The sequence below is a fragment of the Bradyrhizobium sp. USDA 4510 genome, from assembly GCF_054059095.1.
On sequence record NZ_JBSSBT010000001.1, the window covers coordinates 4,098,409 to 4,208,861 of the forward strand.

Annotated in this window: 114 protein-coding genes, 2 tRNA genes and 4 pseudogenes (1 of these 120 running past the window's edge); 43 read left to right on the forward strand and 77 right to left on the reverse strand. The window is 64.5% G+C overall.

Translation table 11 applies throughout. The annotated features are described in order from the left end of the window. The 4 genes and pseudogenes from ACVMDN_RS18755 to ACVMDN_RS18770 all read right to left on the reverse strand — a co-directional run. Positions 1-415 carry the 5' portion of an IS91 family transposase gene (locus ACVMDN_RS18755; protein ID WP_456835868.1) on the reverse strand. It extends 755 nt beyond the left edge of the window, so only the first 415 of its 1,170 coding nucleotides appear in the window; the start codon lies at positions 413-415; its stop codon lies off the left edge, out of view. A 28-nt stretch (positions 416-443) separates the two neighbouring features. Continuing rightward, positions 444-1,319 (reverse strand): tyrosine-type recombinase/integrase, encoded by an 876-nt coding sequence (locus ACVMDN_RS18760; RefSeq protein WP_310885890.1) that lies wholly within the window; start codon positions 1,317-1,319, stop codon positions 444-446. Between the two features lie 1,389 nt (positions 1,320-2,708). Beyond that, positions 2,709-3,240: pseudogene (locus tag ACVMDN_RS18765) on the reverse strand (tyrosine-type recombinase/integrase). A 105-nt stretch (positions 3,241-3,345) separates the two neighbouring features. Next, a pseudogene (locus tag ACVMDN_RS18770) lies at positions 3,346-3,792 on the reverse strand (IS66 family transposase); the annotation flags it as partial. Positions 3,793-3,794: 2 nt separating this feature from the next. Between ACVMDN_RS18770 and ACVMDN_RS18775 the strand changes: the two are divergent. Next, positions 3,795-3,950, forward strand: a pseudogene (locus ACVMDN_RS18775) (SOS response-associated peptidase); the annotation flags it as partial. A 110-nt stretch (positions 3,951-4,060) separates the two neighbouring features. Here ACVMDN_RS18775 and istB read toward each other — a convergent pair. The 9 genes and pseudogenes from istB to ACVMDN_RS18820 all read right to left on the reverse strand — a co-directional run bounded on the left by istB (position 4,061) and on the right by ACVMDN_RS18820 (position 11,052). Next, positions 4,061-4,807, reverse strand: coding sequence for an IS21-like element helper ATPase IstB (gene istB, locus ACVMDN_RS18780; RefSeq protein ID WP_310885944.1), 747 nt, complete (start codon positions 4,805-4,807; stop codon positions 4,061-4,063). A 43-nt stretch (positions 4,808-4,850) separates the two neighbouring features. Continuing rightward, positions 4,851-5,741: pseudogene (locus ACVMDN_RS18785) on the reverse strand (Mu transposase domain-containing protein); the annotation flags it as partial. Between the two features lie 448 nt (positions 5,742-6,189). Then, positions 6,190-6,267: transfer RNA gene (locus ACVMDN_RS18790), tRNA-Pro, on the reverse strand. 111 nt (positions 6,268-6,378) lie between these two features. Further along, positions 6,379-6,972, reverse strand: coding sequence for a MerR family transcriptional regulator (locus ACVMDN_RS18795; protein WP_076834351.1), 594 nt, complete (start codon positions 6,970-6,972; stop codon positions 6,379-6,381). Positions 6,973-7,099: 127 nt separating this feature from the next. After that, the gene (locus tag ACVMDN_RS18800; protein ID WP_035631661.1) at positions 7,100-7,435 is read right to left on the reverse strand and encodes an integration host factor subunit alpha; all 336 of its coding nucleotides are present in this window, start codon (positions 7,433-7,435) and stop codon (positions 7,100-7,102) included. Positions 7,436-7,565: 130 nt separating this feature from the next. Further along, a complete protein-coding gene (locus tag ACVMDN_RS18805) occupies positions 7,566-8,543 on the reverse strand; it encodes a beta-ketoacyl-ACP synthase III (RefSeq protein WP_057020717.1) in 978 nt (325 codons plus the stop codon). Further along, entirely contained in the window at positions 8,540-9,601 is a 1,062-nt protein-coding gene (gene plsX, locus ACVMDN_RS18810) for a phosphate acyltransferase PlsX (RefSeq protein ID WP_076834353.1), read from the reverse strand. The genes ACVMDN_RS18805 and plsX overlap by 4 nt, the downstream gene beginning before the upstream one ends. A 309-nt stretch (positions 9,602-9,910) precedes the next feature. Continuing rightward, complete coding sequence (locus ACVMDN_RS18815; RefSeq protein ID WP_076834355.1) at positions 9,911-10,504, reverse strand: YceD family protein; 594 nt, start codon at positions 10,502-10,504, stop codon at positions 9,911-9,913. Next, positions 10,501-11,052 (reverse strand): ubiquinol-cytochrome C chaperone family protein, encoded by a 552-nt coding sequence (locus ACVMDN_RS18820; protein WP_076834357.1) that lies wholly within the window; start codon positions 11,050-11,052, stop codon positions 10,501-10,503. Before ACVMDN_RS18820 ends, ACVMDN_RS18815 begins: the two co-directional genes overlap by 4 nt. Positions 11,053-11,189: 137 nt before the next feature. On the opposite strand from ACVMDN_RS18820, the gene ACVMDN_RS18825 reads away from it, so the two are divergent. Both ACVMDN_RS18825 and ACVMDN_RS18830 read left to right on the forward strand, forming a co-directional pair. Continuing rightward, complete coding sequence (locus ACVMDN_RS18825; RefSeq protein WP_310885889.1) at positions 11,190-11,669, forward strand: outer membrane protein assembly factor BamE; 480 nt, start codon at positions 11,190-11,192, stop codon at positions 11,667-11,669. 154 nt (positions 11,670-11,823) lie between these two features. After that, a complete protein-coding gene (locus ACVMDN_RS18830) occupies positions 11,824-12,831 on the forward strand; it encodes a Bug family tripartite tricarboxylate transporter substrate binding protein (RefSeq protein WP_057020720.1) in 1,008 nt (335 codons plus the stop codon). A gap of 42 nt (positions 12,832-12,873) precedes the next feature. Here the strand turns inward: ACVMDN_RS18830 and ACVMDN_RS18835 are convergent, their stop codons facing one another. The 9 genes from ACVMDN_RS18835 to glyA all read right to left on the reverse strand — a co-directional run bounded on the left by ACVMDN_RS18835 (position 12,874) and on the right by glyA (position 21,574). Continuing rightward, a complete protein-coding gene (locus ACVMDN_RS18835) occupies positions 12,874-13,029 on the reverse strand; it encodes a hypothetical protein (protein ID WP_167350400.1) in 156 nt (51 codons plus the stop codon). A gap of 88 nt (positions 13,030-13,117) precedes the next feature. After that, on the reverse strand, positions 13,118-15,238 hold the full coding sequence (locus tag ACVMDN_RS18840; RefSeq protein WP_076834360.1) for a sodium-translocating pyrophosphatase: 2,121 nt from the start codon (positions 15,236-15,238) through the stop codon (positions 13,118-13,120). A gap of 285 nt (positions 15,239-15,523) precedes the next feature. Next, positions 15,524-16,525 carry a thiamine-phosphate kinase gene (thiL, locus tag ACVMDN_RS18845; protein WP_310885888.1) on the reverse strand — a complete coding sequence of 334 codons (1,002 nt, stop codon included), beginning with the start codon at positions 16,523-16,525 and terminating at the stop codon, positions 15,524-15,526. A 138-nt stretch (positions 16,526-16,663) separates the two neighbouring features. Then, the gene (nusB, locus tag ACVMDN_RS18850) at positions 16,664-17,158 is read right to left on the reverse strand and encodes a transcription antitermination factor NusB (RefSeq protein ID WP_016844994.1); all 495 of its coding nucleotides are present in this window, start codon (positions 17,156-17,158) and stop codon (positions 16,664-16,666) included. Between the two features lie 2 nt (positions 17,159-17,160). Next, positions 17,161-17,652 (reverse strand): 6,7-dimethyl-8-ribityllumazine synthase, encoded by a 492-nt coding sequence (gene ribH, locus ACVMDN_RS18855; protein WP_076834363.1) that lies wholly within the window; start codon positions 17,650-17,652, stop codon positions 17,161-17,163. Positions 17,653-17,886: 234 nt separating this feature from the next. Next, positions 17,887-18,495, reverse strand: coding sequence for a riboflavin synthase (locus ACVMDN_RS18860; RefSeq protein WP_310885887.1), 609 nt, complete (start codon positions 18,493-18,495; stop codon positions 17,887-17,889). Between the two features lie 111 nt (positions 18,496-18,606). Next, complete coding sequence (gene ribD / locus ACVMDN_RS18865) at positions 18,607-19,767, reverse strand: bifunctional diaminohydroxyphosphoribosylaminopyrimidine deaminase/5-amino-6-(5-phosphoribosylamino)uracil reductase RibD (RefSeq protein WP_310885886.1); 1,161 nt, start codon at positions 19,765-19,767, stop codon at positions 18,607-18,609. Beyond that, positions 19,764-20,246 (reverse strand): transcriptional regulator NrdR, encoded by a 483-nt coding sequence (gene nrdR / locus ACVMDN_RS18870; RefSeq protein ID WP_016844999.1) that lies wholly within the window; start codon positions 20,244-20,246, stop codon positions 19,764-19,766. The genes ribD and nrdR overlap by 4 nt, the downstream gene beginning before the upstream one ends. A 26-nt stretch (positions 20,247-20,272) precedes the next feature. Next, positions 20,273-21,574 (reverse strand): serine hydroxymethyltransferase, encoded by a 1,302-nt coding sequence (glyA, locus tag ACVMDN_RS18875; RefSeq protein ID WP_028333867.1) that lies wholly within the window; start codon positions 21,572-21,574, stop codon positions 20,273-20,275. Between the two features lie 607 nt (positions 21,575-22,181). On the opposite strand from glyA, the gene ACVMDN_RS18880 reads away from it, so the two are divergent. Continuing rightward, entirely contained in the window at positions 22,182-24,458 is a 2,277-nt protein-coding gene (locus tag ACVMDN_RS18880) for a TonB-dependent siderophore receptor (RefSeq protein WP_310885885.1), read from the forward strand. 191 nt (positions 24,459-24,649) lie between these two features. Here ACVMDN_RS18880 and ACVMDN_RS18885 read toward each other — a convergent pair whose 3' ends face one another. Genes ACVMDN_RS18885 through ACVMDN_RS18895 form a run of 3 tightly spaced genes read right to left on the reverse strand, consistent with a single transcriptional unit; the run spans position 24,650 to position 27,614 of the window. Next, entirely contained in the window at positions 24,650-26,149 is a 1,500-nt protein-coding gene (locus tag ACVMDN_RS18885) for a tripartite tricarboxylate transporter permease (protein ID WP_456835068.1), read from the reverse strand. Next, positions 26,149-26,649 (reverse strand): tripartite tricarboxylate transporter TctB family protein, encoded by a 501-nt coding sequence (locus tag ACVMDN_RS18890; protein ID WP_141341078.1) that lies wholly within the window; start codon positions 26,647-26,649, stop codon positions 26,149-26,151. The genes ACVMDN_RS18885 and ACVMDN_RS18890 overlap by 1 nt, the downstream gene beginning before the upstream one ends. Next, entirely contained in the window at positions 26,646-27,614 is a 969-nt protein-coding gene (locus tag ACVMDN_RS18895) for a Bug family tripartite tricarboxylate transporter substrate binding protein (protein WP_253590078.1), read from the reverse strand. The genes ACVMDN_RS18890 and ACVMDN_RS18895 overlap by 4 nt, the downstream gene beginning before the upstream one ends. A gap of 331 nt (positions 27,615-27,945) precedes the next feature. On the opposite strand from ACVMDN_RS18895, the gene ACVMDN_RS18900 reads away from it, so the two are divergent. From ACVMDN_RS18900 to ACVMDN_RS18930, 7 genes are all read left to right on the forward strand, one after another. Then, positions 27,946-28,179: a hypothetical protein gene (locus tag ACVMDN_RS18900; RefSeq protein ID WP_057020731.1), complete on the forward strand. Its 234-nt coding sequence runs from the start codon at positions 27,946-27,948 to the stop codon at positions 28,177-28,179. Between the two features lie 108 nt (positions 28,180-28,287). Next, positions 28,288-28,677, forward strand: coding sequence for a PRC-barrel domain-containing protein (locus tag ACVMDN_RS18905; RefSeq protein ID WP_028340955.1), 390 nt, complete (start codon positions 28,288-28,290; stop codon positions 28,675-28,677). A gap of 402 nt (positions 28,678-29,079) precedes the next feature. Further along, complete coding sequence (locus ACVMDN_RS18910; RefSeq protein ID WP_310885884.1) at positions 29,080-29,535, forward strand: Hsp20 family protein; 456 nt, start codon at positions 29,080-29,082, stop codon at positions 29,533-29,535. 88 nt (positions 29,536-29,623) lie between these two features. Further along, entirely contained in the window at positions 29,624-29,947 is a 324-nt protein-coding gene (locus ACVMDN_RS18915) for a hypothetical protein (RefSeq protein WP_092078022.1), read from the forward strand. A 9-nt stretch (positions 29,948-29,956) separates the two neighbouring features. After that, complete coding sequence (locus ACVMDN_RS18920) at positions 29,957-30,262, forward strand: hypothetical protein (protein ID WP_310885883.1); 306 nt, start codon at positions 29,957-29,959, stop codon at positions 30,260-30,262. Beyond that, on the forward strand, positions 30,259-30,441 hold the full coding sequence (locus ACVMDN_RS18925; RefSeq protein WP_057020734.1) for a hypothetical protein: 183 nt from the start codon (positions 30,259-30,261) through the stop codon (positions 30,439-30,441). Before ACVMDN_RS18920 ends, ACVMDN_RS18925 begins: the two co-directional genes overlap by 4 nt. Positions 30,442-31,208: 767 nt before the next feature. Then, a complete protein-coding gene (locus ACVMDN_RS18930; RefSeq protein ID WP_225158918.1) occupies positions 31,209-31,382 on the forward strand; it encodes a hypothetical protein in 174 nt (57 codons plus the stop codon). 311 nt (positions 31,383-31,693) lie between these two features. On the opposite strand, the gene ACVMDN_RS18935 is transcribed toward ACVMDN_RS18930, so the two are convergent. Next, a complete protein-coding gene (locus tag ACVMDN_RS18935; protein ID WP_410469696.1) occupies positions 31,694-32,134 on the reverse strand; it encodes a DUF3551 domain-containing protein in 441 nt (146 codons plus the stop codon). On the opposite strand from ACVMDN_RS18935, the gene ACVMDN_RS18940 reads away from it, so the two are divergent. Continuing rightward, entirely contained in the window at positions 32,133-32,513 is a 381-nt protein-coding gene (locus ACVMDN_RS18940) for a hypothetical protein (RefSeq protein ID WP_141341081.1), read from the forward strand. The two genes, ACVMDN_RS18935 and ACVMDN_RS18940, sit on opposite strands and share 2 nt — an antisense overlap. A 245-nt stretch (positions 32,514-32,758) precedes the next feature. Here ACVMDN_RS18940 and ACVMDN_RS18945 read toward each other — a convergent pair whose 3' ends face one another. From ACVMDN_RS18945 to ACVMDN_RS18960, 4 genes are all read right to left on the reverse strand, one after another. Further along, the gene (locus tag ACVMDN_RS18945) at positions 32,759-32,980 is read right to left on the reverse strand and encodes a hypothetical protein (RefSeq protein WP_016845010.1); all 222 of its coding nucleotides are present in this window, start codon (positions 32,978-32,980) and stop codon (positions 32,759-32,761) included. Between the two features lie 20 nt (positions 32,981-33,000). Then, positions 33,001-33,231 carry a hypothetical protein gene (locus ACVMDN_RS18950; protein WP_141342653.1) on the reverse strand — a complete coding sequence of 77 codons (231 nt, stop codon included), beginning with the start codon at positions 33,229-33,231 and terminating at the stop codon, positions 33,001-33,003. Between the two features lie 218 nt (positions 33,232-33,449). After that, entirely contained in the window at positions 33,450-33,968 is a 519-nt protein-coding gene (ldtR, locus tag ACVMDN_RS18955) for a transcriptional regulator LdtR (RefSeq protein WP_018271925.1), read from the reverse strand. A 662-nt stretch (positions 33,969-34,630) separates the two neighbouring features. Then, positions 34,631-35,092 (reverse strand): DUF6163 family protein, encoded by a 462-nt coding sequence (locus tag ACVMDN_RS18960; protein WP_016845013.1) that lies wholly within the window; start codon positions 35,090-35,092, stop codon positions 34,631-34,633. A gap of 212 nt (positions 35,093-35,304) precedes the next feature. On the opposite strand from ACVMDN_RS18960, the gene hemB reads away from it, so the two are divergent. The 3 genes from hemB to ACVMDN_RS18975 all read left to right on the forward strand — a co-directional run bounded on the left by hemB (position 35,305) and on the right by ACVMDN_RS18975 (position 37,976). Next, positions 35,305-36,369: a porphobilinogen synthase gene (gene hemB, locus ACVMDN_RS18965; RefSeq protein WP_076834380.1), complete on the forward strand. Its 1,065-nt coding sequence runs from the start codon at positions 35,305-35,307 to the stop codon at positions 36,367-36,369. A 186-nt stretch (positions 36,370-36,555) separates the two neighbouring features. Continuing rightward, a complete protein-coding gene (locus ACVMDN_RS18970) occupies positions 36,556-37,113 on the forward strand; it encodes an RDD family protein (RefSeq protein WP_057020739.1) in 558 nt (185 codons plus the stop codon). Positions 37,114-37,199: 86 nt separating this feature from the next. Further along, entirely contained in the window at positions 37,200-37,976 is a 777-nt protein-coding gene (locus ACVMDN_RS18975) for an arginyltransferase (protein ID WP_076834382.1), read from the forward strand. Here ACVMDN_RS18975 and ACVMDN_RS18980 read toward each other — a convergent pair. Continuing rightward, the gene (locus ACVMDN_RS18980; RefSeq protein ID WP_076834384.1) at positions 37,973-39,346 is read right to left on the reverse strand and encodes an Nramp family divalent metal transporter; all 1,374 of its coding nucleotides are present in this window, start codon (positions 39,344-39,346) and stop codon (positions 37,973-37,975) included. The genes ACVMDN_RS18975 and ACVMDN_RS18980 overlap by 4 nt on opposite strands. A gap of 121 nt (positions 39,347-39,467) precedes the next feature. Between ACVMDN_RS18980 and ACVMDN_RS18985 the strand changes: the two genes are divergently transcribed. The 4 genes from ACVMDN_RS18985 (at position 39,468) to ACVMDN_RS19000 (ending at position 44,400) form a co-directional block, all read left to right on the forward strand. Then, positions 39,468-40,598 carry a PspA/IM30 family protein gene (locus ACVMDN_RS18985; RefSeq protein WP_253623801.1) on the forward strand — a complete coding sequence of 377 codons (1,131 nt, stop codon included), beginning with the start codon at positions 39,468-39,470 and terminating at the stop codon, positions 40,596-40,598. Continuing rightward, the gene (locus ACVMDN_RS18990) at positions 40,595-41,257 is read left to right on the forward strand and encodes an OB-fold-containig protein (RefSeq protein WP_076834388.1); all 663 of its coding nucleotides are present in this window, start codon (positions 40,595-40,597) and stop codon (positions 41,255-41,257) included. Before ACVMDN_RS18985 ends, ACVMDN_RS18990 begins: the two co-directional genes overlap by 4 nt. A 3-nt stretch (positions 41,258-41,260) precedes the next feature. Beyond that, positions 41,261-43,015, forward strand: coding sequence for a flotillin family protein (locus tag ACVMDN_RS18995; RefSeq protein ID WP_141342651.1), 1,755 nt, complete (start codon positions 41,261-41,263; stop codon positions 43,013-43,015). Positions 43,016-43,158: 143 nt separating this feature from the next. After that, positions 43,159-44,400, forward strand: a complete 1,242-nt coding sequence (locus tag ACVMDN_RS19000; protein ID WP_076834409.1) for an MFS transporter — start codon at positions 43,159-43,161, stop codon at positions 44,398-44,400. A 106-nt stretch (positions 44,401-44,506) separates the two neighbouring features. Here the strand turns inward: ACVMDN_RS19000 and ACVMDN_RS19005 are convergent, their stop codons facing one another. Beyond that, positions 44,507-45,763: an adenylate/guanylate cyclase domain-containing protein gene (locus tag ACVMDN_RS19005; RefSeq protein WP_076834391.1), complete on the reverse strand. Its 1,257-nt coding sequence runs from the start codon at positions 45,761-45,763 to the stop codon at positions 44,507-44,509. A gap of 174 nt (positions 45,764-45,937) precedes the next feature. On the opposite strand from ACVMDN_RS19005, the gene ACVMDN_RS19010 reads away from it, so the two are divergent. Further along, positions 45,938-46,129 (forward strand): hypothetical protein, encoded by a 192-nt coding sequence (locus ACVMDN_RS19010; protein WP_057020744.1) that lies wholly within the window; start codon positions 45,938-45,940, stop codon positions 46,127-46,129. Here the strand turns inward: ACVMDN_RS19010 and ACVMDN_RS19015 are convergent, their stop codons facing one another. Continuing rightward, on the reverse strand, positions 46,130-47,008 hold the full coding sequence (locus tag ACVMDN_RS19015) for a DMT family transporter (protein WP_141342650.1): 879 nt from the start codon (positions 47,006-47,008) through the stop codon (positions 46,130-46,132). It lies immediately after the preceding gene. Positions 47,009-47,087: 79 nt separating this feature from the next. Here ACVMDN_RS19015 and ACVMDN_RS19020 point away from each other — a divergent pair, with 79 nt between their 5' ends. Further along, positions 47,088-47,906, forward strand: coding sequence for a helix-turn-helix domain-containing protein (locus ACVMDN_RS19020; protein WP_076834395.1), 819 nt, complete (start codon positions 47,088-47,090; stop codon positions 47,904-47,906). Here the strand turns inward: ACVMDN_RS19020 and ACVMDN_RS19025 are convergent. From ACVMDN_RS19025 to rpoZ, 12 genes are all read right to left on the reverse strand, one after another. After that, positions 47,897-48,700, reverse strand: a complete 804-nt coding sequence (locus ACVMDN_RS19025; protein ID WP_076834411.1) for an N-acyl homoserine lactonase family protein — start codon at positions 48,698-48,700, stop codon at positions 47,897-47,899. The two genes, ACVMDN_RS19020 and ACVMDN_RS19025, sit on opposite strands and share 10 nt — an antisense overlap. 149 nt (positions 48,701-48,849) lie before the next feature. Then, on the reverse strand, positions 48,850-49,800 hold the full coding sequence (locus ACVMDN_RS19030) for a cation diffusion facilitator family transporter (RefSeq protein ID WP_076834397.1): 951 nt from the start codon (positions 49,798-49,800) through the stop codon (positions 48,850-48,852). Between the two features lie 173 nt (positions 49,801-49,973). Continuing rightward, on the reverse strand, positions 49,974-52,229 hold the full coding sequence (gene parC / locus ACVMDN_RS19035; protein WP_076834399.1) for a DNA topoisomerase IV subunit A: 2,256 nt from the start codon (positions 52,227-52,229) through the stop codon (positions 49,974-49,976). A 72-nt stretch (positions 52,230-52,301) separates the two neighbouring features. Continuing rightward, entirely contained in the window at positions 52,302-53,051 is a 750-nt protein-coding gene (recO, locus tag ACVMDN_RS19040) for a DNA repair protein RecO (protein ID WP_057020749.1), read from the reverse strand. Between the two features lie 56 nt (positions 53,052-53,107). Next, positions 53,108-53,488 (reverse strand): hypothetical protein, encoded by a 381-nt coding sequence (locus ACVMDN_RS19045; protein WP_057020750.1) that lies wholly within the window; start codon positions 53,486-53,488, stop codon positions 53,108-53,110. A 14-nt stretch (positions 53,489-53,502) separates the two neighbouring features. After that, a complete protein-coding gene (era, locus tag ACVMDN_RS19050) occupies positions 53,503-54,426 on the reverse strand; it encodes a GTPase Era (RefSeq protein WP_016844010.1) in 924 nt (307 codons plus the stop codon). Beyond that, complete coding sequence (rnc, locus tag ACVMDN_RS19055) at positions 54,419-55,240, reverse strand: ribonuclease III (RefSeq protein ID WP_057020752.1); 822 nt, start codon at positions 55,238-55,240, stop codon at positions 54,419-54,421. Before rnc ends, era begins: the two co-directional genes overlap by 8 nt. Then, complete coding sequence (lepB, locus tag ACVMDN_RS19060; protein ID WP_028333840.1) at positions 55,237-55,998, reverse strand: signal peptidase I; 762 nt, start codon at positions 55,996-55,998, stop codon at positions 55,237-55,239. Before lepB ends, rnc begins: the two co-directional genes overlap by 4 nt. Before the next feature lie 283 nt (positions 55,999-56,281). Continuing rightward, positions 56,282-56,698: a holo-ACP synthase gene (gene acpS, locus ACVMDN_RS19065; protein WP_021078359.1), complete on the reverse strand. Its 417-nt coding sequence runs from the start codon at positions 56,696-56,698 to the stop codon at positions 56,282-56,284. After that, entirely contained in the window at positions 56,695-57,468 is a 774-nt protein-coding gene (locus tag ACVMDN_RS19070; RefSeq protein ID WP_057020753.1) for a pyridoxine 5'-phosphate synthase, read from the reverse strand. Before ACVMDN_RS19070 ends, acpS begins: the two co-directional genes overlap by 4 nt. A gap of 101 nt (positions 57,469-57,569) precedes the next feature. Continuing rightward, positions 57,570-59,861: a RelA/SpoT family protein gene (locus ACVMDN_RS19075; RefSeq protein WP_057020754.1), complete on the reverse strand. Its 2,292-nt coding sequence runs from the start codon at positions 59,859-59,861 to the stop codon at positions 57,570-57,572. Between the two features lie 210 nt (positions 59,862-60,071). Beyond that, positions 60,072-60,464 (reverse strand): DNA-directed RNA polymerase subunit omega, encoded by a 393-nt coding sequence (gene rpoZ, locus ACVMDN_RS19080; protein ID WP_016844003.1) that lies wholly within the window; start codon positions 60,462-60,464, stop codon positions 60,072-60,074. Positions 60,465-60,825: 361 nt separating this feature from the next. On the opposite strand from rpoZ, the gene ACVMDN_RS19085 reads away from it, so the two are divergent. Together ACVMDN_RS19085 and ACVMDN_RS19090 are read left to right on the forward strand one after the other, a co-directional pair. Continuing rightward, entirely contained in the window at positions 60,826-61,458 is a 633-nt protein-coding gene (locus tag ACVMDN_RS19085) for a LabA-like NYN domain-containing protein (protein WP_016844002.1), read from the forward strand. Beyond that, on the forward strand, positions 61,439-62,098 hold the full coding sequence (locus ACVMDN_RS19090) for a uracil-DNA glycosylase (protein WP_076834401.1): 660 nt from the start codon (positions 61,439-61,441) through the stop codon (positions 62,096-62,098). The genes ACVMDN_RS19085 and ACVMDN_RS19090 overlap by 20 nt, the downstream gene beginning before the upstream one ends. Before the next feature lie 220 nt (positions 62,099-62,318). On the opposite strand, the gene ACVMDN_RS19095 is transcribed toward ACVMDN_RS19090, so the two are convergent. From ACVMDN_RS19095 to dapA, 4 genes are all read right to left on the reverse strand, one after another. Beyond that, positions 62,319-62,900 carry a peroxiredoxin gene (locus tag ACVMDN_RS19095; RefSeq protein ID WP_076834413.1) on the reverse strand — a complete coding sequence of 194 codons (582 nt, stop codon included), beginning with the start codon at positions 62,898-62,900 and terminating at the stop codon, positions 62,319-62,321. A gap of 113 nt (positions 62,901-63,013) precedes the next feature. Then, positions 63,014-63,487, reverse strand: a complete 474-nt coding sequence (gene smpB / locus ACVMDN_RS19100) for an SsrA-binding protein SmpB (RefSeq protein WP_076834415.1) — start codon at positions 63,485-63,487, stop codon at positions 63,014-63,016. A 1-nt stretch (position 63,488) separates the two neighbouring features. Beyond that, the gene (gene mscL / locus ACVMDN_RS19105) at positions 63,489-63,905 is read right to left on the reverse strand and encodes a large conductance mechanosensitive channel protein MscL (RefSeq protein ID WP_057020874.1); all 417 of its coding nucleotides are present in this window, start codon (positions 63,903-63,905) and stop codon (positions 63,489-63,491) included. A 59-nt stretch (positions 63,906-63,964) separates the two neighbouring features. Continuing rightward, a complete protein-coding gene (gene dapA, locus ACVMDN_RS19110; protein WP_076834417.1) occupies positions 63,965-64,855 on the reverse strand; it encodes a 4-hydroxy-tetrahydrodipicolinate synthase in 891 nt (296 codons plus the stop codon). A gap of 331 nt (positions 64,856-65,186) precedes the next feature. Here dapA and ACVMDN_RS19115 point away from each other — a divergent pair, with 331 nt between their 5' ends. Both ACVMDN_RS19115 and ACVMDN_RS19120 read left to right on the forward strand, forming a co-directional pair. Further along, on the forward strand, positions 65,187-67,673 hold the full coding sequence (locus ACVMDN_RS19115; RefSeq protein ID WP_375166565.1) for a transglycosylase SLT domain-containing protein: 2,487 nt from the start codon (positions 65,187-65,189) through the stop codon (positions 67,671-67,673). 239 nt (positions 67,674-67,912) lie between these two features. Then, positions 67,913-68,006: transfer RNA gene (locus ACVMDN_RS19120), tRNA-Ser, on the forward strand. Positions 68,007-68,246: 240 nt separating this feature from the next. On the opposite strand, the gene ACVMDN_RS19125 is transcribed toward ACVMDN_RS19120, so the two are convergent. Continuing rightward, positions 68,247-68,555 (reverse strand): hypothetical protein, encoded by a 309-nt coding sequence (locus tag ACVMDN_RS19125; RefSeq protein ID WP_210262909.1) that lies wholly within the window; start codon positions 68,553-68,555, stop codon positions 68,247-68,249. Positions 68,556-68,794: 239 nt separating this feature from the next. Next, a complete protein-coding gene (locus tag ACVMDN_RS19130; protein WP_141341846.1) occupies positions 68,795-69,055 on the reverse strand; it encodes a hypothetical protein in 261 nt (86 codons plus the stop codon). 857 nt (positions 69,056-69,912) lie between these two features. Between ACVMDN_RS19130 and ACVMDN_RS19135 the strand changes: the two genes are divergently transcribed. Beyond that, positions 69,913-70,479, forward strand: a complete 567-nt coding sequence (locus tag ACVMDN_RS19135) for a hypothetical protein (protein ID WP_456835067.1) — start codon at positions 69,913-69,915, stop codon at positions 70,477-70,479. 13 nt (positions 70,480-70,492) lie between these two features. On the opposite strand, the gene ACVMDN_RS19140 is transcribed toward ACVMDN_RS19135, so the two are convergent. Beyond that, positions 70,493-71,256 (reverse strand): IS5 family transposase gene (locus ACVMDN_RS19140; RefSeq protein WP_139481326.1). Its coding sequence is split into 2 segments (ribosomal slippage): positions 70,493-70,918 and positions 70,921-71,256, totalling 762 coding nucleotides; the frame shifts between segments, so codons are not numbered across the junction. 236 nt (positions 71,257-71,492) lie between these two features. On the opposite strand from ACVMDN_RS19140, the gene ACVMDN_RS19145 reads away from it, so the two are divergent. After that, positions 71,493-71,774: a hypothetical protein gene (locus ACVMDN_RS19145; protein ID WP_057020761.1), complete on the forward strand. Its 282-nt coding sequence runs from the start codon at positions 71,493-71,495 to the stop codon at positions 71,772-71,774. 423 nt (positions 71,775-72,197) lie between these two features. Here ACVMDN_RS19145 and ACVMDN_RS19150 read toward each other — a convergent pair whose 3' ends face one another. Further along, positions 72,198-73,106: a DMT family transporter gene (locus ACVMDN_RS19150; protein ID WP_057020762.1), complete on the reverse strand. Its 909-nt coding sequence runs from the start codon at positions 73,104-73,106 to the stop codon at positions 72,198-72,200. Positions 73,107-73,202: 96 nt separating this feature from the next. On the opposite strand from ACVMDN_RS19150, the gene ACVMDN_RS19155 reads away from it, so the two are divergent. Next, on the forward strand, positions 73,203-73,991 hold the full coding sequence (locus ACVMDN_RS19155; protein ID WP_456814449.1) for an AraC family transcriptional regulator: 789 nt from the start codon (positions 73,203-73,205) through the stop codon (positions 73,989-73,991). A gap of 215 nt (positions 73,992-74,206) precedes the next feature. On the opposite strand, the gene gcvA is transcribed toward ACVMDN_RS19155, so the two are convergent. Further along, positions 74,207-75,106: a transcriptional regulator GcvA gene (gcvA, locus tag ACVMDN_RS19160; protein WP_057020764.1), complete on the reverse strand. Its 900-nt coding sequence runs from the start codon at positions 75,104-75,106 to the stop codon at positions 74,207-74,209. 187 nt (positions 75,107-75,293) lie between these two features. Between gcvA and ACVMDN_RS19165 the strand changes: the two genes are divergently transcribed. The 4 genes from ACVMDN_RS19165 to ACVMDN_RS19180 all read left to right on the forward strand — a co-directional run bounded on the left by ACVMDN_RS19165 (position 75,294) and on the right by ACVMDN_RS19180 (position 78,688). Further along, positions 75,294-75,800, forward strand: coding sequence for a PaaI family thioesterase (locus ACVMDN_RS19165; RefSeq protein ID WP_456835066.1), 507 nt, complete (start codon positions 75,294-75,296; stop codon positions 75,798-75,800). Further along, a complete protein-coding gene (locus tag ACVMDN_RS19170; RefSeq protein ID WP_310885881.1) occupies positions 75,797-77,059 on the forward strand; it encodes an MFS transporter in 1,263 nt (420 codons plus the stop codon). Before ACVMDN_RS19165 ends, ACVMDN_RS19170 begins: the two co-directional genes overlap by 4 nt. Positions 77,060-77,128: 69 nt before the next feature. Then, positions 77,129-77,851 (forward strand): AraC family transcriptional regulator, encoded by a 723-nt coding sequence (locus ACVMDN_RS19175; protein WP_141341865.1) that lies wholly within the window; start codon positions 77,129-77,131, stop codon positions 77,849-77,851. 72 nt (positions 77,852-77,923) lie between these two features. Continuing rightward, positions 77,924-78,688: a sulfite exporter TauE/SafE family protein gene (locus ACVMDN_RS19180; protein ID WP_076834430.1), complete on the forward strand. Its 765-nt coding sequence runs from the start codon at positions 77,924-77,926 to the stop codon at positions 78,686-78,688. Between the two features lie 41 nt (positions 78,689-78,729). Here ACVMDN_RS19180 and ACVMDN_RS19185 read toward each other — a convergent pair whose 3' ends face one another. The 10 genes from ACVMDN_RS19185 to ACVMDN_RS19230 all read right to left on the reverse strand — a co-directional run bounded on the left by ACVMDN_RS19185 (position 78,730) and on the right by ACVMDN_RS19230 (position 88,759). Next, complete coding sequence (locus tag ACVMDN_RS19185) at positions 78,730-78,996, reverse strand: hypothetical protein (RefSeq protein WP_021078341.1); 267 nt, start codon at positions 78,994-78,996, stop codon at positions 78,730-78,732. Positions 78,997-80,091: 1,095 nt separating this feature from the next. Then, positions 80,092-80,514 carry a hypothetical protein gene (locus ACVMDN_RS19190; protein ID WP_141341872.1) on the reverse strand — a complete coding sequence of 141 codons (423 nt, stop codon included), beginning with the start codon at positions 80,512-80,514 and terminating at the stop codon, positions 80,092-80,094. A gap of 30 nt (positions 80,515-80,544) precedes the next feature. Then, positions 80,545-82,032, reverse strand: coding sequence for an Asp-tRNA(Asn)/Glu-tRNA(Gln) amidotransferase subunit GatB (gatB, locus tag ACVMDN_RS19195; RefSeq protein WP_456835065.1), 1,488 nt, complete (start codon positions 82,030-82,032; stop codon positions 80,545-80,547). A gap of 117 nt (positions 82,033-82,149) precedes the next feature. Next, complete coding sequence (locus ACVMDN_RS19200; protein ID WP_310885880.1) at positions 82,150-83,511, reverse strand: patatin-like phospholipase family protein; 1,362 nt, start codon at positions 83,509-83,511, stop codon at positions 82,150-82,152. A gap of 156 nt (positions 83,512-83,667) precedes the next feature. Next, entirely contained in the window at positions 83,668-83,958 is a 291-nt protein-coding gene (locus ACVMDN_RS19205) for a hypothetical protein (protein WP_456835064.1), read from the reverse strand. Positions 83,959-83,961: 3 nt separating this feature from the next. Further along, positions 83,962-85,437, reverse strand: coding sequence for an Asp-tRNA(Asn)/Glu-tRNA(Gln) amidotransferase subunit GatA (gene gatA, locus ACVMDN_RS19210; RefSeq protein WP_253623789.1), 1,476 nt, complete (start codon positions 85,435-85,437; stop codon positions 83,962-83,964). Beyond that, a complete protein-coding gene (locus tag ACVMDN_RS19215; RefSeq protein WP_057020772.1) occupies positions 85,434-85,664 on the reverse strand; it encodes a hypothetical protein in 231 nt (76 codons plus the stop codon). Before ACVMDN_RS19215 ends, gatA begins: the two co-directional genes overlap by 4 nt. Positions 85,665-85,742: 78 nt before the next feature. Further along, a complete protein-coding gene (gene gatC, locus ACVMDN_RS19220; RefSeq protein WP_057020773.1) occupies positions 85,743-86,030 on the reverse strand; it encodes an Asp-tRNA(Asn)/Glu-tRNA(Gln) amidotransferase subunit GatC in 288 nt (95 codons plus the stop codon). Positions 86,031-86,390: 360 nt separating this feature from the next. After that, positions 86,391-87,470: an NAD(P)H-dependent flavin oxidoreductase gene (locus ACVMDN_RS19225; protein ID WP_076834440.1), complete on the reverse strand. Its 1,080-nt coding sequence runs from the start codon at positions 87,468-87,470 to the stop codon at positions 86,391-86,393. Positions 87,471-87,622: 152 nt separating this feature from the next. Then, complete coding sequence (locus ACVMDN_RS19230) at positions 87,623-88,759, reverse strand: NAD(P)H-dependent flavin oxidoreductase (RefSeq protein ID WP_309144632.1); 1,137 nt, start codon at positions 88,757-88,759, stop codon at positions 87,623-87,625. Between ACVMDN_RS19230 and ACVMDN_RS19235 the strand changes: the two genes are divergently transcribed. The 3 genes from ACVMDN_RS19235 to ACVMDN_RS19245 all read left to right on the forward strand — a co-directional run bounded on the left by ACVMDN_RS19235 (position 88,728) and on the right by ACVMDN_RS19245 (position 91,105). Further along, the gene (locus tag ACVMDN_RS19235; RefSeq protein ID WP_253623788.1) at positions 88,728-89,618 is read left to right on the forward strand and encodes a LysR family transcriptional regulator; all 891 of its coding nucleotides are present in this window, start codon (positions 88,728-88,730) and stop codon (positions 89,616-89,618) included. The genes ACVMDN_RS19230 and ACVMDN_RS19235 overlap by 32 nt on opposite strands. A 75-nt stretch (positions 89,619-89,693) precedes the next feature. After that, entirely contained in the window at positions 89,694-90,176 is a 483-nt protein-coding gene (gene ruvX, locus ACVMDN_RS19240; RefSeq protein WP_253623787.1) for a Holliday junction resolvase RuvX, read from the forward strand. 2 nt (positions 90,177-90,178) lie between these two features. Further along, on the forward strand, positions 90,179-91,105 hold the full coding sequence (locus ACVMDN_RS19245) for an AEC family transporter (RefSeq protein ID WP_253623786.1): 927 nt from the start codon (positions 90,179-90,181) through the stop codon (positions 91,103-91,105). Positions 91,106-91,149: 44 nt separating this feature from the next. On the opposite strand, the gene ACVMDN_RS19250 is transcribed toward ACVMDN_RS19245, so the two are convergent. After that, the gene (locus ACVMDN_RS19250) at positions 91,150-91,944 is read right to left on the reverse strand and encodes a GNAT family N-acetyltransferase (RefSeq protein ID WP_310885877.1); all 795 of its coding nucleotides are present in this window, start codon (positions 91,942-91,944) and stop codon (positions 91,150-91,152) included. A gap of 18 nt (positions 91,945-91,962) precedes the next feature. On the opposite strand from ACVMDN_RS19250, the gene ACVMDN_RS19255 reads away from it, so the two are divergent. Then, positions 91,963-92,346 carry a hypothetical protein gene (locus ACVMDN_RS19255; protein WP_310885876.1) on the forward strand — a complete coding sequence of 128 codons (384 nt, stop codon included), beginning with the start codon at positions 91,963-91,965 and terminating at the stop codon, positions 92,344-92,346. Between the two features lie 274 nt (positions 92,347-92,620). Here the strand turns inward: ACVMDN_RS19255 and ACVMDN_RS19260 are convergent, their stop codons facing one another. The 8 genes from ACVMDN_RS19260 to ACVMDN_RS19295 all read right to left on the reverse strand — a co-directional run bounded on the left by ACVMDN_RS19260 (position 92,621) and on the right by ACVMDN_RS19295 (position 99,420). Then, a complete protein-coding gene (locus ACVMDN_RS19260; RefSeq protein ID WP_076834447.1) occupies positions 92,621-93,832 on the reverse strand; it encodes an ABC transporter substrate-binding protein in 1,212 nt (403 codons plus the stop codon). Positions 93,833-93,899: 67 nt separating this feature from the next. Further along, positions 93,900-94,298 carry a CPBP family intramembrane glutamic endopeptidase gene (locus tag ACVMDN_RS19265; RefSeq protein ID WP_076834449.1) on the reverse strand — a complete coding sequence of 133 codons (399 nt, stop codon included), beginning with the start codon at positions 94,296-94,298 and terminating at the stop codon, positions 93,900-93,902. Positions 94,299-94,336: 38 nt separating this feature from the next. Then, entirely contained in the window at positions 94,337-94,552 is a 216-nt protein-coding gene (locus tag ACVMDN_RS19270; protein ID WP_076834450.1) for a hypothetical protein, read from the reverse strand. Positions 94,553-94,856: 304 nt separating this feature from the next. Next, positions 94,857-95,627, reverse strand: coding sequence for a CPBP family intramembrane glutamic endopeptidase (locus ACVMDN_RS19275; RefSeq protein WP_076834453.1), 771 nt, complete (start codon positions 95,625-95,627; stop codon positions 94,857-94,859). A gap of 128 nt (positions 95,628-95,755) precedes the next feature. After that, a complete protein-coding gene (locus ACVMDN_RS19280) occupies positions 95,756-97,399 on the reverse strand; it encodes an acyl-CoA dehydrogenase family protein (protein WP_456835063.1) in 1,644 nt (547 codons plus the stop codon). Positions 97,400-97,559: 160 nt separating this feature from the next. After that, a complete protein-coding gene (locus ACVMDN_RS19285; RefSeq protein WP_076834457.1) occupies positions 97,560-98,012 on the reverse strand; it encodes a hypothetical protein in 453 nt (150 codons plus the stop codon). Between the two features lie 32 nt (positions 98,013-98,044). Further along, a complete protein-coding gene (locus ACVMDN_RS19290; protein ID WP_456785113.1) occupies positions 98,045-98,458 on the reverse strand; it encodes a hypothetical protein in 414 nt (137 codons plus the stop codon). Between the two features lie 227 nt (positions 98,459-98,685). Further along, on the reverse strand, positions 98,686-99,420 hold the full coding sequence (locus ACVMDN_RS19295; RefSeq protein WP_076834461.1) for a M15 family metallopeptidase: 735 nt from the start codon (positions 99,418-99,420) through the stop codon (positions 98,686-98,688). A gap of 266 nt (positions 99,421-99,686) precedes the next feature. Between ACVMDN_RS19295 and ACVMDN_RS19300 the strand changes: the two genes are divergently transcribed. From ACVMDN_RS19300 to plsY, 3 genes are all read left to right on the forward strand, one after another. Then, on the forward strand, positions 99,687-100,640 hold the full coding sequence (locus tag ACVMDN_RS19300; protein ID WP_026192854.1) for an aspartate carbamoyltransferase catalytic subunit: 954 nt from the start codon (positions 99,687-99,689) through the stop codon (positions 100,638-100,640). A 5-nt stretch (positions 100,641-100,645) separates the two neighbouring features. Continuing rightward, the gene (locus ACVMDN_RS19305; protein WP_316395008.1) at positions 100,646-101,947 is read left to right on the forward strand and encodes a dihydroorotase; all 1,302 of its coding nucleotides are present in this window, start codon (positions 100,646-100,648) and stop codon (positions 101,945-101,947) included. Positions 101,948-102,171: 224 nt separating this feature from the next. Beyond that, the gene (gene plsY / locus ACVMDN_RS19310) at positions 102,172-102,768 is read left to right on the forward strand and encodes a glycerol-3-phosphate 1-O-acyltransferase PlsY (protein ID WP_076834465.1); all 597 of its coding nucleotides are present in this window, start codon (positions 102,172-102,174) and stop codon (positions 102,766-102,768) included. Positions 102,769-102,893: 125 nt separating this feature from the next. On the opposite strand, the gene ACVMDN_RS19315 is transcribed toward plsY, so the two are convergent. Beyond that, positions 102,894-104,132, reverse strand: a complete 1,239-nt coding sequence (locus ACVMDN_RS19315) for an amidase (RefSeq protein ID WP_456835062.1) — start codon at positions 104,130-104,132, stop codon at positions 102,894-102,896. A 125-nt stretch (positions 104,133-104,257) separates the two neighbouring features. Here ACVMDN_RS19315 and dprA point away from each other — a divergent pair, with 125 nt between their 5' ends. Further along, positions 104,258-105,373 (forward strand): DNA-processing protein DprA, encoded by a 1,116-nt coding sequence (gene dprA, locus ACVMDN_RS19320; protein ID WP_456835061.1) that lies wholly within the window; start codon positions 104,258-104,260, stop codon positions 105,371-105,373. Positions 105,374-105,540: 167 nt separating this feature from the next. Here dprA and ACVMDN_RS19325 read toward each other — a convergent pair whose 3' ends face one another. Continuing rightward, positions 105,541-105,951: a winged helix-turn-helix transcriptional regulator gene (locus ACVMDN_RS19325; protein ID WP_038380388.1), complete on the reverse strand. Its 411-nt coding sequence runs from the start codon at positions 105,949-105,951 to the stop codon at positions 105,541-105,543. A 99-nt stretch (positions 105,952-106,050) separates the two neighbouring features. On the opposite strand from ACVMDN_RS19325, the gene ACVMDN_RS19330 reads away from it, so the two are divergent. After that, the gene (locus ACVMDN_RS19330; RefSeq protein WP_076834471.1) at positions 106,051-106,659 is read left to right on the forward strand and encodes an FMN-dependent NADH-azoreductase; all 609 of its coding nucleotides are present in this window, start codon (positions 106,051-106,053) and stop codon (positions 106,657-106,659) included. 57 nt (positions 106,660-106,716) lie between these two features. Here the strand turns inward: ACVMDN_RS19330 and ACVMDN_RS19335 are convergent, their stop codons facing one another. Both ACVMDN_RS19335 and ACVMDN_RS19340 read right to left on the reverse strand, forming a co-directional pair. After that, positions 106,717-106,875 (reverse strand): hypothetical protein, encoded by a 159-nt coding sequence (locus ACVMDN_RS19335; RefSeq protein ID WP_092078167.1) that lies wholly within the window; start codon positions 106,873-106,875, stop codon positions 106,717-106,719. Between the two features lie 254 nt (positions 106,876-107,129). Further along, the gene (locus tag ACVMDN_RS19340; protein ID WP_057020793.1) at positions 107,130-107,903 is read right to left on the reverse strand and encodes an SDR family NAD(P)-dependent oxidoreductase; all 774 of its coding nucleotides are present in this window, start codon (positions 107,901-107,903) and stop codon (positions 107,130-107,132) included. A gap of 109 nt (positions 107,904-108,012) precedes the next feature. Here ACVMDN_RS19340 and ACVMDN_RS19345 point away from each other — a divergent pair, with 109 nt between their 5' ends. Together ACVMDN_RS19345 and ACVMDN_RS19350 are read left to right on the forward strand one after the other, a co-directional pair. After that, a complete protein-coding gene (locus ACVMDN_RS19345; protein WP_076834473.1) occupies positions 108,013-108,489 on the forward strand; it encodes a winged helix-turn-helix transcriptional regulator in 477 nt (158 codons plus the stop codon). A gap of 330 nt (positions 108,490-108,819) precedes the next feature. Continuing rightward, positions 108,820-109,905, forward strand: coding sequence for an IS4 family transposase (locus ACVMDN_RS19350; protein WP_253587271.1), 1,086 nt, complete (start codon positions 108,820-108,822; stop codon positions 109,903-109,905). Positions 109,906-110,453 lie beyond the last annotated feature (548 nt).

Genomic DNA, 110,453 nt, shown 5'->3' on the forward strand with positions numbered 1-110,453 from the left:
GCACGGAGGTGATGCCGATCCTGGCCCCCAGATGCTTCGGATCGGCGGCGATCGTCAGCATGGTCTCGGCCGAGACCTTGAACAGCAGGTCGTAGAGGACGGCCTTGTTCTGGCAGGCGATGTCGGCGATCGCTCCTGGGAGTGTGAACACCAGGTGGTAGTACGGCACGGGCAACAGCTCGGCCTCGCGATCGGCGAGCCACTCCTTTGCGGCGGCGCCTTGGCACTTCGGGCAATGCCGGTTGCGGCAGGAGTTGTAGGCGATCGTCGTGTAGGCGCAGTCCGCGCAGCGCGCGACATGGCCGCCGAGCGCCACCGTGCGGCAGCGCTCGATCGCCGACATCACCTTCAACTGGTCGAGGCTGACATGGCCGGCATGAGCTTTGCGCCATGCTACGCCATGGCTGCGGAAAATATCCGCAACGGGCGCGACACAAGCGCCGTCAGCCGGGCGGTCGGACCTCCTTGAGCTTCAGCGTGATATGCTCCAGCGGGCTCATGACCTCGCTGATCGTCTTGGTGGCGACGCGGGTATAGAGCGCGGTGGTGTCGAGCTTGGCGTGGCCGAGCAGCACCTGGATGACGCGGACGTCGATGTTCTGCTCAAGCAGGTGGGTGGCGAAGCTGTGCCGCAAGGTGTGCAGCGAGACGCGCTTGTTGATCTCCGCCATCTGGGCGGCGGCGTGGCAGGCACGGTTGAGCTGGCGTGTGGTCATTGGCTGGGCCGGGTCACGGCCAGGGAACAACCAGCCTTGCGGCCGAGCCATCTTCCACCAGGCCCGTAGCAGCGCGAGCAGGCTGGGCGACAGCATGACATTGCGGTCCTTGCCGCCCTTGCCCTGCTCGACGCGGATGATCATCCGCTTGCTGTCGATATCGGAGACCTTGAGCGAGACGACCTCGTTGGCACGCAGCCCGGCACCGTAGGCCGCGCTCAGCGCCGCCTTGTATTTGAGCCCCGGTGCGGCATCGAGCAGCCGTGCCACTTCCTCCACGCTCAGTACCACCGGCAGCTTGCGCGGCTCGTGAATGACATGGGTATGCTCGACGATCTCGTGGCGCTTGAGTGTGACCCGAAAGAAGAACCGCAGCGTCGAGAGGGTCTGGTTGATGGTCGGCGCGCCAACGCCGCTTGCCGTCAGATGTAGCTGATAGCGGCGCACGTCCTCGAAGGTCGCCGTATCCGGTGATCGCCCGAGAAATGCGGCGAAGTTCTTGACCCTTTGCACGTAGTCATGTTGGGTCTTCGGGGCCAACTTGCGGATCGTCATGTCTTCGATCATGCGCCGGCGCAACGGGCTCATTGCCTCGTCGGTCATGGCGATGCTCCTGTCTTGAGTGAGGTTGTCGAACCCCTCGATCTCAAGACAGGACGCCCCGTTGCGCTATCGTCTTGGCCGTGCCGCCAGCCGCGGCGTCCTACCGCGCGAGCGGTTTAGTCCACTGACCCTACCCGGACATCGCCGGGTGTTCGGCGACGAGTATCGGACACGCTCGAAATCACGACTCGCGACGGGGCGGCAGCCCTGATTGTTCGGCATCCGCAGCAGATCCTTCAAGCCCTGCGCATCAATCAACGATGAAATTTGGCGCTGGCGTTTGGCCAGTGGAGCGTGGTGCGTCTGGGGTCCATCACGTACGGTGCTGCCGCGCGCGGAGATACCAACCGAGGGGCACCGACGATGACGGGCGGGCGCAGTGGCGTTTCGAAACTCGCTGCCATGGCCAGTGCCATCGATGGCGCCGCGATCAGGCTCGCGAGAATGAGAGCAATAAGTAACTTATGAGTTCGCATGAAGCTTCCGACAAAGGAGTTACTATGCACACGCTAACGTGGGAAGCGCGGACGAAAGTTACTACGTTAACGCTTGCATGACTGATGCGACGTCCGACCACCGGCCTGAGACTAAACGTAGTCTCTGCGCAGCCCCTCTCGCCGTGTGCTGGTTTGCCATCTGCCTGCGTGCGGGTGCGGGTCACGCAACGGTGAGCATACCGATTTGCCGTTCGCGCAGCCGTGATTTTTCACTGAGTGTCTTTTCTCAAGCGCATACCTACGTAATTCTTGTCCAAAAAAGAATTCGAAGGAAACGCTTTCAACAGAGCAGCCGATTCTAGCCAGCGCGAATGCTCCGCACGAAAACAACACCCGTTCCGGAGTACGACTGTGAGTGGATTCAGGACTTCTATTATTGCAGCGATTATGTCGATTGGCGTGATAAGCTCTGCAAGTGCCCAGTGCCCGACGTGGGCGAATTCAAATCCGGCTTCGTTTCAGGCGCAATACCCAGATAGGGATGTGCTAAACGATTGCGAGTTAACGCCAGCAGGCAGAATGGGCCTGGAACTGCCTGGCGGCGCGGCTCCGTTGTTTGGGCCCAACAGGGCTTATGGGGCAATGCTTGGCGTTGCTCAACACCACAGCTTTCGGCACGGATCGCGGTGAGATCTGAAGATAAACCCGAATGGTCGGATTCCGGCTCGTCTCTCGTGATCTTCGACCGCCGCTTGAGCCCATCGGCGCCCATTGCGTCCAACCACTCACTCGTCGGCTGTGAGGTGTAGACCGGGCCTTACTGATACCCGTAGAAATCGGACGTGTTTCGCGGCTGGCCCGCGCTGGGCAAATGCCCCGAAATGCGGTCCCTGCCATAAGAACCTGCGTCGAACGTGGCCGCCGCCACGCCGCCGATCTACGCAAGGTCGATTCAGACGTTCACCTGTTCTGCTATTGCAAGTGCGTCGTCGACCTCTATTCCGAGGTAGCGGACGTGCTCTCGATTTTTGTATGCCCCAGCAGAAGCTGTACGGCTCGCAAATTCCCGGTACGGCGATAGATCAGCGCCGCCTTGGTGCGACGAAGGGAATGCGTTCCGAACAGGTGAGGATCCAATCCAATACCGGTCAGCCATTCCGATAGCAGGCGTGCATATTGCCGTGTCGTCAGGCTAGAGTCCGGCCCTCTGCGGCCAGTAGATAGGACGATCTCCTGGTTTCTTGGACACTCGCTCTATCGGCGGTATACCCGCTTGGTGCAACGTCGTCGACCTTTAGGGCGACTACGTCGCATCCATGAAGTTTGCTGTCGATGGCGATGTTGAACAACGCTAGATCGCGGGTGCGGCCCTCGACCTGAAGCTTCGTCCGAATTGACCAGACGTGCTTAGGACGGAGCGGCGGCTTCGCTCCAACGATCTTGCCCTTATTCCAAGAGACGCGCTGGGATACCACTTCAGCAATGGTTGAGATCTAGCCATGATGGCCTCCTGTACGCATACGACGAAGACCGCCTGAGTGACGCATGCGCGCGGGCGCGGCGGGCTCTATGATGGCGTTGCGTGAAGGTCAGGCGGCCTGCTGACCGGCGGCTTGGCGCAGGAGTTTCCATTCCCAGGGCAGCAGTTCGTGCAGACGCGAAGCGGGAAGATCGGCGATACGGGCGAGGACGTCGGCAAGCCAGGCCTTGGGATCGACGTCGTTGAGGCGACAGGTCGTGATCATCGTCAGAATGATGGCGGCGCGGTCGGCGCCACGCTGGCTGCCGGCGAAGGTCCAATTGCGCCTTCCCAATGCGATGCCTCTCAATGCGCGCTCGGCACAATTGTTGGTCAAGCAGATCCTGCCATCGTCGAGGAAGCGGGCGAAGTCGTCCCAGCGCCTGAGCATGTAGTTGATCGGCTTCAGGACCTCGGAGGAGCGCGAGAGGGTTTTGCGCTCACGCAGCAGCCAAGCGTGCATGTCCTCGAGAAGCGGCTTGCTGTTTTCCTGGCGCACGGCGCGCCGCTCGTCGGCGCCAGGGAACGAAGTCCAAGCCGATCCCGGGGCCACACCTTGTCTACGGCTTCCTGACGACCGAGCCGAATGAGGTGGTTGCGCCGATCCATCCAAAAGCGATGCCGGTGATCCTGACCACCGACGAGGAGCGCGACATCTGGATGCGCGCGCCGTGGGTGCGTATTTCGCAAAAACGGGACAGCGGTTTCGCTAACTGACGGACAGCAGTTTCGCTAAATCGCGGACAGCGTGGCGGCGCTGGCTTTTGGTTGCCTGGTTGTTGAAGTCAGTTGGTATTCGTTTCGCTGTTTTCGACGTCGGTCAAGGGGCGCGCGGCTTTTTTCCTTCGCATGCTGTCGCCTTCGAGGGCGATGCGGTGGGAGTTGTGGATAATCCGGTCGAGGATAGCGTCTGCGATGGTTGGCTCGCCGATCATGTCGTGCCATTGGGCAACGGGCAGCTGGGCGGTAATCAAGGTCGATTTGCGCCTATAGCGCTCTTCGAAGATTTCGAGGAGATCAAGGCGCTGCTGATCATTGAGGGTGTGGGTGCCCCAGTCGTCGAGGATGAGCAACTGGACCCGTGCGAGCTTGTCGATGAGGCGCGGGAAGCGACCATCGAGACGGGCCATGGCGAGGTCTTCGAACAAGCGCGGCATACGCAAATAAAGGACGGAATGATCGAGCCTGGCCGCCTGGCGTCCGAAGGCACATGCCAACATGATGAAGTTCTCATGGGCTTTCAGCCAGGCGCCTTGCGCCAGCTGCAGGGTGTTGCGCCGGTCAAGGCCGCGGCGGGACGCGAAGTCGACGTCTTCGATACAGGCGTCGACGAAGCGCAGCTTGGCTGCGGCCAGCCGATTGGTCAGGCGCCGGTCGGCGCGCATGGCGGCTTCGCGATCGAGCATCAGGCCGAGCCACTCGTCGCGGCTGAGATCGGCGGCATTGTCCTGTTCGGCCAATTGCCGGTAGGCGGCCGCCATTCCGGCAAGGCCGAGCGCCTGCATCTGCTCGAGGGTCGGGTGGGTCAGCATCGCGATGTTCCTTTCCTTCATTGATAATAGCCCCCCACCACGGATTGGCGTGCGAGGGGGTGGCTTTGACGGGTGCGGCAGCAGGGCTCGCGCGGTCGAGCCCGGATTTGAGGATCGCGCTCACCGAGGAGTAGCTGATCGCGTTGATGACGAGTGCCCGCTCGCAGGCCGCTTCGAGCCGATCGCGCTCGTAGCGCCGTGCCAGGGCGATGATCCCCATGGCGGAGCGATAACCCTGCTCGGGATGCGGGCGCTCACGCATCATCCGCTCGACCAGAGTGGCGATGTTGACGCCGATCCGCGCTGCCATCTTGATCAAGCTCGTCGGCGTCATATTGGCATAACGCTGATGGGCCTTGGGCATGTGCTCGTTCACGGTGACATGGCCGCCGCGCTGAGAGCGGCGCACATGGCTGGCGACACGCGTGTGATCCTGGAAGATCTCGACGGCTCGATAGGTGAGCCGGACGTCCACCCGACGGCTGATCAGCCGGTGCGGCACCGAGTAAAAGGTCTTGTCGACTTCGACGTGATAATCGGGGTGGACCTTCGCCGTTTTCCACTCGGCGTATTCGAACGGCTCGCCCGGCAGCGGCGTCAACGCAGCGCGCTCGATCTCCTCGAACAGCTGCCGGCGGGATTTGCCGATATGGCGCATCGGCCGATGGTTCAGCTCCTCCAGCAGACCGCCGATCGTAGTATTGAGATCGGTCAGGTTGAAGAACCGCCGATGGCGCAGCCGTGCCAGAATCCAGCGCTCAACAATCAGCACCGCGCCTTCAACCTTGCCCTTGTCGCGCGGCTTGCGGCTGCGGGTCGGCAAAATCGTCGTGTCGTAGTGCTCGGCCATGGCGGCAAAGGTTTGGTTGAGCGTCGGCTCGAACCACAACGCCTTGACGACCCCGGCCTTCAGATTGTCGCAGACGATCGCCTTCCTTCATGCCCGGAGGGTTGAGCCGGGCCAGGTGCGGCCGATTGAGTTAGATCAAGGGCACCTCTAATCCCGCCATTTGACCCTCTTTTTCTGCCTCCGTGCGGAACTTCGTTCCCCCACGGAGAACACCCGGTAACACTCCTCCGCTGGGGATAGCGAACACTTGGCGGACCATAACCATTGCTATGGTGAGAACATCCACCGCGCGGTTCAGTAGTCCTACCGAGAACATCGACTAACCCTTGGTTGCGTCGGGGTTAATGGCAAACTAGGCCACTCCAAAAATCAAAGCAGGCCACTAGGGATGGAAACAGGCCAGCACCCCGGAAGCCATGAGAACATATTGCGGAGTTAGAACGTCGCACGAACGAAATTGACAACTGAATGGAAACGGGCGGCCGGTTGGCAACCGCCCGCTTGAAATCGCCATTGATCGTATTGAGAAAAATGGTCGGAGCGAGAGGATTTGAACCTCCGACCCCTAGTCTCCCAGACTAGTGCGCTAACCGGGCTGCGCCACGCTCCGATGCCGTTCCATTAGCTGCGATCCTGCGTTCGCGCAAGGCGGGGCAGGCTCTCAAAGACTGTATTCCGAGGCCGGTTCCCTTGGCAGGTTTCCTCGGCAGGCTTCCTTGCCTCAGCCGTCCTTCATCGCCGCGTCGATCATCTGTCGGCAGGCGACCAGCTCCTGCAGCACGCGTTCGAGCCGCTCCCGATCGACTGACGGAACGGAGGGACGAACCGGCGGCGCGGCGGGCGCCTTGCCCGGCTGGGCGTGCGCCTTGTAGGTCGACAGGATCGGATCCTCGTCGGGATCGACGAATCGGTAGTCGATCCCCTTCTCGTCGCCATCACTCTCCTCGCCGTCGAAATCGAGGCCGTCGCCGCTCTCGAGATCGTCGGGCTCGGCCATGCTGTTGCCGACGGCTTCCTCGACCGCGCCGAACGAGACCGCCGCGGTCTGGTCGGCGATGCCCTGCACCGATTTGATGCCGTGCTCCTTCAGGATCCGCTGCACACCGCGGATGGTGTAGCCCTCGCCGTACAGCAGCCGGCGGATGCCCTTGAGCAGGTCGACGTCGTCGGGGCGATAATAGCGGCGTCCGCCGCTGCGCTTCATCGGCTTGATCTGCGCGAAGCGCGTTTCCCAGAATCTCAGCACATGCTGGGGAATATCGAGTTCATCAGCGACCTCGCTGATGGTACGGAACGCATCCGGCGCCTTGTCCAAATGCCCGCTCCTTTGAGCTCAATGCCTGGAGCCTTTCCGTTCCGATTGAATCGGAACGGGGCTCCGGATTCTAGGTTTGCCGCGCTTTCTTCACGCGAACCGGGTATCCACTTCGCTTGAAAACGCTCTAGTCGGCCTTGCTGCCGTCGCCATTGGTGACGACATGGCCATTGATCCGCTGCTTCAGGATCGCCGACGGCTTGAACACCATCACCCGCCGCGGCGAAATCGGCACCTCGGTGCCGGTCTTCGGATTACGGCCGATACGCTGGCCCTTCTTGCGCACCATGAAGGAGCCGAATGAGGACAGCTTCACTGTCTCGCCCTTTTCCAGGCAATCGGTGATCTCCTTCAGCACCAACTCGACAAATGCCGACGATTCCGTGCGCGACAGACCCACCTTTTGGTAGACCGCCTCACACAAATCGACGCGCGTAACTGTTTTTCCGGTTCCCGTGGTCATCGCCTGCCCCGCACTCTCGGCGAACAATTTCTTGACTGAAATTAAAAGCTTAGCGCGCAATGGTCAACAGTGACCAGCGCCCAGGCGCAGGAAAGATACCGGCAACCTGTCGATACTGTTTGGCGATACGCTACCAGCGCACGAGCGCCGAGCCCCAGGTGAAGCCGCCGCCCATCGCCTCGAACAGCACCAGATCGCCCTTCTTGACGCGCCCGTCCTTCACGGCGACCGACAGCGCGAGCGGGATCGAGGCCGCCGACGTGTTGCCGTGCTTGTCGACCGTCAGGACCACCTTCTGCGGCGCAATATGGAGCTTGTGCGCCGACGCATCGATGATTCGCTTGTTGGCCTGGTGCGGGATGAACCAGGTGATGTCCTCGGCGGTAAAGCCGGTGGCGTTGAAGGCGTCGACGATCACGTCGGTGATCATGCCGACGGCGTGCTTGAACACCTCGCGGCCCTCCATCCGGAGATACCCGACCGTCCTGGTCGAGCCGGGCCCGCCATCGACGAACAGCTTCGCCTTGTGGCGGCCGTCGGAGCGCAGATGCGTCGTCAACACGCCGGGGTCGCTGGTGGTGCCGGAATGCTGCTGCGCCTCCAGCACGACCGCGCCGGCGCCGTCGCCGAACAGCACGCAGGTGCCGCGGTCGTTCCAGTCGAGGATGCGTGAGAAGGTCTCGGCACCGATCACCAGCGCCCGCTTGTGGGTGCCGGCGCGCAGGAAATTATCGGCGGTGGCCAGCGCGAAGACGAAGCCGGAGCAGACCGCCTGCAGGTCGAAGGCGACGCCATGGTTGATGCCGAGCCCGTGCTGGACGGCGACCGCGGTGGCGGGAAAGGTGTTGTCGGGCGTCGAGGTCGCGAGCACGATCAGGTCGATCGACTGCGCATCGACTTGCGCGTGGGCGAGCGCGGCCTGCGCCGCCTTGATCGCCAGATGCGAGGTGAATTCGTCGTCGGCCGCGATGTGGCGCTCGCTGATGCCGGTGCGCTGCACGATCCAGTCATCCGACGTGTCGATCCGGGTGGCCAGTTCGGCATTGGTCAAAACCCGCTCCGGCAAATATGAGCCGCAGCCGAGCACTACCGAACGTATAGCAGTCACGAGACAGCCTCCTGCGCGGTCTGCGCCTGCACCAGCGCACTGCCGTCGCGATTAAGCATCTGATTGATCTTGGTGAGGAGATCGAAGTGGGCCATCTCATAGCCAACATCCACCGCATAGGCAAAGCCTTCCGCGTTGGTGCCGCCATGGCTCTTGACCACGACGCCCTTCAGGCCGAGCAGCAGGCCGCCATTCGACTTGTTGGGATCGAGCTTGTCGCGCAGCTTCTGGAACGCGCCGCGGGCCAGCAAATAGCCGATCCGCGCTAGCCAGCTAGATGACATGGCCTCGCGCAGCAGCGTGAACATCTGGCGCGCGGTTCCTTCGGCGGCCTTGAGCGCAATGTTGCCGCTGAAACCTTCCGACACGATGACGTCGGCGAGGCCCTTGCCGATCGCGTCGCCCTCGACGAAGCCGATATAGTTGAACTGCGTCGAGTTCATCGCACGCAGCATCTCCGCCGCCTCGCGGATTTCCCCGTGCCCCTTCATCTCCTCGGACCCGATATTGAGCAGGCCGACGGTCGGCCGTTCGAGGTTGAACAGCACGCTCGCCATGGCGCTGCCCATCACCGCCAGCGTCGCCAGATGGCGGGCGTCGCCGCCGATCGTGGCGCCGAGGTCGAGCACGACAGAATCGCCGCGCAGCGTCGGCCACACCGCCGCAAGCGCCGGGCGGTCGACACCGGGGAGCGTCCGCAGATTGAGGCTGCCCATCGCCATCAGCGCGCCGCTGTTGCCGGCGGAGACCGCAACGTCGGCCTCGCCATGCTTCACGGCGTCGATCGCGAGCCACATCGAGGACGCCCTTCGGGTCCGCCGCAGCGCCTGGCTCGGCTTCTCATCGTTCTTCACGGCGACGTCGGTATGGATCACTTTCGATACCGCCTTCAGTGCCGGATGCTTGGCGAGCTCCGGCTCGATCTGGGCCCGGTCCCCGACCAGCAGGAATTCGCTGTCGGGATGACGGCTTAACGAGATCGCGGCGCCGGGAATGACGACGGAAGCGCCGACATCGCCCCCCATGGCGTCAAGCGCTATTCGAACCTTTTGAGGCATGAACGTCCCGGAAGCCTGCTTTCCCGCAGCCTTCAGACGAAGACCGCGCGCTTGAAGTCACCGCCGTCAACGGCGCGCGGCGAAACACCAACTCGCGTCCCGGCCGGGCCGCGACAATAGCGTGTCCTCGGTCCGACACAACCTCTTGACCGCAAATGAGGCAGCTGCCGAACCATCACGCAACACATCGGAGCATACCAGAAATACATTGTATTTCAATGTATTGTGACACGTATTTGAAGTAACTAGGAACACCGCTCGCGCAAGCTTGCAGGCAAGCCATCCCCGCAAATGTGGCGCCAGGCGCCCTCAACTTCCCTTGGGCTTCTTGCCGTCCGGCTTTTCCTTCAACGCCTTCAGCGCCGCGAAAGGATGATTTTCCGGGTCAGGCGCTTCAGCCTTCTGTTCAAAGACCGCATCCACCTTGCGCGGATACGGGTCTATGCCGAGAAACAGCGCATCGGTGGCAAGCCGGCCGATATCGATGAAGCCGCCGACGATCGGCTCCGGCGGGTCCGGCGTTTCCTCATCGCTGTCGTCGGCGTCGTCGACCAGGTCGGCCATTTGCGGGATCTGCTCGGGCGGCGCGAACACCACATCGATCGGCTCATCGATCTCGTTCTCGATCGGATCGAGCGTCACCACGCAGGTCTGCCCGACCCTGGCCTTAACTCTGCCGGTGACGTGGTAGCTGCCGTCGCGTTTGGGCTGCAGGTCGAACTCTGCACGCGCGGAGACGACCTCCCTCAACTCGGCAACTTCGGCCATCGCCTTGCGCGCCGCCTCGTCGGCTGCGATCTCGCGATGCAGGCCGGTCTCCGGAATCTGCGCGATGTTGACCAGGACCCGCCAGGGGTCGCGGTCGCGCCGTGCATCGGGCTGCCCTGTGCTGCCGCCGCTCATGCCGCCGTCCCCGCAGGCTGTGGTGCCGGAAAACGCCAGGTACCCTTGGCCAACGCCGCGAGATCGGCGCGCGCCAGCTCTTTGATCGCCTCCTTGGCGTAGGCGGCGAGCTCGCGGGCCTTGTCGATGTTCTGACCGTTGAGGATGTTCTTGCAGAACGACTCGGCCAAGGCTGCCTCGCTGTCGGTCAGCGCCAGATCATAGGCCGCGGTGCGGCCGTAGAAGGCTTCACCGAACGCCTGCATGCGCTTCGGCACCGTGAGGTCGCCGACGCCCATTTCGCGCAGATTGTCGTCCATATCGATGCAGAAATGATCAAACAGGGCCTGGGACAGCGCGACGCCGCCCTCGACGGATTTCAGTCGCCGCAGCACCAGCCACAGATGCATCAGAAGCAGGTCAAAACGGCCATTAACCGTGTCCGGAACGCCCAAGTCACGGTAAAACAACGGTTCTCGCGCCTGCGTCACGATCATGCCATAGATGGTCTCAATGGTGCTGCGCGCGGGCACCCGGGGTCTTCTGAAGTGATTGAACGGCCAAAGCATGACGGGTTCCGGCTGCCGGTCCCCAAAGGGTCGCCTGTTGAGAGGTCGCCCATTGGAGCTCGGCATGATTGCAATCCATTGAGCTGCCCGGTACGTCAATGCCTCGGCCGATGCAAGGGGACGGATCAGTTCCGCCGATGAACCACATTCTTTCACGACAGTCTCGCGCCGCTTCCGCGCGCGGGTTCTTTTCGCGTCTCCGCGCCGTCGCGGCGATTGGCCTCGTCTGCGCCGCCGCACTCGGCGGCTGCGCCGGGGAACAATTCCAGAAGGGCTACATCCTGCCCGAGGGGGCGCTCGAGCAGATCCCGATCGGCGCGAGCCAGGACCAGGTGCTCATCGTGCTCGGCACGCCCTCGACGGTCGCAACGCTGGACGGCGAGGTGTTTTATTACATCTCGCAACGGACCTCCCGCCCGGTCGCCTTCATGAATCAGCGGGTGATCGACCAGCGCGTGATCGCGGTCTATTTCGACAAGAACCGGCAGGTGCGCCGACTGGCCAATTACGGCCTGAAGGACGGCAAGATCTTCGACTTCGTCAGCCGGTCCACGCCGACGTCGGGCCAGGAAATGTCCTACCTGACACCGCTCTTCAAGCTGCTGAGCTTCAACTAGAGCGTTTTCGAGCGAAGTGGGCTCCGGTTCGCGTGAGACAACGCGTCAAGCCGGAGTCCAGAGCATAAGCCGCTGCGCCAAGTTGTCGCTTGCCCGAGGGGCAAGCGGTCCCCTAGTTTGCTCGCAAACAAGAGCCTGAGCAGGGGGTAAACGCATGACAGCCAAGAGATTTTCCCGTCGTACGGTATTGTCGGGCACGGCCGCATTGACGGCCGCGGCGATCCTGCCGCGCGCGAGCCTCGGCGCCGGTGACTGGCGGCCGACCGAGACCGTCCGCATCATCGTGCCGGCGGCGGCCGGCGGCTCGACCGACGTGATGGGGCGGCTGCTCGCGGCGCATTTGCAGCCGCTCTGGGGCCAGTCGGTGGTGGTGGAGAATCGCTCCGGCGCCGGCGGCACCATCGGCACATCCGAGGTCACACGCGCCAAGGGCGACGGCCACACCATCCTGATAGGCAATCCCGGCCCCAACGCGATCGCCTACAGCATCTTCCGCAACCTGACCTACAAGGCCGACCAGTTGCAGCCGGTCTCCAACATGATCCGGATTCCGAACATCGTGTCGGCGCATCCGTCGACCGGTCTCAAGTCGATCCCCGAATTGATCGCCTTTCTGAAGAAGAATCCGGACAAGCTCACCTACGGCTCGTCCGGCACCGGACAAAGCCCTCACCTCACCGGTGCCTGGTTCCTGCAGCTCACCGGGTTGAAGATGACGCACGTGCCGTTCCGCGGCGCCGGTCCCGCATTGCAGGCCGGGCTCGCCGGCGACATCCAGATCCTGTTCGACAATCTCTATCCGTCGCTGCCGCAGGTGCAGGACGGCAAGCTCAACGGCCTCTGTGTCACCACGCCGGAGCGTAGCGATTCCGCACCGAACCTGCCGACGATGCGCGAGGGCGCGCCGGAACTGGCAAAGTTCGACGTCTCGTCCTGGTTCGGCGTGTTCCTGCCGAAGACCGCGCCCGCCCCGGTGCTCGACGAGTTGAACCGCCAAGTCAAGGCGATGCTGGAGCGCGACGACGTCAAGAAGAACATCGCCGGCATGGGCGCGCGCGCCGACTACGGCACGCCCCAGCAATTCTCCGATTTCGTCGATGCCGAGACGAAGAAGTTCGCGGCGATCATCGAGAAGGAAGGCTTGCAGATGGAGGTCAAGTAACAGCCGCCGTCACGACGTTTCCTGAGCACGTTGCGGCCAACGCTACGAAGACTTGTTGATCTTCTTGACCTTGGCGTCGGTCGCTTCAATCGACATCGCCAGTTCCATGATCGCCTTCGAGAGCAGCTCGATGGCCTCCTTCTGATCCTGCGATTTGGAGGCGCGGAGCGCGTAGTTCCGTGCGGATGAGAGCGACATCGATTGATCTCCGTGTTGTTCGCGTCTGGTTCAAAAATAAAACCCCGCGGCTTTCACCGCGGGGCCTCGTTTCAGTCGTGTCCGCCGCTCAGTGCGCCAGGATCGCCAGCAGCAGCAGCGCCACGATGTTGGTGATCTTGATCATCGGGTTCACCGCCGGGCCCGCCGTATCCTTGTAGGGATCGCCGACGGTATCGCCGGTCACCGCGGACTTGTGGGCGTCAGAGCCCTTGCCGCCGTAGTGGCCGTCCTCGATGTACTTCTTGGCGTTGTCCCACGCGCCGCCGCCCGAGGTCATCGAGATCGCGACGAACAGGCCGGTGACGATGACGCCGAGCAGCATGGCGCCGACCGCGGAGAAAGCGGCCGACTTACCGGCTGCGCCACCGCCCGCGATCGCGTAGATCAGGAAGTAGACCACGATCGGCGACAGCACCGGCAGCAGCGACGGGATGATCATCTCCTTGATCGCCGCCCGCGTCAGCAGGTCGACCGCCTTGCCGTAGTCCGGCTTGTCGGTACCCTGCATGATGCCGGGCTTCTCGCGGAACTGACGGCGCACTTCCTCGACGATCGCGCCGGCGGCGCGACCGACCGCGGTCATACCCATCGCACCGAACAGATACGGCAGCAGGCCGCCGAACAGCAGGCCGACCACGACGTAAGGATTGTTCAGGGAGAAGTCCGGGTTGACGCCCTTGAAGTAGGCATGGGCATTGGAGTCGCTGATGAAGAATTTGAGGTCCTGATTATAGGCCGCAAACAGCACCAGCGCACCGAGACCGGCGGAGCCGATCGCGTAGCCTTTGGTCACCGCCTTGGTGGTGTTGCCGACCGCGTCGAGCGCGTCGGTCGACTTGCGCACCTCCTTCGGCAGCCCCGCCATCTCGGCGATGCCGCCGGCGTTGTCGGTAACCGGGCCGAAGGCGTCGAGCGCGACGATCATGCCGGCCAGCGCCAGCATGGTGGCGGTCGCGATCGCGATGCCGAACAGGCCGGCAAGGCTGTAGGTGACGAGGATGCCGGCGATGATCACGATCGCGGGCAGCGCGGTCGCTTCCATCGAGACCGCGAGGCCCTGGATCACGTTGGTGCCGTGACCGGTGACCGAGGCCGAGGCGATCGACTTCACCGGGCGATAGTCGGTGCCGGTGTAGTATTCGGTGATCCAGATGATCAGGCCGGTGACGACGAGACCGACCACGCCACACCAGAACAGCGCCATGCCGGTATAGTCGACGCCGTCGAGCTTGCCGAAGCCGACCAGCCAATTGATCACGAGCGCGACGCCGACCAGCGACAGGATGCCGGTGGCGATCAGGCCCTTGTAGAGGGCGCCCATGATGGACTGGCTGGCACCGAGCTTGACGAAGAAGGTGCCGATGATCGAGGTGATGATGCAGATGCCGCCGATCGCGAGCGGCAGCGTCATCATGTTCACCAGGATCGGCGTCTTGGCGAAGAAGATCGCCGCGAGCACCATGGTGGCGACCGCGGTCACCGCATAGGTCTCGAACAGGTCCGCCGCCATGCCGGCGCAGTCGCCGACATTGTCGCCGACATTGTCGGCGATGGTGGCCGGGTTACGCGGATCGTCCTCGGGGATACCGGCCTCGACCTTGCCGACGAGGTCGCCGCCGACGTCCGCACCCTTGGTAAAGATGCCGCCGCCGAGACGGGCGAAGATCGAGATCAGCGAGGCGCCGAAGCCGAGCGCCACCATGGCGTCGACCACGGTGCGGCTGCCCGCTTCCAGACCCATGAACTTGACCAGGATCATGAAATAGATGGTGACGCCGAGCAGCGCGAGCCCCGCAACCAGCATGCCGGTGATCGCGCCCGCCTTGAAGGCGAGTTCGAGGCCGCCGGCGAGCGAGGTGGTTGCCGCCTGCGCGGTGCGGACGTTGGCGCGCACCGAGACGTTCATGCCGATGAAGCCGGCAGCCCCCGACAGGATGGCGCCGATCGCAAAGCCGATCGCCACCGGCAGGCCCAGGAAGTAGGCCAGCACCACGAAGATCACGATACCGACCATGCCGATCGTGGTGTACTGCCGCCGCAGATAGGCCTGTGCGCCCTCGCGCACCGCGGCCGCGATTTCCTGCATGCGCGGATTACCCGCATCCGCGTTCAAGACCGACTGCGTCGCCCAGATCGCGTAGACGATGGAAAGCGCCCCGCAGAGCACAATCAACCATAAAGCTGTCATGTTGCCTCAGATCCTTGATGTAACCCCCGCGCCTTCTTGTGCCGCTAGGGGGCGGCAGGCGCTTATTTTGCGAGGACAATCCTCCCCAAAAACGGATTGCCTCAAATCGGGCGCGACCTTGCCAAAATCGTTACCGCTGTGCAACGCCACCCGTGGCCGAAAACGCCGATATCGGCAGCTATTTAGAAGGAAAATCGGCGCGATCAGGCGCGGGAAGTCCAGAGCTGCTTCCGTTCCGACGCGTTTTCTTAACGCGAACCGGTGCCCGCTTCGCTCGAAAAAGCTCTAGAAATGGCTGTAGGACAGCCGCCTCAGCTTCAGTTCCCGGCCCTGCCCGTCGAGGAAGCTCGGTGGCGACAAGCCTGCGATCAGGCCGCCGATTGCGGTTACCGCGACCTTGGCCCGCCGTGCGTCGCGCAGAAACGCGTCGACATGATCGCTCGGGACCGCGCACAACAGCTCGTAATCATCACCGCCGGCCACCAAGGTCTCGATACCGATCGCCCTGCGCGCGAGCAGCCCTGCGGCCGCGGACGACAACGGGATGCTCGGCACGTTGATCACGCCCGCCACACCACTGGCTGCGCAAAGCTTGGTCAGATCGCCGGCAAGACCGTCGGACACATCCATCGCGGCGCTGGCGTGGGTGCGGACGGCCGTGGCCAAGGCGTTGCGCGGCTGCGGAACACGGTAACGGGCGGCAAGAAAATCCCGCCCGACGACATCGTCCGCCAGAGCCGCGGCGACCGGGCCACCCCGGAGCACATCGAGGCCGAGCGCGGCGTCTCCGATCGTGCCGGTGACGAACACACGGTCGCCCGCCTGTGCTCCCGCGCGATGCACCATCGTGCCCTGCGGCAGCCGACCGAACGCAGTGATCGAGATCATCAGCGGCCCCGGCGTCGAGACCGTGTCGCCGCCGAGCAGCGGGCAGCCGAAATGCGCGGCGTCCTCGCCGAGCGCCCGGGCAAACGGCTTCAGCCAGGCCTCCTCGGCGCTGCGCAGCGCCAGCGTCAGCACGAAGCCCGCCGGCACCGCGCCCTTGGCGGCGATGTCGGAGAGGTTCACCCGCAGCGCCTTGCGCGCCAGCATGTCGGGCGGATCATCGCCGAGGAAATGCACGCCCTCGACGATGGCGTCCGTGGTGACCACGATGTCCTCGCCGGCCGCCCTCAGCGCGGCGGCGTCATCGTCGAGCCCGAACGCCCCCGGTTCGGTCGCGAGCGGCTTGAAATAGCGCGCGATCAGGGAGTCTTCGCCGGAGGTATGTTTGCTTGCTTGGGTCATCAACCCGTCATCCTGAGGTGCGAGCAAAGCGAGCCTCGAAGGATGCACGGCCCCGATGCGACCGTAGCGCCACGCCGTCGCCCTTCGAGGCCTCCGCTTCGCTACGGCACCTCAGGGTGACGGGCGGCATCGCGGCACCTAGCTCCGCACAAACTCGTCGCCGCGGAACTGGCGCGCGATCTGGTCGAGCACGGCGTTGACCATGCCGGTTTCGTCCTTCTCAACGAAGGCATGCGCGACGTCGACATATTCGGAGACCACCACGCGGCCCGGCACGTCTTTGCGGTGCTCGAGCTCGTAGGAGCCTGCCCGCAGCACCGCGCGCAGGATGGCGTCGATCCGCTTCAGCGGCCAGCCCTTCGACAGCGCCTCGTCGATCAAAGGATCGAGCCGGGCCTGGTCGCGCACCACGCCGGAGACCACGTCGCGGAAGAACGCGGCTTCCGCCGGCAAATATTTCTCGCCCTCGACCTCGTTGCCGAGCCAGTGGCTCTCGAACTCGGCGAAGATGTCGTTGATGCCGGCGCCGCCGATGTCCATCTGATAGAGCGCCTGCACCGCCGCGAGCCGTGCCGCGCCGCGGCGGTTGGCTTTTCTGTCGGGGGCTTTCGCGGGCTTCTTGTTGTCTGCCATGGTCAGGCCTTTGCCAGGCGGCGTTTGATCCGCAGCATCGCCAGCGCCGCACGCGCCGCGTCGCCGCCCTTGTTGAGTTCGCTGGCGCGCGCCCGCGCCCAGGCCTGCGCCTCGGTGTTGACGGTGAGGATGCCGTTGCCGAGCGGGAATTTCCGGCTGATGGCCAAATCCATCAATCCGCGCGAGGACTCCTGCGAGACGATCTCGAAATGGATGGTGTCGCCGCGCACCACGCAGCCGAGCGCGATCGCCGCGTCATACGGCTTGCCGTTCGCTTCAGCCGCATCGATCGCGATCGCAATCGCCGCCGGAATCTCCAGCGCGCCCGGCACCGTGATCACGTCGTGCGTCGCACCCGCGGCCTTGATCTCGGCCAACGCGCCTTCCAGCAGCGCGTCCTGGATGTCGTCATAGAACCGCGCCTCGACGATCAGCACGCGTGCGCCGGTAATGTCGGTCTGGTCCTTCAGGGGTGCGCGCCGCGCGTCAGCCATCTACGTATCCATTTCATATTGTTGACATTTACCGATAACGTTGGATGTCAACGTTTCGCGAGTTTGTAGTCGCCCCGACGACTGAAGCCAAGCACGAATGCCTCAGGCACTGTCATTCCGGGATGGTCCGAAGGACCAGACCGCAGGTGCACAATAGTGCACCGGGGAATCTCGACATTCCGGGTTCGATGCTTCGCATCGCCCCGGAATGACTGCCGCTTGACGGCTATGCCGTCATTTCATCTCCGACAGCCGCGCCGCGTAGCGGGCCATCAGATCGACCTCGATATTGACCTCGCTGCCGGCCTTCCAGGCGCTCAGGGTCGTCACGGAAAGCGTGTGCGGGATGATCAGCACCGAAAAGCTGACGTCGCCGACCGTATTCACGGTCAGCGACACGCCGTCCAGCGTGACCGATCCCTTCGCCGCGATGAAACGCGCCAGTTCGCGGCTGGTTCGCAGCTCGAAGCGCGCCATGTCGGGCAGGTCGTCGCGCTTGACGATGGTGGCGATGCCGTCGGCATGCCCGGCCACGATGTGACCGCCGAGTTCGTCGCCGATCTTGAGCGCGCGCTCGAGATTGAGCCGGCTGCCCTGTCCCCAATGCTTGGCGGTGGTCATGCCGAGCGTCTCGGCCGCGGCATCGACATCGAACCAGGTCTTGCCATCGGCGGTGCCGGAGGCGACGACGGTGAGGCAGACGCCATTGCAGGCGATCGAGGCGCCGTCGGCGATCGTGGTCTGGTCGTAGTCGCAGGCAATCCGCATCCGGTGCAGCTGCCCCTGCGCCACCTGCTTCAGGCTGGTGATCTCACCGATATCGGTGACAATTCCCGTGAACACAACAAACCCTCTTACTCTTCGTCGTGGCCGGGCTTGACCCGGCCATCCACGACTTACTTCACTGCTGGCGACCAAGACGTGGATGCCCGGGTCAAGCCCGGGCATGACGACCTAGGATCGATCGTAGATAGTCAAAACATCTTTGGCCAAGGCTTCGCTAGCACGAAGCCGGAAGGCGGGCGACTGCGTGATTGCGTCGAGCGGCATTGCGTCCAGCGCGGGAACGCCGTCGGCACCGATCGCATCAGGCCCGCGCAACAGCCAGATCTCGTCGACAAGGCCGGCTGCCACGAAAGAATTTGCCACGCGCGATCCGCCCTCGACCAGCAGCCGCGAAATCCCCCTCTCCGCCAGCGCATGCAGGACGGACGGCAGATCGAGCCCTTGGGACGCGCCGGCGGCGACGCGGATCACCTGCGCGCCGGCGGCACCTAGCTTCACCGCGGCAGGCGCCTCCGCCATATCCGAGCTCAGCACCCAGAGCGGCGTCTCGCGCGCCGAATGCACCAGGCGGCTGTCGCCAGAGATCCGCAGCGCGCGGTCCAGCACCAGGCGCACCGGCGAGCGCGCCGCCATGCCGGGCAGCCGGCAGGTCAAGAGCGGATCGTCGGCCTTGACCGTGCCGATGCCGACCAGGATCGCATCGCTCTGCGCGCGCAGCAGATGCACGCGCGTCCGCGCGGCCTCTCCGGTGATCGTAACCGGCTTACGGCCGCTGGCAGCGATCTTGTCGTCGGCGGACACCGCGAGCTTGAGGATCACATGCGGGCGCTGGTCGCGGATGCGGCGGAAGTGCCCGGCATGGTCGCGCGCGGCCTCTTCCGCGCACAGCCCGACATCGACCGCGATGCCTGCGGCACGCAGCTTGGCGTGCCCTTGCCCCGCGACTTCCGGATTGGGATCCTCGATCGCCGAGACGACGCGGGCGAGCCCGGCCGCCACAACGGCGTTCGCACAGGGCGGCGAGCGGCCGAAATGCGAGCAGGGTTCGAGCGTCACGTAGAGCGTGGCGCCGCGCGCGGCATCGCCGGCGCGCCTGAGTGCCTCGACCTCGGCATGCGGCCGGCCGCCCGACTGGGTCCAGCCGCGGCCGACGATCACGCCGTCCTTGACGATGACGGCGCCGACCGCCGGATTGGGCCAGGTGCGCCCGAGCCCGCGCCGGCCAAGCGCCAGCGCCAGCTCCATGAAGCGCAGATCGGCCGCCTTTGCCGCTTCCTTGGCCTCTCTGGCCTTCTGCGCGAACTGGTCTTCCAGAATGCGGAAGATCATTTGCGTAGCGTCGCGAGCCGCGGGTCCTCTTCGCCGGTCAATTCGTCGAGCACGGCCTCGAAGTCCTTGGCCTCGCGGAAATTGCGGTAGACCGAGGCGAAGCGCACATAGGCGACGTCGTCGAGCTGGCGCAGATGCTCCATCACGATCTCGCCGATCGCCTCAGAGGAGACCTCGGCCTCGCCGCCGCTTTCGAGCTCGCGCACGATGGTGGACACCATCTTCTCCACCCGCTCGGATTCCACCGGGCGCTTGCGCAAGGAGATCTGCAGCGAGCGCACCAGCTTGTCGCGGTCGAACGGCACGCGGCGGCCGTTGCGCTTGATGACGGTCAGTTCGCGCAGCTGCACCCGCTCGAAGGTCGTGAAGCGGAAGTTGCAGGCCATGCAGACGCGACGCCTGCGAATGACCGCGGAGTCCTCGGTCGGACGCGAGTCCTTGACCTGCGTGTCGAGAGAATTGCAGCTCGGGCAGCGCATCCGACGGGACCTCTAGCAACGACCTTTTACTGATAGATCGGGAAGCGATCGGTCAGCGCCTTGACGCGCTCCTTGATCGCGGCCTCGACCAGCGGCGCCTTGCCGTCCGGCGACTGCGCCAGCGCGTTCAGCACTTCCGCGATCATGCCGCCGACCTGCTTGAACTCGGCGACGCCGAAGCCGCGCGTGGTCGCCGCCGGCGTACCGAGCCGCAGGCCGGAGGTGACGAACGGCTTTTCGGGATCGAACGGGATACCGTTCTTGTTGCAGGTGATGGCGGCGCGCACCAGCGCCTTCTCGGAGATGTTGCCCTTCAGGCCCTTCGGCCTGAGGTCGACCAGCATCAGATGGTTGTCGGTGCCGCCCGAGACGATGTCGAGGCCATGGCCGCGCAGCGTCTCCGCCAGCGCCTTGGCGTTCTCGACCACGTTCTTGGCGTAGACCTTGAAGTCCGGCCGCAGCGCTTCTGCGAACGCCACCGCCTTGGCGGCGATGACGTGCATCAGCGGACCGCCCTGCAGGCCCGGGAAGATCGCCGAGTTCAGCTTCTTGGCCAGCGTCTCGTCATTGGTGAGGATCAGGCCGCCGCGCGGGCCGCGCAGCGACTTGTGCGTCGTGGTGGTGGTGACGTGGGCGTGCGGCACCGGCGAGGCATGCACGCCGCCGGCGACGAGGCCTGCGAAATGCGCCATGTCGACCAGCAGATACGCGCCGACGGAATCCGCGATCTCGCGGAAGCGCTTGAAGTCCCAGGCGCGCGAATAGGCCGAGCCGCCCGCGATGATCAGCTTCGGCTTGACCTGCTCGGCCTGCTTCTGCACCGCGTCCATGTCGATGATTTGGTCCTCGCGGCGCACGGTGTAATGCGCGGCCTTGAACCACTTGCCGGACATGTTGACCGGCGAACCGTGGGTGAGATGGCCGCCGGCCGCGAGGTCGAGGCCCATGAAGGTGTCGCCGGGTTGCAGCAGCGCCAGAAACGCCGCCTGGTTCATCTGGCTGCCGGAGTTCGGCTGGACGTTGGCGAAGCCGGCGCCGAACAGCTTCTTGGCGCGCTCGATCGCCAGCGTCTCGGCGACGTCGACCCACTCGCAACCGCCGTAGTAGCGCGCGCCCGGATAACCCTCCGCGTATTTGTTGGTCATCACCGAGCCCTGCGCCTCCAGCACGGCGCGGCTGACGATGTTTTCCGAGGCGATCAGCTCGATCTCATGACGCTGCCGGCCGAGCTCGCCCTTGATCGCGGCGGCGATCTCGGGATCGGCCTGGGCGAGGGTTGCGGTGAAGAAGGAATCGGGCGCGGAAGCGGTCTTGCTGGACGAGGTCATCGGCGAAATATCTCCACCGCCGCAAGCCTTTAGGCAGGATGCGGACGGTCACGAGTGGCGGTCGAAGCTGGTTTCAGAGCGTTATCACATCGCCCCAAAATGGCCAAGCGGTTGCGGTCCCTGCCGGTCAATTATGCCAGATATGGGGGGGATGGCGGGGATTGCCAGCCGGCCGGACGGCCGCCCCCGCCACCCGGTTCCCGCCGCGCGGCCAGCACGGCTGTGGCAGCCGCCGAGTGGAACGTGACTCCCCTTCCCGACCGCGCGGGGACCGCGGACGAGACAACTATCGCCTCGAGGTTTCAACGCGTTGCTCGCGCAACCGCGCGACATCGGACTCGCTTGATCATGTCGCGCGCGATCGCGATGCATCGACCCACGAGATGACGAGCCAATTTTTGAATCGTTCGATTTTTGAATCGTTCAACACCGGATCGATTCAAGGCTCTCACGCGATGCGTGCAATTGCGCGTCATACGCCGTTGTCTCCCGGTCACACAGCCAAGCTTTGCGTGCAACTTCGACAGCCTCTAACCCCGTGCAGGCTGCTCGCGAAAATCACCGTGATAACGACTCGCTCAAGATTTTTTTACGGAGCGTGGAATAAATGTCGTGCAGGTGGATTCGGCCGCAGCGGTTTGCTGCGTCGGCTGTCGTTGTGTTTTCGGTTGTTGGTGCGGACGATGTCTTCGCCCAGACGCAATTGCCGTCCGTGACAGTCGAGGCGCCGCAGCGGCAAGCGGCGCGATCGCAGCAGCCTTCGCAACGGACCACGCGCGCACGCAGCGCCTCACGCCGCGCGACGGCCGCCCCGGTGGGCGCGCAGCCACAGACCGCTCAGCAGCCCGCGGGCGCCAGCGGCGGGCACGAACGCGCCAACGGCCCGGTCACCGGCTATCTGGCGCGGCTGAGCGCCAGCGGCACCAAGACCAGCACGCCGATCATCCAGACGCCGCAATCGGTGTCGGTCATCAGCGCCGAGCAGATCCGCGACCAGAAGATCGTCAGCAAGTTCGACGAGGTGCTGCGCTACACGCCGGGCGTCATCGGCGGCACCTATGGCGCCGATTTCCGCAACGACTGGTTCATGATCCGCGGCTTCCCGGCGCAGAACGAGTCGCTGTTCCTCGACGGCCTGCAGCTGTTCTACACCTCCTATGCGAGCTGGAAGCTGCAGCCCTTCAATCTCGAGCGCGTCGAGGTGCTGCGCGGTCCGTCCGGCATCCTGTATGGCGGCTCGGCGCCGGGCGGCCTCGTCAACGCGGTGAGCAAGCTGCCGCAGGCCGAGCCCATTCGCTACATCGAGACCGGCGTCAACAATTTCGGCAACGCCTATACCCAGTTCGACATCGGCGGCGCGACGGCGCAGCCCGGCAACGGCCAGGTGCAGTACCGCCTCGTCGGCCAGGCCCAGGGCGGCGGCACCCAGACCGACTATGTCTACGACAACAATTTCTTCTTCGCCCCGTCGGTGACCTGGCGGCCCGATGCCGACACCAGCCTCACCGTGTTCGGCATGGCCTCGCACAGCAACACCCGCGCGCTGAACTTCCTGCCCTATGTCGGCACCGTCACCAACGCGCCGTTCGGCCGGATTCCGACCAGCCTGTTCGTCGGCGATCCCAGCGCCGACCAGTTCCGCCGCGACCAGCAGATGGTCGGCTACCAGTTCCAGAAGAGCGTGACCGACAGCGTCGATTTCCGCCAGAACGCGCGCATGGCGCATGTCGACGTCTATTATGCCGGCCTCTACGGGCTCGGCTACGCGACGACGCCGGCCGCCGCCGAGATCACCCGCGGCAATTTCTACACCCGCGGCATCGCCACCCAGCTCAACCTCGACAATCAGCTCGAATACCGCTTCACCACCGGCGCGCTGCAGCACACCGCGCTGGTCGGCGTCGATCTGAAATATTACGGCATAGACGACCGCCAGGGTTTTGGCATGGGCACCAATCTCAACGTGCTCAATCCGGTTTATGGCACCAACCTGTCGTATAGCGGCCCGCTCTATCAGAACGGCTATCTCGCCCAGGGCATGGCCGGGCTCTACCTGCAGGATCAGGTCAAGCTCGACCGCCTGACTGTGGTGCTGTCCGGCCGCCAGGACTGGGTCGATCTCACCAACAACAACCGGATCGGCGCCTCCCAGGGCCGCGACGACAGCAAGTTCTCCGGCCGTGTCGGCGCGATCTACAATTTCGACAGCGGCGTTGCGCCCTACGTCTCCTACATGACGGGCTACAATCCGGTCATCGGCACCACCGCGGCCGGCCAATTGCTGCTGCCGGAAACCTCCGAGCAGACCGAGGTCGGCGTCAAGTACGAGCCGGTCGGGCTCAACGCACGGTTCGGCGTCGCGTATTTCGACCTCAAGCGCAAGAACGCGCTGACCACCGATCCCAACAACCCGCTGTTCCAGACCCAGAACGGCGAAGTCACCTCGCGCGGCGTCGAGCTCGAGGCGGTCGCGAACATCACGCGCGATTTCAAGCTGGTGGCGAGCTACACCAATTACGAGCTGTTCGTCAGCAAGGACCTCAATCCCGCGCTGATCGGCACCGTGCCGACCAACGCGCCGCGTCAGCTCGCATCGGCGTGGACCGACTACACCTTCCGCGACGGGCCGCTCACGGGCTTCGGCTTCGGCGGCGGCGTGCGCTATGTCGGCTCGTCCTTTGCCGACACCGCGAACACCGCACGCGTCCCGGGGGTCGTGCTGGGCGATCTCGCCTTGCATTACGAATGGGACAACAACTGGCGCGCGGCGCTCAATGTCGTGAACGTCACCGACAAGATCTATGTCGCGAGCTGCGCGACCATCAGCTCCTGCTACTACGGCGATCGCCGCCGCATCACGGCGAGCCTCGCCTACAAATGGTGAGCTGAACTTTCAGTTCACGGAAAATCATGTGACCGAGAGGCGGCATCCGGCCGCCTTTCTTTTTTCGCTGTCGTCAGGGTGGTGTCAGCTTGTCGCGCTAGCTTTCGCGTCGCGGCGATATTTGCCGTGCCCAGACTGGCCCGCTCCGAAATGCGAGCCCCGGAGCGGGCCTTTTACGGTCTGGTCGCGTCCTAATCCTCGTTCGCCTTGAATCGCCCCAATCCCTTGAGCACGAACGGCGCCAGCAGCGCGATCAGCGCTATGCCAAGCAGCGTCGCCGACATCGGGCTTTGCAGCAGCACCATGGGATCGCCGAGGCTGATCGCCAGCGCGCGGCGCAACTGGCTTTCGGCGATCGGCCCGAGGATCAGCCCGATCACGACGGGCGCGATCGGGAAGTCGAACCGGCGCATCAGAAAGCCCATGACGCCGAACGCCGCCAGCATCGACAGCTCGACGACCGACGGCTTCGCAGCGATCGTGCCCATGGTGGCGAACACCAGGATGCCGGCATAGAGCCAGGGCTGCGGGATCGCCAGCAGCCGCACCCAAAGGCCGACCAGCGGCAGATTGAGCACCAGCAGCATGCCGTTGGCGATGAACAGGCTCGCGATCAGGCCCCACACCAGGTCGGGCCGCTCCGCGAACAACAGCGGCCCCGGGTTGAGGCCGTATTGCTGGAAGCCCGCCAGCATCATCGCCGCGGTCGCCGAGGTCGGCAGCCCCAGCGTCAGCAGCGGCACCAGCGTGCCGGCGGCGGACGCGTTGTTCGCCGCTTCCGGCCCTGCGACGCCTTCGATCGCGCCCTTGCCGAACTCCTCCGGATGTTTGGTCAGCCGCCGCTCGGTGGAATAGGACAGGAATGTCGGGATCTCCGCCCCGCCGGCCGGCAGCGCCCCGATCGGAAAACCGAACAGCGTGCCACGCAGCCACGGCTTCCACGACCGCCGCCAGTCCTCCCGCGTCATCCACAGCGAGCCGCGCACCGGCTCGAGCTTCTCCTCGGCGTGATGCCGGCGCGAGGCGACATAGAGCGCCTCGCCGACCGCGAACAGGCCGACCGCGAGCGTCGTCACCTCGACGCCGTCGAGCAGTTCGGGGATGCCGAAGGCAAGCCGCGCCTGACCGGTCAGCTTGTCGATGCCGACCAGCCCGAGCGTGAGGCCGATGAACAGGCTGGTGAGGCCGCGGACCGGCGAGTCGCCGAAGGTCGCCGACACCGTGACGAAGGCGACGCACATCAGCGCGAAGTAATCCTCCGGCCCGAAGCGCACGGCGAAATCGACCAGCCATGGCGCGAGGAATGCGAGGCCGATGGTGGCGATGGTGCCGGCCACGAACGAGCCGATCGCCGAGGTCGCCAGCGCCGGGCCGCCGCGGCCGGCCTTGGCCATCTTGTTGCCCTCGAGCGCGGTCGCCATCGACGCGCTCTCGCCCGGCGTATTGATCAAGATCGCGGTGGTCGATCCGCCATACATGCCGCCATAATAGATGCCGGCGAACATGATCAGCGAGCCGCCGGGATCGAGCTTGTAGGTCACCGGCAGCAGCAGCGCGACCGTCAGCGCCGGTCCGATGCCCGGCAACACGCCGACCGCGGTGCCCAGGAACACGCCGATCAGGGCGTAGAGCAGGTTCATCGGCTGCAGGGCGACCGCCATGCCGTGCGCCAGCGCGGCGAAAGTGTCCATCACAGCAGTCGCTCCAGCGGGCCGGCGGGAAGGCTCAGCGTCAACAGCTTGTCGAACGCGAGATAAATCAGCGTCGTGATCACGAGCGCGATGGCGGTGTCGGCCAGGACGGCGCGGCGGCCGAACGCCGCCGACGTGGTGACGAACAGCGCCGAGGTGGCGAGGATGAAGCCGCCGCCAAAGCCGATGATGGCGATCAGGAGCGCCAGGCCCCCGATGATCAGCCACACCGGTTTCGGATCCATGCTCTCGCGCGGCGGCAGCTTGCCGCGCAGCGCGTCGATCAGATTGCCGACCGCGAGGATGACAAGGCCAATCGCGATGACGACCGGCATCGCCTCCGGCCCCATGCCGTACATCGTGGTCGACGGCAGCTTGCTGGCGTCCCACACCAGCACCGCAGCAAGCCCGGCAAGCGCGGCCGCGATGACCACGCCGGCGCGATCGACGCGGCGCGCCGGCGCCGGCCGGAGGTTTTCAGACGCCGCGTCCGGCGTCATGACTTCACGAGGCCGACGGACTTCAGCACCTCGGTCACGCGCGTGATCTCCTTCTTCAGGAAATCCGCGAAGGCGTCGCCGCCGAGATAGGCGTCATCCCAGCCCTTCTGCTTCAGGATCTCCTTCCAGGAATCGGACTTCACCATCTTCTCGACCGCATCGCTCAGCACCTTGCGCTGCTCCGGCGTGATGCCGGGCGGAGCGACCACCGAGCGCCAATTGGCCAGCACGAGATCGATGCCCTGCTCCTTGAAGGTCGGGATGTCGACGCCGGGCAGACGCTGCGCCGACGTCACGCCGAGCGCGCGCAACTTGCCGGCCTTGATCTGGCCTTCATATTCGCTGAGGCCGGAAATGCCGGCCGTGACCTTGCCGCCGAGAATGGCTGCAAGCGACTCGCCGCCGCCCGAGAACGGAATGTAGTTGATCTTCTTGGCGTCGGCGCCGACCGTGCCCGCGAACAGCGCTGCCATCACATGGTCGACACCGCCGGCCGAGCCGCCGGCAAAGGTCACCTTGGCGATATCGGCCTTCACCGCGGCGGCAAGATCCTGCGCCGTCTTGATCGGCGAGTTCGCCGGCACCACGATGACCTGGGTCTCCTCGGTGAGGCGCGCAATCGGCGTCACCTGATCCAGCGTCACCGGCGACTTGTTCATGGCGAGTGCGCCCACCATGACGAAGCCGTTCACCATCATCTGGTTGCCGTCGCCCTTGGCGCCGTTGACGAACTGCGCGATGCCAACGCTGCCGCCGGCGCCAGGAACGTTGGTGACCTGGACGCTGCGCGCGATGCCGGCCGCGACCAGCGCCTGCTGCATCGAACGCGCGGTCTGATCCCAGCCGCCGCCCGGCGCCGCCGGCGCCATCAGCTTGAGCTCGAGCTGCTGCGCGGGCGCCGGACCGCTCGCCCCGAGCAACAGCGCGACGACCGCGCCGAACAGGCGCATGTGGGACGAGATCATGGGGCTTCCTCCTGAATTTTCGGAAAGCAGCCTGCGGATCGCCGGCTGCATCCGGTCACGTGATCGCATCGCCACTCGGACAGCGCGGTCCCTTCGGGTCAGGAATCGCTCGCCGATCTCGCGTCTGCGTGTCCCTAGCGACCATTCGCCACAGCCTTCGGCAAGCCGGAGGGCGCAGCTAGCCAGTGCTGCAAATCGCCGCACCATCTCCGGTCATTTTTCGCTTGCTTTGATTCGCCACGGCTCGCCAACGCAAGTTCGGTTCTAGGAACCTTCGCCATTTTCTCCCGTTCCAACTCCGCCGATTGGTACGGCTATTGGAGGAGAGAACATGAAGTTTAAGACCATTGTCGCGGCATCTTTGCTTGCCGCTTTCGTCTCGCCGGCATTCGCAGCGGATGAATTCTACGTCGTCCAGGATGTGAAGACGAAGAAGTGCACGATCGTCGACAAGAAGCCCGTCGACACGACGACCACCGTCGTCAGCCCGTCAGGCACTGTCTACAAGACGCGCTCCGAGGCCGAGACCGGCATGAAGAGCGTCAAGGTCTGTACCTCGGACTAGGAGGCGATCGCATGCCAGTCATCATTCTTTGGGCCGTGCCGGCGATCATCGTCATCGGCGGCGGCATCTACCTGATCGGCCATATGCACTGAAGCAAGGAGACCTCTTATGAAGAAGTTGGCTATCGGCTGCATCATGGCTGCGGCGTTCGCTACCGCCGCGCATGCAGCAACCACCATGCCCGCCGCGCCGGCGGACAGTTCGACCATCACCAACTACTACAAGCAGAATGTCTACGACCCGAAGGAATCCAAGATCGGGACGATCGACGACGTGCTTGTCGACAAGTCCGGCAAGGTGACCGGTCTCGTCGTCGGTGTCGGCGGCTTCCTCGGCGCCGGCGAAAAGGACGTGATCGTGCCGTTCACGGCCGTCAAGTCTCAAAAGAAAGACGACAAGTGGTGGCTTACGCTCGACGAGACCAAGGACAGCCTGAAGGCCGCACCTGGTTTCAAATACGATCGCGCCAGCACGACTTGGAAGCCGGAGAATAAGTAGCATCGACGCCCCGTCTGCTCGCTCAGAGCAGACGGGGCGCTATTGCCTGATCCGGGGCTGAGCTGTTGGAGCCAGGCAGTCCAATCGATCAACGCCCCCGCGGTTCCGGCATTAGCCTATGTAAATCGGCGACCTAATTTTCCACCGGCATGTCTTGTCTGCAACAGGCCTCCCTCGAGCGGCGCTGATCCGCCGCCGCTTCAGCCGCGGTTCTGACGCGGAGAATCAACCGCAAAAATTTTTCGGCCGGGTTCTTGACACGATATCTCCGGTTTTTATTTTCTTTCGCGCCAGCCCCCAACGCGGAGGCTGGGGCCTGGTCGCCCCTCGGGGCCAGGCGAGACGGGCACCGGTCGTGTCCGGTGCCGTTCATATCCATCTTGCTCTATGGAGGATTTGGCTATGCGCACATACGACTTCTCTCCCCTGTTCCGGTCGACCATCGGATTCGACCGGCTCTTTGATCTCGCCGAAGCAGCCCACCGGGCCGGCGAAGATCACTACCCGCCCTACAACATCGAACGGCTGTCCGAAGACAGCTATCAGATCGTGCTCGCGATCGCCGGTTTTGCGCCGGATGAGATTTCCGTCACGGCAGAGCAGAACGTTCTGACTGTCCAAGGCGTCAAGGTCGAGAAGGCCGAGCGCGAATACATCTATCAGGGCATCTCGACGCGCAGATTCAAGCGCCAGTTCAGCCTGGCCGACTACGTCGAGGTCAAGAGCGCGGCGTTCGACAACGGGCTTCTCAGGATCGAGCTGGCGCGCGAAGTGCCGGAGGCGATGAAGCCGCGACGCATCGCGATCAACGCGGCATCGAACACGGCGCCCCGACAGCTCGAAAACGTCGCCGCCTGATTGAACCGGCGAAGCCGCGTCCGACGAACAGGTCGCGGCTTCGTCTTCTCACTCTTCTCAGCAACTCGTCTTTCGAACGGAGGTATCCATGCGGCCGACGACCGCGCCTGCTCATAACGTTATTGGCTTTCATCTGCCGATTGGCGATCACCACCAATATGAGGTCCCGCACGATGTGGTGCGGGATTCTCGCCTGAGCCTGGCCGAGAAACGCGCTCTCCTGGCATCCTGGGCCTCGGACGCCAGCGCTGTAGCGTCCAATCCCGCTTTGCGCGCACCCAAGGGGCTCAAAGCGCCCGTTCCTGTCAGCGACATCCTCGAAGCGCTTCGCGCGCTCGACAGCGATCCGCACCATCCGCCAGGCGGCCGGCCTGCCCGCCTGCGCTCCGTCGACCGCTGCCTGGCTGCATAGGAGCGCGAGATGACAGACATCAGGCTACCGAAGCAGGTCATCGACCGCCTCGAGGGACGCTGGCGGTCAAGATTTGGACAGGCAAGGCGCCGGAGCTCAGAACTGTTCGACCACCGGCTTGAACAGTTGCGCGCTCATCGCAACAATATTCATCGGTATCGGCGATTGCTGCAGACCCAGCTCTCCGACCTCGAGCGCGAATTCATCGAAAGACGGCTGTCCGAAGAAACCACGGCAATGCAAGGCCTCGCGGCCGACATTCCATCCCTTCCCTCCTCGTTCGATCGCGCAGCTTGCGAGGAGATCGCGCCATGAATGGGCTGCAACAACTGCTCATAAGAGGCAGCGAAAAAGTCATCGGTCACTATCAATTCCTGCTGGATAGCGCGACCTCGGAACAAGAGCGCGAACGCTATCGACGGAGGATCGAGGAAGAACGCCGGATACTAGGCCGGTTGCTCGACGATTCCGATCGGTCGTCACGCGCGGCGTGAGCGATTCATGGCGGCGGGAGAGCAAATCCGCTCGTGATGCCCGCCGCTCGCCTCGCGCGAAGGCCGCAAAACCACCCGCGTGCCTTCGAACCATCAAAGGACGCGTCCGTTATCCGGAGGCTTGGTACGCATCCGGGAGACGTTGCCTTATGTATCTGATCTACTATTTCGCTGTCTTCCTCGCTGTGACCGGCGCAGTCTTTGGCTCATTGGTCACGCTGGAGAAGATCTTTCATTCCATGGGCTCCGCCTAACGATCCCGATCGAAGGTCTCGGATCGGAGCCCTGGTTCAGAATTTCACCCTAGCAAAAGCCAGGCCATGGAGGCGATGAGAGCCACAAGCGACACGGTCGCAGCGCTGACAAAGGCAATCTCCACACCGTCGATATGGTGGTGGTTTGTATGCATTGAGCGTCCTCCTAGATGGGTGCCCGCGGACCTTGAGACAGTAGCCACGCCGCCAAATTGGCGGTGGTTTCGTCATGCCGCGCCTGCCTCAACAGGGTCTCTCGCTCTCGACAGGGAGGAAGGTTCTTGGCCCGTTGACGTAGCCGTTCGGCTTCTTGGGCGAGGCGTTTTTCAAGAGGGAAAATCTGCCTAACCCGGCGTCGTCGCTTCATGGCTCCTCTCTCCAACGCTGACGTTTGGCTGCCCCAAAAGCAAAATCAAAAAGCCCGGGAAGCCTAAAAAGTTCCTGCCAGCTTCGCGTCAATGAGATCAGACGGATGGAACTGGCGAAACGGCATGGACGTTACAGGGCATGGGCATGGCCAAGGACCTGAAGAAACAGGCCAAGACCGCCGAGCAGGCGGCGGTGCGGACGGCTGACGAATTCGCGGCCGAGCAAATGAAGAGTCTCGCCCAAGCGTTCCGGGCTCAGGCCGAGGTCGTCAAACGAAACAAGAAAAAGAAGAAAGATGAGCTTCACCGTAAAAGCTAGGTGCAAGTTTGGAGAGATCGTACACCGTCGTGGCACGGCCGAAGCAGCTCTACGCAAGGCAAAAGAGCTTTCACGGTCGCAGTGTTACGACATCCACATCGTGACACCTGAAGGCCGAGACTACGACTCGTCCGAGTTTGGGGATCTTCCCCGCACGCCACTGGCTGTGCGCGTTGCTCAGAAAGGCCACACCTATCCATAGGGCAGGAGAGGTTTCAAAACGGCAGGCTCAAAAAGCGGCCCCGGCTAACCGCATCACCCTTAGGGTGCGCCCTTCCCCAACCGCCTCGCGCGCGCCATCGGCGCGACAATCAATAGCGGTCGCGATATCCCCGCCGCTGCTGCCCATATGCGGCACGAGGATTGATCCCGCAGGTCACGTTCCTTCCGGAAGCTGACGCGAGACACTGGGCGCGGGTTTGGTACATGCAATCGCCGGGATAGCCGACGCCGCGCCCCTGCACGCACCAGCGATAATCCCGGGCGCTGGCTGGGCTCACACTTGCCAGTCCTGCAACGCCGAACGCCAGGACGAACGCCAGGACAGCGAATAGGACGGTTGCGCGCATGATCGGGTCCTCGCAAGCAATCGAGGACCAACGGAGCGGCAAGATTAGCGTTCCCTTCGATAGTGGCCGGTTGGCAAGATCGCAAGCCGCAGCCGGAGCGGCCGCGCCGAGCGCGAGCGCAGGAACCATGCTCCGTTGGGTCGGTTGTCGGAAACCATCCATCCCACAGAAGTCACTTGGCATGCCGTCACGACTGCTTTGGTTTCTGGGGTTTCCGGTTCTGGTTGTTCTGGGTGGTTGCGGCGATCAACTCGAGTGCGATTCAATCGAAACCCGGAAGGCCGTGCTCCAGACCATCTCCAACGATCACCGCAATCCGCTTGTCAATTTCGCCGCCAGGGAATCGACGGCGAAGCCCACTGCGGAAAACGCAAATCCACAATACCTCCTCGGTGAAAAGATCGTCACGACCTCGGCAAGTGAGGACAAGCGAACATTGCAATGCAGCGGCGGCATCTCGGTTTCCGTGGGCGACATCAAGGCTTCCAAGGAAGTCGAATTCACCGTGCAGAAATCGAGCGACGGAAAGTTGGCGGTTTCGGTTGCTCCATTTCAGTTTTGAGTTACGACAAACTCAGTGTCGTCCTGGCGAAAGCCAGGACCCATTACCCCAAATCACTATTGTTGCGCGATGCTGGGGCCGCGATCCCGCTCATCGCCAAATGCGGTGGTTATAGGTCCTGCTTTCAGGACGACGATCGTGCGCGAGGAACCTGCACCGTCATCGCGTCGTTGCGAGCAAAGCAAATCGCCGCCGAGGAAGCCTTGCCGACGACGCGGAATCAGACCGCGAAGCCAGGCGCGCCGCTACAGCCCGGTATAGCCGGCCTTCACGTGGTCGGTACTACCGTCGAGCTGGCGCAGATAGGTCAGCCCGCACACCGTCAACCGATGCGGATCGCGCTCGCCGGCGTCGAACAGCGTCTGCACGTACTCTGTCACCTTCGCCCGCGCTTCGTCGCTCGCAGCGGGCGTGCGGTTGAGCAGCAGATCATACGTCTGCATGATCCGATCGATAGCGGCTTCCATTGAAGTCTCCGGGTTGACGCTCAGGCGACCACCAGCGTCTCGGCCTCGAACTTCGCGATCGCCTTGTTGGCGAGGCGGAGGCGGTTCATCTCACCGCGCTGGAACAGCTTCACGATGATGCCGAGCAGGCGCTCATTGGTGGCGAAATTGTCGGCGATGGCGCCGGATTTGCGCAGATAGTTCGAGGCGATCGCGTAGGCGTCACCGACGACCTCGACATTCAGCACCTCAATCCCGCGTTCGAGCAACATATCCCTGCCTCTCCGTTGGCTAACGGATAAGCCGCAGGGAACGCCTTGGTTCCTCGCCGGGGCCCATTTATTTTCGCAGGTGCAGCATGAAAAACGCATCGGCCGGGCATGACCGATGCGTTGACTGGAGCAAGGTTGGACCGGAGCAAGGCTGGACTGAAGGAAGGCTGCCGGTCTTCTCGCGCGGCCGGCTTGGCCATCAGGCGAAACGGGAAGGCTCAGAGGCGATACAGGATCTGGTCGGTCCAGAACCGCTCGAGGCGATGCAGCGACTTGTTGAGGCTCGCGAACTCCTCGTTCGAGATGCCGCCGACCTGCTCCACCGTCTTGACGTGCTTCTGATAGAGTGCGTCGACGATCTTGCGGACCTCCTGGCCCTGCGGGGTCAGCCGGATGCGGACCGAGCGGCGATCGACGCGCGAGCGCTGATGATCGAGGAAGCCGAGCTCGACGAGCTTCTTCAGATTGTAGGAGACGTTGGAGCCGAGATAGTAGCCGCGGGTGCGCAGCTCGCCGGCGGTCAACTCCTTGTCGCCGATGTTGTACAGGAGCAGCGCCTGCACCGAGTTGATGTCGGCGCGGCCACGACGATCGAATTCGTCCTTGATGACGTCGAGGAGCCGGCGATGCAGCCGCTCCACCAAAGTCAGGGCTTCGAGATAGAGCGGCTGCACCGGAGCTTGACCGGTAGCGCGATCAGCGGCATCCGCCGCCGTTGTCGCAACGGCTTTCATCATGACACTTCCCCTGTTTGTCGTTTTTATCGACTTTATTCGACGAAACTTGTGTCCCGCCTGATAGGTCCAACGTAAGGGGGCCGTTTGAATATCCGCTTAAATAAGAGAATAAAGAGAGCATGAATTTAAGACAGTGAATCGTGGATTAAGCCCATGGATCAAAGGCTTTTCGCAACTTTTCATTGACGGTGGCGGACCCTTGTTCACGCTTCGTCTGCCTGCCCTGTCACATTCGGAAACAGCATCGTCTGAATTCGAAACGGTGGCGTAACGGGTATGAGGGAACCCTTTACGGTGACCGATCGGTTACCGGAAAATTCTTTGAAAATTTTATCGGAGTGCAGCGGCGGGACGTGCACGCGATGCGCGCAGCGGTGCCGATCTGTTGTGGGGGCCAGACCGGTTCCGCCGTCGGCCCGCGCAAAGCCGGCCGGCACACGCGCCGAGGTCCGGTGAAATGGGCCCCGACGGCAGGTCCCGTAGAGACGGTCCCGCAAGGGAGTGTCTCAAACGGATGCGATCTGTCGGCACCCACCTATCAGAACCAGCAGAGCTGTCTTCTCGTTGCGCGCACGGCTGGCAAATATTGCCGGCCGCGGCCGGCTATTCGTGGCGCTGTCGCCACGGGGCAACAGTGCATCAGGCCATCGCTGCACGCCGGCCTATGGCGGGCGTTCGCGCGCCGACATCCAGGCCAGCGCGAGATAGGCGGCGAGCATCAGCGCCTCGAGCCCGACCACGGTGAGACTGCCGCCATAGATGCCGGGAAACATCAGCTCGATGACCGCCATCGACACCACGGTGGTCAGCCACACCACGGCGCCCCAGGGCGTCGCGAGCCAGAGCCCGACGGCGGCGACGAGCTCGATGACGGCGAAATAGATCGTGGCGGTCTGCCAGGCCATCGACTGGTTCTCGAAGGCCTCCTCCTCGCCGCCGACGAAGCCGGTCACCTGGGCCCAGTGATAGAGGCCCTTGGCGACCGAGACGACGGCCATGATGCGCAGGAAGATGACGAGGCGCCGCGTCCACGCATTGTCGTCCGGCTCGATCCGGTCGGACGAGATCGCGCTCACCGAGATGGCATTGTCCCGCGCCTGATCGCGTGCAGAGGTGTCAGACATCCGAATCGCCGCATAGCGGCTGCAAAATGGGGTTCATGGGCGCAGTCTTGGCCCGCCGGGGACGCAAAATCAATTGCCGTTGCGGCAAATCAAGGGCGCCACGGATGCAATAGCGGCGCAATGACGGCGGCCCTGACAGGTGCTAGAAACGGACTTATATCAGGTCCAGACCTTATCAGGTCCAGAATGCCGTCCGTCGAGGAGAAGAAGACATGGCGATCAAATTCGGGCGCCCGATTGAACTGCGTGATGCGCCCCGGCGGCAGAGCGATGCCCTCGCCTCCCCCTCGCTCGACCTCACGATCCGGATGCGGCGCAACCGCAAGTCGGAATGGGCCCGACGCCTGGTGCGCGAGAACGTGCTGACCAGCAATGACCTGATCTGGCCGATGTTCGTGGTCGATGGCCACAACACCCGCACGCCGGTGGCCTCGATGCCCGGCGTCGACCGGCTCACCGTCGACCAGATCGTCCGCGACGCCGAGCGCGCGGCAAGGCTCAACATTCCCTGCATCGCGCTTTTCCCGTTCACCGAGCCGTCGCTGCGCGACGAGCAGGGCTCGGAGGCGCTCAACCCCGACAATCTGGTCTGCCAGGCGGTGCGCGCGATCAAGAAGGAGTTTCCCGACATCGGCGTGCTCTGCGACGTCGCGCTCGATCCCTTCACCAGCCATGGCCATGACGGGCTGATCGAGGACGGCAGGATCCTCAACGACGAGACAGTCGCGGTGCTGGTGAAGCAGGCGCTGACCCAGGCCGAGGCCGGCTGCGACGTGATCGCGCCGTCGGACATGATGGACGGCCGGATCGGCGCGATCCGCGAGGCGCTCGACGACAACGGCTTCGGCGACGTGCAGATCATGTCCTATGCGGCGAAATACGCCTCCGCCTTCTACGGCCCGTTCCGCGACGCGATCGGCTCGGCCAAGACGCTGACCGGCGACAAGCGCACCTACCAGATGGACAGCGCCAATTCCGACGAGGCGCTGCGCGAGGTCGAGCTCGACATCGCCGAGGGCGCCGACATGGTGATGGTGAAGCCGGGCATGCCCTATCTCGACATCGTCCGCCGCGTGAAGGACCATTTCGCGATGCCGACCTTCGTGTACCAGGTGTCCGGCGAGTACGCGATGATCGCGGGCGCCGCCGCCAATGGCTGGATCGACGGCGAGCGCGCGATGATGGAGAGCCTGGTCGGCTTCAAGCGCGCCGGCGCCGACGGCATCCTCACCTATTTCGCGCCGAAGGCCGCCGAAAAGATCAAGGCGGAGAGCTGACGGCCGCCGCCCGTTATTGCGACAAGTGGATCGCTTCGCTCCGCTCGCAATGACGGCGTGAAGGTAGAACCGCTCAATCCAGCCCCCGAATCGCCGGATTATTTCGGCTAGTTAATGTTCGCGCAGGCTTGGCGAATGCGCCTCCTGTTCCCATGTCCTGCGCGGGACTTTCATCGGAGGTTGGTCATGTCTTACGGCAATGACGGCGGCACCTGGCGCAACGAGGCCTGGCGCAACGACGGCGGCGTTCCTCCGCATGCGTTCGACCCAATGATGCAGCCGGACCTGTTCCGCGGCGTGCTGACGCGACGTGTCTTTGCGTTCCTGATCGACCTGTTCGTGCTGTCGGTGCCGGTGATCCTGGCGGTGATTTTCATCGCGGTGTTCGGCCTCGTCACGCTCGGTCTCGGCTGGGCGCTGTTCTGGCTGGTCTCGCCGGCCTCGATCGTCTGGGCGATCGTCTACTACGGCGCCTCGATCGGCGGGCAGCACTCGGCCACCATCGGCATGCGCATGATGGATCTGGAACTGCGGACCTGGTACGGTGCGCGCGGCTATTTCGTGCTCGGCGCCACCCATGCGGTGCTGTTCTGGGTGACGATCTCGTTCCTGTCGCCGCTAGTGCTCCTGATCGGGCTGCTCAACGGCCGCCGCCGGCTGCTGCACGACATCGTCCTCGGAACCGTCATTATCAACAGCTCGGTCCGGACCCCCGTCGCCCCGGCCGCGCGGACCTCCTATTAGGCCCGCCTAAACCAATTGACCGTTAGCCTCAGGGGGGCGATGCTCACTCGGCTGCCTGTATTGTTTGTGGAGCCCGACGATCTGACGTGACCCAGCATTCGCGTGATACTCCCCAGTTCTATTTGACGGCGCCCTCGCCTTGCCCGTATTTGCCGGGCCGACATGAGCGGAAGGTTTTTACGCACCTGGTCGGCGACAAAGCGGGCGATCTCAACGACTTGCTGACCCATGGCGGCTTCCGCCGCAGCCAGTCGATCGCCTACCGCCCAGCCTGCGACCAGTGCCGGGCCTGCGTCTCGGTCCGGGTGATCGCCAACGAATTCCGCCCCTCCCGCAACTTCCGCAAGGTGCTGGCCCGCAACGCCGACATCATCGGCGAGCAGCGCACCGCGGTGCCGACCTCGGAGCAATATTCGGTCTTCCGCGCCTATCTCGACCGCCGCCACCGCAATGGCGGGATGGCCGACATGACCGTGCTCGACTACGCCATGATGGTCGAGGACAGCCATGTCGAGACCCGGATCATCGAGTACCGCAAGCGCAATGGCGACAGCGCCATCACCGGCCGCGGCGACGAGCTGATGGCGGTGGCGCTGACCGACGTGCTCAGCGACGGGCTGTCGATGGTTTATTCGTTCTTCGAGCCCGGGCTGGAGGCCCGCTCGCTCGGTACCTTCATGATCCTCGACCACATCGCCCGCGCCCGCCGGCAGGGCCTTCCTTACGTCTATCTCGGGTACTGGATCGAGGGCTCCAAGAAGATGGACTACAAGGGCCGCTTCCTGCCGCAGCAGCGGCTCGCGCCGTCGGGCTGGCTGCGCGTCGACGCATCAGGCGAGGTGCTCGCCGAGCCGCAGGACTAGCTGCCGAAGAACGTATCGATCAGCAGCTTCACGTTCAGGATCACGATCAACCCTGCGACGATCCACGCCGCCACCGCGACGGGGCGTGAGATCGCGAACGCGCCCATCTTGCGTTTGTCGGACACGAACCGCACCAGCGGGATCACCGCGAACGGCAGCTGCATCGACAGCACGACCTGGCTGAACACCAGCAGCTGCGCCGTGCCGCTCTCGCCATAGAGCGCGGCGACCACGATGACAGGGACGATCGCGATGCCGCGGGTCACCAGCCGCTGCAGCCAGTCGGGCAGCTTGAGGTCGAGGAAGCCCTGCATCACGATCTGGCCGGCCAGCGTCGCCGTCACCGTCGAGTTGAGGCCGGAGGCGAGCAGCGCCACGGCAAACAGCGTCGAGGCGATGCCGAGGCCGAGCAGCGGCGACAGCAGTTCGAACGCCTGGTCGATCTCGGCGACATCGGAATGGCCGCTCTTGTGAAAGGTCGCGGCCGCCAGCACCAGGATCGCGGCATTGACGAACAGCGCCAGCATCAGCGCGATGGTGGAATCGGTGGTCGCCCATTTGATCGCGTCGCGCCGTCCCTCCTCGGTGCGCGGGTAGGCGCGGGTCTGCACGATCGAGGAGTGCAGATAGAGATTATGCGGCATCACGGTGGCGCCGATGATGCCGATCGCGATGTACAGCATCTCCGGATTGGTGACGATCTCGCGCGACGGGATGAAGCCGCCGAGCACGGCGGCCACCGGCGGCGCGGCGGCCGCGATCTGGACGACGAAGCAGACCGCGATGACGATCAAGAGCGCGATGACGAAGGCCTCGAGGAAGCGGAAGCCGCGATTCATCAGGAGCAGCAGCAGGAACGCATCCAGCGCCGCCAGCAGCGCGCCGCCGATCAGGGGAATGCCGAACAGCAGCTTGAGCGCGATCGCGGTGCCGATCACCTCGGCGAGGTCGCAGGCGATGATCGCGGCCTCGCAGGCGAGCCACAGCAGCAAATTCACCGGGCGCGAGTAGGTCGCGCGGCAGGCCTGCGCCAGGTCGCGGTCGGTGGCGATGCCAAGCCGCGCGGCAAGCGCCTGCAGCAGGATCGCCATCAGGTTGGAGAGCAGGATGACCGACAGCAACGTGTAGCCAAACTTCGATCCGCCCGCGAGGTCGGTGGCCCAGTTGCCGGGGTCCATATAGCCGACCGAAACCAGATAGCCCGGCCCGGCGAAGGCCAGCAGCCGCCGCCACCACAGGCCGCCTGACGGCACCGCGACGGTCGCGTTCACCTCAGGCAGGCTGCGCACATGTCCGGCATCGCCCCGCCAGCCACTTGGCACGGCATTGGGAACCGAAACGGAAGACAGTTCAGGGGTCCGAGCATCCATCCGACAAGGATGGCCGATCTGTCCCGTTATTGCAACTCATTTGCAACTGCATCTAGGCTCACGAAAATGATACCAACCGCCCTTCTTGTAAAGCACTGAGGAAGTGCTTTACGTTAGATGCATGATTAAGCTGCCCGTCGAGACGCCCACCGCAACCCTGCGTTACGCCCTCGCCCCTGACCCTTCAGGCATCGAGGCGATCGAGGCGACCTTTGCGGCCTATGACCGGATGATGGCGATCCTCGCCGAGGTCGCCCCCGTCGGCGCCAACCTCGTCTCGCTGCACGCCCAGGCCTACGAGAAGATCCGCAAGGAGACCGGCCTCCCCGCACGGCTGGTGACGCTCGGCCTGCGCGACCGTGCCAATTACATCGCAGGCGCCGCCGTCCGCCGGATACCGCTCGACGACAAGTTGTTTGCGATCAAGGGCCCAACTTCACTGACCATTAGCACTGTTAGCGGACGCGTCTTGGTGCCGTTCGATGTGCCGGGATATGTCTCAGGCTGGGAAAGCCCCTTCCCGGCGCATTTGATCTCGGATGGACGCGGCTACGAAATCCACATCGCCGTCAAATCGAAATCAGCACAACCGGAGGAGAAGACCATGCTTCACGAAGGCATCCTTGCGCGCATGGGCCGGCTTCTTGCCGCCATCGCGAGCCAGACCATCGACAATGTCGAGAACAACAACAAGGTCGCGCTGGTCAAACAGGCGATCCGCGAGATCGACGCCGGCGCCGACGAAGCGCGCTACGCGCTCGGCAAGTCGCGCGCCGAAGAATTCCGCCTGAAGAAGCGGCGCGAAGAACTGGATACCGAAACGACCAATCTGAACGAAAAGATTCGTCTCGCACTTGCGGAAAATCGCGAGGATCTCGCGCGCGCCGGCGTTGCACGGCAAATTGATCTGGAGTCGCAGGTGATCGCGCTGGAACGCGCGATGGATTTCATCGAACTCGAAATCGACGAGCAGACCAAGGCGCTGCAGGCCATGCTCGGCGCGCGCCGCGAGGCGGAGACGCGCTTGGCCGATCTCGAACAAAGCCTGATCCGCGAGGCCCAGGACGAAACCAGCCGGGGCCCATCGACGACCAATACATGGAGTGCTGAGCGCGCCATGGCGGCGATCGCCCGGGTCACCGGTGTTCCCGCCTCCAGCGTGCTCGGCGACAAGGAGCTTGACGAACTCGATCGCCTGCATCGCGAAAAGGAAATCGCGGCGCGGCTTGAAAGGATCAAGTCAGAAAAATGAGTGCAGTTGGCGACATTCTGCTCGCCCCCGACGTGCGGCCCTTCGCGGTCGCGGCCGCGATCATGGTGGCACTTGGCGGTATCGAACTGCTCAGCACCATGATCGGACTTTCGATCAGCGAATTGATCGGCAAGGATTTCGCGGTCGAGGCCGAGAGCCACAATGCTCTCAGTGGCCTGTTTCTCTGGATCAACGCCGGACGGCTTCCCCTCCTGATCCTGATCATCCTGATCCTCGGCATCTTCTCGATCGGAGGCTTCCTGCTTCAGGGACTGGCGCATGCCGCAGGCACCGCCATCCCGGTCTCGCTTGCCGCGGTGGTTGCTGCCGCAGGCAGCATCCCCGTGATCAGAAATACCAGCCGCGGCCTCGCCCGCGTCATTCCGCGCGACGAGAGCTATGCGGTCAACGACAGCGACTTTGTCGGCAAGGTCGCAACCGTGTCGGTCGGCCCGCTCGATCAGGGCCTGCCCGGCCGGGTCCGTCTCAAGGATGTCTTCGGCAACTGGCACACCGTGTCGGCGCGTGCCAGCGCGGAGTCCGAGGCATTGCCGGTCGGCGCCAGCGTGCTGCTGGTCGATCGCGATGCCAAGGGCTTCATCGCGATTGCCGCTCCAGCCGACCTCGTCGAACAACAACGATCTTCCAACAGGGCATAACACATGTGGGAACTTGCTGTACCCGTCGTTATTGGCGTCATCGTCATCCTCGTTATCGGTCTCCTGTTCGCAAAGCTCTACAAGCGCTCGACGCGCGATGAGGCCTATGTCCGCACCGGCCTCGGCGGCCAGAAGGTGGTGCTCGACGGCGGCTCGCTCGTGCTGCCGATCTTCCACTCCACCGCCGCGGTGAACTTGAAAACGCTACGGCTCGAGGTCGCGCGCGGCGGCCCGGACTCGCTGATCACCAAGGACCGCATGCGCGTCGATATCGGCGCCGAGTTCTATCTGCGCGTCAAACCCGACGCGTCGTCGATCGCGCTCGCGGCGCAGACCCTCGGCAACCGCACCAATGACGCGGCCGAGCTGCGCGAGCTGGTCGAGGCCAAGTTCGTCGACGGCCTGCGCTCGGTCGCCGCGACCATGAACCTCGAGGAATTGCAGGAGCAGCGCGCCACCTTCGTCAAGGCGGTGCAGGACGCGGTCGGCGCCGACATCCAGAACAACGGTCTCGAGCTTGAATCGGTGTCGCTGACGAAGCTCGACCAGAGCGACATCAAGCACTTCAACCCGAGCAATTTCTTCGATGCGCATGGTCTCACCACGCTGACCAAGATCACCAAGGAGCGTGAGCAGGAACGCAACCAGATCGTCCGCACCACCGAGGTCAACATCGCCCAGCAGGATCTGGTGGCGCGGCAGACCACGCTGACGATCGAAAGCACCAAGCGCGAGGCCGAGCTCGCCCAGCAGCGCGACATCGCCAACAAGACCGCCGCGATGCGCGCGCAGACGGCGCAGGTCGAACAGACCGCGCTGCAGAACGAGGCCGAATACCGCATCCAGCAGGAGCTCGCGGTCGCCAACAAGCAGACCGAGGCCAACCAGGCCCGCGACACGCGCAAGATCGAGGCCGATCTCGCGGTCAAGCGCCGCAACACCGAGATGGAGCGCGACCTTCAGATCGTCGCGCAGGAAAGCGCGATCGCGGTCGCGGCCAAGAGCAAGGAGCAGTCGGAGGCCCAGACCATCGCCGAGACCGCGCGTGCCGTTGCGATCGCCGCCGAGGAAAAGGTCACCACCGCCCGCGCCACCGAGATCGCCGAGCGCGACAAGATCATCAACGTGATCGCGGCGCGCAAGGCGGCCGAGACTGACGCGATGCCGATCACGGTGATGGCCGAGGCGGAACGCCAGGCCGCCGCCAACAAGGCGGAAGCCACCAACGTGCTCGCCAAGGCCGATGCGGCGGCTGCCACCACCCGCGCTGCCGGCGTCAAGGCGCTCGGCCAGGCCGAAGCCGAGGTCGCGACGATGAAGGCGGAGGCGCGCAACAAGCTGAGCGCCGACATGATCGCCTACGATCTCAACCTCGCGCGGATCAACGTGATCCCGAGCGCGCTCGCCGAGGCGGTGAAGCCGATCGAGAAGATTTCCGACATCCGGATCTTCGACACCGGCAGCATGCTCGGTCGCGGCGGCGCCAACGGCCACGCCAACGGCAATGGCGGCCTCGGGCTCGGCGACGGGCTCGCCGCGCAGCTGCTGTCGGTCTCCGCATTCAAGCCGATGATCGACAAGATCCTCTCGGAGGCCGGCTTCCCCGCCGGCTCCGACGCACTCACCAGCCTGACCAGCGCGCTGGCGCAGCGCAAGGCCGAGGTCACCGAAACACCGACGGTGGGCATCGAAAGCGCGCCAACCGCGCTGGTCGGCACCATTACGGGCCAACTGGCGCCTGCTCCCAAACCGCAGTGACAGCTTTCAGCCAAGTCTGACTCTGGAAGAGCCCGCCGATCCCCTTCGGCGGGCTTCTGCTTTTGGCGTTATCGGGAAACGGGTGGGATCGGGCCTCTTCCAACCACACACTACCGGGCAGTCGAATGATCAAGGATTCCGTCATGTCCGCCGATACGCCTCGCCTGCCAGCCACCTTCAACCGCCTGGCCTGGTCCAATCTCGCCGCGCAATCCGCCGAACAGGTTGCGCTTGCGGCTGCGCCCATCGTCGCCGTGCTGCTGCTCGGCGTCGGCGAAGGCCAGACCGGCCTGTTGCAGACCGCACTGACGCTGCCCTTCATCCTGTTTGCGATTCCCGCCGGCCTGCTCGCCGACCGCGTGTCGCGGCGCTGGGTGATGGCGGGCTCCGAAGCGCTGCGCGCGGCCGCGCTTGCCGCGATCCTGCTGTTGCTGTGGCTGGGCGCGATGACGCTGCCGCTGCTCGCTTTGCTCGGCTTCATCGCGGTCTGCGGCACGGTCGCCTATAGCGTCGCTGCGCCGGCGCTGGTCCCCTCGCTGGTGACGTCACAGCAATTGCCGGCGGCGAACGCCCGCATCGAGCTCGCGCGTACCGTCGCGTTCGCCAGCGGCCCCGCGCTCGGCGGCGTGCTGGTCGGCTGGGTCGGTGCCGCGCCCGCATTCGGCTTCGCCGCGGCATTGTCGGCCATCGCGGTCGTGCTGCTCGCCGGCATCTACGAGCCGGCGCGGCAGCCTGCCCCGCGGCGCCATCCGTTGCAGGACATCAAGGAAGGCGCCGCCTTCGTAATGCACCACGCCTTGCTGCGGCCGGTGTTCATCACCCAGTTCATCTTCAACACCGCGTCGTTCCTGCTGCTCGCCGTGTTCGTGCCCTATGCGGTGCGCCATCTCGGGCTCAGCGCCACCGGCGTCGGCACCACGCTTGCGATGTACGGCGTCGGCATGGTGGTCGGTGCGCTGTTCGCGACCCGCGTGATGAAGCGGCTGGCGTTCGGCACCGTGATCGGGCTCGGCCCGGTTACCGGCTTCGTCGCCGCGGCCGTGATGGCGCTGACGACCTGGTTTGCGACGCCGCTGCTCGCCGGCCTCAGCTTCTTCCTGCTCGGCGTCGGGCCGATCCTGTGGGTGATCTCGACCACCACGCTGCGGCAGTCGGTGACGCCGCCCTCGCTGCTCGGGCGCGTCTCGGCGATCAACATCATGAGTTACGGCGCGCGCCCGCTCGGCTCCGCGCTCGGCGCCATCGTCGGCGGCCTCTACGGCGCCGAAGCCTGCCTCTATCTCGCGGCCGCGATCTTCGCCGCCCAGGCGCTGGTGATCCTGATGTCGCCCGCGGTGGCGCTGACGCGGCAGCCCGACATGGTCGGCGAACCCGCGCGGTGCTGATCCCGGGTCTTCTCAGCCGTCATTGCGAGCGCAGCGAAGCAATCCATGTCGCCACCTGTGGAGGAATGGATTGCTTCGCTGCGCTCGCAACGACGGTGGAGAGACCCTAGCTCGCCAAGTACCGCTCGTATTTGCCGCCGACGACCTCGTCGGCGGCAATCGCCGGATCCAGCGTGTAGAGATCCTGCGCATGGCCGATGCCGCGCAGCACGAAGCGGCCGGTGGAGACCAGATAGTTGCGGCCGGCGGCGTCGAGCCCGGTGCGGAAATCGGTCGAGGTCAACAGCTCCCGATCGACCGAGGCGCACATCGAGGCGATCCGGCTGACCTCGTTGACGGCCGGTCCGACCACCGTGAAATCCAGCCGGTCCTCGCTGCCGATATTGCCGTAGAAGACCTGGCCGACATGGAGCCCGACATAGGCCGTGGTGGTCGGCCGGCCCTCGTTCTCGCGGCGGTCGTTCAGCACGCGGATGTTATGCCGGAATCTGTGCTCGGCCCGCAGCGCGGCCCGCTTGGCGCCTGCCACGTTCTCGCCGGTGAACATCGCCAGCACGCCGTCGCCGATCAGCTTCAGCACCTCGCCGCCTGCGTCGTGGATCGCATCGATCGAGGCCTGCGCATAATCGTTGAGGAACGGAATGATCTCGTCCGGGCCGATCCGCTCGCTGATCGCGGTCGAGCCGCGCACGTCGGAGTACCACAGCACGGCCTTGATCTTCTCGGTGATGCCGCGCTGCATGCGTCCACGCAGCACCTGCTCCGCGGTGTCCCGGCCGAGATAGACCCGCCCCAGCGTGCGGGCGATCTCGACCTGGGCAGCCGATTTGATCGCGAGCCCGAGCACCGGCACCAGGTCGCGCAGCGCCGCCATATGGTTCTCGTCGAACCCGTCCGAGCGGCGGGTGGTGTAGTAGGAGTAGAAGCAGTCCATCTCGCCGATCGTGCCGGCCTCGCCGAAGCGATGCACGAAGGCGGCGAAATGCTTGTGGCCCTTCTCCGCCAGCTCGCCGATCATCGAGAAATCGTGCGAGGTGTCGGCGAGATCGATCACTATCTCGTCATGGCCGTTTTCGAGCATGTGATAGAAGGCCGACCGCCGCCAGGTCTGGCTGGCCTCGCCGGTGCTGGTCGAGCCGTATTCGAAGATGTCGGCCTCGTTGCTCTCGCCGTCGTTCCAGCGGAAACCGCGTCCCTCGAAGATCGGATGCAGCGTATCGATGAAGACGATCGCCCGCGACAGCGGCATGCCCGCGGCCCGGCAGCGCTCGCAGAAACCGCGCAGCAGGTCGTTTTCCGGCAGGCCCGTCAAACCCTGGCGGACCAGCCAATTCATGAGGCGCAAACGGGGCGTCAGTTCCATAAGCTGGATTATGCCGGGCAATTGGTGCGGGAGGAAGGGTTGGTCGTCGCGTGACAGATGCGAACGCCAATGCGGCATTGCAAGGCCGCCCGCCTCACCATTTCGCGCGGAACACGGCCGCCGAATGGCGCCGATTCCGCTTCCTTTTGTCCGGGCCTTCGCGCACAACAGCGCATGGACAACGACGCTGGCCCGCCAAACCCGATCCGACGCCTCATGCAATGGGCGATCACCCCGCCGCAATCCTATGGGGTCTATCTTGTCGGCCTTATCCTGGTGTTCGTCCTGTCGTTCTACGCCGGCACGCTGAAGCCGACGCACTCGCCTGCCCCGCCGGCGGCCGCGCCTGCCGCGCCGCGCGGCTGATCAGACCGATTTGGTTTCCGACGTCGCGATCCAGATCCCGGCGAAGACCGCGATCAGGCCGACGACCAGATTGGCCGTGATCGGCTCGCCGACCAATTGCTTCGCAAGCAGCGCGGCGGCGATCGGATTGACCGTCATGGTGTTGGCGACGCGGGTCGGCGAGGCCCGCTCGAGCGCCAGCACCCACAGGATGAAAGCCAGCGCGCCGCCGGCTATGCCGAGATAGAGCCCCGCGATCCATTGCGACGTGCCGAACTCGCGCAGCGTCGCCAGGCTGCCGGTGAACGATCCCACCGCCACCAGCGCGGCCGCGCCGGCGCCCATGCCGACGGCAAGGAAGCCGAGCGCGCTGGAGCGGCGGATGAACGGCCGCGACAGCACGTTGTAGAAGGCCATGCAGAGCACTGCGGCGGCCATGCTCAGTTCGCCGCGCCATGCGCCCACTGGCGCCGCCGCCAGCCCGGATGCCAGCGCCGCCGCCGCGCCGAGCACCGCGATCGAGACCCCGATCGATTTGCGCATCGTCAGCGGCTCGAAGCCGAGCAAGGCGCCGACCACCATCGTCGAGAGCGGCAAGGTCGCCAGCGCCAGGCTGGCGCGCGCCGCCGTCGTGTAGGACATCGCGAGATTATAAAGCACGAAGAACACGCCGAAGAAGGCGACGCCGAGCGCCGCGACCGCCGGCAAGTCGTCACGCCGCGGCCACTTCGCCCCGAGCAGGACCGCGGCGGGCAGCACACAGAGAAAGCCGATCACCCAGCGCAGGATCGCCAGCGTGATCGGGTCGGCATTGCCCGCCAGGTAACGGGTGATCGCCGCGGCGGTGCCGCCGAGGCAGCTCGAGACCAGTGCAATCGCAACGCCGATCCACTCGCCCATCCCGATCCCCATGCGTTTTCGGTTCGCTTGTGGCATCTTGCCCGGCGAGATCATTCCGGCAACTACTTCACAGGTATTCATGTCGCAGCAGCGCGATTTTTCGGCCAGCCTGCGCTGGTGGCGGCAGCGCAAGGGGCACTCGCAACTCGAGCTCGCCGGGCGCGCGGATATCTCCCAGCGCCATCTCAGCTTTCTCGAGCTCGGCCGCGCCGCGCCGAGCCGCGACATGGTGATCCGGCTTGCCGCGGCGCTCGACGTGCCGTTGCGCCAGCAGAACGCGCTCTTGGTGGCGGCCGGCTTCGCGCCGGTCTGGCGGCAAACCGACCTCGCCGCGCCGGAGCTCGCCCAGATCCGCTACGCGCTCGATTTCATCCTGGCACAGCAGGAGCCCTTCCCGGCGGTCGTGGTCGACCGGCACTGGAATCTGCTGCTCGCCAATGCAGGCGCAAGCCAACTGGTGGAATTCCTGGTCGGGCCGCTGGCGCCAGGCACGGCGGTCAACCTCGCCGATGCGCTGGTCGCGCCCGGTGTGTTGCGCCCCTATCTCACCAACTGGACCGAGGTTGCCGGCTACTTCGTCCGCAGCGTCGAGGCCGATGCCGCCGCCGACGGCACCACTGCGACGGCGGAATTGCTCAAGCGCCTGCTGGCCTATGACGGTGTCGAGGCCGCGTTGGCCGCGCCGGCAAGTCCCGCATCCGGACCGGTGCTGCCGATGCTGTTCCGCAAGGGCGACGTCAGCCTGCAGCTGTTCACCACGATCGCGACGCTGGGGACGCCGCAGGACGTCACGCTGCAGGAGCTGCGCATCGAGAGCTTCTTTCCGATGGACGAGGAGACCGCGCAGATTTTTCGAAACTGGTCGAAAGCGAACACCGCCACGGCGGCTCAGTCGTAGAATTCCGGCGACAGCTTCAGCCCGTCGCGCTGCGCCTTGTCGTGGTTGATCCAGAGCTGCGCCTTCTCTTTCGTCAGCGTATCGGCGATCTTCTGCATCGAGGCCAGCGTCTGCTCCTTGCTGGCGTTCATGCTCGGCGCGCGCCGATTGTCCCAATTATCCCTGAAGTGAACGGCATCGCCGGTCAGCACGATCGCACCTGTGTTCGGCAGCTTCACCAGCAGCGACTGGTGGCCGGGCGTATGGCCCGGCGTCGACAGGATGGTGACGCTGCCGTCGCCGAATACGTCGCGGTCGCCTTCCAGCTTCGTCACGGGATGCTCAGGCTTGAAGCGCGGCGCGTTGTTGGTGCCGGGCCATTCATATTCCGCCTTCTGCACATACAGCATCGCCGCCGGGAACAGCTCGACATTGCCGATGTGATCGGGATGGGTGTGCGACACGGCGATCGCCTTGATGTCCGTCGGCTTGACGCCGAGCTGGTCGAGCTGCGCGGCGAGCGTCTTCGGCCGCCGCCAGGTGATCGCCTTCGGATCAGCCGGCGCAAGGCCGTCCGGCATCGCCGCCACCGCGTCGGGAATCCCGGTGTCCCACAGGAACCAGCCCTGGGCATGCTTGATCAGGTAGCAATTGTCGACGAAGTCCATCGACTTGCCTTCGTTGACGCCGGGCGACCAGCGTGAAATGTCACCTGCAACGCCTTCACCGCAGTTGAGGATGTAGAGCTTCTCGACGCCTGCTTTCGCCGGCTCGGCATGCGCATGCGGCAGCGCGCCCACGGCGAAGAACAACATTGCAAGACCGATTGCCTTCTTCACGTCGCCCTCCGTTGATTACGCCAGCCATTCGCGCGGTCGCAATGTGCCGTGTCGTCGCCGCCCGTGGAAGCCGTGGACATGGGTCGATCGATCAATTGAGTGCGAGTGCGTGGCGGCCGCGTCGGCTAGACCATTTCCGCCGGCGCCAGCCGGCAGGTCTCGCTGCTGATCTCGACCTGCAGTGTCGCGTGGTGGATGCTGAACCGCTCCGAGAGCTCGGCGCAGACGTGATGCAGGAAGACATCGTCGTGTCCGCCGGGCCGCACCAGATGCGCGGTCAGCGCGGTCTCGCTGGTGCTCATCGCCCAGATGTGCAGGTCGTGCACCTCGGTGACGCCTTCGAGCGCGATGAGATAATCCCGTACCTGCTTGAGATCGATCCCCCTCGGCACCGCGTCGAGCGCGAGGTTGACGCTGTCGTGGGCGAGCTCCCAGCCACTCAGCAGCACCATCACGGCGATCACCAGGCTGATCGCCGGATCGAGCCACTGCCAGCCGGTCGCCATGATCAGGAGCGCGGCGATCACGACGCCGAGCGAGACACCGGCATCCGCCGCCATGTGCAGATAGGCGCCGCGGACATTGAGGTCGCTGTCGCGGCCGCGCATGAACAGCAGCGCGGTGCCGCCATTGATCAGGATGCCGAGCGCCGCGACCCAGACCACGGTCCAGCTTGCGACCTCCGCCGGCTCGCGCAAGCGATTGATCGCCTCGACCGCGATGCCGCCGACCGCGATCAGGAGCAACCCGGCATTGAACAGCGCCGCCAGGATCGAGGCGCGACGGTAGCCATAGGTGTGAGTATCGGTCGGCCGCCTGCCGGCGAGCCATGCCCCGCCCCAGGCCAACAGCAGCGCGATGACGTCGGAGAGATTGTGAACCGCGTCGGAGACCAGCGCCAACGAGTTGGCGGAATAGCCGAAGATCAGCTCCGCGACGACGAAAGCGGTGTTCAGCGACGCGCCGACCGCAAAGGCCGTGCCGAAACTGTCGGGCGCGTGGCTGTGCCCGGCATGGGAATGCCCGGCATGTCCGTGAGAATGACCGCTGTGGTCGTGGTCGTGATTGTGCGCCATGGCAACCGTCGCCCGATGTCGTCGGCGACGGTTATAGCGCGGTGAAATGTGGATACTATCACACCGCGCACTGAGCCCCCGTAGCCCGGATGGAGCGCAGCGCAATCCGGGATCACTGGTGATCCGGCGCGAGCTCCCGGATTTCGCTTCGCTTCATCCGGGCTACAACACCGTTACTCCACGCCGCGATTGAACTTATTCGACTTCGGCAGGCCGTGGGCGAGCCGGCCGGCGTCGGCGCGGTTGCCGCGCCAGTCGGCCAGTTCCTTCATGGTCATGCTGTGCTCGCGGCCGGCGGAATCCTTCCAGCTCAAGCCGGCCTTGGCGTCGAACACCGCAACGTCAGACAGCGACGCGCTGGTGTATTTCTGCAGGCGCACGCCGCGGCCGCGCGCCATCTCCGGCACCTGGTCGAGGCCGAACAGCACCATCTTGTGGTTGGTGCCGATCACCGCAACGGTGTCGCCGTTCACGGTCGTGATCGCGCGGGCCTCGTTCGGCATCTCGACATTGAGCACCTGCTTGCCCTTGCGGGTGTTGCCGACGCAGTCCTCTTCCTTGACGACAAAACCCTGCCCCTCGCTGCTCGCGATCAGGAACTTGCGCTCGCCCTTGTTGACGAACAGCGAGATGATCGCGGCGTCCTGCTCGAGGTCGATGAACATGCGGATCGGCTCGCCATGGCCGCGGCCGCCCGGCAGCTTTGCCACGTCGAGCGAGTAGAACTTGCCGTTGGTCGCGAACAGCAACAGCTTCGAGGTGGTCTCGGCAAAGAACGAGTGCTCGAGCTTGTCGTCGGTCTTGAAGGCAAGCCCCGAGAGGTCCTCGACATGGCCCTTCAGCGTCCGTACCCAGCCCTTCTCTGAGATCACGACGGTGCACGGCTCGCGCTCGACCAGCGCTTCCTCGATCGCGGCGAGGTCATGCTCGGGCGCATCGGCGAAGGTGGTGCGGCGCTTGCCGAGCGGCGTCTTCGGCCCGAAGATATCGCGGACCTTGCGCACCTGATCGCTGACCTTGGCCCATTGCTCCGTCTCGGAACCGAGCAGGCCCTCGATGCCCTTCAGCTCCTTGCGAAGATCTTTGTCCTCGGTGCGGATCTCCATCTCCTCCAGGCGGCGCAGATTGCGCAGGCGCATGTTGAGGATGGCATCGGCCTGGATCTCCGTGAGCTTGAAGGTCTTCATCAAGACCGGCTTCGGCTCGTCCTCGGTCCGGATGATCTTGATCACCTTGTCGAGGTTCAGATAGGCGACGAGGTGGCCGCCCAGCACTTCCAGGCGGTGCTCGATCTGGGTCTTGCGGAATTTGGTCCGCCGGACCAGCACGTCGCGCAGGTGGTCGAGCCATTCACGCAGGCACTCGGCAAGGCCGACCACCTTGGGGATGCGGCCCTTGATCAGCACGTTGAGGTTCAGCGAGATCTTGCTTTCCAGCTCGGTCAGCCGGAACAGCGACTCCATCATCAGCGCCGGATCGACGGTGCGCGATTTCGGCTCGATCACGAGCCGGACGTCCTCGGCCGACTCGTCGCGGACGTCGGCGACCAGTGGCAGCTTCTTCTCGTTGATGAGCTCGGCGATCTTCTCGACGATCCGCGACTTCTGCACCAGCCACGGGATCTCGGTGACGACGACCACCCAGGTGCCGCGGGCGCCTTCCTCCTGGGTCCAGCGCGAACGGGTGCGGAACGAGCCGCGCCCCGTGGTGTAGGCCTCGACGATCGCTTCCTTGGAATCGACCACGATGCCGCCGGTCGGGAAGTCCGGGCCCTTGACCCATTTCAGCAGCGCCTTCGACTTGGCGTCGGGCTTCTCGATCAGATGCAGCGCGGCGTCGCAGAGCTCGGCGGCGTTGTGCGGCGGAATCGAGGTCGCCATGCCGACCGCGATGCCCTGCGCGCCGTTGGCGAGCAGGTTCGGGAAGCCGCCCGGCAGCACCACCGGCTCTTTCGACTGGCCGTCATAGTTGAGACGAAACTCGACGCCGTCCTCGTCGATGCCTTCGAGCAAGAGGCGCGCGACCTCGGTCATGCGCGCTTCGGTGTAGCGGTAGGCGGCCGGGTTGTCGCCGTCGATATTGCCGAAATTGCCCTGGCCGTCGACCAGCGGGTAGCGCGAGGAGAAATCCTGCGCCAGGCGCACCATGGCGTCGTAGATCGCCTGGTCGCCGTGAGGATGGAACGAGCCCATCACGTCGCCGACGATCTTGGCCGACTTCTTGAACGCGGCGCGCGGGTCGAGCCCGAGCAGGTCCATGCCGTAGAGGATGCGCCGATGCACCGGCTTCAACCCGTCGCGGGCGTCCGGCAGCGCGCGATGCATGATGGTCGAGAGCGCATAGGCGAGATAGCGCTCCTCGAGCGCATCACGCAGCGGCACCTCGTGAATTTCGGCCGGCTCTTCCGGCGGTATCTGTCGTTTTCCCATGGGGAGGCGTTAAACCTTAGCGCTGAATCGGGCAAGCCGCGAATCAGCGGGAATTTAAGGCCCGAATCGGCCTTACGGAACCGCGCTCCGGCCCCGCCGCCGCGTCACGGCGTTGATAAATCCGTCGCGGGCGTCGGAATGGCCCTGGCCGCGGGGCTCCAGCACGTGGCGGAGCAGGAACAGGCCGGTGATCTGGAAGCCGTCGAGCAGGTCCTGGTCCGACCAGCTGTTGGCGCCGCCCTCGCCTTCGCGCAGGAACGCCGGCAGCGGCAACAGCCGGTCGCGCCATGGCTCGCCGGCGGCGCGCGACACCGCGCCGCCGGATTTCGGCGACACATAGATCAGGTCGGTGGTCTCCCCGGTGGCCGCGCAGTTTTCCAGGTCGAGCCCGAAGCCGAGCTCGGTCAGCATCGCGAGCTCGAACCGGATCAGATGCACGGCGGCAACGCCTGCGTCCTCGAAATCGTCGAGCGTCCCCTCCAGCATCTCGTAGATGTCCTCATGCGGATCGCGCTCGGGCAGCAGCCGGGCCAGCGCCGCCAGATGCGTGACACCATAGACCGCATGCGACGAGCCGAGCAGCGTCGCAGCGCGCAGTCGCGTGCCTTCCAGCGCATACATGCCGAGATGCTCGTCGAGCCGCGCCCGCCACACCGCGGTGACGCTGTTGCCGGGCTGCAGCAGCGGCCGCATCCGCGAGCTGGCGCCGCCGCGCACCAGGCCGAGATGGCGGCCGTGCTCGCGCGTCAACAGCTCGACGATGGCGGAGGATTCGCCATGCCGCCGCACGCCCAGCACGATGCCTTCGTCGGTCCATTCCATGTGCGGAGTCTAGCAGGATTCCGCGGATGAACGCAGCTTTCCGCACGCGTCATTCGCTACGCGTTGAACCAGCCCCGCGCGTCGCCGGTGAAGGAATAATACAGCCCGGCCGTGGTCAGAATGCATGACACCACCTCGATGGCGCTGTCGATCTCCATGCCCCTTGCGCCGATGACCTGCACCAGGGACATCAACGACAAGACGAGCACCGCGAGCAGCGCCCAGCGCGGCCAGTTCTTGCGGTGCTGCGCGGCAAGCCGGACGAAATACATCAGGAGCAGGATCATGCAGCCGGCCGTCAGGGTCTCACCCATGATCACCTGCTCGGTCTTCAGGACGGTCGGCGTGCGGTCCTGAAACGCCACCGACAGCGCATCCAGCGTCAGCGACAGATAGAGCAGAACCTCAAACCACAGCACATTTCTGGGCACGTTCATGCAAGCGTCGACTCTTATTCCTTGGGGAATTCCAGTCCCATTTCCTTGTAGCGGTCGGGATCGTCACCCCAGTTCTCGCGCACCTTGACGAACAGGAACAGATGCACGGGGACGCCCATGATCTCGGCGATCTCGGCACGCGCCTGCGCGCCGATCGACTTGATGGTGGCGCCGCCCTTGCCGAGCACGATCTTGCGCTGGCTCTCGCGCTCGACAAAAATCGTCTGCTCGATGCGGATCGACTTGTCCTTGCGGTCGGTCCAGCTGTCGGTCTCGACCGTCGACTGGTACGGCAGTTCCTGATGCAGATGGCTGTAGATCTTCTCGCGCGTGATCTCGGCCGCCAGATGCCGCATCGGCGCATCCGACATCTGGTCCTCGGGATAGAGGAAGGGCCCCGCGGGCACCAGCTTGGCGAGCGTCTGGCGCAAATCGGCAACGCCGTCGCCGGACAGCGCCGAAATCATGAAGGTGTGCTCGAAGCGCATCCGCTCGTTGGCGGCCTGCGCCAGCGCCAGCAGCTTTTCGCGCTGCACGAGATCGACCTTGTTCAGCACCAGGATCTTCGGATGCGCGACGGTTTCGAGCTTGGCCAGGATCGCGTTGGCCTCTTCGTCGAGGCCCGACTTCGCATCGAGCAGCACGCAGACGAGATCGGCGTCGTGCGCGCCGCTCCAGGCGGTCGATACCATGGCGCGGTCAAGCCGGCGCCGCGGCGCGAAGATGCCGGGCGTGTCGACCAGGATGATCTGCGCGTTGCCTTCGATCACGATGCCGCGGATCAGCGCGCGCGTGGTCTGCACCTTGCGCGAGACGATCGTGACCTTAGAGCCCACCAGCGCGTTGACCAGCGTCGACTTGCCGACATTGGGCGCACCGATCAGCGCGACGAAGCCACAGCGCGTCGCGTCCCCTTGCCCTTTGGCCTCGTCAGTCATTGGTGCCGACGCCTTCGCGCTCGATCATCGCGGATGCCGCCGCCTTCTCGGCCGCGCGCTTGTTGCCACCGAGGCCCTCGGCGGAGGCCAGGCCCGGCAGGTCGACCGCAACGCGGAATTGTGGATCGTGATGCGGACCGGTGCGTTCGACCTCGCGATAGACCGGCGTCGGCAGCCCCTTGCCCTGGGCCCATTCCTGCAACACGGTCTTGGGATCGCGCAGCGGCCGGCGCAGCTTGTGCATCCGTTCGGTCCAGTTGCGCTCGACGAACTGGCGCGCAGCCTCGTAGCCGCCGTCGAGGAAGATCGCCCCGATCACCGCTTCGCAGATATCGCCGAGCACGGACTTGCGCAGCCGGGCGCCCTCGACCGCCTTCACCATGCCGAGCTTGATGTCCTCGAGCAGCCCGAGCGCCTTGGCGACGTCGGCGCAGCTCTCCTTGCGCACGAGGTCGGCGAGCCGCTTCGACAATTCGCCCTCGTCGGCCTTGGGGAACGACCGGAACAGCATGTCCGACACGATCAGCCCGAGCACGTGGTCGCCGAGGAACTCCAGCCGCTGGTAGCTGTCGGCGCGGTTGCGGGTGGCGGGCTTCAGCGCGGAGACGTGGGTGAACGCGGTGGTCAGCAGCGCGGGATCCTGGAACGTGTACCCGATCCGCGCCTCGGTGCCGGCGATCGCGGCCTTCTCCTCAGCGGCCTTGGCCGCCTTGCTGCGCCGCTTCTTCGGCGCGGCTGTGCCGTCGGCGGCAGGCGTCTGGCTCGGCTCGCCGGTCGGCGCTGGATCGTTGATGGATGCGGTATCGTCGTTCATCGCACGATAGAGAATAGGCGATTCCACCGCACGGCAAGCGGCCAGCGCCAGATCATCCAGGCCTGCTCGCCCTCGGCGATCGAGAAGAAGATCATCTGGGCTCGCCCGATGATGTTCTCGAACGGCACGTAGCCGACCTGCGACAGGAAGCGGCTGTCGGTGGAGTTGTCGCGGTTGTCGCCCATCATGAAGAAATGCCCGGGCGGAACGGTGTAGACGATGGTGTTGTCCATGTAGCTGTTGTCGGTGCAGTCCAGCGTCTCATAGCTGACGCCGTTCGGCAGCGTCTCCTTCCAGCGCTTGACGCGGGCGGTCGCATCCGCCGAGCCGCAGGGATCCTCGCCGACGAAATCGCTCAGCCGCTCCCGCTTGATCGGCTCATCGTTGATGTAGAGCAGCCCGCTCTTCACCTCGATGCGGTCGCCGGGCAGCCCGATGACGCGCTTGATGTAGTCGGTGGAGTCATCCCGCGGCAGGCGAAACACCACGATGTCGCCGCGGTTCGGCTCCGAGCCGAAGATGCGGCCCGAGAAAATGTTCGGCGAGAACGGGATCGAATAGTGGCTGTAGCCATAGGAATATTTCGAGACGAACAGGTAGTCGCCGACCAGGAGCGTCGCCTTCATCGACCCGGAGGGGATGTTGAACGGCTGGAACAGGAAGGTGCGGATGACGAGCGCGATCAGAAGAGCATGGATGACGACGCGGATGGTCTCGCCCAAGCCGCTTTCAGATTTGGTCCCGGTGGTCACGCTCATTGCTTTCTCAATTCCCGTGGACTGATGTCCACGCGGTGGCAGAACGTTCTCTTCGCGCGAAGCGTTCGGCCTTCGCGTGAGGAAAATGGCCTTGATTCTGATCTTGAGGGCAAATTCCGGCCTAAACCCGGAATCAGCGTCTCGCTCGATATAACCCTGCGGCGTTTTAGACGGTTGTTCGCAGGGGCGCAATCAATCGCCGCCTCAAAACTTCGCAATTCATTGAAATATCAATGATTTTTTAGTTTGCTGAAGTTTTCCGGCAGAATCCGGCACCGCGGGATCATCTGGCGGGGGCAACCGCCGAAATTATGACGAAGGCCTGGGCCAACGGCCAATCGTCGGTGATCGAAAGGTCGATCTGCGCCTGCATGCCCTCGGGCGTCAGTTCCTGCAGCCGGGCCAGCGCCCCGCCGGTCAGCCGCATCGACGGCCGCCCGCCCGGCAGGTTCACGACGCCCATGTCCTTCCACCACACCCCGCGCCGGATACCGGTGCCGAGCGCCTTGGAGCAAGCTTCCTTGGCGGCAAAGCGCTTGGCGTAGGTTGCGACCACCATCTTCTCGTTGTTGGCACGGCGCATCGCCTTGGCGCGCTCGGCGTCGGTGAAGATGCGATCGAGGAATCGCTCGCCATGGCGCTCGATCACCTTGGCCACCCGGGTGATGTCGATCAGGTCGGAGCCGATGCCGATGATCATGCGCTGACGCCACCCTGCGCCCTGGCGCGGCCGCGGTCCATCGCCGCACGCATCTCACGCACCGTCCCGGCGATGCCGACGAACAGTGCCTCGCCCATCATGAAATAACCGATGTTCAACTCCCGGATTTCGGGCAGCGCGGAAATCGTCTCCGCGGTATCATAGTCGAGCCCGTGGCCGGCATGGACCTCGAGCCCGGCCGCCTGCGCCAGCCTGGCACCGGCGACGATGCGCTTCCATTCGGCCTCCGCCTTGTCCTGGTGGCCGTCGACCACAGCGTCGCACCAGCCGCCGGTGTGGATCTCGATCACGGGCGCCTTCAGCTTCGCGGCCATCTCGATCTGCCTGGGATCGGCGGCAATGAACAGCGAGACGCGGATGCCGGCGTCACCCAGCCGCGCGATGAACGGCGCCAGTGCGTTGTGCTGGCCGACCACGTCGAGGCCGCCTTCGGTGGTGAGCTCCTGGCGCCGTTCCGGCACCAGGCAAACCGCGTGCGGCTTGGTGGCGAGCGAGATCCGCAGCATGTCGTCGGTCGCCGCCATCTCGAAATTCAGCGGCTTGGAGATCTCGGCCTTGAGCCGCGCCATGTCCTCATCGCGGATGTGGCGGCGATCCTCGCGCAAATGCGCGGTGATGCCGTCGGCGCCGGCCGCGATCGCGGCAAGCGCCAGCCGCACCGGATCGGGCCGCGCTCCGCCCCGGGCGTTGCGAAGGGTGGCGACGTGATCAACATTGATACCGAGACGCAGCGGCGGAGTTTTGGACATCTCTTTGACCTGCAATCTAGCCCGTCATGTGCGGGCTTGACCCGCGCATCCATCCTTTTGGAAAGATGGGTTGCCGGGTCAAGCCCGGCAACGACGAGACGTTACCCATTGACGCGCTCGACCCGAGCGACGACGGCCTTGGCGCGCAACTGGGCGATGATAGCGCTGAGATGCTTGAGGTCATAGACCTCAAGATCGATGGTCAGCTCCGTGAAATCGGGCGATTGGCGCGACATGTGGATGTTGTCGATATTGCCGTCGTGCTCGGCGATCACGGTCGCGATCTGGGCGAGGCTGCCGGGCTCGTTGACATTGTGGACCAGGATACGGGCCGGGAAGCGCTGCGGCATGGTCTCGTCGATATCCCAGCGCACGTCGAGCCAGCGCTCCGGCTCCTCCTCGAAATCTTTCAGCGCCGGCGACTGGATCGGATAGATCGTGATCCCCTCGCCCGGCGTGACGATGCCGACGATCCGGTCGCCCGGCACCGCACCGCCGTTCGGCGCGAACTTCACCGGCAGGTCGGAATTGATGCCGCGCACCGGGATCACCGAGGTTGCGCGCGCCGGGTGCGGCGGGTTCTGCGTCTTCAGCTTGGCGGCGAGACCCTTCTTGGCACCGTAGCGCACCAGCCGCTCTTCCTTGTAATCGGGATACATCGCGCGTGCGACGTCGGAGGCCTTGATCTCGCCGCGCCCGACCGAAGCCATTACGTCCTCGATCGAGCCGCGCGCGAGCCGCGGCAACGCACCCTTCAGCTTGTCGTCGGCGTATTCGATCTTGGCACGGGCAAACAGGCGGTCGACGATGCGGCGGCCGAGGCCGGCATACTGGTCGCGCACCGCGTCGCGGGTGGCACGGCGGATCGCAGCCCGCGCCTTGCCGGTGCGGGCGAGCGCCTCCCAGGCCGACGGCGGCGCCGACTGTGCCTTCGAGGTCAGCACCTCGACCTCGTCGCCGTTCTGCAGCTCGGAGGACAGCGGCGCGAACTTGCCGTTGATCTTGCAGCCGACCGCGCTGTTGCCGACACCGGTGTGAACGGCATAGGCGAAATCGATCACGTTGGCGTTGCGCGGCAGCGCGATCAGCTTGCCCTTCGGCGTGAAGCAGAACACCTGGTCGTGGAACAGCTCGAGCTTGGTGTGCTCGAGGAATTCTTCCGGATTGGCGCTTTCCGAGAGGATGCCGATGGTGTGGCGCAGCCAGGCGAAGGCGTTGGACTCGTGCTTCAGCCGCTCGTGCGGCGAGCCCGCGCCCTCCTTGTAGAAGGCATGCGCGGCGATACCGAACTCGGCGATCTGGTTCATGTCCTCGGTGCGGATCTGCAGCTCGACGCGCTGCTTGCCCGGCCCGATCACCGTGGTGTGGATCGAGCGGTAGTCGTTCTGCTTCGGGGTCGAGATGTAGTCCTTGAAGCGGCCCGGCACCACCGGCCAGGTGGTGTGGACGATGCCGAGCGCGCGGTAGCAGGCGCCGACATCGTCGAGGATGATGCGGAAGCCGTAGATATCGGACAGCTGCTCGAAGCCGACCGACTTGCGCTCCATCTTGGTCCAGATCGAAAACGGCTGCTTGCGGCGGCCGAATACCCGCGCGGTGATGCCGTTCTTCTGCAGGTTCTTGGAGAGCTGGGTTTCGATCTCGCCGATCAAATTGCGGTTGCGCTCGGCCAGCGAGTCGAGCCGCTGCTTGACCACCGCATAGGCCTCTGGATCGAGCACGAAGAACGAAAGGTCCTCGAGTTCCTCGCGCATCTCGTGCATACCCATGCGACCGGCCAGCGGCGCATAGATATCCAGCGTCTCCTCGGCGATGCGGCGGCGCGAGGCCGGCGGCACGAATTCCAGCGTGCGCATGTTGTGCAGCCGGTCGGCGAGCTTGATCAGCAGCACGCGGACGTCGTCGGCGATCGCAAGCAGCAGCTTGCGCAAATTCTCGGCCTGCTTGGCCTCGCGCGATACCAGTTCCAGCCGCTTCAGCTTGGTCAGGCCTTCGACCAGTGCGCCAATCTCGTGGCCGAACACATTGTCGATCTCGGCCCGCGTCGCCTCGGTGTCCTCGATCGTGTCGTGCAGCAGCGCCGCCACGATCGTGGCGTCGTCGAGCTTGAGGTTGGTGAGGATCGCGGCGACCTCGAGCGGATGCGAGAAATAGGGATCGCCGGAAGCACGGGTCTGCGTGCCGTGCGCCTTCATGGCGTAGACATAGGCGCGGTTGAGCAGGTCTTCGTTGGTGTCGGGGTTGTAGGAGCGGACGCGCTCGACAAGGTCATATTGTCGCATCATTCGCGTCCGCGGCTTGGCCGGCCTCTCCGCCGTGGACGACGTCGGCGCCACCGCGACCGTTTCGGTTGCAGCTTGCATCTGGATGGAACTGCGGCGTCGATACGCCATGAACTCGCTGCCTCTCGCGCGGGACCGGAACGTCCCACCTTTCCTCAATCTAGTGCGCTTTCCAATGAAGCAGCACCCCGCGCGGGCCCTGGAACCATTCAATTTCCCGCGTCCGCGTAGGACGCACCGTAACAGCAAAATTGTCAACAAAAGCAAAGGCCCGGAGCAATGTCCGGGCCTTCGGCAAATCTGTTCGAAACGACGGCGAGCTTACTCGTCTTCCTCGGGCTGCTCCTCCGGGGGCGCCAGACCCTCGAGGCCCTTCAGCAGCTCTTCCTCGGTCATCCGCTCGACCGCCACCTCGGTGTCGTCGGCGTCGACGCTGGCACCGGCGGAACCGATCAGCGGCACGGTGTCGGGCTCGGGCTCGTCGACCTCGACGAACTTCTGCAGGGAGTGAACGAGTTCCTCTTTCAGGTCTTCCGGCGAGATCGTCGAATCGGCAATCTCGCGCAGCGAGACGACCGGATTCTTGTCGTTGTCGCGATCAACCGTGAGTTGCGACCCCGAGGAGATCATCCGGGCGCGATGCGCGGCCAACAGGACGAGGTCGAAACGATTGTCGACCTTGTCAATGCAATCTTCGACGGTGACGCGAGCCATCTCGAGGCGCTCCGTGGTAAAAGGGACCGAACATGTAGGTTATGAGGGTTAGTTATAGGCCTAGCCCCGGTTTCGCAAGGTAAAATTTGTGATTTGCCTTCCGAACAGGCTCTGATAACCCGGTCTGACGGGGGCCAGAAGGGCCGGAGCGTCTGACGACATGGCCAGGTTGCTGTCCCAGGCGAGTAAATCTCTTCATTGCAATGTCAAGGATCTAGGCTTTTTGCCCTCGCCTCACCATAATTGCGGTGGTGACTGTCGTGGGGAAAGATTCACAGAACTTTAGGCAGCAACGCCGGAAATTGCGCGCGGTTGATCACCGCCGCGCTAAGAACACTAACAACCACGCGAGAACACTTTGATGTCGTCACCTGTTTCCAACAAGATCGCGCTCTTCATCGACGGAGCGAATCTTTACGCCACCGCAAAGACGCTGGGCTTCGACATCGACTACAAGCGCCTCCTCAAGGAGTTCCAGAGTCGCGGCACCCTGCTCCGTGCGTTCTACTACACGGCGATCATCGAGGATCAGGAGTATTCGTCGATCCGCCCGTTGATCGACTGGCTCGATTACAACGGCTACACCGTCGTCACCAAGGCGACCAAGGAATTCATCGACGCCAGCGGCCGCCGCAAGGTGAAGGGCAACATGGACATCGAGCTCGCCGTCGATGCCATGGAACTCGCCGAGCACATCGACCAGATGATTCTGTTTTCCGGCGATGGCGACTTCCGTTCGCTGGTGGAAGCAGTGCAGCGCCGCGGCGTTCGCGTCACGGTCATCTCCACCATCGCCAGCCAGCCGCCGATGATCGCTGACGAGCTGCGCCGCCAGGCCGACGTCTTCACCGACCTCGTCGAGTTGCAATCCAAGCTTGGCCGTGATCCGTCCGAACGCCCGGCCCCGCGCGAACCGCGCCACCACTCCCCGCAATTCCTGCAGCGCGCGACCACCATGGCCCCACGGGGAGCCGATGACGATTTCGACGAGTAATCTCGTCGCTGCTGCTACGCGCCCCGACAGCAACTGTCAGCTTTGTGTCAGGCTGGCCGACTTCCGCGCGCAGGCGCGCGCACTGCATCCGGACTGGTTCAACTCGCCGGTGGAATCGTTCGGCGATCCGAATGCGCGGTTGTTGATCGTGGGGCTCGCGCCGGGCCTGCAGGGCGCCAACCGCACCGGCCGTCCCTTCACCGGCGACTACGCCGGTGATCTGCTCTACGCGACCTTGCTCGAATATGGTTTTGCCAGCGGCGTCTATCAGGCGCGGCCGGACGACGGCCTGAAGCTGGTCGACGCCCGGATCAGCAATGCGGTGCGCTGCGTGCCGCCGCAGAACAAGCCGCTGCCGGCCGAGATCAACACCTGCCGGCAATTCCTCCGCGCCACCATCGCCGCGATGCCGAAGCTGCGCGCGATCGTGCTGCTCGGGCGAATCGCCCACGAATCGACTCTCAAGGCACTGGATGTTCGTTTGGCTGCCGCGCCCTTTGTGCACGGCGCCGTGCATAGTGCGGGCAAATTCAAGCTCTACGACAGCTACCACTGCTCGCGCTACAACACGAACACGGGCGTGTTGACGACCGATATGTTCCGCAAGGTCTTCGCGACCGTGCGCAAGGAGCTCGGCTAGCGCCCCTTCCGGTATCCGCTTTGCGAACCGCTATCCAAAGCATGCAAATGCTGGACGCTCGCGCGACTTCGGAATAATAGAAAATACCCCTGAATTGCCCGACGTGTCAAGTTGCCTGGGTGAACGCCGGCCGCCGCCGGCTACTTTGCATGGGGTTGTTTTCGATATTCTGGCAGCGCGACCTGCGACGGCCCCATAACTTCGTATTGCTCTAGTCTAGCTAGTCCGACCGCGGATTGGCCTTCAGCCATTCCAGCACATCTCCGGCGTTCCGGTCGGGCGGGAACACCGGATAGAACACATGCGTGATGCGCGCGTCGTCGATCACCAGCGCGAGCCGCTTGATCAGCGTCAGGCCCGCCACCGACATCGTCGGCAACTTCAACGTGTGCGTCAGTTCCAGCGCTTCGTCGGACAGCACCGGGAACGGCAGATGCAGGCGCGAGGCCATCTCGGTCTGGTAAGCGTTGCTTTGCGTCGACAGCCCGAACACCTGGGCGGCACCGGCCGCCTTCAGCTCGGCGAACAGATCACGGAATGCGCAGGTCTGCGGGGTGCAGCCGCGGGCGCCGGGGATCATATCCCAATCGTCGACCAGCCCGATCTTGCCGGGCTCGCCGGTTCGCGGATAGGCGAACACCACGGTGCGGCCCTTGAGCGCCGACAGCGCCACCGCGGTGTCGTCGGTGGCACGCAGCCTGACCGGCGGGATCGTCATGCCGGTCAGATGCCCCGCGCCGCCGTCATCCGTCGGCGCCGGAATCTTGCTCCAGTCGACGTCAGTAAGGCTCGATTGGCTCATGACCCAAATCTCCCTCGGTCGTCATTGCGAGCGAAGCGAAGCAATCCATAGAGACGCGCACTGGACAGATGGATTGCTTCGTCGCTTCGCTCCTCGCAATGACGACTTGAACGCTATCCCCGCGCCCGCATCAGGCGGCCCTTCTCGCGGCTCCAGTCGCGCTTCTTCTCGGTCTCGCGCTTGTCGTGCAGCTTCTTGCCCTTGGCGACCGCAAGCAGCAGTTTGGCACGGCCGCGCTCGTTGAAATACAGCTTCAGCGGAATGAGCGTCATGCCCTCGCGGTCGACCGCTCCGAGCAGCTTGTTGATCTGCTTGCGATGCAGCAGCAGCTTCCGCGGCCGCTTCGGCTCGTGGTTGAAGCGGTTGGCCTGCAGATATTCAGGAATATTGGCGTTGATCAGCCAGATCTCGCCGTTCTTGGAATCCGCATAGGATTCCGCGATCGTGCTCTTGCCGTTGCGGATTGATTTCACCTCGGTGCCGGTCAGCGAAATGCCGGCCTCGATCGTGTCCTCGATTGCGTAGTTGAAGCGGGCCTTTCGGTTTTCGGCAACAACCTTGATCGGGCGTTCGTTCTTCTCGGCCACTTTAGCTCTTCTTGAGGAGGTCGCGGATTTCCGTCAGTAGCACGACTTCGTCGGACGGCTTCGGCGGTTCGGCGGGCTTGGCCTCATCCTTGCGTTTGAACTGATTCATGAAGCGGACGACCATGAACAGCACGAAAGCGACGATCAGGAAATTGAGCGTCAGCGTCAGGAAGCTGCCCCAGGCCAGCACCGCGCCCTGCTTCTTGGCGTCGGCGAGGTTGGTCGCGTTCACGGCCTTGGAAAGCCCGGTGAAATAGTTGGAGAAGTCGAGTCCGCCCGTGATCGCGCCGATGATCGGCATGATGATGTCGCCGACCAGCGAGGTGACGATCGCGCCGAAGGCTGCACCGATGATGACGGCGACGGCGAGGTCGACGACATTGCCCTTCATGGCGAATTCGCGGAATTCCTTCAGCATGCCCATCCCCTTCTGCTCGACATTGCGCACGGCACTGTTCACGGCGGTCGCGGTCCGGCTCAGTTGATCAGGCCGGCATGGACCATGGCGCTGCGGACCGCCTGGCGGGTCGCTTCGGTGACCGGCACCATCGGCAGGCGCAGCTTCTCGTCGAGCTTGCCGAGCAGCGACATCGCGTATTTCACCGGCGCCGGATTGCTCTCGATGAACAGGTTGGTGTGCAGCGGCATCAGCTTGTCATGGATCTTCAGTGCCGTGGTGACGTCGCCCTTCTGCCAGGCGGTCTGGAACTCCGAGCACAGCCGCGGCGCGACGTTCGAGGTCACCGAGATGCAGCCGTGGCCGCCATGGGCCATGTAGCCGATGATGGTGGCGTCCTCGCCGGAGAGCTGGTTGAAATCCTCGCCCATCGCGGCGCGCTGCTGCGAGACCCGCACCATGCTCGCGGTGGCGTCCTTGACGCCGGCGATGTTCTTCAGCTCGAACAGCCGCTTCATGGTGTCGACCGACATGTCGATCACCGAGCGCGGCGGGATGTTGTAGATGATGATCGGAATGCCGATCGCATCGTTGATCGCCTTGAAGTGCTGATACATGCCTTCCTGCGTCGGCTTGTTGTAGTACGGCGTCACGACCAGCACCGCGGTGGCGCCGGCCTTCTCGGCGTGCTCGGCGAGTTCGATCGCCTCCTTGGTCGAATTCGAACCGGCGCCGGCGATCACGGGCACCCGGCCCTTGGCCTCCTCGATGCACCACTCGACCACCCGCTTATGCTCGTCGTGGCTCAGCGTCGGGCTCTCGCCGGTGGTGCCGACCGGCACCAGGCCGTGGGTGCCCTCGGCGATCTGCCAGTTCACAAGGCCGCGGAAGGCGGCTTCGTCCACCGAGCCGTTTTTGAAGGGCGTCACCAAGGCAGTGAATGATCCCCGGAATTTTGTCTTGGCTGCCATGGACTTCCTCCAAACGCTTCAGGCTAAAGGCTAGGTCGACGGACCTTCGTTGTTGGCGCGCTTCACGTCCGTGCGACCGGCACCCGGTTGTTGCGAAACGCCATGAAAGGCAATTCATATCGGGTCTGGCGGACAGGCGAAAGGGCCGTACCGTACCTATTCCCAGCGGTAATCTGCGGCGCGCGAAATCGTTTCCAGCCGCGATTTTGCCGTTGTGCTGGCGCAAACAGCCGCACCGGCAGGCTTCTTAGTATTTTGTGTACGTTTTCAATCAAATAAGAACCCATGGCCCAAACGACCAAATGATTCGGGGCCGCAGAGGACTTCTGTGATCCGTTCCGTTCGTGCAGGCACATTGCGGTCGACGGCGCTGGCGACGAGCCTGGCGCTCGTTGTCGGCCTTGCCGCCATCACGGCCGATGCCTGGGCCGCCGAGGATGCTCCAACCGCGAAGCCGGCTGCCCAAGACGCGGCTTCCAAGGGCGCCGCCTCCAAGACCACGCCGAAGTCCACGGCTCCGAAGGCGGCGGCTTCAAAGCCAGCGGCAATCAAACCCGGCGCCGCCAAGACTGACGCTGCCAAGACCAACGCTGAAAAGACTGACACTCACAAGACCGAGGCTCACAAGACAACGTCGTCCAAGTCCGGCGCGGTCAAGACAGACGGAGCCAAGGCCGCTCCCGCCAAGACCGAAGCTCACAAGGCAACGGCTCCGAAGCCCACGGAATCCAAGGGCACCACGTCCAAGACCAACACATCCAAGACCACCGCGGCCAAGCCCGCCGCTCCGGCTGCAACGGGAACTGTATCGAACAGGTCGGTGCCCGCGCCCGCACTGGTTCCGGCAACCCGCCAGCATGCCGCGCCGATCGCGCGCAAGCCGGTGCTGCCTGCGGCCGTGGCCGCGACATCCTCGACGTCGCAGTCGGACAAGGAAGCGCTTGCAAGCGTCGTCGAGCTGCTGCGCAAGCGCAAGCCGGCGGACGCCACCGAGGCCGAGGCCTCGATCTCAGATCCGGTCGCGCGCAAGCTTGCCGAATGGCTGATCCTGCGCAGCGAGGACAACGGCGCCTCGGTCGAGCGCTACCGCGCCTTCCTCGATGCCAATCCGAGCTGGCCGTCGCAGACCTTCCTGCGTCGTCGCATCGAGGCCTCGTTGTGGGACGACCGCCGCGACGACTCCGCGGTCTGGGCCTGGTTCCAGAATGAATCGCCGGTCTCGGCCAAGGGCCGGCTCGCGCTCGCCAAGGTGATGATCGGACGCGGCGACCGCGGCAATGCCGAGCGCCTGGTCCGCGAGGCCTGGCGCAACGACGGGATGAGCGAGGACACCGAAAACACCGCGCTCGAGCTGTTCGGCTCCTTCCTGACTGCCGGCGACCACAAGGCACGCATGGACACCATGCTGTACGGCACCGACAACGAGGCCGCCGGCATGCGCGAAGCCAAACGCCTTGGCTCCGGCTACGTGGCGCTCGCGAAGGCACGCATCGCCGCCACCCGCAAGGGTTCGAACCTGCGCGCGCTGCTGGAAGCCGTGCCGAGCGAACTCTCCGGCGACACCGGCTACTTGTTCGCCAGGATCCAGTTGCTCCGCCGCGAGGAGAAATTCTCCGAGGCCGCGCGGCTGATGCTGAGCGCACCGAAGGAAGCTTCCCGCCTGTACAATGTCGACGAATGGTGGATCGAGCGCCGGCTGCTGGCGCGCAAGATGATCGACACCAACGAGTTTCGTACCGCCTATCTGATCGCGCGCGACGCGGCGCTGCCGGCCCGCGACATCTACAAGACCGAGCAGGAATTCACCTCGGGCTGGATCGCGCTGCGCTTCCTCAACGATCCCGCCCTCGCCGCCCAGCATTTCGCGCGGATCGGCGTCGGCAGCGTTAATCCGACCGCGCTGGCGCGTGCCGGCTATTGGCAGGGCCGCGCCGCGGAAGCCGCCGGCCGCGGCCAGGAGGCGCGCGCCGCCTACGGACGCGCGGCCGAGCAGTCCACCAGCTATTACGGCCAGCTCGCGCGCGCCAAGCTCGGCCTGCCGCAGATCGAGCTGAACAGCGCGCCGCGCGGCCGCGGCGCCGAGCGGCTGGAGATCGTACGCGCGGTGGCGCTGCTCTACGAAATCGACGCGCGCGAGCTCGCGATCCCGATCTTCGGCGACATGGGCGACAATGGCGATCCGGAAGCCCTTGCCGGCCTCGGCGAGCTCACCGCGCGCCACGGCGATGCCCGCGGGATGCTGCTGATGGGCAAGGCCGCGCTCAACCGCGGACTGCCGTTCGACCATTACGCCTATCCGGTGAACGGCATCCCCTCGTTCCGCCAGGTCGGGCCGGAGGTCGAGCAAAGCGTCGTCTACGCGATCGCGCGCCAGGAGAGCGCGTTCAATCCTGCGGTGGTGTCACCGGCCCAGGCCTACGGCCTGATGCAGGTGACGCCGGACGCCGGACGTTACGTCTGCAAGCGCGCCGGCATCGGCTTCGACCTCAACCGGATGAAGACCGATCCGGTCTACAACGCGATGCTCGGCGCCGCCGAGCTCGGCGGCCTGCTCGAGGACTATCGCGGCTCCTACATCCTGACCTTCGCCGCCTACAATGCCGGCCGCGGCAGCGTGCGGAAGTGGATCGAGCGCTATGGCGATCCGCGCGATCCCAAGGTCGACGCGGTCGACTGGGTCGAGCTGATTCCGTTCTCGGAGACGCGGAACTACGTCCAGCGGATCATGGAAAACCTGCAGGTCTATCGCGCCCGGTTCGGCGGCGGCACCAAATTGCAGATCGAGGCCGATTTGCGACGCGGCGCCAGCGTGGAATGAGCCGGCGCAACCGGTTTTCAACAGGCTGGGCGACCGCAGCTTCCAGCCTCGACCAAAGATCCAGCTAATCTATTGTTATATCTTGCATTTTAAGCAACCGCGCGCTCCGATACGAGCCGATCGGCGCGGTTTATAAAGGCTTGGGGACGGCCGGCGGCCGAGCTGCCCTCAAATCACCTTGGCGCAATCTGAATCTGCCGCTTGCGGCTCAGCGCCCTCTCGGGCATATCGGCGCCATTGGAGACGTGGCCGAGTGGCTGAAGGCGGCGGTTTGCTAAACCGTTATAGGCTTGTAAAGGCCTATCGAGGGTTCGAATCCCTCCGTCTCCGCCAGCCAACTATTTGTCCAGCCCGGAGACATGGGTAACAGGTCGTGCCTAAGACATGGTGACAACCTCGTGCGAGAGCATGGTCAAATTCATCTCTCAGAATCGCGCCGATTTTCCGAAACTTGAGACGGCGATCAGTTCGACCGTTACTGCAAATATGACCAAGGCTGGATAAAGAAACGCCGCCGGGACAATGCCATTTCGAGCCCGGCGGCGTACTTTTGGCGTGCTGCACGGCGCTCCCTTAAAGTTCAATCTCGATTGCCATGTTCGCGCGCACAAGAGTGGTCAAGCCCGCTTTCAATCTCTTCGCTTGCCAGGTCTGGAAAGCTGGATCGGCGTTCAGCTTGTCAACCGCCGCGCCATAAGCCGAAAACGTCTCAAAATTTACTGAGAAAACGAAATTGCCGGCTTCACCGACGGCGACAGACCAGAACCTTGGTTTGCCACCATGCTTGCGCCAAAGCGCGGCACTCTCCTTTGCCAATTCGAGTATTCCTGCGAGGTCACCGCCTGGATTCGGCTTGACCACGTACTGCACGACTACTGCCATGCTACCCTCCATTGAAATTACAGGAGGAGCGCATGCGAGGCTGTTTTTCGGTCGTGGGGTTTGATCTAGGTCAAGCAATCCAGCGACGCGACATGGGTACTTAGCTGCCCCGGCGCGAACCGCGATGGCATAGTGCCTGCACTCTGGACCGTGCTGGGGATTTCAGTGTCCCAGTTCAGGAAGGAAACGCCGCCGGGCGTGTATTTTTGAGACCGGCGGCGTACTTTTTGGGGATTCGATCAGATCCAGTCGGTTGCCCAGCCGGGCAGACGATCCGGAAGCGGCCTATCGAGCAGGCCAGCGAACAACACGGCGAGCGCCGCACCTTTGATGGCGCCTTCGCCGTTGCTCCATCCGAAATGGGGGACCGCCGAGGCAATCGCCCACATCCAAAACGGTATTGGCGTGCGACCGCTGACTGTGACTTCGAAAGTATTTTCCAGTTCTCTTGTTCGCCCGGTATTGTCCATAAGCCGCAGAAAAAGCAGCCCTTTACTCACTCTTGAGCGGCGGTCCTAAGAGGGTCGTCCTGGAGGAATGCCGGCATCGGCCCCTGGCCTGGACCGGTTGTCACCTCCGCGTGAATGAAACATCATTCCCGGCTCCGCGAAGCGAGCACGCAACAAACCGCGCCCACCATCCCCGCATTGTTTATTTCACCTGAACATTTCCGGGGTAAAGCCATGCAGCAAGACAGTGGCATCCACTTCCAGGATACCGACCAGGTTCTGCGTAACGCCCAGCTTCGCCGATCCGCCGACTTGGGTCCCTGGTTACGGCAGCGCTTCTCATCCAAGGCAGGCAGGCTCGTGGTCGCAACTTCGCTGGCTTGCATGGTTGTTGTGCTGGCGATCGCTGCTGCCCCGCGGCCGGTCTCGAGCGCTGCGCTTGGCAGCGAGTGGCAATGTAGCAAGGCAGCGTTTGTCCTGACGACCTGCCGTCAAGCCGACCCCGCCCGTTCATAGCAAGCAGCCGCATTGGGGACGTACGGTAGCGACGTCAATTGGCTCTGGTGAAACCATTTGTCCGGCGACTCCGTAACTGGAGCGCCGGCCTATTTCTTCCATTTTGGCACTACGGGCCGGCTGGGGCCGTTCGGTCTTTCCCAGTCACGAACGGCCCCACTTTTAGGCCCATCCATGAACCGCGTCAGCTTTCCCTCGGCTTGATTATTTGGCATCAAATGATCAAGGCGCCCGCGCGAAGAATCCGTCGGCCGGTCGAGCTCGAGCTGAAGGCGAAGAAATAGATGGATGGCCCAAGTCGCGGTCTCAGGTCAGCGATCTGTTTCGCGCTGGTTCTCCTTCTGCCTGCTGCGCAGACGGCGCCGACGCTGCATTCGCGGGACGAGTGGCGTGTGGTTGACAAGGAATGCCGCGACGTCTTGCCTGCGCAGGCAAAGATACGGGCGTGTCTCAACCTGCTGAGCGATCGACGCCTCTCGACCGCTTATCTTGCGTCGATCACCGGCGAAATATCGAGCACCTTCCAAGGCTTGCGGGACTACGGCAACGCAATCAAGTACAAGAAGATCGAAATTGAACGTACCTCGGCGAGGCAACCTTCTTCGTCGGGTGACGCACTTCCTGCCAGTCTCGGTGCGATGTCTCTGCGTTACACGGAGCTCGGGACACTCCAGGCGCTCAATCGCCAAACCAATTTCGGCAGTCAGTCGGATGAAGCGCGCCGAGGCGCCACTGAGGAGCAAAGCAGCTACAACCTTGCGCTTCAGTACAACCCGATGAACTACAGGGCATATCGATACCGGGCTGAAATTCGCAGCCAATTCTGCGACAGCGCGTCCGCCGCTCAAGACATGGAAGCAGCGGTCAGGTTTGCCGAACAGGCGGGAGATCAGGACGCCGCGCGAGACTACAAGCGCATCACGCTGGGTGCTTGCGTTCCGGCGTGGCGGCGAGACTAGGTGGTGTGGACATTTATCGCATCCATAAGACGATGGCTGCGAGAGTAACGACGGCCAGGTAATTTCGGGCGGTCTTTTCGAAGCGGGTTGCGACGCGGCGGAACTGCTTGAGTTTTGAGAAGCAGCATTCGACGAGATGACGCTGGGCATAGAGGTGCTTGTCCAGCGGATATTTGAGCGCACGTGACGGGTTGTTGGGGATGACGGCGAGCGCGCCTTTGGCAGCGATCGCCTGGCGCAAGTGATCGGCGTCATAAGCCGTATCCGCCATGACGACCTGGGCAGGTAATCCCTCGATCAATTCGGCGGCTTGCGGTACGTCGCTCTTCTGACCTGCGGTGAGCTTGAACCGTACGGGACATCCCAGGCCGCGAACGGCCATATGTATCTTGGTGCTCAGGCCACCGCGCGAGCGACCGATCGCCTGATCTTCAGACCCCCTTTTTTCGCCCCAGCGGCGTGCTGGTGCGCCCGGACGATGGTGGAGTCGACGATCAGATACTCGAAGTCCGGATCACCGGACATCGCTTCGAATATGCGCCACCAGACCCCCTTGATGCTCCATCGACTGAAGCGCCGAAACACGCTGTTCCAGTCTCCAAACACCTCCGGAAGATCACGCCAGGGAGAGCCAGTGCGCACGATCCAAAGTACGCCCTCCACAAACATCCGGTTGTCCCGTCCGGTCGAACCCTTCTGGTCAGGCCGGCCGATGATCAGCGGCGCCATCCGCTCCCATGTCGCGTCGCTCAATACCAAGCGGTCCATCACACCCAAGGCGGCCTCCCCAAAAGCAGCCTTGAATCTGATTTGCGCCTAAAAGGGAATCCTTAGAGTCCACACCACCTAGTCCGAGCCATCAGACTGTCGCCAGCCGGCGGCACACGCCGCGCCGCACCGCCCCGACAGTATTCTTACGGACCCCCAACTGGCAGGGAACTTGCGATGTATCCGTGAATAGTTCGGCGCCAGCTGTTCTCGGTGTGCCGAACTCAGACATTCGGAGCACGCAAATGAACATGCATCATCGTTTTGAGACAGCTGGCGGACGTGGCGGACGCGAGTCGACGGTCAGCAAGATGCTGTCCGATCTCGTCCTGGCCTGCCGGCAGATCGAAGCCGACATCGCGACCGAAGAAGCGCGCGTGGGAATTTATGACCGATCGGACGCGAGGTATCCGATTTTGGCAAGGTCGCTCAATGAGCGGCACGCCAATCTCAAGGGAACGATTGCCACGCTCGAAAAGCGCGTCGCCGAGAGATCTCAGCACAAGCTGGTGACCGACGCAGCATAGCTCGGTCTTTGACCAGCTCCTTGCACGCGGGCAGAGCGATCGATGCGATGAAGCATCAGTGCGGCGGCGACGACGTCAGCCGCTGCCGCGGGTGGATGGATCGAGGTTTCGGTTCTCGCCGGGCGGGATCGGGCCAAAGCCCGGATATACGTACCGGTCCGGAGACACGACCTGTTCACTTGGACGGATGATGAGGTGCTGTCGCACGCGACGATGATGCGCCGTTGCGGCGCCGGCAACCGAGCTCCACAGCATCGCAAGCGGCAACGCCAAGGCCAAGGAAATAGGCAAGCAAACACGCAAGACAACACGCATCGCGATCACTCCGTTTCACCGAACAGGTGATCGCCGAGCGTAGCGCTGTATTCTGCCCTGGCTTCTCACATGCGATCAAAACAGCGAGATCGGCGATCCGTCACTTCGTTATCGCGCACCGATCGCGGTCTTTAGCGGCCGCGGCAAGGCCTGCGCGCAGGCGACACCGAGCAGCGCGAGGCCGCCGCCGACGACGTGGAATGGCCTGACCGGCTCGCCGAGCATCACGATCGCGGCCACAGCGGTCAGCACCGGCAAGAGATTCATGAAGATCGCGCAGCGGTTCGGGCCGAGCTGCGCGACGCCGCGGATCCAGAGGAACGGCAGCACCACCGACGCGAGCGCACCGGCATACACGATCAGCGGCAAAGTCTCGGCGTTGACCTGACGCAGCGGCGCCGGCGTCGCGAGGAACGCGGGAAACATCACGGCCAGCGCGCACAGCGCCTGCATGTAGGTGGATTGCCATCCAGTGATCGGCAGATTCCAGCGTTTCAGCAGCACGCCGTACAGCGCATAGGCGATCGCGGCCAGCAGCATCAGCGCGTCGCCCGCATGCACGCCGTTCTGCAACAGCGACGACAAGTCGCCGCCGCTGACGAGGTAGACGAGGCCCGCAAATGACAGCGGTGCGCCCCAGATCATGCCAAGCGTCGGCGGTTCGCCGAGCAGCGCGGCACTGAGGGCGACCGTCAACAGCGGCGTCAGCGCGGTGAAGACAGCCATGTTGGTCGCGGTGGCGGTTTCGGCCGCCAGATACGACAGGCTCTGGAACAGGCACATCGCAAGGAAGCCGAGGATCGCGAGCGGACCGAGATGCGGCCAGATCGCACGGCGATTGCGCCAGGCGCCGCGCGCCACAAACGGAGACATCAAGAGCATCGCGACCAGCAGGCGATAGAAGGTGATCGCCTGCGGACCGATCGTGTGCGCCGAGAGGCGAGAGACGATGACGTTGCCCGCCCACAGCACGATGGCAACGAAGGGATAGAGAAGTGCGACTTTCTGCTTGAACATGACCCGGCAGCGCGTTGGTGAAGGACGCTCCAGCAACTACCTGTCGCGCTAACGTCCGTCTCACGCTAGAATGACCTCACCTAGTGAGATTGGGACATGCGAGATGAAGACGTGTTGGACGAGCTGACCACACGGCACCTCGACTATCACGCCACGGCGCGGCCGATGGCGGCGATGGAGATCGACTATCCGAGCGGCGCGTCGACCGGCCTGCACGCGCATCCGCGCGGCCAGCTGCTCTATGCGATCGAAGGCGTGATGGTCGTTCGCTGCGCTGAAGGCACCTGGGTGGTGCCGCCCAACCGTGCGGTGTGGCTGGTGGCCGATCTCGCGCACGAGGTCCGGATGTGCGGCGCGGTCAAGATCCGCACCGTGTTCGTGGACGCCGACGCGGCTCCCGATCTGCCGGGGGCCAGCTGCGTGTTCGCGGTCTCGCCGCTGCTGCGCGAATTGTTCGTCGCCGCGATGCGCGTCCCGCTGGACTATGCGCCCGCGACCTCCGATGAGCGCCTGATGCGCGTGCTGCTCGACCAGCTGCGCGAAGTCGATGTGCTGCCGCTGCACTTGCCGATGCCGCGCGACGAAAGGCTCGCGCGGATCTGCGCCGCGCTGGTGGCCCACCCGGACGATGGCTCCACGGCGGAGCAATGGGCGCGCCGGCTGAAGCTGACGTCGAAGACCATCCATCGTCTGTTCGCCAGGGAAACCGGCATGACGTTCGGCGAATGGCGTCAGCAGGCCCGCCTGCTGTTCGCGCTCGAACGCCTCGCGCGCGGCGCCCGCGTGATCGATGTCGCGCTCGATGCCGGCTATGCCAGCCAGAGCGCCTTCAGCGCGATGTTCCGCAAGCATTTTGGCGTGCCGCCCAACGCGTTCTATCGGTGAGCCGTCCACTGCCGCTGTGCTCCCTCTGCCCGTTCTTACGGGGAGAGGGTTGGGGTGAGGGGCTGCATCCGCAAAACAACTTCGAGTTAGACTCGCGGAGATTCCCCCTCACCCGGATCGCATTGCGCTTCGCTCCATGCGATCCGGCCTCTCCCCGCACACGGGGCGAGGTGAAGCAGAGTCCGTTGCTCGGCCTGGCATAATTTCGTCGCGCTTTAGTGCTCCGCCGCCGACTGAGCCTCCGGTCCCAGGATCCATTCCCTGAACGCCGCGATCTTCGGAAGCGACTGCCGGTTGTCGGGACAGACGAGATAGTAGGCGAACTCCTCCAGATGCGCGGTCTCGAGCAGCTGGACCAGTTCGCCGCTCGCGATCTCATTTGCGACCATCGCGGCCGGCAGCAGGCCCGCGCCCTGCCCCGTCAGCACGGCCTTCAGCAGAAGGCCGCTGTCATCGAACGAGGGTCCGCGCGGCGTGCGAACCTCCGCGATGCCGTTGGCCTGAAACCACAGGCTCCACCCCTTGCGATCGGCGTCATGCACCTGCGGCCAGCCCGCGAGTTCGCCCGGAGATGCCGGCCGGCCAAGTCGCTCAACCAGCGACGGCGATGCCACCGCCACCATCTCCACGGTGACGACGCGGTCGCTGCGCAGCCCCGGATAGCGGCCAAGGCCGTGGCGCACCGCGACGTCAACGCCGCTGCGCGAGAAATCGACCACTGTGTTGCTGGTGACGATCTGCAGATCGATCTCGGGATGCGCATCCTGGAACGAGGCCATGCGGGGCACCAGCCAGGCCGACGCAAAGAACGGCGTGACGCTCACCGTGAGCGTACCGACATCGACCGATGCCGCGACGCGGCGCGAGGCATCCGCGATCTGGCGAAACGCGTTGCGGATCGACGGCAGATAGTCGCGGCCGGCGTCGGTGAGATAGATGCCGCGCGGAACCCGCTCGAACAGCTTCACGCCGAGATCGGCTTCGAGCGTCTTGAGCATCTGACTGACCGCGCCCGGCGTCACGCATAGCTCCTCGGCCGCGAGCTTCACCGAGAGATGGCGAGCAGCGGATTCAAACGCCTTGAGCGCGTTCAGGGGTGGAAGCCGGCTTTCCATGATTTAGATTTTCTAATCTGAATTGCCCAGCAAATCTGGTTTGCCAACTCGGCGTCCCGGGCGCCTTATCAGCTTAATCCGATGCTGAAAGCCGCGTCAACGCAGAGAAAGTCGAAATCATGGAACTTAGATTTTCTAACCTTCTTTGCCGCTCCCGACGGCTCCGTTTTCTTGATGGAGCCAAGCCATGACCGAGGTCGCAAGCAAGCTCGGCCTCCGCGAGATCGCTGCCGGCGGCCAGACCGGCCCGCTCGTCGAGCGCATCAACGCGTCGCAAGCCGGCAGCCTGCCCGGCCTGCTGGACTTTCAGTGGCTCGAAGCCGGACGCGGCCACATCCGCGGCCGCTTCGAGATTGCCGCAAAACACTTCTCGCCGCACGGGCTGCTGCACGGCGCAAGCATCGTCGCATTGGCCGATACCGCATGCGGGTTCGGCTGCCTCGCGTCGTTGCCGGACGGCGCCATCGGCTTCGCCACCGGAGAGTTGAAGACCAACTTCATCGGCGCCGCGCGCGAAGGCGGCATGAGCTGCGAGGCGCGCCTCGTTCACGCCGGGCGCTCCACCCAGGTGTGGGACGCCGAGATCCGCAGCGAGGCGACAGGCAAGACCATCGCGCTGTTTCGCTGCACGCAGATGCTGCTCAACCCGCCGAGCAAGGCCGGTGGTCATGCGGCACAGGGAGAACGATCATGAGGAATGCCGTCATGCACGCCGATTATCAACGAGCCAGACCGTTCTACGGCTGGTACGTCGTCGCAGCAGCCTTCGTCGTGACGCTGATCGGCTTCGGCAGCGCCTACACATTCTCGTCCTTCGTCGAGTCCCTGCAGCGGGAGTTCGGCGCCTCGCGCGGCTCGGTATCGCTGGTGTTCTCCTTCGCTGGCTTCCTGTATTTCGGCCTGGGGATGATCTCCGGTCCGCTTGCCGATCGCTGGGGCGCACGCAGGCTCGCTGGCCTCGGAATGGCGCTGGTCGGTCTCGGCATGGTGCTGGCGGGACAGGCGCAGACCATCCTCCAGGTCTATGCCGCCTACAGCATCGGGATCGGCGCCGGTGTCGGTTGCGCCTACGTGCCGACCTTGGGCGCCGTGCAGCGCTGGTTCGTCAGCCGGCGCGGTTTTGCGTCGGGCCTCGCGGTCAGCGGGATCGGGGTCGGCACGCTGGTGATGCCGCCGCTCGCGACCTGGCTGATCACGAGCCTCGGCTGGCGCGATGCCTATGTCGTGCTGGGCGTTGTCGCCGCCGTCGCCGGGATCGGTGCATCGCTGCTGATCGCGGACGATCCGCGCCGGTACGGCACCGGACCGGACGGCGATCCGCTCGAGACGGTTTCGGGCGCGCCGCTCCGCCAGGGCGTCTCGATCCGCGGCGCGGTGCGGACCGCCCGCTTCGCCGGGCTCTATGCCGCCTGCCTGATCAGCGCGTTCGGGGTGTTCGTGCCGTTCGTGCACCTCGTGCCGCTTGCGGTCGATCATCAGGTGGCGCCGACGCTGGCCGTACTGTTGCTCGGGATGATCGGGGTCGGCAGCACGGCCGGACGGTTCTTCCTCGGCGGCATCGCCGACCGCGTCGGCCGCGATGCATTCCTGGTCGCGATGTATCTCGGCATGGCCGTCTCGCTGGCGATCTGGGCGATCGCCGGCACCTTCTGGTCGCTCACGGTCTTCGCGCTGCTGTTCGGCCTGTTCTATGGCGGCTGGGTCGCGATCCTGCCCGCTGTCGTCACCGACCATTTCGGCGGCCGCAATGTCGGCGGCATCATCGGCATCCTCTACACCAGCGTCGCGGTTGGCACGCTGCTGGGCCCGAGCGCCGCCGGCTTCGCCTACGATATCAGCCACAGCTACTTCATTCCGGTGGCGATCAGCGCGGCCGCCAACCTCGTCGCCGCCCTCATTGCAATGGCGACCATGCGAACGGCCTCGCCGATCGCCTCGGTTGAGCAGGCGTGAGGCCCTCATGACGGTCGGTGACCCCCGTGCTACGCTCGGAGATCACCGCCCCATCGTTTCGAGACCTCCGTGATCGCTCGCCTCGCCATGACCAATGCCTGGACTTATCGGCGAGCCGACAGGGAAGACATCGTTGAGCTGGCATCGTGGCGCGGCGCCGGCTCGCTTGGCCTCAAGCCGCACTTCCATGACGAGAACCAGATCGTGCTGGTGCTGTCAGGGTCGCGCGCCTTTCGCATCGGCGGCGCGACCGTCACCGTGCCCGCCGGCCATGCCGCGCTGATTCCGGCCGGAATGCTGCATGCGCCGATGACGATGTCGGACGAGGAAACGGCCTGCCTGAACGCCTACGTTCCTGCCGGCCGCGTCTGCTCATCGGTGCGGATCATCCGGTTCGGGCAGCGTTGGCGGAACGTCGACGAGATCTCGCCTGGGCACGTCAGCGAGATCGCCGACGACATCCTGTCGTGCGCGCCGTCCCACCCCGCCGGGTGCACCGACAAGACGAAGCTCGGCATCACGCTGACCGAGAGCGTCGCGCCGATCGGAGCGATTGCCGCCGGCTTCGGGCGAAGCCGCGAAGGCTTCAGCCGCATGGTCAGCCGCGAGCTCGGCATCCCGCCGCATACCTTCCGCCGGCTGGCCCGCCTCAATCTTGCCCGGCAATTGCTGCGCGCCGGCGAGCCGATCGCAGCAGCCGCGGCCGATGCGGGCTTTTCTGACCAGAGCCACCTCACCCGGCTGTTCCGCCGCACCTTTGGCACGACGCCGGGCGTCTACTGGCGCGGCTGAAGTGACGTCACAGACGTTCCAGACCGATTGGCGCGCCGCCCGCTAGCCTGCTCACCCTCAAGAGGGTGAAGGATGGATACCCAGACAAGTCTTCTGCTGCTGGCGGCCGGGGTCGCCGGAGGGATCATCAATGCACTGGCGGGCGGCGCCACACTCATCACCTTTCCGGCGATGCTCGCGGCGGGCCTGCCGGCCGTCATCGCCAACGCGTCGAATGCGGTGGCGATCTCGCCGGGGCATTTGATCGCGGCGCTCGCCGATCGCGGCAAGCTGCCGCCGCCGACGCGGCGCACGATCAGCTTCGTCGTGATCGCCACGGTGGGCGGCGCGGTCGGCGCCGGCGTGCTGTTGCTGCTTCCCGAGCGGCTGTTCCTGCTGCCGGTGCCGGCCTTGATCGCATTTGCAACGCTGTTGTTCGGCTTCGCGCCGCAGATCCAGGGATGGACCGTCGAGCGCCACAAGGCCGCGGCCTTGCCCTCGACCAGCGCGAGCGGTGCTGTCCTGGGATTGTCGTGCATCTATGGAGGCTTCTTCGGCGCCGGTCTCGGCGTCATCCTGACCGCGGTGCTGTCGATCACCGAGCCCGGCGACATCAGGGCGATCAAGGCGTTGAAGAACCTGCTCGCGACGTGCGTGTCGCTCGCTGCCACATTGATCTTTATCTTGCAGGGAGCGGTGCGATGGCCAGAGACCTTGGCGATGCTGCTCGGCGCCATGATCGGCGGCTATGCCGGAGGCTTCCTGATCCGGATCCTTCCCGGCCACATCGTCCGGCAGTTCGTCATCGTGGCCGGAGCGCTGATGACGGTGGTCTACGCGGCGCGATACTGGTTCTAGGTGGAGCGAGGGAGCCGAGGCTCCCATCGACATCGGTTGGCTTAGTGCGTCGTCATCCAGGCGCGGGCTTCACGCTGGGCGGCCGCGATCTCGACATCGGACATCTGCTCGGCGACTTCGCGGCGGTGCGCGATCGCGTCAGTACGTCCCTTGAGCGCCGCCAGGTTGAACCATTTGTGCGCCGCGACGAGGTTGACCACACCGGAGCGGCCGCTCGCCCAATACATGCCACGTTCGAACAGCACGTCCTGGATCGCCGTTGCGGCAACCGGGACAGCGCTTTCCTGATCGATGACCCCCTGAAACATTCTCATTCCCCTTTTTGTTGTTGGCCGCCCTCCCCCGAGCGCGGCCCCCGTCCACTGTTGAAACTACCCTGTCATTCCCTGGCTGATCTTTGATCATGCCCGGGCCGATCTCTTGATCATGCCCCGCGCTGATCCTCGGGATCACCGCGTGCCGTTTGCCGGCTTGTTGGGATGATCATGGCCCATCAAATTTGAAGAGCGGTTTAAGTATCGCGATGAACGGGATGTAAATCGGCGTCGCCGAGGGCGCATCGAGGAATCGCAGAAGTGCCTGTGCCGCAGGCACTTCCTTGCATTCGTGAACGCCGGTTTACCCTGGTGTTTGGGACAACGATAACCATGGCGGACATTGGCCGCGGGCGCCGGCGGGTCCCACCAGGTAATCAGTTCGAAATTGACGGAGGGACGGCGCGACCATGGACGAGCCGCGGAGCGGCGTGCGGTCGGGTGCACAGAGAAAAGCAACGCGAGGCCGTCAGGCCCAACGTCGATCCGGAACGGGGATGGATGGGGAAAGTGGCTGCCGGGCGCGGACTGCGCGGGCCGCCGGAACGAGGGGGTCGGCGAACACGTCAGGACCAGATTTCAGCTCGGCATTCTCGCCGGTGAAATTGCGGAACCAAGCGGGCTCCGCACCGAACGAAGAAATCTCTGTTTCTTCTGCCGGACCGGTTTTGGGAAGGTTGCCCTCTCCGAAATTCGATCCAGCCGTTTGACCTGATGTCTCGCCGACACCCTCTTTCGTCAGCCAGAGCCTTGGGGGTGGGATGTGCCTCTCAGCAGTCCGTCCGCTGGCTCTCGCGACGTGCCGGCGTCAAGCCGCCGGCAATCCTCTCGAGGCGAGAGGCTTACTTCTTCTTGGCGACCTTGCGGGTCTTCTTCGCAGTCTTCTTCACTGCGCTCTTCGCCTTCTTCGCCTTCTTTGCCTTCTTAGCCATGTTGCCCTCCAGTATGTGAGATGGCTCTACTTCGCTGCGTGCACTCGGGAATCGATATGCACTACTTCCCGAATACACCAACAGACCGAAAAAAACAGTGTCCCGCTTAAGGAAGTGTTGACGCAGCGGTGGCAACGCGCACCGCGCGCGCCGCCGTTCAAATCGACACTTCATTCACGCGACGATGCAAGAAGTGCAACAGCCGCCGACATCGGCATTTGTCAACGTTGCAGGAAATGCCTTCTGTTGTAGGCTTTTCTTGAATTCGCATTGAAGCGATCGACGCGAGATCGTCGTTGCGCTGAGTCGCGAGCGAAGACGAAAAGCGGCACGTCGCCGACGCCGAGTCGTAATTTTTGGCAACGAAAAAATTTTCGTGGGAAAGACGGCTTTTGCCTCGTTTGAGGTCATCCGAACCGGATTTGCGAACGAATCGCGGCTTCTGCGATTCGGCGCCGGTGGCGCCGGCGCGCCACGAACGGAGGGTGTGAGGCAGGATCACGCCACGTTCACGCGCGCGCGACGACACCGAAGGTGACGGCAAAGGAGCATGCAAGGGAGCATGATCCGGCTGGATCATGCGCCAAGGACAACATCATTGTCCTGTTGTTCAGATGCCGAGCTTCGACTTCAAGAGGTCGTTGACCGCCTGCGGGTTCGCCTTGCCGCCCGACGACTTCATCACCTGACCGACGAACCAGCCGACCAATTGCGGCTTCGCCTTCGCTTGCTCGACCTTGTCGGGATTGGCCGCGATGATGTCGTCGACCACCTTCTCGATCGCGCCGAGGTCGGTGACCTGCTTCATGCCGCGCGCCTCGACAAGCGCGCGCGGATCGCCGCCTTCCTGCCAGACGATCTCGAACAAGTCCTTGGCGATCTTGCCGGAAATCGTTCCCTCGCCGATCAGGTCGACGATCGCGGCGAGCTGCTCCGCCGACACCGGCGAGGCTGCGATCTCGACGCCTTCCTTGTTGAGACGACCGAACAATTCGTTGATCACCCAGTTGGCGGCGAGCTTGCCGTCGCGCGCCTTGTCGGCAAGATCCGACAGCACCGTCTCGTAGAACTCCGCGCTCTCGCGCTCGGCGACCAGCACGCTCGCATCATAGGGCGACAGGCCGAAGCCCGTAATAAAACGGGACTTCTTCTCGTCCGGCAGTTCCGGCAGCTGCGCCTTGAGATCGTCGACGAAGGCCTGGCTGAACTCGAGCGGCAACAGATCGGGATCGGGGAAGTACCGGTAGTCGTGCGCCTCTTCCTTGGAGCGCATCGAGCGGGTCTCGCCCTTGTTCGGGTCGAACAGCCGGGTTTCCTGGTCGATCGAGCCGCCGTCCTCGATGATCTCGATCTGACGCCGCGCCTCGTACTCGATTGCCTGGCCGATGAAGTTGACCGAGTTCATGTTCTTGATTTCGCAGCGGGTGCCGAACGCGGTCTCGCCGTAACGGCGCACCGAGACGTTGACGTCGGCGCGCAGATTGCCCTTCTCCATGTCGCCGTCGCAGGTGCCGAGGTAGCGCAGGATCGAGCGCAGCTTGGTGACGTAGGCCTTGGCCTGCTCGGCGTCGCGGATGTCGGGCTTGGAGACGATCTCCATCAGCGCAACGCCGCAACGGTTGAGGTCGACATAGGACATCGTCGGCGACTGATCGTGCAGCAACTTGCCGGCGTCCTGCTCCAGGTGCAGCCGCTCGATCCCGATCGTGACGCTGCGGCCGCCGTCGAGCTCGAGCGACACCTCACCCTCGCCCACGATCGGCGACTTGTACTGGCTGATCTGGTAGCCCTGCGGCGAGTCCGGATAGAAATAGTTCTTGCGGTCGAACACCGAGCGCAGGTTGATCTGCGCATTCAGCCCGAGACCGGTGCGCACCGCCTGGCGGACGCACTCCTCGTTGATCACGGGCAACATGCCCGGCATCGCGGCATCGACCAGCGAGACATGGGAATTGGGATCGCCGCCGAACGCGGTCGATGCGCCGGAGAACAGCTTCGCGTTCGAGGTGACCTGGGCATGGATCTCCATGCCGATCACGACCTCCCAATCGCCGGTGGCGCTCTTGATCAGTTTGTGCGGGGCGGCAGATGCGGTCATGGATCTCGGTTTCCGGATAAAGGATATCTGGGATGGATTGGGCTTCGCGCAACCAATCGCGCCAGTCAAGCCGCCTTCCTGTCCTCTTGCGGCCCGCCGCCGTCGCCTGCGGCGGGATCAGAGCCCGCGCCGGAACTGCTGGTAGGCCTTGCTCGAGCGCAGCGCGTCGGCGCCGCCCGCGATCAGCTGGTCGACCTGCTCCGGCGGCAGCGACAACCGCGTCGGGATGGCGTTCAGGATGCCGGCGCGGTCCGGTCCGAGGCGGTCGAAGCCGAGCCGCTCGACATAGATCGCGACGTCACCGCATTTCCAGCCGGCGCCGACGCCGAGCCGGCTGCGCTCCGCCGCCGACAACCCGCAGCGCCAGCGCTTCAGCTTGCCGGACCAGTCCTCGGCAAGCGCCGTGAAGGCGGCGTAGCTGGAGCGCACGCTGGCATCGATCGCGGTGTCGGCGGCCGCGGACACCAGTTCGACGCCACTCGGCCCTTCGAGCGTCTGCACGAAGTCGCCGGAGATGCCGCGGCCGGCGTCGACCACCAGGAACAGGATGCGCTTCAGCTTGGCTGCCTGCCGCTCGTTCAGCGGCTCGTACGGACGTTCCGCGGCGAGCAAGCCGATGCTCAGCCCCGACAGGCCGTAATTGTCGACGAGGCCGCCATCGAGCAGCTTGACGTAACGCATCGAGCCGTCGCGGTAATGCGCCTGGGCCTCGGCATAGGCGCGCAGCAACGGCTGTGCGTTCGGATCGTTGCGCACCCGCTCGAGCCAGGCCGGCAGTGGCGCGGCGCAACCGCCGGGATAGGTTTGCAGCACGATCGGGGCGAATGCCAGCGGCACCGCGGCGGATGCCGCCACCGCTTCGGCGACACGATACGATCTGATGTCGCTGCACAAGGCATCGAACGACGTCTTGCCGAACACGAACGGCGTGCGGTTGTAGATATCAGACGCGTTGATCCAGACCCGCGGCCGGCGATCGTCGGCCAGTGCGTCGAACCGCGCGCCGTCGAACAAATTCTGATCGAGCCAGTCGGTGAACTGGCTGTCGTTGACGCCGCCGCCGAGCGCGCGCCCGATATTGCCGAGCGAGATCCGGGTCTTCAGTCCCTCCTCGGCGTTGCGCAGCAGGAAGCGCTGGCGAAAATCGTCGAGCGCCGCGCGGCGCTTCAATCCGAAATAGGCGGCGGTGACCGATCCGCCGGAGACGCCGGAGACGAAGTCGACGCGGTCGAGCAGCGTCTTGGTGCCCGCCGCACTCGAACGCGTGTGGTCAAGCTCCTCCAGCACGCCGAAGGAAAACGCCGCCGCGCGGGTGCCGCCGCCGGAGAACGACAGCGCGAGCAGCAGATCATCTTCGTAGGCCGGAATGTCGCGAGCGCTGCTGTTGTCGGCGAGCGCGGCGCCGAGCGGCACATTACCGGGCAGATTGTAGACGGAGGCGCAGCCGGCAAGGCCCGCCGCCACCACGGCCGCCAGCATTGCTGACAGCCATCCCCCTATGCCCGACCCACGCACGAATACTCTCTTTTGCCGCTGGCCCCCGCCCGGTTCCATTAGCCTATCACGGCCAATCTGGGCGGCGGCATGGCGGCCGAAACAAGGTTAATGCTCGCGGTGCCTCCGCACCGGCGTCCTTTAGCCGCGCTGCGCCAGCAGCGTGGCTACGATCCGCTCCCACTCGGCCTCGAGCGTGTCCTTTGCGGCCGGCTGGCCGGCCTGGCAATACCAGTAGCCGGCATTGCCGAGATCGCCTTCGACGCGATGCAGATGGGCATGCACCCAGGCCGAATTGGCGTCGCCCTCATCCTGCACGATGCGGTGCGCCTGGTCCCAATCGCCCTTCTTTGCCCACCACAACGCGGCGAGCGGCGGCGACAGCGCCGCATCGGGCGCGGTGTCAGCGAGACTGGCGCGGAAATCCGCCATCGCTCACCACCATCTAGGGGCCGTGAACCGGCCGGCCGCCTGCTCGATCACCTCGCCGAGCGAGAACAGCGTCTCTTCGTCGAACGGACGGCCGATCAACTGCAGGCCGAGCGGCAGACCTTGCGTGTCCTTGCCGGCGGGCACGGCGATGCCCGGCAGGCCCGCCATGTTCACGGTCACCGTGAAGATGTCGTTGAGATACATCTCGACCGGATCGGCGCCGCCCTTCTCGCCGATGCCGAACGCCGCCGACGGCGTCGCCGGCGTCAGGATTGCGTTGACACCCTTGGCGAAGCAGTCCTCGAAGTCCTTCTTGATCAGCGTCCGGACCTTTTGCGCACGCAGATAATAGGCATCGTAGTAACCGGCCGACAGCACATAGGTGCCGATCAGCACGCGGCGGCGCACCTCGTCGCCAAAACCATCGGCGCGGGTGTTCTCGTACATCTCGATGATGTTCCTGCCCGGTTCGCGCAGCCCGTAGCGCACGCCGTCGTAACGCGCGAGGTTCGACGAAGCCTCCGCCGGCGCCACGATGTAATAGGCAGGCAGTGCGTATTTGGTGTGCGGCAGCGACACCTCGACGAGCTCGGCACCCGCGGCCTTCAGCCACTGCGCGCCCTCGCTCCAGAGCTTCTCGATCTCGGCCGGCATGCCGTCGAGCCGATACTCCCTGGGGATGCCGATCTTCATGCCCTTCACGGACTTGCCGATCGCGGCCTCGTAGTCCGGCACGGCGATGTCGACCGACGTGGTGTCCTTGGGATCGTGCCCCGCCATCGAGCGCATCAGGATCGCGGCATCGCGCGTCGAGCGCGCGATCGGGCCGGCCTGGTCGAGCGAGGATGCAAACGCGACGATGCCCCAGCGCGAGCAGCGGCCATAGGTCGGCTTGATGCCGACGGTTGCGGTGAACGCGGCGGGCTGGCGGATCGAGCCGCCGGTGTCGGTCGCGGTCGCGCCCATGCAGAGAGCAGCCGCCACCGCCGAAGCCGAGCCGCCGGACGAGCCGCCCGGCACCAGCGTGGTGTTGGAGCCCTCGCGCCGCCACGGGTTGGTGACCGGGCCGAAGCACGAGGTCTCGTTCGACGAGCCCATCGCGAATTCGTCATTGTTGAGTTTGCCGAGCAGCACTGCACCGTCGCGCCACAACTGCGAGGTCACCGTCGACTCGTAGGGCGGAATGAAATTGCCGAGGATATTCGAGCACGCAGTGGTCCTGATGTCGCGGGTCGCGAACAGGTCCTTGATGCCGAGCGGGATGCCGGCGAGCGGTCCGCCCTCGCCTTTTGCAATTTTCGCGTCGGCGGCCTTGGCCATCTCGCGGGCGCGGTCGGGCGTCTCGAGCACATAGGCGTTGAGCACGCGCGCGGCTTCGATCGCGGCGAGATGCGCATCGGTCAGTTCGCGGGCGGTGAAAGACTTGCTCGCCAGGCCCTCACGGGCCTCGGCGATCGTCAGCGATGTCAAATCAGTCATTTATTGATCGGGCTGCAGAAGAACGGAGACAGGGTCTTGTCGTTGGCGGGGTCGTCATGCCGGGCTTTGGCATTTTCCTTGGCGCGGGCGGCGTCAAGCGCCTCGAGATGGTCGAGCACGGCGTCCATCGCCGCGTTGGGATCGGCGACCTTCCCCTTGCGCTCCATGGCATCGAGGAAGTCCATATAGGCCTTGTAGGCCTTCTCATCGTCGCACAGCAGACACATTGAGCTTTGTCGCTTTTGTTTGACGCGTTTTCTTCACGCGAACCGGTATCCACTTCGCTCGAAAACGCGATGCTTGCGTTACTCGACCACCTTCGGCACCAGAAAGAAGTCGTTCACGGTGTCGGGCGCGTTGCGGACAATGACGTCGGCGATCTCGCCGTCATTGACCACGTCGGCGCGCTTCTTCATCTCCATCGGCGTCACCGAGGTCATCGGCTCGACGCCGTCGATATTCACTTCCGACAGCTGCTCCACAAAGGCCAGCATCGCGTTCAGCTCGCCCTGGAGATGGGGAACTTCGGCGTCGCTGACCGCGATCCGCGCCAGATGCGCGATGCGGCGGACGGTCGTGGCGTCTACGGACATTATATAGGGCCTCGGGGCTGAAAGGTCAGCCTGCCGTATAGCAGAGGCCGGTTTTGCGCCGCAACCGCGCGAATTTGCCCGCCCAACGGGGCTTTGCGCCCATCCGGCGACCGGGCAAGACACCCTGCCACGCATTCCGGCTGCGAAACGCACGACGAAACCAGTTCGCGGCCACCGCGAAGTCGTCCCGAAACATTCACGGCGCCTACTCCACCAAACAGAAAAGTTCGGAGCGCGTCATGTCAATGCTCAACGGCAGCCTCCCCCCGGAGGGCTGGGACCCCGCCCTCTGGTCGATCGGCACGGCGCTGGGGGTCGCGATCCTCTACGTGGCCTGCCTGGTCTGAACGAGGCCGCGCGTCAGGCCTGAGACAGAGCCGCCATCCGCGCCAGCGCGGCGCCGGCGAGCGCGCGGGTCAATTCGGCGGCCGGCATCTCCTTGCCCATCCGCACTGCCTGCCCGGCCCATAGATTGGTGAAATCGACCTTGCCCTGTTTCTCGGCAGCCGCCTTCAGTGGTCCGAGCGCGGTCGCGGCGTGTGGAAACGCCGGCGCGTCCGGCGAGATCGGCCCGACCTCGCGCATCACGCGGTTGGCGACGCCGCGCGCCGGGCGTCCGGTCATCACATTGGTGATGACGGTCGATTCGTCGCTCGCTTGCGCCAGCGCGACACGGCCCTGCGGGGTTACCTTGGATTCCGGGCAGCGCAGATAGGCCGAGCCGATCTGAACGGCCGCGGCGCCGAGCGCGAATGCCGCCGCGATCCCGCGCCCGTCAGCGATACCGCCGGCCGCGACCACCGGCACCTTCACCGCATCGACCACCTGCGGCAACAGCGAGAACGTCCCGGGCTGCTCGGAAATATTCTCGGTCAGGAACATGGCGCGATGGCCGCCGGCGTCGGCGCCCTGCGCGATGACGACATCGGCGCCGTTCTCTTCCAGCCAGATCGCCTCCTTCACCGTGGTCGCCGACGACATCACGATCGCACCGGCCGCCTTCACCCGCTGCAACAGCTTCGGCTCCGGCAGGCCGAAATGGAAGCTGACCACCTCGGGCTTCAGCTCCTCGACCACGGCGCAAAACGCCGCGTCGAACGGCGCGCGGTTCGCCGCGTTGATCGGCGCATCCGGATCGAGGCCGAGCTCGTGATAGTAAGGCGCGAGCAGCTGCCGCCATGTCGCTTCATGCGCGCGATCGGTCTCGACCGGCGTGTGGCAGAAGAAGTTCATGTTGACGGGCGCCGAAATGCGCTGACGGATGATATTGACCTGCTCGCGTGTCTTCTCGGCCGATAGCATCGCGCATGGCAATGAGCCGAGTGCGCCACCCTCTGCGGCTGCGATGACAAGCTCCGCATCCATCACGCCCGCCATCGGCGCCAGTACGATCGGGAATTCGGTTTTGAAGAGATCAGTTAGACGTCGATCAGGCCACATTCTTCTTGCTCTTGAACTGGTTGTTGTTGGTTTTGAACCCTCTCCGCAAAAAGGGAGAGGGTCGGTTCGATACGAAAGCCAGCGAGCGGAACTATCACCGATCGCTACGGATTCAAGTCTCTTATGCGATGCGCGTTCCGATTCACGCCTTTTCAGGCAGGAGCCGGCGCCTGCGCAGGGTTGAGCACGGAGTTGCGACGTCCACGCAGAATCTGTTCGGCCTCCAACGTGATCCTGTCGACAATCTCGGCCGCCGGCGGAACGTCGTGGATCAGCCCAACCGCTTCGCCCGCGATGACGGCGGCGACGTCGAAATCGCCGCGCGCCTTGGCCTCCGCATAGTCGGCGGCAACCTTCTTCACATTCTGGAGCAATTCGACCTCACGTCCCGTCCAGCGCTGGACATGATCGTTGACGAGACAGCGCCCGTTGAACGGAGCCGGCCAGACATTGTTGCGTGACAGATCGAAGACGATGCCACGCACCGTCTCACCGCTCTTGGCGGCACAGACCCGCCGCTTCGCTTCGTCAGCGATCTCGGCTTCCTGGCTCGCGTAGAATCGTGTGCCGAGCAGCACACCGGAGGCGCCGAGCATCAGCATGGCGGCAAGACCGCGGCCGTCCGCGATGCCGCCGGCGGCAACCACCGGGACACGCCCCGCGGCGAGATCAACGATCGCCGGCACGACATCAAGAGTGGTTCGCGACGCGCCATGACCGCCGGCCTCGGTCCCCTGCGCGACGAGGACGTCGGCGCCGGCATCCAGTGCGTCCTGCGCCATCTCTTCGTCCTGCACCTGGCAAATGAGGCGCGCACCGGCTTGCTTGATCCGCGGTCCGAACGGCTTCGGATCACCGAACGACAGCATGATCGCGCGCGGTTGTGCTGCAAGCGCGACGTCCAACACCTCCGGCTGCTTCGCCATGCTCCAGGTGATGAAGCCGATGCCGAACGGGGTCGTCGATTTCCGGAGCTTCGCCGTCTCCTGCTCGAGCCAAGGCCGGTCGCCATAGCCCCCGCCGAGAATGCCAAGGCCGCCGGCGGCGCTGACCGCAGTCACGAGCCTCGCGCCCGCGACCACATCCATCGGTGCGAGCAAGATCGGTTGTCGGATTCCCAAAAGCGCAGTCAGCGGCGTGTCGATCGACATGGCGTTCCTCCGGGGTTTGTGGACAATCAGACTAGGTCGGGCTAACATTCTGTGAAAATGAATACTAGAGAACGCTCCCATCTCTGATTTGAAACGGTGGTCCCAGATGGAATTGACCGACCTGCTCACCTTTTCCACGGTCGCCCGCCTCGGCGGCATCACCAAGGCCGCTGACGAGCTCAACACCGTGCAGTCCAACGTCACCCAGCGCATCAAGGCGCTGGAGGCCGAGATCGGCACCGCGCTGTTCGAGCGCCACAGCCGCGGCATGTCGCTGACCGGCGCCGGCCGCCGCCTGTTGCCCTATGCGCAGCGCATGGCGGCGCTGTCGCGCGAAGCCGTGCTCGCCGCGCGCGACGATGGCGAGCCGAAGGGTCCGCTGTCGATCGGCTCGATGGAAACCACCGCCGCGGTGCGGCTGCCGACGCTACTCGCCGAGTTTCATCGCCGTTATCCGGCGGTGCGCCTGACCTTGCGCACCGCGCCGACCGCCGATCTCGTCGCCGCCGTGCTCGACGGCTCGCTCGACGGCGCATTCGTCGCCGGCCCGATCGAGCATGCCGAACTCATCGCGACGTCAGCCTTCACCGAGGAACTGGTGCTCGTCACCGCGCAGCGCTGGAAATCGCTTGCCGCCCTGCGCGCCGGCACGCCGGAGTCGGGCCCGACCGCGCTGGTGTTCCGCACCGGCTGCACTTACCGGCAGCGTCTCGAACAGGTGTTTACCGAGTTCGGCTGGCCGTCGGCCGTCCGGTTCGAGTTCGGCACGCTCGACGGCATGGTCGGCTGCGTCGCCGCCGATATGGGCGTGACGCTGTTGCCGCGCGCCGTCGTCGCGCGCGACCACGTCCAGCGCGACATCCATATCCACAAGCTCGAGCCACAGCACGCGCGTGTCGAGACGCTGTTCATCCAGCGCCGCACCGCGCATCAGTACAGCGCGCTACAGGGACTGGCCGCGTGCCTTCCCGGCGACGATCGGGTGATCGCCGCCTGATCGGCATTTTCGCATGGACGCCCGCCCTCCGCCGGGCTTTGCCTCGGCGCGCGACTGCGTGCTAAGCGCAAGGCCATGCCCGCCCTTATCCTTCCCCTGATCGAAGCCGCACCGCATTGGCCCGACCGCGGCGCGCTTGTCGGCCTCGACCTCGGGACCAAGACCATCGGCGTTGCCGTCTCCGATCCGGACCGGCGGCTGGCGACCGGCGTCGAGACCATCCAGCGCAAGCAGTTCAAGGTCGATGCGGCACGGCTGCTCGCGATCGCGGCCGAGCGCAACGCCGCAGGCTTCGTGCTCGGGCTGCCGATCAACATGGACGGCAGCGAGGGGCCGCGCGCGCAATCGACCCGGGCATTCGCCCGCAACTTCGCCGGCCTCACCCCCCTTGCGATCGGGCTGTGGGACGAGCGGCTCTCGACTGCGGCGGTCGAGCGCGAGCTGATCGGGATGGACGTCAGCCGCGCCCGCCGCGCCGAGGTGATCGACGAGCACGCCGCGATCTTCATCCTGCAGGGTGCGCTGGACCGGCTCGCGAAGCTGCGCGGGGAGCGCTGATCATGGCCGTGGTGATCGCGGCGCTGCTGCCGGTGTTCCTCTTGATCGTGCTCGGCTTCGTCCTCAAGCGCACGCTGATGCCGCTCGATACGCAATGGCACGGGCTGGAGCGGCTGACCTATTACGTGCTGTTCCCGGTGCTCCTGGTGCAGACCCTGGTGAAGGCCGACCTGACCACGGTGCCGGTCGCGGGCGTCGGCGGCGCGCTGCTGCTCGCGGCGCTGGTGATGTCGCTATTCTGCCTCGCGCTGCGCGGCCCGCTGGCGCGCGCTGGCGTCGACGGCCCCGCCTTCACCTCGATCTTCCAGGGCGCGACCCGTTGGCAGACCTATGTCGCGCTTTCGGTGTCGCGCAATCTCTATGGCAGCACAGGCCTTGCCCTGGCTTCGGTCGCGATGGTCGCGATCATCCCGCTGGTCAATGTGTTCAGCGTCGCCGTGCTGGCGAAATATGCCACGTCCGAGAAGCGTTCGACCGGCGCCATCGTGATGACTGTCGTGCAGAACCCGCTGATCTGGGCCTGCGTCATCGGGCTCGTCATCAATGTCGCGCACATCCCGCTGCCACAGATCTGGTATGACGTCGCCGACGCGCTCGGCGGCTCGTCGCTGGCGATCGGCCTGCTCGTCACCGGGGCCGGGCTGCATCTGGAAGGCATCTTCCGGCCCAGCCTCGCTGCCAGCGCGGCATTGGTGCTCAAACTCGTGCTGATGCCGGTGCTGACGGTCGCGCTCGCGATGTGGTTCGGCGTCACCGGCTCCAATCTCGCCATCGTCGCGGCCTGCGCCGCGGTGCCGACCTCGCCGTCAGCCTATGTGCTGGCGCGCCAGATGGGCGGCGACGCGCCGCTACTCGCCCAGATCATCACGCTGCAGACAATTCTGGCCGCGATCACGATGCCGATCGTGATTGCCGCGGTGGGGCTTTAGAAGGCGTACCCGATCGGCCTTGAATATCGCCGCGCAATCGGTCGCTACCAGACTTCGCGATAGTTCGCGAATTTGCGCAAGATCTTGTCATAGCGGGCCGGTACGATCCAGGGCAACAGGAGCCTGAAGATCGCGTTCGGAAGCGGAGAGCGAAGCCGCACATAGAGGTCGAGCGGATCGAGATCATGCCGCATCCGGAATTTCGGTTCGTAGCTGAGACCCGTGCTTCGGAGCCACCTGTAACCGTTGGCGATCGCCCAATTCATCATGTCGCGAATGGTGTAGTAATAAAGATGAAGGTCGAGTGCGACAGCATAGTCGAGTCCGACATACTCCCAGAACAGACTGTCGCCTTCGACCATGCAAAGGCTGAAGGCGATCACCTTCCCGCCACGGCGCCAGATGAAGAAGCGGACCTTGTCCTTCATGTCACTGCCGAGCCGGCGGAGATAGTCGGCTGTCAGTTTCTCGAAACGGAATTTCGAGCGATCGAAGACCTGCAGGTAGAGCGGATAGATCTCGTCGACGGCATCCCTTGCGTCGTCGGTGACGGTAAGAGCTATGGTTTCACCGTCGGTTGCCTTGAATTTCTTGCGGAGCTGCCAGCGTGCCGATCGCGGCAGCGCATTTTGCATGTAGGCATCGAAGTCGTCGTGCTCGATATTGAGCGCCGTCATCGGCATGCTCGGCGCACGGGCGAAGCCGCGCCGGACAAAGCAATACAGCACCGGCCGGTAGCGCGCAGGAAATTCCTTCAGGACGATGAGTTGCGCCCCGCACGATCGGGCGAGCGTGACGATTTCGCCGCAAAGAATCTCGGCGATCTTGCCGGACGGCACCGTGCTTGATCCGGCAAGATGCCCTTCACCGGCGAAGCATCCGACCATCAGGGTTCGCATTTTGAGAAACCCGGGAACGAAGCCTCGGATGCGCGCCAGCAGCGGCTGCCATTGCGCTCCAAGTCCTTCGAGAATGTCCTGGTCGAGAAGAAAAAACGGCTGGACGGCATGGAGACAGCCTGCCCGGTCGATGATCGCGAAGTACCGGTACTCGACACGCTCACGGAGCGTATCCTCCAGGATTTCGTAGTAGCGGTGATCCTTGCGCAGGTCGGCGAAACTGGCCTCCCAAGCGGGACAACCGGCGATTTCGTCGCGCGTCACGATCTTTACGCGAAACGGCGCTGTAGCAGCCGCCGCGTCCGCTACGCTTGTTGTATCAGACAGACTGACCGCGTCTGACGCCAACGCAATGCTCCGGGTGATGAAAAGTCTTTCAATACAGTATCAATGTACCTGATTTGGCCGCGGCCTCCTGTGCCATCCGCGCAACAAGTCATTACTTTCGAAGTTGCGTCTCTTTCGAGGCCCCGTCGGCGCCGAGCGGCGCGCGCCCTCCCGCAATAGACCGGCCCGCCGGTCCCAGCGACGTAGCACCACAACTCGCCCTTGCGCTTCAGCAAGAGCGAAGGCCCGCAACAATTGCGCGCGGCTCGTAGGCTTATGTTGATCGCCGCTATTTCCCGGTCGAACCGGCGAACGCCGTATCGAGCACATCCCCGATCGGCTGCCAGCTACGGCCATCGAACTGAAGCAACCGCAATTGCTCGACCGGTCGGAACTGAGCGGTGTTGATCTTGATGCCGGGGAGCAAGGCGGACGCCTGATAATCCCTGAGCGCCGCAGCCTGCTTCATGACGTTCTCGCGCGACAGGTCGTTGCCGCATTGCCTGAGCACCTCGACCATCGTTTCGGCAGCGGCATAGCCGTAGACTGCAGCCGCGTCATCCTTGCCGCCGGCTTTGGTGTACTTGTCCAGGAAGCTGTACCAGGCACCCTGCTCCGCTCTCCAGGCCGGATCGCTCGCATCCTTCAGGAACGCGGCGGTGATGACGCCGGTCGCATTCTCCGTGCCGGCCCGCTTGAGCACCGTCTCGATCGATGACGCCATCTGGTTCACGACGAACACCGGCCGCCAGCCGTGGTCGGCCGCCGCGCGGATCACCTTGGCGGCATTTTCCGGTACTCCGGCAAACACGAAGACCTCGGCGCCAGATTGCTTCAGGATCGAGACGTGGCCGTCCAGGTGCTGATCGTCGACATCATAGGCGATGTCGACCCTGATGTTGTGGGCGACGTCGCCCAGCCCTTGCACCAGTCCCTTGAACAATTCGCGCCCGAACTGGTCATTCTCCCAAAGCGCCACGATTTTCTTGCCGGGATAGAACGCCTGGATGTAGTTGGCGTAGATGCGCCCTTCCTCGCGATACGAAGGCTGCCAGCCCATGGTCCACGGATAGAGCGACGGCTCGCTGAGCTCGTGATCGCCGGAAGCAACGAAAAGCTGGGGGATCTTGCGTTCGTTGAGATACTTCCGCACCGCCAGATTCCCCGGCGTGCCGAACGAACCGAACATCAAGAGCACATTGTCGGTCTCGACCAGAATTCGCGTGAGATCCATGGCGTTGGAGGGATCCGACAGATCGTCATAGGACATGAAGCGGATCTTGCGGCCATTGATGCCGCCGCGTTCGTTGATCATCTCGAAATAGGCGGCTTCCGCCTTGCCGATCTGGCCGAAAATCTCCAGCGCGCCGCTATACGGCATGACATTGCCGATCCGGATTTCGGTGTCGGTAACGCCCTGGTCGCGCACCTGCTGCGTGATGGCGCCGAGAGACGCCAGCGCGACGACGCCGGCCAGGAGTGCTCGGATCAAGATAGCCATGAGAAGAGCTCGCACGACGGCAGCCGCCGCTGCCTGGTTTCAGTCCGGCCCGCGCTCATTCATTGATCTAGATCATAGCACTCGAGGGGGCCGCTGGCATCCTCCAACCTTCCGATGGCTGGCGACGCACCGGCGCTGGTTCCGGATGATGATCACGCCGCAGAGGATCCCGGACATGCCAATCGTGATCGCAGCCGTTGGGCCCTAGGACATACGGGCCTGTCACGAAAAAGATGAATGTGTTGAGGGCGGAATGGATCATGACCGTCGGCCAGGTTGAGTTGCTGCGCCAACGGCAATAGCCCAGCGCCAATCCCATCCCGAATATCTCCAACTTCCCATAAACGTCATACTGTGTGTGGGTCATAGCCCAGACGGCGGCGGTCAAAACGATCGCTCCGATCGGACCCAGAAACGACTCCGACCAGCCGCGATACAAGAAGCCACGAATGAGGAACTCTTCCATGATGGTCCGGCAATGCAGGTACCGATGAGCAGGATCATCTAGCCGCTCGCGCCCTTGACCACGAAGACCGGGTCATCCACCGCGGCCCCCTCGCCACCAACACTCGAATTGATGACCGATTCAACGAGCAGAATGCCGGCAAAGATTGCAAATGCGCGCATGGCTTCGGCCGGGCTCGGCCAGTTGAGCGCGAGATATTCCTCGAACCCGCGGCGAGCCTTCCGGATCGCGATCCAGAGCACGCCGATCGTCAAGGGGCTCGCGATGGTAAGGCCAGCGCCGTACCATCGCCCCTGGGCGGCGAATCCCGCAATTGAGCCGGCGACATTCTGGCTACGCCGTCTTGCGCCGCGATGATGATCGTCATGGCCCAACCTCCAACCAGCGTAAAACGCCGTAAGCGATTAGGATGACGAATGCCGTCTCCACGAAATCCCAGGTCCGCTGCGGCGGTGCCGGTACCGGCGCGTTGGCATTCTCGAAGTTCGACATATGGGATTCTTCTGCAACAACGTTGCAGCGAAGGTGGGCCTAGCTTCAACCTAGCATAGGGAACTCTCAGCCCGCCAGCCACCAGGTCTGGATCGTCGCCGCGAAATTGTTCAGCCCGTGCAGCAGGATGGTCAGCCAGGTCGATCCGGTGCGGAAGCGCAAATAGCCGAACAGGAGGCCGATCGTCAGCACCTGGCAGAGGAAGAACCAGTCGTACTGCAGGTGCATCACCGTCCAGACGATCGACGACAGCAGGATCGCGCCATAGGGTCCGAGCGCGGATTCCGACCAGCCGCGGTAGAGCCAGCCGCGCGCGAACAGTTCCTCCCAGAGCGGCGCGGCCACGGCGAAGGCGATCACCAGGAGCCACAGCGCGCTGTGCTCCTGCGCCGATTTCAGCACGTCGCCCATGAAGCCCGGCGACACCTCGCGGCCGGCGGCGCGGGACACCATGTCCCAGGCTCCGACCAGCACGACGAGCGCGACGACGCCGATGATCACGTTCTTCCACGACGTCCCGCGCAGCCCGAGGTAATCGGCGAACGGGATCCGGGTCCGGCGGATCGCGAACCACAGCACCAGCAACACCATCGGCAGGCCGGCGAGGACCGAGAGCGAGATCGTCAGGCCGTCGGCGACCACATGGGTGATGCCGGCCGTCGACACCTCCCCGCCCTGCGCGACGATGCGCCAGACGATGACCGTGACCTGGCCGACGAACATCGCGGCGAAGATCAACAGGCCCCACAGCGCGGTGCCCCAGAATTTCCAGACCCGCGGGGGGAGCGGCGGCGGTTCGATCGCGGCAGTCGCGTCTTGCGGCGTGAGAGAATCCATCAGCGAACCTCGGCTCTATCAATTCGTCATGGCCGGGCTTGTCCCGGCCATCCACGTCTTTCCTTGCCCTGTCGAAGCAAAGACGTGGATGCCCGGCACAAGGCCGGGCATGACGGTGGTCAATGTGGTCATGGCAGCGCCCGCGCCAGCAGCGCGCGCTGATTGGCATCGGATAAGTCCACCGCGCCGTACATGCCGGCGTGGCGTTCGGCAAGCCGTGTCACCGCGAACAGTTCGGCGTTTTTCGGCGAGACCTGGTTGAGCGCCGCGGTTGCTGCCAGGAGCGCCAGCTGCTCGACCGCAAGCCGCGCGACGCGCTCGCTGTCCGGCCGCCGGAACGACTGCCCGATCGAGGCAACAGCCTCGGCGGCGCCGGGCAGGCCCCTGGTCTCCTCGGCGAGCGCGCGCAGCACCGCGAGTGCGGCGTCAGCCTCGCGGCCGAGCGCGCGCAGCACGTCGAGGCACATCACGTTGCCGGACCCCTCCCAAATCGCGTTGACCGGCGACTCCCGGTAATGGCGCGCCAAAATGCCTTCCTCGACATAGCCATTGCCGCCGAGGCACTCCATCGCCTCATAGAGGAAGCCGGGCGCGCTCTTGCAGGTCCAGTATTTGATCGCCGGCGTCAGCAGCCGCATATAGGCGGCCTCGCCCGCATCGGCCGGCGCGCGATCGAAGGCACGGCAGAGCCGCATCACCAGCGCGATCGACGCCTCGACATGCAGCGCCATGTCCGACAGCACCGCCTGCATCAGCGGCTGGTCGGCGAGATGCTTCTGGAACACGCTGCGGTGCCGCGCGTGATGGAGCGCATGCGCCAGCCCCGAGCGCATCAGCCCGGCGGATGCGATCGCGCAGTCCTGCCGCGTCAGCTGCACCATCTGGATGATGGTGCGGATGCCCTTGCCCTCCTCGCCGATCAGCTCGGCATAAGCGCCGTGGAATTCGACCTCCGACGAGGCATTGGAGCGGTTGCCGAGCTTGTCCTTCAGGCGCTGGAAGTGGATCGCGTTGACCGTGCCGTCGGGCGCAAAGCGCGGCATGAAGAAGCAGCTCAGCCCATTCATGGTCTGCGCCAGCACCAGGAAGGCGTCGCACATCGGCGCCGACATGAACCATTTGTGCCCGGTGATGCGCCAGGCCCCGCCGTCGCGCTCGGCGCGCGTCATGTTGGCGCGCACATCCGTGCCGCCCTGCTTTTCCGTCATGCCCATGCCGAGGGTCATGCCGCCCTTGGTCCACCACGGCGCAAAGGTGGGATCGTAGGCGCGCGTTCCGATCACCGGCATCGTCTTCGCCAGAATGTCCGGCTGCGAGGCCAGCGCCGCGACCGAGGCGCGCGTCATCGTGATCGGGCAGAGATGGCCGGTCTCGACCTGGGAAGCGATGTAGAAATTTGCCGCACGCACCACCTCGGCCGCTCCGCCGGCCGGCTTGCCGTCGGCGCTCCAGGTCGAATTGTGCACGCCGGCATGCGCGGAGTGCGCCATCAGCTCGTGATAGGCCGGATGAAACTCGACCTCGTCGCGGCGATTGCCCCTGGCATCGAACAAGCGCAGCTTCGGCGTGTGCTCGTTGGCGATGCGTCCGCGCTCCGCCATCGCGTCCGAGCCCCAATGCTTGCCGAAATCCGACAGCTCAGCCGTTGCCGCCGCCCCGCCATTGGCGGCAACCGCCGCGGCGAGCGGCGCATCCACCGTGAACAGGTCGACATTTTCGAACGGCGGCGACTGGTTGAAGACGTCGTGGGTGGCAAACGGAGCCTGCGTCATGGTCTCCTCGGCAACTGGTCTGCACGCATGCGGCCGGGACAACCGGCCTCTTCCGGCCGGGATCACGGGCCAGCCGCGGCGCGATGGAATCGGAGGATCATAAGCCTGCGAGCCGACGCGGGGCAGCGAAAAGTACACGTCCGCTGGATGCTTCCATGCTTTAGATGCTTGCGCGCTTGGGCGCATGGCGGCCGAGCCAGCGGTCGACCCAGTCATTGACGCGGGTCCGGTTCGCCTCCTTCCTGGAAGCCTGGACAGGAAAAATGTCGCCGCGGCTCAATTGCCGGTTATCGGGATAGGCCGCCAACTGCAGGTTGGACTCATGCGCGGCGCCGTCCACCGGCGAGATGTAGGCAAACCGGATCTCGATCTTGTGCTTGATGTCGGCGCCGTGCCACTTCGGATGATGGCGTGCCAGCAGCTCGGTAAGCTCGCACGGCAACAGATCGGAGGTCGAGCTTCGCGACCCCTCGGTCTTCTCCATGTAGCATTGTTCCTTGACGCTGCTGACGCGCGCGTCGATCGGCCGGAAGTTCAGTCGCTTGTCGAGCTCGCTATAGACATAGAAGCTCGCGATGGCGACAGCGATCATAGCGTAGAGGCCAAGGCGCATGGTTGTGCTTCCGTCCTGTCGAACCGCGGCGGTCAGATCGAACGCGTCTTGTCCGCCTTGGTCTTGGAGGCGAGGACAGGAAACACGTCCCCGGCGCGCAGCGGCTTGCCATTGGGGAAATAGGACATCTGCAGGCTCGACTGGTGGGTGGCTCCGTCGACCGGCGAGACATAGACGACCTTCACCTCGATCTTGTGCTTCACGTCATAGCCCTGCCACTTGGGATGCTCCTTGCGCAGCAGTTCGGCAATCTCGCAGCGGGTCAGATCGGAGGTCGATGTCGTCTTGGTGATGACCCCGCGCTCGACCTTTTCCAGATAGCATTGCTCGCTGACGCCACTGATGTGGGCATCGACGCGCTGATAATTCGCGCTCTTGTCGTGTCGATCATAGATCAAGACGCCGGCGACGCCGACGACAACAATTGCAATGGCTGCGAAACGCATGCTGCATGCTCCCGTGTTGCCGGCACTTCATATGGCCACAATTAAGGAGTGTTGAAAGGTCGCTCAGCTACTTTTGCGATGGCAAGCGTCGTCTTGCGAAAATGCTTCGGATTTGAGGAAAATCCTGCCCTAGAGTTTCGGCTCTGATTGAAACAGAATCGAAGCTCCAGTCTCTTGTTCTGAGGCGTTTTCTTCACGCGAACCGGCGTCCACTTCTCGAAAACGCGCTACCGCGCCCGGACGATCGGGAAGTCGTAGGCCGGCCCGCCTGCCCGCGGCAGCGAAAAGTGCCACCATTCCTTGGCATAGTTCGCGAACCCTTGCCGGGCCATCGCCGCGACCAGCATGGCGCGCCAGCGCCTCTGCGCAGGCGTGATCGAGCCCGTCGCGGTGTGGGCCTTCAGGTCGGAACAATCGTAACCGGTGCCCATGTCGACGCTGCCCTCCGGAGCGCGCGTGGCGGCTGGCGCGGTGCAGTCGGCATAGTCCCTGGCCGGATCGAACTTGCGCGAATTGTCGGCGCCAAGGTCGACCAGCGTGAGATCGACCGCGGCCCCTGTCGAATGGCCCGAATGGGTGGCGATGTAGCCGAGGCGGAACAGGTCCGCCTTCGAAAAGGCCGGGTTGTAGCGCCGCTCGGCGGCGGTCTCGGTGCCGTTCTTCGACCATGCCACCATGTCGGCGACAGCGCGGGCCGGCCGGTAGCAATCGAACATCTTCAGCGACAGTCTTTGCCGGGCCAGTTCCTGTTGCACGGCCTTGAGCCTGAGCCCGACCTCCCGCTTCACCACGCATTCCGCCGCGCCATAGCCCGCGATCGGCCGCCCCATGAAATTGTTCGCGCCGGCGTAGCGGATGTCCTGGATGATGGTCGGATCGATGTCGCGAAGGAACGCGAAGTCGCCGGGCAAGTTCTGAGCGAAGGCAGGCGAGATCGCCCCCGGGATCAATGCGATGGCCATCCATGCGATCACGACAATTTTCACGAGGTCTCGCTCCGGCGTCACGGCCTTATAGCCCGTCAGGAGGACGGCGTCGCTGCCGCTCCGCCCGTGCCCCGCCATCCATGTCTTGTTCCGGAAACCCCAGCAAAAGCAAGGCGCGGATGTCCCGCGGCGAGCCCCGGCAGCACCGCCGGGAAGGCGGCGACATCTTACTCGGGGAAAACTCCCGCGAGCCCTCTTCGCGCTTGCCCCACCGGCCATCCGCGCCTATAGCTCTCGCTTTAATGACCCCATCATTGAAATCGACTTTTGTCCTCGGTCACCGGCATCTGCTGGGCATCGAGGGCCTTTCCGCTGACGACATCACGGGCCTGCTCGACCTCTCCGAGGAGTATGTCGAGCTCAACCGCCAGGTCGACAAGAAGCGCGCCAGCCTGCGCGGCCGTACCCAGGTCAATCTGTTCTTCGAGGCCTCGACCCGGACCCAGTCCTCGTTCGAGATCGCCGGAAAACGCCTGGGCGCCGACGTCATGAACATGTCGGTGTCATCGATGTCGACCCGCAAGGGCGAGACCTTGATGGACACCGCGGTGACACTGAACGCGATGCACCCGGACATTCTCGTGGTACGCCACCACGCCTCCGGCGCGGTCGAGCTTCTGGCGCGCAAGGTTGACGGTTCCGTGATCAACGCCGGCGACGGCAGCCACGAGCACCCGACCCAGGCGCTGCTCGACGCCCTGACGATCCGCCGCAACAAGGGCCGGCTCGAGGGGCTGACGATCGCGATCTGCGGCGACGTGCTGCATTCGCGCGTGGCGCGCTCCAACATCTTCCTGCTCAACACCATGGGCGCGCGCGTCCGCGTGGTGGCCCCCTCCACGCTGCTGCCGCCCGGCATCGAGCGGATGGGCGTCGAGGTCGCGCGCGACATGCGCGAGGGGCTGAACGGCGCCGACATCGTGATGATGCTGCGGCTGCAGCGTGAGCGCATGAACGGCTCCTTCGTGCCGTCGTCGGGCGAGTATTTCCACTATTTCGGCCTCGACCAGAAGAAGCTCGGCTATGCCAAGCCGGATGCGCTGGTGATGCATCCCGGCCCGATGAACCGCGGTGTCGAGATCGACACCTTCGTCGCCGACGGCGCGCAGTCGCTGATCCGTGAACAAGTTGAAATGGGTGTGGCAGTGCGTATGGCGGTGCTGGAAGCGCTCGCCCGCAACCTGCCAAACGCGTGAGACCGATGCTGACCGACCGCCGCCCCATCCTGCTCGCCAACGCCCGCGTCATCGATCCGTCGCGCGATTTCGACGGTCCGGGCGATGTCCTGATTGCCGACGGCGTGATCCGTGACGCCAAGCGCGGCATCGGCGCCGCGGGCGTCCCCGAAGGCACCGACATCGTCAATTGCGCCGGCAAGATCGTGGCCCCCGGCCTGATCGACATGCGCGCCTTTGTCGGCGAGCCCGGCGCCAGCCACCGCGAGACTTTCGCCTCCGCCAGCCAGGCCGCCGCGGCCGGCGGCATCACCACCATCATCTGCCAGCCCGACACCTCGCCGGTGATCGACAATTCGGCGACCGTCGACTTCGTGCTGCGCCGGGCCCGCGACACCGCGATCGTCAACATCCATCCGATGGCGGCGCTGACCAAGAGCATGCAGGGCCAGGAGATGACCGAGATCGGCCTGCTCAAGGCCGCCGGCGCCGTCGCCTTCACCGACGGCGACCGCAGCGTCACCAACGCCCAGGTGATGCGGCGTGCGCTGACCTATGCCCGCGATTTCGACGCGCTGATCGTGCATCACACCGAGGATCCGAATCTGGTGGGCGAAGGCGTGATGAACGAGGGCGAATTCGCCACAAGGCTCGGCCTCGCCGGCATTCCCACCGCGGCCGAGTCGATCATGCTCGAACGCGACATGCGGCTCGCAGGCTTGACCGGCGGGCGCTATCACGCAGCCTCGCTGACCTCGATCGAGTCGCTGGAGATCCTCAAGCGCGCCCGCGACGCCGGCCACAATGTCTCGGCCTCGGTCTCGATCAATCACGTGACGCTGAACGAGAACGACATCGGCCCCTACCGCACCTTCCTCAAGCTGGCCCCGCCGCTGCGCACCGAGGAGGACCGCAAGGCGCTGGTCGCGGCGCTGGCCTCCGGGCTGATCGACGTCGTGATGAGCGACCACAATCCGCAGGACGTCGAGGTCAAGCGGCTGCCGTTCGCGGAAGCGGCGAGCGGCGCAGTCGGCCTGCAGACCATGCTGCCGGCGGCGCTGCGGCTGATCCACAATGGCGAGATGGACTTCAAGACGCTGATCCGGGCGATGTCGACACGGCCGGCGGAGCTGCTCGGCCTGCCCGGCGGCACGCTGCGCGCGGGCGCGCCGGCCGACGTCATCGTGATCGACGCCGACACGCCCTGGGTCCTCGACCGCGACGATCTCAAATCACTGTGCAAGAACACGCCGTTCGACGACGCCCGCTTCTCGGGCCGCGTGACGCGGACGATCGTCGGCGGACGGACCGTTTACGAGCACGTCTGAAACTGGGGTGGAACTTAGCGCGACGCGAGTTGCGACATCGCTTCCATCGTTGTGCCAACGACGATGGCCGCGACGTAAACGACAAAGAAAAACTGCTCCAGCCGCCTGCGAACAGAAGCCATGATAAGCTCCCTCATTACCAAGGCCATGGTGCGGATTTATGGTTAATATTTCATTGACGGCACTGCCCCGTTCGGGCCGGACCGCTCCAGGGAACCACTGCGATGTCTGCTGATGGGCTGCTGCCGCTCGCCTTCCTGATCGGCTACCTGCTGGGCTCGATCCCGTTCGGCATGGTGCTGACCAGGATGGCCGGCACGCAGGATCTGCGCACGGTCGGCTCGGGCAATATCGGCGCCACCAATGTGCTGCGCACCGGCCGCAAGGGCCTCGCCGCGGCGACGCTGCTCGGCGACATGTTGAAGGGCACCGTCGCCGTCATCATCGCCGGCACCATCGACGGCCCGAACGCGGCGATGCTGGCGGCGCTGGGGGCTTTCCTCGGCCACCTCTTCCCGGTCTGGCTCAAGTTTCGCGGCGGCAAGGGTGTCGCGACCTATCTCGGCGTGCTGCTCGGCCTGTTCTGGCCGGCGGCGCTGATCTTCGCCGTGATCTGGCTCGGCACCGCCTACACCACGCGCTACTCGTCGCTGTCGGCGCTGATCGCCGCGTTCGTGACGCCGCTGTTCCTGTGGTGGTTCGGCCATAACGCGCTCGCCTCGCTGTTCGCCGTGCTGACGCTGCTGCTGTTCTACATGCACCGCGAGAACATCCAGCGCCTGCAGGCCGGTACCGAGGGCAAGATCGGCGAGCGGAAGTGACGTATGTCATTCCGGGGCATCGCGCAACGATGAACCTCAGGTGCGCAATTGCGCACCGGGGAATCCAGAAGTTGTGGCGCGAGATTCCGGGTTCGATGCGGCGCATCGCCCCGGAATGACCAAGCCTACCGCTTCAGCGCGTCCTCGACAAAGCTCGCGGCCGCCAGCGCTTTGGCATCATTGCCAAAACCCGCGATCACGGTCACGCCGACCGGCAATCCGCCCTCGGCGGTCAGCGTCGGCACGTTGACGCAGGGCACGCCCAACAAGGTCCAGAGCCGGTTGTAACGGGGATCGCCGGTCGACGCCAAACCCTCGGGTGCCGCGCCCGGTGCCGACAGCGTCACGAGCACGTCGACCTCGGTGAGAACAGCAGCCAGCGCCTGCCGTGCGCGCAGCGTGACGTCCATCGCCGCGTCGTATTCCGCCGGCGTGCCACCCTTGCTCTCGTCGAGCCGGCCGCGCAGCAGCGGCGGCATCGCATCGTAGTTCTGGCCGTATTCCCAGGCGAACGACTGATGCGCCTCGAACTCCTGCACCACCGGATGGATCCGCCACGCCTCCGCGACGACCTCGGGCATCGCGAGTTCGCGCACGGTCGCACCGGCCTGCTCCGCCGCACGCGCGGCCTTCTGCAACGCCTCCGCGCCGGAAGGTTCAGGCGCGCCGGCGAAGGCCTGCGTGACGACGCCGATGCGCGGCGCGGAAACCTTCGACGGCACCACCAGCTCGGGCCGCTTCGTCATCGCAGCGAGCCCCAGCGCGACGTCGCGCACGCCGGCGCCGAACAGCCCCACGGTATCGAGCGTCCAGGAGAAGCATTTCACGCCGACGGTCGGCAGCAGCCGGTAGCTCGGCTTGATCGCGGCGACGCCGCAGAACGAGGCCGGCCGGATCACCGAGCCGCCGGTCTGCGTGCCGAGCGCCAGCGGGATCATCCCGGCGGCGACCGCGGCGGCCGAGCCCGACGACGAGCCGCCCGGCGTGTGCGCGTGATTGTGCGGATTGAGCGTTGCGGTCGGATCGTTCGCCGCGAATGCCGTCGTCGTGGTCTTGCCGATGATGGTGGCGCCGGCCTGCTTCAGCGCCATCACGACCGGAGCGTCGGCGCGCGGCCGATGCCCGCGATAGATCGCGGCGCCCATCTCGGTCGGGAGGTCAGCGGTATCGATGATGTCCTTGATGCCGACTGCAATTCCACGCAGCGGCCCGGCCTGTTGCCCACGCGCCGTCTCGTCGAGGCGGACGAAGGCGCCGATAGTCTTGTCCTGCGCCGCGATCGCGTCCCGCGTCTGCGTGATGGCGACATCGGTGGGCAATTCGCCGGAGGCGATGCGGCGTTGGAGATCGGCAAGCGAAATCATCGGCGGACTTCCTGTTTCTTGACGGTTTTTGGCGGCTTCTTGCCAAGCGCTTTTAGCGCGTCGCGCGCGGCTGCGCCAATGTCGCAGGTGATCACAATCTCAGGTTGGGCGAAGCTGGGCCCCGTATGCATGACCGCTCGCCCAGCCCTCCAAAACTCACCGACACCGAACGGCTCAACCGCCTGCGGCTGATCCGCTCCGACAATGTCGGCCCGCGCACCTTTGCATCGCTGCTCCGCCATTTTGGCGATGCGGCGCACGCGCTGGAGCGCCTGCCTGACCTCGCGCGCCGCGGCGGCGCCTCCGGCCCCGGGCGGATCTGCAGCGAGGCCGACGCCGCCGCCGAGCTCGCGGCCTGCCGCAAATTCGGCATCGATCTCGTCGCGCCGGAGGAAGCGCACTATCCGGCGCGGCTTGCCACCATCGACGACGCGCCGCCGCTGCTTGCCGTGCGCGGCGCGCGCGATACCCTGACGCGGCCGATGATCGCGATCGTCGGCTCCCGCAATGTCTCCGGCGCCGGGTTGAAATTTGCAGGCACCCTGGCGCGCGATCTTGGCGATGCCGGCTTTGTCGTGATCTCGGGCCTCGCCCGCGGCATCGATCAGGCAGCGCACCGCGCCACCGTTGCCAGCAGCACGGTCGCCGTGCTCGCCGGCGGCCACGACAGGATCTATCTGCCGGAGCACGAGGATCTGCTGGCCGCCCTGCTCGAGCGCGGCGCGGCGATCTCGGAGATGCCGCTCGGCCATGTGCCGCGGGCGCGCGACTTTCCCCGTCGCAACCGTTTGATCTCGGGCGCCTCGCTCGGCGTCGTGATCGTCGAGGCCGCGCATCGCTCGGGCTCGCTGATCACGGCGCGGATGGCGGCCGAACAGGGCCGCGAGGTGTTCGCCGTGCCGGGTTCGCCGATCGATCCGCGCGCCGCCGGCGCCAACGACCTGATCAAGCAAGGCGCCACCTTGGTCACCGAAGCCGCCGACGTCATCAGCGCGGTGACGCCGATCATGGAGCGGCCGGTGATGCTTGGCGCGCGCGAGGACAACGAGCCGCTGGACTTTGCCACTGATAGCGGCGATCGCGCCCGCATCATCGATCTGCTCGGGCCGAGCCCGATCAGCCTCGACGATCTGATCCGGATGGCCGACGTGTCGCCGGCCGTTGTCCGCGCCGTGCTGCTCGAGCTCGAGCTCGCCGGCAGGCTCGAACGCCACGGCGGCGGGCTGGTGTCGATGATTTGACGAGCTGAATATCTCGCTCGCGCAAACGCCTGTCCGTCATCCTGAGGAGCGCGCAGCGCGTCTCGAAGGATCGACGGCCCGACTGGTGGCCGTGCATCATTCGAGACGCCTGCTACGCAGGCTCTCAGGATGACGGGTCTGCTTGTCCGAATGCGAAAGCTCCGAACTCAGCCTTCGCCATTCCGCGCGTCGAAATCGTTCCGCGCGCCCTCGATCTCCGGCAGATGCGCGAACGCCCATTCGCCGAGCGCCATCACAGGCACCGCGAGTCCGCGCCCGAGATCGGTCAGCTCGTAGTCGACCCGCGGCGGAATGGTCGGAAACACCGTGCGCGTCACCAGGCCATCGCGCTCCAGGCCGCGCAGCGTCAAGGTCAGCATGCGCTGCGAGATGCCGTTGATCATCCTCTTCAGCTCGTTGAAGCGGCGCGGTCCATCGCGCAGCAGCATGATGACCAGCACGCTCCATTTGTCGCCGACCCGCGACAGCACCGAGGCCACGCCGCGGCAGTCCTGATGCGTCCCGGGACCACGCGGCAGGCCGGTTTCGGCGGTTACATCGATGTGCTCGGGTTCCATTGGTGTGCTCGGGTTTCAAAAATGTGCGTTCTTGCGGAGATTTAAGACGGTCACTCATATAGCGCCAGTTACAAACCTATACCAAAGGTGGCCTCAGCCATGAAACTTCTGCACATCGATTCCTCAGTCCTCGGCCCCCACTCTGTCAGCCGCCAGGTCTCCGCCGCCGCCGTCGAGCGGTTGCGCCAGGCCAATCCGGGCCTCGTCGTCAGCTACCGCGACCTCAGCCAGACCCCGCTCGCCCACCTCTCCGGCCTGCACCTCGCCGCCAGCCAAGGCGCGGCGCCGGATCCGTCGGTGCGCGACGACATCGCGACCGGCCAAGCGGTGCTGGACGAGTTCCTCGCCGCCGACATCGTCGTGATCGGCGCGCCAATGTACAATTTCACGATTCCGAGCCAGCTCAAGGCCTGGATCGACCGCATCCTGGTCGCGGGCAAGACCTTCAAGTATGGCACCGGCGGCGTCGAGGGATTGGCCGGCAACAAGCGCGTCATCATCGCGATCTCGCGCGGCGGCTATTACGGCGCCGACACGCCGATGGCCGCGCTCGAGCACCTCGAGACCTACCTGCGCGGCGTGTTCGGCTTCATCGGCGTCAGGAATGTCGAGTTCATCCCCGCCGACGGCATCCAGGTCGGCCCCGAGCATCGCGAAAAGGCTGTGGCGGGCGCGCTGCAGGCCGCCGGCAGCCTGAACGCAGCCTGATGTGATTCAAAGCGCCTGCCGTCGCTTGGCGGCGGCAGGCCGTTCAGGTGGAGGAACTCAGAACCAGACGCCCTGTATGCCGAGGATGACGGCGACCAGCGAAATCAACAGGCCGATGCCGGAGAACAGCGCGACCGTCACGAACTGCGTCGTATCTGAACTTTCGGATGCGGGCGAAACCGGGATCGACGTCGAAATGCGGGCTGCTTTCGGCATGGCGGCACTCCAAATGATTCCGTGGTGAAAAACTCCCCGCCCAATCAGGAGTCCGGGCAGTACGTCAAAGGTTCAATCCGCGCGATGATAGTCGCAAGCCAAACCGGCCGGTATGAAACGCTTCACACCGGCCGTTCGATACAATGAGAAACAAACCAGAGCGTTTTCGAGCGAAGTGGATACCGGTTCGCGTGAAGAAAACGCGTCAGAATAAAACCAGAGCCCCGGCCCGATTTAATCGGAACGGAAAGGCTCTATCCGCGATAGATCGGCGCGCCCGCCGGTGATGCCGTTGCACCGCCATCGATGAACAGCTCCTGCCCCTGCACATGCGCGGCGTCGTCGGACGCCAGGAACAGCACGGTCTTTGAAATGTGATCGGGCTCGCCGATCCGACCGAGCGGCGTGGTCTTGCCGATCCGCTGCTCGAAGATCTTCTCGGCCTCGGGCGTTGCGATCGCCGCGCCCCAGATCGGCGTGCGCACCGCACCCGGCGCCACCACGTTGACGCGGATGTTGCGCGGCGAGAATTCTGACGCCATCACCCGCGCCATCGCGCGCACGCCGGCCTTGCTCGCGGCATAGGCCGAGTAGCCGGGATTGCCGAGCACGGAGATCACCGAGCCGTTGAGAATGATCGACGCGCCGTCGTTGAGATACGGCGCGACCGCCTGCACCGTGAAGAACACGCCGGTGAGATTGGTCCGGATCACATTCTCGAATGCGGCCAGCGTGGTGCCGCCCACTGGCGTCTGGCCGGGAATGCCGGCATTGGCGAACAGAACGTCATACTTGCCGAACTTCTCGGCGCCCTGCTTCACCGCGGCTTCCAGCGCCGCGACGTCGGTGGCATCAGCCGCCACCGCGAGCGCGTTCGGCCCGAGTTCCCTGGATGCCGCCGCAAGCGTCTCCTTGTTGCGCCCGGTGATGACGACCTTGGCGCCCTCCGCCACGAACAGCTTTGCTGTCGCGAGCCCGATGCCGCTGTTGCCGCCGGTGATCAACGCCGTCTTGTTCGCCAGTCTCATGTCCGCCTCCAGTTGGTTGCATTATTAAACTTCGTTGCTTAGCTATGGCATACGGTTTAATATTGCAACCACACAAGGTCGTGATGGCCCAAATTCCTGGAGACGGTCGGTGAAACGAACCAGCCTTGCAGGCGACAGCTGTCCCGTCGCACGCGCGCTCGACGTGTTCGGCGACTGGTGGTCGCTCCTGATCATCCGCGACGCCAGCCTCGGCCGGCGCCGCTTCGGCGAATTCCAGGCGGGCCTCGGGCTTGCCAAGAACATCCTTGCCACACGGCTGCGCACGCTGGTCGAACGCGGCATCCTGAAGACGGTCCCCGCCTCCGACGGCAGCGCCTATCAGGAATATGTCCTGACGCCGAAGGGCCACGGCATCTTTCCGATCCTGGTCGCGCTGCGGCAATGGACCGAGGAATTCGACGAGCATCCGGACGAGATTGCGACCATCCTGGTCGACCGCGACAAGGGCAAGCCGGTGAAGAAGCTCGCGCTCTATTCGCAGGATGGACGCGTGCTGGGTGCCGCGGATACGACGCTGAAGCCGCGGCCTGCAGCGAAGCGCGCGCGGCGCCTCGTGAGTGCGTAGGACGGGTGTTGCTGGTACGACACGACGGGCAACTCACCAAAAACTTGTCAATCCTCGCCCGCGAAAATATTTCGCTTTATCCGAATGCGCCTCGCGTCGCGAGGATGCGGATGTATGACTCACATACGACGACCCATATTGGGTGTCGTCCCTGCGAAAGCAGGGACCATAACCACCGATGCTGATTGTTGCACGACGCTGGGGCCACAGCCCGCCTGAACAACACTATCCGGTGGTTATAGGTCCCGGCCTGCGCCCATAGGCGCTAAAATAGGATTTGCGCCTTGGATTCGTTTGTGATTCCAAGATGGAATGGCACACGAATCGCTTGTGAACAAAGATTGGGCGCGCGTTGTCGCCCGACTTGGCGGAGCCGAGGCTCTGAACATTAGCGCGCGCAAGACGAAGGCGTTTGTCCGTCCGCGGGAGATCAGCAATGCGGTCGACTTGCTGCGCCTGATCTTGGCTTATTGCCTTGGTGAGAAAGGGCTGCGGTTGACGGCGGCATGGGCCACGTCGGTTGGGCTTGTCGATATCTCCAACGTGGCTCTGTTGTATCGCTTACGTCAGTGCGGAGATTGGCTGGCAATCTTGGTCGAGCAGGCGCTTGCCGACGCGGCGCCGAAGGCGATCCGCGGTCGTCTGATCCGTATTGTTGACGCCACGACGGTCCCCAAGGCTGGGACGAGCGGCAGGAACAAGAACGCAGTGTGGCGTATCCATAGCGCGTTCGATCTTCCGCAGGAGCGCTTTGGTCACTTCGAACTGACCGATCAGCGAGCGGGCGAGACGCTGGATCGGATACCGGCGGTTGCCGGTGAGATCCGTCTTGCCGATCGCGCCTATCTGCAACCGGAGCGCATGGCGCATCTCGTCGATGCCGATGCAGACTTCGTGATCCGGGCCGGCTGGAAGAGCGCGCGCTGGCTCGATGCCGAAGGTAATCTTGTTGACCTCACTGCCGAACTGCGCAACGCCTCGGCGCGTGGCCTGATCGATCGGCCGATTTGGATAAAGCGCAAGTCAGGTGCGCCGCCGCTCGCAGTGCGTCTGGTTGCCGCGAAGAAGCCGGCGCAAGCTGCTGCGGCTGCGCGACGCAAGGCGCGCCGGACTGCACAAAAGGGAGGTCATCAGCTCTCCAGGCAAACACTTGACGCCGCAGATTGGGTGATCCTGGTGACCTCACTCAGGCCAGAGGACTTCACGACTGCAGATATCCTCGCCCTCTATCGGCTGCGATGGCGCATTGAGCTCGGCTTCAAGCGGCTGAAAAGCCTGATTGGCCTGAAGGGACCTCCCGGAACCGACGAGCGGTCCGCCAGACCCCATATCCTCGCTCATCTGCTGATCATTCTATTGCTCGAGCCGCTCGTCGACGAACTCGAAGACTCTCCCCGCTTGGCCGACGCCGCCTGACCCACCCAGTGACGTGGCGTCTGCTGCGCCAGCTCGTCGCTTCGCTACGGCAAGCGATCATTCCACAGCCCGCAATCGCTCTACTCTGCAGAGCCAGTCACGCTCTCCGGCGACATCTACGCGAGCCACCCAGACATAAGCGCCACTATCAGACTATGATCAAACTATCTTAGCGCCTATGGGCCTGCGCCGGGACGACGGCGGTGGATGTGGCGCGAGCTAGCGTTCTTCCTTTCTCCAGGAAGGGTCGCAAATCACGACTTCTGTTTCGCCGCACCGCGCTGTTTGACATCTTGAATTGCGGTCCATCCCCACCGTCGTCCTGGCGAAAGCCAGGACACGACCCTGCTTCCCGTAACGCCCCTCACGACCGCTTCCTTCGGCTGCGCGAGCGCAGCTGCTCGTCGGCCTCCAGGCGGGCCATCGCGAACAGGCGGTCGAGAACTTCGAGTTTGTGGCGCCGGGCGAGTTTGGCGAGTTAGGTCGCGGCGCCTGCGATCAGGACCAGGGCGTCGTCGGGGCCGCCTTCCCCAGCCGTCTCGTCGCCC

Bases quoted from the DNA above. Each gene is read 5' to 3' on its own strand.
- ACVMDN_RS18760 (WP_310885890.1), bottom strand. From the start codon at position 1,319: ATGACCGACGAGGCAATGAGCCCGTTGCGCCGGCGCATGATCGAAGAC.
- istB (WP_310885944.1), bottom strand. From the start codon at position 4,807: ATGCTGACCCACCCGACCCTCGAGCAGATGCAGGCGCTCGGCCTTGCC.
- ACVMDN_RS18800 (WP_035631661.1), bottom strand. From the start codon at position 7,435: ATGACCACGGGAACCGGAAAAACAGTTACGCGCGTCGATTTGTGTGAG.
- plsX (WP_076834353.1), bottom strand. From the start codon at position 9,601: ATGCCTCAAAAGGTTCGAATAGCGCTTGACGCCATGGGGGGCGATGTC.
- ACVMDN_RS18815 (WP_076834355.1), bottom strand. From the start codon at position 10,504: ATGAGCGGCGGCAGCACAGGGCAGCCCGATGCACGGCGCGACCGCGAC.
- ACVMDN_RS18820 (WP_076834357.1), bottom strand. From the start codon at position 11,052: ATGCTTTGGCCGTTCAATCACTTCAGAAGACCCCGGGTGCCCGCGCGC.
- ACVMDN_RS18825 (WP_310885889.1), top strand. From the start codon at position 11,190: ATGAACCACATTCTTTCACGACAGTCTCGCGCCGCTTCCGCGCGCGGG.
- ACVMDN_RS18830 (WP_057020720.1), top strand. From the start codon at position 11,824: ATGACAGCCAAGAGATTTTCCCGTCGTACGGTATTGTCGGGCACGGCC.
- ACVMDN_RS18835 (WP_167350400.1), bottom strand. From the start codon at position 13,029: ATGTCGCTCTCATCCGCACGGAACTACGCGCTCCGCGCCTCCAAATCG.
- ACVMDN_RS18840 (WP_076834360.1), bottom strand. From the start codon at position 15,238: ATGACAGCTTTATGGTTGATTGTGCTCTGCGGGGCGCTTTCCATCGTC.
- thiL (WP_310885888.1), bottom strand. From the start codon at position 16,525: ATGACCCAAGCAAGCAAACATACCTCCGGCGAAGACTCCCTGATCGCG.
- nusB (WP_016844994.1), bottom strand. From the start codon at position 17,158: ATGGCAGACAACAAGAAGCCCGCGAAAGCCCCCGACAGAAAAGCCAAC.
- ribH (WP_076834363.1), bottom strand. From the start codon at position 17,652: ATGGCTGACGCGCGGCGCGCACCCCTGAAGGACCAGACCGACATTACC.
- ribD (WP_310885886.1), bottom strand. From the start codon at position 19,767: ATGATCTTCCGCATTCTGGAAGACCAGTTCGCGCAGAAGGCCAGAGAG.
- nrdR (WP_016844999.1), bottom strand. From the start codon at position 20,246: ATGCGCTGCCCGAGCTGCAATTCTCTCGACACGCAGGTCAAGGACTCG.
- glyA (WP_028333867.1), bottom strand. From the start codon at position 21,574: ATGACCTCGTCCAGCAAGACCGCTTCCGCGCCCGATTCCTTCTTCACC.
- ACVMDN_RS18880 (WP_310885885.1), top strand. From the start codon at position 22,182: ATGTCGTGCAGGTGGATTCGGCCGCAGCGGTTTGCTGCGTCGGCTGTC.
- ACVMDN_RS18885 (WP_456835068.1), bottom strand. From the start codon at position 26,149: ATGGACACTTTCGCCGCGCTGGCGCACGGCATGGCGGTCGCCCTGCAG.
- ACVMDN_RS18890 (WP_141341078.1), bottom strand. From the start codon at position 26,649: ATGACGCCGGACGCGGCGTCTGAAAACCTCCGGCCGGCGCCGGCGCGC.
- ACVMDN_RS18895 (WP_253590078.1), bottom strand. From the start codon at position 27,614: ATGATCTCGTCCCACATGCGCCTGTTCGGCGCGGTCGTCGCGCTGTTG.
- ACVMDN_RS18900 (WP_057020731.1), top strand. From the start codon at position 27,946: ATGAAGTTTAAGACCATTGTCGCGGCATCTTTGCTTGCCGCTTTCGTC.
- ACVMDN_RS18905 (WP_028340955.1), top strand. From the start codon at position 28,288: ATGAAGAAGTTGGCTATCGGCTGCATCATGGCTGCGGCGTTCGCTACC.
- ACVMDN_RS18910 (WP_310885884.1), top strand. From the start codon at position 29,080: ATGCGCACATACGACTTCTCTCCCCTGTTCCGGTCGACCATCGGATTC.
- ACVMDN_RS18915 (WP_092078022.1), top strand. From the start codon at position 29,624: ATGCGGCCGACGACCGCGCCTGCTCATAACGTTATTGGCTTTCATCTG.
- ACVMDN_RS18920 (WP_310885883.1), top strand. From the start codon at position 29,957: ATGACAGACATCAGGCTACCGAAGCAGGTCATCGACCGCCTCGAGGGA.
- ACVMDN_RS18925 (WP_057020734.1), top strand. From the start codon at position 30,259: ATGAATGGGCTGCAACAACTGCTCATAAGAGGCAGCGAAAAAGTCATC.
- ACVMDN_RS18930 (WP_225158918.1), top strand. From the start codon at position 31,209: ATGGCCAAGGACCTGAAGAAACAGGCCAAGACCGCCGAGCAGGCGGCG.
- ACVMDN_RS18940 (WP_141341081.1), top strand. From the start codon at position 32,133: ATGCCGTCACGACTGCTTTGGTTTCTGGGGTTTCCGGTTCTGGTTGTT.
- ACVMDN_RS18935 (WP_410469696.1), bottom strand. From the start codon at position 32,134: ATGCCAAGTGACTTCTGTGGGATGGATGGTTTCCGACAACCGACCCAA.
- ACVMDN_RS18945 (WP_016845010.1), bottom strand. From the start codon at position 32,980: ATGGAAGCCGCTATCGATCGGATCATGCAGACGTATGATCTGCTGCTC.
- ACVMDN_RS18950 (WP_141342653.1), bottom strand. From the start codon at position 33,231: ATGTTGCTCGAACGCGGGATTGAGGTGCTGAATGTCGAGGTCGTCGGT.
- ldtR (WP_018271925.1), bottom strand. From the start codon at position 33,968: ATGATGAAAGCCGTTGCGACAACGGCGGCGGATGCCGCTGATCGCGCT.
- ACVMDN_RS18960 (WP_016845013.1), bottom strand. From the start codon at position 35,092: ATGTCTGACACCTCTGCACGCGATCAGGCGCGGGACAATGCCATCTCG.
- hemB (WP_076834380.1), top strand. From the start codon at position 35,305: ATGGCGATCAAATTCGGGCGCCCGATTGAACTGCGTGATGCGCCCCGG.
- ACVMDN_RS18970 (WP_057020739.1), top strand. From the start codon at position 36,556: ATGTCTTACGGCAATGACGGCGGCACCTGGCGCAACGAGGCCTGGCGC.
- ACVMDN_RS18980 (WP_076834384.1), bottom strand. From the start codon at position 39,346: ATGGATGCTCGGACCCCTGAACTGTCTTCCGTTTCGGTTCCCAATGCC.
- ACVMDN_RS18985 (WP_253623801.1), top strand. From the start codon at position 39,468: ATGATTAAGCTGCCCGTCGAGACGCCCACCGCAACCCTGCGTTACGCC.
- ACVMDN_RS18990 (WP_076834388.1), top strand. From the start codon at position 40,595: ATGAGTGCAGTTGGCGACATTCTGCTCGCCCCCGACGTGCGGCCCTTC.
- ACVMDN_RS18995 (WP_141342651.1), top strand. From the start codon at position 41,261: ATGTGGGAACTTGCTGTACCCGTCGTTATTGGCGTCATCGTCATCCTC.
- ACVMDN_RS19000 (WP_076834409.1), top strand. From the start codon at position 43,159: ATGTCCGCCGATACGCCTCGCCTGCCAGCCACCTTCAACCGCCTGGCC.
- ACVMDN_RS19005 (WP_076834391.1), bottom strand. From the start codon at position 45,763: ATGGAACTGACGCCCCGTTTGCGCCTCATGAATTGGCTGGTCCGCCAG.
- ACVMDN_RS19010 (WP_057020744.1), top strand. From the start codon at position 45,938: ATGGACAACGACGCTGGCCCGCCAAACCCGATCCGACGCCTCATGCAA.
- ACVMDN_RS19015 (WP_141342650.1), bottom strand. From the start codon at position 47,008: ATGGGCGAGTGGATCGGCGTTGCGATTGCACTGGTCTCGAGCTGCCTC.
- ACVMDN_RS19020 (WP_076834395.1), top strand. From the start codon at position 47,088: ATGTCGCAGCAGCGCGATTTTTCGGCCAGCCTGCGCTGGTGGCGGCAG.
- ACVMDN_RS19025 (WP_076834411.1), bottom strand. From the start codon at position 48,700: ATGTTGTTCTTCGCCGTGGGCGCGCTGCCGCATGCGCATGCCGAGCCG.
- ACVMDN_RS19030 (WP_076834397.1), bottom strand. From the start codon at position 49,800: ATGGCGCACAATCACGACCACGACCACAGCGGTCATTCTCACGGACAT.
- parC (WP_076834399.1), bottom strand. From the start codon at position 52,229: ATGGGAAAACGACAGATACCGCCGGAAGAGCCGGCCGAAATTCACGAG.
- recO (WP_057020749.1), bottom strand. From the start codon at position 53,051: ATGGAATGGACCGACGAAGGCATCGTGCTGGGCGTGCGGCGGCATGGC.
- ACVMDN_RS19045 (WP_057020750.1), bottom strand. From the start codon at position 53,488: ATGAACGTGCCCAGAAATGTGCTGTGGTTTGAGGTTCTGCTCTATCTG.
- era (WP_016844010.1), bottom strand. From the start codon at position 54,426: ATGACTGACGAGGCCAAAGGGCAAGGGGACGCGACGCGCTGTGGCTTC.
- rnc (WP_057020752.1), bottom strand. From the start codon at position 55,240: ATGAACGACGATACCGCATCCATCAACGATCCAGCGCCGACCGGCGAG.
- lepB (WP_028333840.1), bottom strand. From the start codon at position 55,998: ATGAGCGTGACCACCGGGACCAAATCTGAAAGCGGCTTGGGCGAGACC.
- acpS (WP_021078359.1), bottom strand. From the start codon at position 56,698: ATGATCATCGGCATCGGCTCCGACCTGATCGACATCACCCGGGTGGCC.
- ACVMDN_RS19070 (WP_057020753.1), bottom strand. From the start codon at position 57,468: ATGTCCAAAACTCCGCCGCTGCGTCTCGGTATCAATGTTGATCACGTC.
- ACVMDN_RS19075 (WP_057020754.1), bottom strand. From the start codon at position 59,861: ATGGCGTATCGACGCCGCAGTTCCATCCAGATGCAAGCTGCAACCGAA.
- rpoZ (WP_016844003.1), bottom strand. From the start codon at position 60,464: ATGGCTCGCGTCACCGTCGAAGATTGCATTGACAAGGTCGACAATCGT.
- ACVMDN_RS19085 (WP_016844002.1), top strand. From the start codon at position 60,826: ATGTCGTCACCTGTTTCCAACAAGATCGCGCTCTTCATCGACGGAGCG.
- ACVMDN_RS19090 (WP_076834401.1), top strand. From the start codon at position 61,439: ATGACGATTTCGACGAGTAATCTCGTCGCTGCTGCTACGCGCCCCGAC.
- ACVMDN_RS19095 (WP_076834413.1), bottom strand. From the start codon at position 62,900: ATGAGCCAATCGAGCCTTACTGACGTCGACTGGAGCAAGATTCCGGCG.
- mscL (WP_057020874.1), bottom strand. From the start codon at position 63,905: ATGCTGAAGGAATTCCGCGAATTCGCCATGAAGGGCAATGTCGTCGAC.
- dapA (WP_076834417.1), bottom strand. From the start codon at position 64,855: ATGGCAGCCAAGACAAAATTCCGGGGATCATTCACTGCCTTGGTGACG.
- ACVMDN_RS19125 (WP_210262909.1), bottom strand. From the start codon at position 68,555: ATGGCAGTAGTCGTGCAGTACGTGGTCAAGCCGAATCCAGGCGGTGAC.
- ACVMDN_RS19145 (WP_057020761.1), top strand. From the start codon at position 71,493: ATGAACATGCATCATCGTTTTGAGACAGCTGGCGGACGTGGCGGACGC.
- ACVMDN_RS19150 (WP_057020762.1), bottom strand. From the start codon at position 73,106: ATGTTCAAGCAGAAAGTCGCACTTCTCTATCCCTTCGTTGCCATCGTG.
- ACVMDN_RS19155 (WP_456814449.1), top strand. From the start codon at position 73,203: ATGCGAGATGAAGACGTGTTGGACGAGCTGACCACACGGCACCTCGAC.
- gcvA (WP_057020764.1), bottom strand. From the start codon at position 75,106: ATGGAAAGCCGGCTTCCACCCCTGAACGCGCTCAAGGCGTTTGAATCC.
- ACVMDN_RS19165 (WP_456835066.1), top strand. From the start codon at position 75,294: ATGACCGAGGTCGCAAGCAAGCTCGGCCTCCGCGAGATCGCTGCCGGC.
- ACVMDN_RS19170 (WP_310885881.1), top strand. From the start codon at position 75,797: ATGAGGAATGCCGTCATGCACGCCGATTATCAACGAGCCAGACCGTTC.
- ACVMDN_RS19180 (WP_076834430.1), top strand. From the start codon at position 77,924: ATGGATACCCAGACAAGTCTTCTGCTGCTGGCGGCCGGGGTCGCCGGA.
- ACVMDN_RS19185 (WP_021078341.1), bottom strand. From the start codon at position 78,996: ATGTTTCAGGGGGTCATCGATCAGGAAAGCGCTGTCCCGGTTGCCGCA.
- ACVMDN_RS19190 (WP_141341872.1), bottom strand. From the start codon at position 80,514: ATGATCCAGCCGGATCATGCTCCCTTGCATGCTCCTTTGCCGTCACCT.
- gatB (WP_456835065.1), bottom strand. From the start codon at position 82,032: ATGACCGCATCTGCCGCCCCGCACAAACTGATCAAGAGCGCCACCGGC.
- ACVMDN_RS19200 (WP_310885880.1), bottom strand. From the start codon at position 83,511: ATGCTGGCGGCCGTGGTGGCGGCGGGCCTTGCCGGCTGCGCCTCCGTC.
- ACVMDN_RS19205 (WP_456835064.1), bottom strand. From the start codon at position 83,958: ATGGCGGATTTCCGCGCCAGTCTCGCTGACACCGCGCCCGATGCGGCG.
- gatA (WP_253623789.1), bottom strand. From the start codon at position 85,437: ATGACTGATTTGACATCGCTGACGATCGCCGAGGCCCGTGAGGGCCTG.
- ACVMDN_RS19215 (WP_057020772.1), bottom strand. From the start codon at position 85,664: ATGTGTCTGCTGTGCGACGATGAGAAGGCCTACAAGGCCTATATGGAC.
- gatC (WP_057020773.1), bottom strand. From the start codon at position 86,030: ATGTCCGTAGACGCCACGACCGTCCGCCGCATCGCGCATCTGGCGCGG.
- ACVMDN_RS19225 (WP_076834440.1), bottom strand. From the start codon at position 87,470: ATGTGGCCTGATCGACGTCTAACTGATCTCTTCAAAACCGAATTCCCG.
- ACVMDN_RS19235 (WP_253623788.1), top strand. From the start codon at position 88,728: ATGGAATTGACCGACCTGCTCACCTTTTCCACGGTCGCCCGCCTCGGC.
- ruvX (WP_253623787.1), top strand. From the start codon at position 89,694: ATGCCCGCCCTTATCCTTCCCCTGATCGAAGCCGCACCGCATTGGCCC.
- ACVMDN_RS19245 (WP_253623786.1), top strand. From the start codon at position 90,179: ATGGCCGTGGTGATCGCGGCGCTGCTGCCGGTGTTCCTCTTGATCGTG.
- ACVMDN_RS19255 (WP_310885876.1), top strand. From the start codon at position 91,963: ATGCCCTTCACCGGCGAAGCATCCGACCATCAGGGTTCGCATTTTGAG.
- ACVMDN_RS19260 (WP_076834447.1), bottom strand. From the start codon at position 93,832: ATGGCTATCTTGATCCGAGCACTCCTGGCCGGCGTCGTCGCGCTGGCG.
- ACVMDN_RS19265 (WP_076834449.1), bottom strand. From the start codon at position 94,298: ATGGAAGAGTTCCTCATTCGTGGCTTCTTGTATCGCGGCTGGTCGGAG.
- ACVMDN_RS19275 (WP_076834453.1), bottom strand. From the start codon at position 95,627: ATGGATTCTCTCACGCCGCAAGACGCGACTGCCGCGATCGAACCGCCG.
- ACVMDN_RS19280 (WP_456835063.1), bottom strand. From the start codon at position 97,399: ATGACGCAGGCTCCGTTTGCCACCCACGACGTCTTCAACCAGTCGCCG.
- ACVMDN_RS19285 (WP_076834457.1), bottom strand. From the start codon at position 98,012: ATGCGCCTTGGCCTCTACGCTATGATCGCTGTCGCCATCGCGAGCTTC.
- ACVMDN_RS19290 (WP_456785113.1), bottom strand. From the start codon at position 98,458: ATGCGTTTCGCAGCCATTGCAATTGTTGTCGTCGGCGTCGCCGGCGTC.
- ACVMDN_RS19295 (WP_076834461.1), bottom strand. From the start codon at position 99,420: ATGGCCATCGCATTGATCCCGGGGGCGATCTCGCCTGCCTTCGCTCAG.
- ACVMDN_RS19300 (WP_026192854.1), top strand. From the start codon at position 99,687: ATGACCCCATCATTGAAATCGACTTTTGTCCTCGGTCACCGGCATCTG.
- ACVMDN_RS19305 (WP_316395008.1), top strand. From the start codon at position 100,646: ATGCTGACCGACCGCCGCCCCATCCTGCTCGCCAACGCCCGCGTCATC.
- plsY (WP_076834465.1), top strand. From the start codon at position 102,172: ATGTCTGCTGATGGGCTGCTGCCGCTCGCCTTCCTGATCGGCTACCTG.
- ACVMDN_RS19315 (WP_456835062.1), bottom strand. From the start codon at position 104,132: ATGATTTCGCTTGCCGATCTCCAACGCCGCATCGCCTCCGGCGAATTG.
- dprA (WP_456835061.1), top strand. From the start codon at position 104,258: ATGCATGACCGCTCGCCCAGCCCTCCAAAACTCACCGACACCGAACGG.
- ACVMDN_RS19325 (WP_038380388.1), bottom strand. From the start codon at position 105,951: ATGGAACCCGAGCACATCGATGTAACCGCCGAAACCGGCCTGCCGCGT.
- ACVMDN_RS19330 (WP_076834471.1), top strand. From the start codon at position 106,051: ATGAAACTTCTGCACATCGATTCCTCAGTCCTCGGCCCCCACTCTGTC.
- ACVMDN_RS19335 (WP_092078167.1), bottom strand. From the start codon at position 106,875: ATGCCGAAAGCAGCCCGCATTTCGACGTCGATCCCGGTTTCGCCCGCA.
- ACVMDN_RS19340 (WP_057020793.1), bottom strand. From the start codon at position 107,903: ATGAGACTGGCGAACAAGACGGCGTTGATCACCGGCGGCAACAGCGGC.